The organism is Bacillus sp. JCM 19034, from assembly GCF_001310635.1.
Taxonomy (GTDB): domain Bacteria; phylum Bacillota; class Bacilli; order Bacillales; family Bacillaceae_D; genus Halalkalibacter.
This window is the reverse complement of record NZ_BAXR01000009.1, coordinates 1-85,686: the sequence shown is the minus strand read 5'-3', so window position 1 is coordinate 85,686 and position 85,686 is coordinate 1. Positions and strand designations below refer to the sequence as shown.

Annotated in this window: 80 protein-coding genes, 13 pseudogenes and 1 riboswitch; of the genes and pseudogenes, 23 read left to right on the top strand and 70 right to left on the bottom strand. The window is 36.7% G+C overall.

The window, feature by feature from the left end; translation table 11 throughout:
• From safA to JCM19034_RS13855, 4 genes and pseudogenes are all read right to left on the bottom strand, one after another.
• On the bottom strand, nucleotides 1–916 hold a 916-nt coding region (gene safA / locus JCM19034_RS13870; protein WP_156323992.1), incomplete at its 3' end, for a SafA/ExsA family spore coat assembly protein.
• A gap of 266 nt (nucleotides 917–1,182) precedes the next feature.
• Complete coding sequence (gene nadA / locus JCM19034_RS13865) at nucleotides 1,183–2,286, bottom strand: quinolinate synthase NadA (RefSeq protein WP_062050653.1); 1,104 nt, start codon at nucleotides 2,284–2,286, stop codon at nucleotides 1,183–1,185.
• A pseudogene (gene nadC, locus JCM19034_RS13860) lies at nucleotides 2,283–3,124 on the bottom strand (carboxylating nicotinate-nucleotide diphosphorylase). Before nadC ends, nadA begins: the two are co-directional and overlap by 4 nt.
• Before the next feature lie 27 nt (nucleotides 3,125–3,151).
• Nucleotides 3,152–4,659 (bottom strand): annotated as a pseudogene (locus JCM19034_RS13855) (FAD-binding protein); the annotation flags it as partial.
• 185 nt (nucleotides 4,660–4,844) lie between these two features.
• Between JCM19034_RS13855 and JCM19034_RS13845 the strand changes: the two are divergent.
• The 3 genes from JCM19034_RS13845 to JCM19034_RS13835 are packed head-to-tail and all read left to right on the top strand — an operon-like array spanning nucleotide 4,845 to nucleotide 6,753.
• Complete coding sequence (locus JCM19034_RS13845; RefSeq protein WP_062050647.1) at nucleotides 4,845–5,963, top strand: IscS subfamily cysteine desulfurase; 1,119 nt, start codon at nucleotides 4,845–4,847, stop codon at nucleotides 5,961–5,963.
• Nucleotides 5,964–5,970: 7 nt separating this feature from the next.
• Nucleotides 5,971–6,519: a transcription repressor NadR gene (locus JCM19034_RS13840; RefSeq protein ID WP_062050645.1), complete on the top strand. Its 549-nt coding sequence runs from the start codon at nucleotides 5,971–5,973 to the stop codon at nucleotides 6,517–6,519.
• Nucleotides 6,520–6,558: 39 nt separating this feature from the next.
• Nucleotides 6,559–6,753, top strand: a complete 195-nt coding sequence (locus tag JCM19034_RS13835; RefSeq protein ID WP_062050642.1) for a hypothetical protein — start codon at nucleotides 6,559–6,561, stop codon at nucleotides 6,751–6,753.
• A 30-nt stretch (nucleotides 6,754–6,783) separates the two neighbouring features.
• Here the strand turns inward: JCM19034_RS13835 and pheA are convergent, their stop codons facing one another.
• The 4 genes from pheA to JCM19034_RS13815 all read right to left on the bottom strand — a co-directional run bounded on the left by pheA (nucleotide 6,784) and on the right by JCM19034_RS13815 (nucleotide 10,388).
• The gene (pheA, locus tag JCM19034_RS13830; protein ID WP_062050640.1) at nucleotides 6,784–7,647 is read right to left on the bottom strand and encodes a prephenate dehydratase; all 864 of its coding nucleotides are present in this window, start codon (nucleotides 7,645–7,647) and stop codon (nucleotides 6,784–6,786) included.
• A gap of 16 nt (nucleotides 7,648–7,663) precedes the next feature.
• Nucleotides 7,664–8,116 carry an ACT domain-containing protein gene (locus JCM19034_RS13825; protein WP_062050638.1) on the bottom strand — a complete coding sequence of 151 codons (453 nt, stop codon included), beginning with the start codon at nucleotides 8,114–8,116 and terminating at the stop codon, nucleotides 7,664–7,666.
• A gap of 455 nt (nucleotides 8,117–8,571) precedes the next feature.
• Nucleotides 8,572–9,855 (bottom strand): GTPase ObgE, encoded by a 1,284-nt coding sequence (gene obgE / locus JCM19034_RS13820; protein WP_062050636.1) that lies wholly within the window; start codon nucleotides 9,853–9,855, stop codon nucleotides 8,572–8,574.
• Entirely contained in the window at nucleotides 9,855–10,388 is a 534-nt protein-coding gene (locus JCM19034_RS13815) for a Spo0B C-terminal domain-containing protein (protein ID WP_062050635.1), read from the bottom strand. Before JCM19034_RS13815 ends, obgE begins: the two co-directional genes overlap by 1 nt.
• A gap of 339 nt (nucleotides 10,389–10,727) precedes the next feature.
• On the opposite strand from JCM19034_RS13815, the gene JCM19034_RS13810 reads away from it, so the two are divergent.
• From JCM19034_RS13810 to JCM19034_RS13800, 3 genes are read left to right on the top strand one after another with little or no spacing between them, the layout of a single operon-like run.
• Nucleotides 10,728–11,573 (top strand): ABC transporter ATP-binding protein, encoded by an 846-nt coding sequence (locus JCM19034_RS13810; protein WP_062050633.1) that lies wholly within the window; start codon nucleotides 10,728–10,730, stop codon nucleotides 11,571–11,573.
• Nucleotides 11,506–12,261: an ABC transporter permease gene (locus JCM19034_RS13805; protein WP_062050631.1), complete on the top strand. Its 756-nt coding sequence runs from the start codon at nucleotides 11,506–11,508 to the stop codon at nucleotides 12,259–12,261. Before JCM19034_RS13810 ends, JCM19034_RS13805 begins: the two co-directional genes overlap by 68 nt.
• Before the next feature lie 17 nt (nucleotides 12,262–12,278).
• Nucleotides 12,279–13,319, top strand: a complete 1,041-nt coding sequence (locus tag JCM19034_RS13800) for an aliphatic sulfonate ABC transporter substrate-binding protein (protein ID WP_062050629.1) — start codon at nucleotides 12,279–12,281, stop codon at nucleotides 13,317–13,319.
• Nucleotides 13,320–13,370: 51 nt separating this feature from the next.
• On the opposite strand, the gene JCM19034_RS24185 is transcribed toward JCM19034_RS13800, so the two are convergent.
• Nucleotides 13,371–13,979: a serine hydrolase gene (locus tag JCM19034_RS24185; protein ID WP_062050626.1), complete on the bottom strand. Its 609-nt coding sequence runs from the start codon at nucleotides 13,977–13,979 to the stop codon at nucleotides 13,371–13,373.
• Nucleotides 13,976–14,413: a serine hydrolase gene (locus JCM19034_RS24180; protein WP_062050624.1), complete on the bottom strand. Its 438-nt coding sequence runs from the start codon at nucleotides 14,411–14,413 to the stop codon at nucleotides 13,976–13,978. The genes JCM19034_RS24185 and JCM19034_RS24180 overlap by 4 nt, the downstream gene beginning before the upstream one ends.
• Nucleotides 14,414–14,561: 148 nt before the next feature.
• Nucleotides 14,562–14,661: riboswitch (purine riboswitch) on the top strand.
• Between the two features lie 81 nt (nucleotides 14,662–14,742).
• Between JCM19034_RS24180 and guaC the strand changes: the two genes are divergently transcribed.
• A complete protein-coding gene (guaC, locus tag JCM19034_RS13785) occupies nucleotides 14,743–15,723 on the top strand; it encodes a GMP reductase (protein WP_062050622.1) in 981 nt (326 codons plus the stop codon).
• Between the two features lie 71 nt (nucleotides 15,724–15,794).
• On the opposite strand, the gene hemY is transcribed toward guaC, so the two are convergent.
• From hemY to JCM19034_RS21865, 12 genes and pseudogenes are all read right to left on the bottom strand, one after another.
• Nucleotides 15,795–17,195: a protoporphyrinogen oxidase gene (gene hemY, locus JCM19034_RS13780; protein ID WP_062050663.1), complete on the bottom strand. Its 1,401-nt coding sequence runs from the start codon at nucleotides 17,193–17,195 to the stop codon at nucleotides 15,795–15,797.
• 5 nt (nucleotides 17,196–17,200) lie between these two features.
• Nucleotides 17,201–18,138: pseudogene (hemH, locus tag JCM19034_RS13775) on the bottom strand (ferrochelatase).
• A 5-nt stretch (nucleotides 18,139–18,143) separates the two neighbouring features.
• Nucleotides 18,144–19,181, bottom strand: coding sequence for a uroporphyrinogen decarboxylase (gene hemE, locus JCM19034_RS13770; protein WP_062050661.1), 1,038 nt, complete (start codon nucleotides 19,179–19,181; stop codon nucleotides 18,144–18,146).
• Nucleotides 19,182–19,441: 260 nt separating this feature from the next.
• Nucleotides 19,442–21,597, bottom strand: a pseudogene (locus JCM19034_RS13765) (transglycosylase domain-containing protein).
• Between the two features lie 327 nt (nucleotides 21,598–21,924).
• The gene (locus JCM19034_RS13760) at nucleotides 21,925–22,557 is read right to left on the bottom strand and encodes a response regulator transcription factor (RefSeq protein WP_062050614.1); all 633 of its coding nucleotides are present in this window, start codon (nucleotides 22,555–22,557) and stop codon (nucleotides 21,925–21,927) included.
• Nucleotides 22,554–23,606 carry a sensor histidine kinase gene (locus tag JCM19034_RS13755; RefSeq protein WP_062050612.1) on the bottom strand — a complete coding sequence of 351 codons (1,053 nt, stop codon included), beginning with the start codon at nucleotides 23,604–23,606 and terminating at the stop codon, nucleotides 22,554–22,556. The genes JCM19034_RS13760 and JCM19034_RS13755 overlap by 4 nt, the downstream gene beginning before the upstream one ends.
• Complete coding sequence (gene liaF, locus JCM19034_RS13750; RefSeq protein WP_062050610.1) at nucleotides 23,603–24,172, bottom strand: cell wall-active antibiotics response protein LiaF; 570 nt, start codon at nucleotides 24,170–24,172, stop codon at nucleotides 23,603–23,605. The genes JCM19034_RS13755 and liaF overlap by 4 nt, the downstream gene beginning before the upstream one ends.
• A gap of 5 nt (nucleotides 24,173–24,177) precedes the next feature.
• Nucleotides 24,178–24,360: a hypothetical protein gene (locus JCM19034_RS13745; RefSeq protein ID WP_062050608.1), complete on the bottom strand. Its 183-nt coding sequence runs from the start codon at nucleotides 24,358–24,360 to the stop codon at nucleotides 24,178–24,180.
• Between the two features lie 23 nt (nucleotides 24,361–24,383).
• A complete protein-coding gene (locus tag JCM19034_RS13740; RefSeq protein WP_062050606.1) occupies nucleotides 24,384–25,253 on the bottom strand; it encodes a DUF4097 domain-containing protein in 870 nt (289 codons plus the stop codon).
• Nucleotides 25,254–25,419: 166 nt separating this feature from the next.
• Complete coding sequence (locus tag JCM19034_RS13735) at nucleotides 25,420–26,067, bottom strand: PspA/IM30 family protein (protein WP_062050604.1); 648 nt, start codon at nucleotides 26,065–26,067, stop codon at nucleotides 25,420–25,422.
• Between the two features lie 20 nt (nucleotides 26,068–26,087).
• Nucleotides 26,088–26,348, bottom strand: a complete 261-nt coding sequence (locus JCM19034_RS13730) for a hypothetical protein (protein ID WP_156323990.1) — start codon at nucleotides 26,346–26,348, stop codon at nucleotides 26,088–26,090.
• Nucleotides 26,306–26,476 carry a hypothetical protein gene (locus JCM19034_RS21865; protein ID WP_156323989.1) on the bottom strand — a complete coding sequence of 57 codons (171 nt, stop codon included), beginning with the start codon at nucleotides 26,474–26,476 and terminating at the stop codon, nucleotides 26,306–26,308. Before JCM19034_RS21865 ends, JCM19034_RS13730 begins: the two co-directional genes overlap by 43 nt.
• A gap of 258 nt (nucleotides 26,477–26,734) precedes the next feature.
• Here JCM19034_RS21865 and JCM19034_RS13725 point away from each other — a divergent pair, with 258 nt between their 5' ends.
• Complete coding sequence (locus JCM19034_RS13725) at nucleotides 26,735–27,448, top strand: cytochrome c biogenesis CcdA family protein (protein WP_062050599.1); 714 nt, start codon at nucleotides 26,735–26,737, stop codon at nucleotides 27,446–27,448.
• A 70-nt stretch (nucleotides 27,449–27,518) separates the two neighbouring features.
• Here the strand turns inward: JCM19034_RS13725 and JCM19034_RS13720 are convergent.
• The 3 genes and pseudogenes from JCM19034_RS13720 to JCM19034_RS13710 form a co-directional block, all read right to left on the bottom strand.
• Nucleotides 27,519–28,210, bottom strand: a pseudogene (locus JCM19034_RS13720) (EcsC family protein).
• A gap of 83 nt (nucleotides 28,211–28,293) precedes the next feature.
• The gene (locus JCM19034_RS13715) at nucleotides 28,294–29,484 is read right to left on the bottom strand and encodes an ABC transporter permease (RefSeq protein WP_231686962.1); all 1,191 of its coding nucleotides are present in this window, start codon (nucleotides 29,482–29,484) and stop codon (nucleotides 28,294–28,296) included.
• Nucleotides 29,485–29,498: 14 nt separating this feature from the next.
• A complete protein-coding gene (locus JCM19034_RS13710; protein ID WP_062050596.1) occupies nucleotides 29,499–30,242 on the bottom strand; it encodes an ABC transporter ATP-binding protein in 744 nt (247 codons plus the stop codon).
• 357 nt (nucleotides 30,243–30,599) lie between these two features.
• Between JCM19034_RS13710 and JCM19034_RS13705 the strand changes: the two genes are divergently transcribed.
• From JCM19034_RS13705 to JCM19034_RS13685, 5 genes are all read left to right on the top strand, one after another.
• Nucleotides 30,600–31,034, top strand: a complete 435-nt coding sequence (locus JCM19034_RS13705; RefSeq protein WP_156323988.1) for an HIT family protein — start codon at nucleotides 30,600–30,602, stop codon at nucleotides 31,032–31,034.
• 134 nt (nucleotides 31,035–31,168) lie between these two features.
• Complete coding sequence (gene serC / locus JCM19034_RS13700) at nucleotides 31,169–32,251, top strand: 3-phosphoserine/phosphohydroxythreonine transaminase (RefSeq protein ID WP_062050594.1); 1,083 nt, start codon at nucleotides 31,169–31,171, stop codon at nucleotides 32,249–32,251.
• Nucleotides 32,252–32,635: 384 nt separating this feature from the next.
• Nucleotides 32,636–32,980: a YtxH domain-containing protein gene (locus JCM19034_RS13695; RefSeq protein ID WP_062050592.1), complete on the top strand. Its 345-nt coding sequence runs from the start codon at nucleotides 32,636–32,638 to the stop codon at nucleotides 32,978–32,980.
• Nucleotides 32,981–33,154: 174 nt separating this feature from the next.
• Nucleotides 33,155–33,742, top strand: a complete 588-nt coding sequence (locus JCM19034_RS13690; RefSeq protein WP_062050590.1) for an HTH-type transcriptional regulator Hpr — start codon at nucleotides 33,155–33,157, stop codon at nucleotides 33,740–33,742.
• Between the two features lie 140 nt (nucleotides 33,743–33,882).
• Entirely contained in the window at nucleotides 33,883–34,422 is a 540-nt protein-coding gene (locus tag JCM19034_RS13685; protein WP_062050588.1) for a DUF3267 domain-containing protein, read from the top strand.
• 27 nt (nucleotides 34,423–34,449) lie between these two features.
• Here the strand turns inward: JCM19034_RS13685 and JCM19034_RS13680 are convergent, their stop codons facing one another.
• Nucleotides 34,450–35,037, bottom strand: a complete 588-nt coding sequence (locus JCM19034_RS13680) for a YpmS family protein (protein WP_062050587.1) — start codon at nucleotides 35,035–35,037, stop codon at nucleotides 34,450–34,452.
• Between the two features lie 128 nt (nucleotides 35,038–35,165).
• On the opposite strand from JCM19034_RS13680, the gene JCM19034_RS13675 reads away from it, so the two are divergent.
• Nucleotides 35,166–35,345: a hypothetical protein gene (locus JCM19034_RS13675; protein WP_062050585.1), complete on the top strand. Its 180-nt coding sequence runs from the start codon at nucleotides 35,166–35,168 to the stop codon at nucleotides 35,343–35,345.
• A 199-nt stretch (nucleotides 35,346–35,544) separates the two neighbouring features.
• On the opposite strand, the gene JCM19034_RS13670 is transcribed toward JCM19034_RS13675, so the two are convergent.
• On the bottom strand, nucleotides 35,545–35,634 hold the full coding sequence (locus JCM19034_RS13670) for a YjcZ family sporulation protein (protein WP_062050583.1): 90 nt from the start codon (nucleotides 35,632–35,634) through the stop codon (nucleotides 35,545–35,547).
• A gap of 50 nt (nucleotides 35,635–35,684) precedes the next feature.
• Nucleotides 35,685–35,768 (bottom strand): YjcZ family sporulation protein, encoded by an 84-nt coding sequence (locus JCM19034_RS13665; RefSeq protein WP_062050581.1) that lies wholly within the window; start codon nucleotides 35,766–35,768, stop codon nucleotides 35,685–35,687.
• Between the two features lie 164 nt (nucleotides 35,769–35,932).
• On the opposite strand from JCM19034_RS13665, the gene JCM19034_RS13660 reads away from it, so the two are divergent.
• Nucleotides 35,933–36,841: a peptidylprolyl isomerase gene (locus JCM19034_RS13660; RefSeq protein WP_062050578.1), complete on the top strand. Its 909-nt coding sequence runs from the start codon at nucleotides 35,933–35,935 to the stop codon at nucleotides 36,839–36,841.
• Nucleotides 36,842–37,027: 186 nt separating this feature from the next.
• Nucleotides 37,028–37,126, top strand: a complete 99-nt coding sequence (locus tag JCM19034_RS21130) for a YjcZ family sporulation protein (protein ID WP_082394068.1) — start codon at nucleotides 37,028–37,030, stop codon at nucleotides 37,124–37,126.
• 104 nt (nucleotides 37,127–37,230) lie between these two features.
• On the opposite strand, the pseudogene JCM19034_RS25140 reads toward JCM19034_RS21130, so the two are convergent.
• The 11 genes and pseudogenes from JCM19034_RS25140 to JCM19034_RS13615 form a co-directional block, all read right to left on the bottom strand.
• Nucleotides 37,231–37,413: pseudogene (locus JCM19034_RS25140) on the bottom strand (undecaprenyl diphosphate synthase family protein); the annotation flags it as partial.
• A 437-nt stretch (nucleotides 37,414–37,850) separates the two neighbouring features.
• Nucleotides 37,851–38,126, bottom strand: a complete 276-nt coding sequence (locus JCM19034_RS13655) for a sporulation YhaL family protein (RefSeq protein WP_231686961.1) — start codon at nucleotides 38,124–38,126, stop codon at nucleotides 37,851–37,853.
• A gap of 61 nt (nucleotides 38,127–38,187) precedes the next feature.
• Nucleotides 38,188–39,146 (bottom strand): annotated as a pseudogene (yhaM, locus tag JCM19034_RS13650) (3'-5' exoribonuclease YhaM).
• A 167-nt stretch (nucleotides 39,147–39,313) separates the two neighbouring features.
• Complete coding sequence (locus tag JCM19034_RS13645; protein WP_062050575.1) at nucleotides 39,314–40,684, bottom strand: cell wall metabolism sensor histidine kinase WalK; 1,371 nt, start codon at nucleotides 40,682–40,684, stop codon at nucleotides 39,314–39,316.
• Nucleotides 40,681–41,367 (bottom strand): annotated as a pseudogene (locus tag JCM19034_RS13640) (response regulator transcription factor). The gene JCM19034_RS13645 and the pseudogene JCM19034_RS13640 overlap by 4 nt, the downstream one beginning before the upstream one ends.
• A 229-nt stretch (nucleotides 41,368–41,596) precedes the next feature.
• Nucleotides 41,597–41,923, bottom strand: coding sequence for a hypothetical protein (locus JCM19034_RS13635; RefSeq protein ID WP_062050572.1), 327 nt, complete (start codon nucleotides 41,921–41,923; stop codon nucleotides 41,597–41,599).
• Between the two features lie 210 nt (nucleotides 41,924–42,133).
• Nucleotides 42,134–43,953 (bottom strand): annotated as a pseudogene (locus JCM19034_RS24175) (LTA synthase family protein).
• A 286-nt stretch (nucleotides 43,954–44,239) separates the two neighbouring features.
• Nucleotides 44,240–44,893, bottom strand: coding sequence for an HAD hydrolase family protein (locus JCM19034_RS13625; RefSeq protein ID WP_269431708.1), 654 nt, complete (start codon nucleotides 44,891–44,893; stop codon nucleotides 44,240–44,242).
• A gap of 25 nt (nucleotides 44,894–44,918) precedes the next feature.
• The gene (locus JCM19034_RS24170) at nucleotides 44,919–45,083 is read right to left on the bottom strand and encodes an HAD family hydrolase (RefSeq protein ID WP_269431707.1); all 165 of its coding nucleotides are present in this window, start codon (nucleotides 45,081–45,083) and stop codon (nucleotides 44,919–44,921) included.
• 462 nt (nucleotides 45,084–45,545) lie between these two features.
• Nucleotides 45,546–45,896: a YlbF family regulator gene (locus JCM19034_RS13620; RefSeq protein ID WP_062050570.1), complete on the bottom strand. Its 351-nt coding sequence runs from the start codon at nucleotides 45,894–45,896 to the stop codon at nucleotides 45,546–45,548.
• Between the two features lie 84 nt (nucleotides 45,897–45,980).
• Nucleotides 45,981–47,120, bottom strand: coding sequence for a DUF445 domain-containing protein (locus JCM19034_RS13615; protein WP_062050568.1), 1,140 nt, complete (start codon nucleotides 47,118–47,120; stop codon nucleotides 45,981–45,983).
• Nucleotides 47,121–47,240: 120 nt separating this feature from the next.
• Here JCM19034_RS13615 and JCM19034_RS13610 point away from each other — a divergent pair, with 120 nt between their 5' ends.
• The 4 genes from JCM19034_RS13610 (at nucleotide 47,241) to JCM19034_RS13595 (ending at nucleotide 50,260) form a co-directional block, all read left to right on the top strand.
• The gene (locus JCM19034_RS13610) at nucleotides 47,241–47,696 is read left to right on the top strand and encodes a hypothetical protein (protein WP_062050567.1); all 456 of its coding nucleotides are present in this window, start codon (nucleotides 47,241–47,243) and stop codon (nucleotides 47,694–47,696) included.
• A gap of 68 nt (nucleotides 47,697–47,764) precedes the next feature.
• On the top strand, nucleotides 47,765–47,944 hold the full coding sequence (locus JCM19034_RS13605) for a hypothetical protein (protein WP_062050566.1): 180 nt from the start codon (nucleotides 47,765–47,767) through the stop codon (nucleotides 47,942–47,944).
• A 222-nt stretch (nucleotides 47,945–48,166) separates the two neighbouring features.
• Complete coding sequence (locus JCM19034_RS13600) at nucleotides 48,167–49,051, top strand: CdaR family transcriptional regulator (protein WP_062050565.1); 885 nt, start codon at nucleotides 48,167–48,169, stop codon at nucleotides 49,049–49,051.
• Nucleotides 49,052–49,159: 108 nt separating this feature from the next.
• Complete coding sequence (locus JCM19034_RS13595; protein WP_062050564.1) at nucleotides 49,160–50,260, top strand: ABC transporter ATP-binding protein; 1,101 nt, start codon at nucleotides 49,160–49,162, stop codon at nucleotides 50,258–50,260.
• Nucleotides 50,261–50,323: 63 nt separating this feature from the next.
• Here the strand turns inward: JCM19034_RS13595 and JCM19034_RS13590 are convergent, their stop codons facing one another.
• Nucleotides 50,324–50,569: a hypothetical protein gene (locus JCM19034_RS13590; RefSeq protein WP_062050562.1), complete on the bottom strand. Its 246-nt coding sequence runs from the start codon at nucleotides 50,567–50,569 to the stop codon at nucleotides 50,324–50,326.
• 82 nt (nucleotides 50,570–50,651) lie between these two features.
• Complete coding sequence (locus JCM19034_RS13585) at nucleotides 50,652–50,855, bottom strand: alpha/beta-type small acid-soluble spore protein (RefSeq protein ID WP_062050560.1); 204 nt, start codon at nucleotides 50,853–50,855, stop codon at nucleotides 50,652–50,654.
• A gap of 225 nt (nucleotides 50,856–51,080) precedes the next feature.
• Between JCM19034_RS13585 and JCM19034_RS13580 the strand changes: the two genes are divergently transcribed.
• Complete coding sequence (locus JCM19034_RS13580) at nucleotides 51,081–52,454, top strand: sodium-dependent transporter (RefSeq protein WP_062050559.1); 1,374 nt, start codon at nucleotides 51,081–51,083, stop codon at nucleotides 52,452–52,454.
• 77 nt (nucleotides 52,455–52,531) lie between these two features.
• Here the strand turns inward: JCM19034_RS13580 and JCM19034_RS13575 are convergent, their stop codons facing one another.
• From JCM19034_RS13575 to JCM19034_RS25130, 13 genes and pseudogenes are all read right to left on the bottom strand, one after another.
• Entirely contained in the window at nucleotides 52,532–53,737 is a 1,206-nt protein-coding gene (locus JCM19034_RS13575) for a PLP-dependent aminotransferase family protein (RefSeq protein WP_062050556.1), read from the bottom strand.
• 199 nt (nucleotides 53,738–53,936) lie between these two features.
• Nucleotides 53,937–55,774, bottom strand: a pseudogene (locus tag JCM19034_RS13570) (ABC transporter ATP-binding protein).
• A 14-nt stretch (nucleotides 55,775–55,788) separates the two neighbouring features.
• Nucleotides 55,789–57,546: an ABC transporter ATP-binding protein gene (locus JCM19034_RS13565; RefSeq protein WP_062050554.1), complete on the bottom strand. Its 1,758-nt coding sequence runs from the start codon at nucleotides 57,544–57,546 to the stop codon at nucleotides 55,789–55,791.
• A 245-nt stretch (nucleotides 57,547–57,791) separates the two neighbouring features.
• Nucleotides 57,792–59,199: pseudogene (locus tag JCM19034_RS13560) on the bottom strand (SpoVR family protein).
• 73 nt (nucleotides 59,200–59,272) lie between these two features.
• On the bottom strand, nucleotides 59,273–60,799 hold the full coding sequence (gene galT, locus JCM19034_RS13555; RefSeq protein WP_062050552.1) for a UDP-glucose--hexose-1-phosphate uridylyltransferase: 1,527 nt from the start codon (nucleotides 60,797–60,799) through the stop codon (nucleotides 59,273–59,275).
• A gap of 245 nt (nucleotides 60,800–61,044) precedes the next feature.
• Nucleotides 61,045–62,780: pseudogene (locus JCM19034_RS13550) on the bottom strand (phospho-sugar mutase).
• Between the two features lie 156 nt (nucleotides 62,781–62,936).
• Nucleotides 62,937–63,923 carry a UDP-glucose 4-epimerase GalE gene (gene galE, locus JCM19034_RS13545; RefSeq protein ID WP_062050549.1) on the bottom strand — a complete coding sequence of 329 codons (987 nt, stop codon included), beginning with the start codon at nucleotides 63,921–63,923 and terminating at the stop codon, nucleotides 62,937–62,939.
• A gap of 27 nt (nucleotides 63,924–63,950) precedes the next feature.
• On the bottom strand, nucleotides 63,951–65,117 hold the full coding sequence (locus tag JCM19034_RS13540; protein ID WP_062050547.1) for a galactokinase: 1,167 nt from the start codon (nucleotides 65,115–65,117) through the stop codon (nucleotides 63,951–63,953).
• A gap of 65 nt (nucleotides 65,118–65,182) precedes the next feature.
• Nucleotides 65,183–66,394 (bottom strand): ROK family transcriptional regulator, encoded by a 1,212-nt coding sequence (locus JCM19034_RS13535; RefSeq protein ID WP_231686960.1) that lies wholly within the window; start codon nucleotides 66,392–66,394, stop codon nucleotides 65,183–65,185.
• A 128-nt stretch (nucleotides 66,395–66,522) separates the two neighbouring features.
• Complete coding sequence (locus JCM19034_RS13530) at nucleotides 66,523–67,041, bottom strand: FixH family protein (protein WP_062050544.1); 519 nt, start codon at nucleotides 67,039–67,041, stop codon at nucleotides 66,523–66,525.
• A gap of 88 nt (nucleotides 67,042–67,129) precedes the next feature.
• Nucleotides 67,130–68,671 (bottom strand): bifunctional GNAT family N-acetyltransferase/carbon-nitrogen hydrolase family protein, encoded by a 1,542-nt coding sequence (locus tag JCM19034_RS13525; protein WP_062050542.1) that lies wholly within the window; start codon nucleotides 68,669–68,671, stop codon nucleotides 67,130–67,132.
• 165 nt (nucleotides 68,672–68,836) lie between these two features.
• Nucleotides 68,837–69,070, bottom strand: a complete 234-nt coding sequence (locus tag JCM19034_RS25135) for a chemotaxis protein CheC (protein WP_370622003.1) — start codon at nucleotides 69,068–69,070, stop codon at nucleotides 68,837–68,839.
• Nucleotides 69,058–69,294: a chemotaxis protein CheX gene (locus tag JCM19034_RS25130; RefSeq protein ID WP_370622001.1), complete on the bottom strand. Its 237-nt coding sequence runs from the start codon at nucleotides 69,292–69,294 to the stop codon at nucleotides 69,058–69,060. Before JCM19034_RS25130 ends, JCM19034_RS25135 begins: the two co-directional genes overlap by 13 nt.
• A gap of 258 nt (nucleotides 69,295–69,552) precedes the next feature.
• On the opposite strand from JCM19034_RS25130, the gene JCM19034_RS13515 reads away from it, so the two are divergent.
• Nucleotides 69,553–69,858: a hypothetical protein gene (locus JCM19034_RS13515; RefSeq protein ID WP_062050541.1), complete on the top strand. Its 306-nt coding sequence runs from the start codon at nucleotides 69,553–69,555 to the stop codon at nucleotides 69,856–69,858.
• Nucleotides 69,859–69,912: 54 nt separating this feature from the next.
• On the opposite strand, the gene JCM19034_RS13510 is transcribed toward JCM19034_RS13515, so the two are convergent.
• The 4 genes from JCM19034_RS13510 to nfsA all read right to left on the bottom strand — a co-directional run bounded on the left by JCM19034_RS13510 (nucleotide 69,913) and on the right by nfsA (nucleotide 72,715).
• On the bottom strand, nucleotides 69,913–70,242 hold the full coding sequence (locus tag JCM19034_RS13510) for a helix-turn-helix domain-containing protein (RefSeq protein WP_062050539.1): 330 nt from the start codon (nucleotides 70,240–70,242) through the stop codon (nucleotides 69,913–69,915).
• 92 nt (nucleotides 70,243–70,334) lie between these two features.
• The gene (sinI, locus tag JCM19034_RS21860; protein ID WP_156323985.1) at nucleotides 70,335–70,460 is read right to left on the bottom strand and encodes a DNA-binding anti-repressor SinI; all 126 of its coding nucleotides are present in this window, start codon (nucleotides 70,458–70,460) and stop codon (nucleotides 70,335–70,337) included.
• 172 nt (nucleotides 70,461–70,632) lie between these two features.
• The gene (locus tag JCM19034_RS13505) at nucleotides 70,633–71,808 is read right to left on the bottom strand and encodes a pyridoxal phosphate-dependent aminotransferase (RefSeq protein WP_062050538.1); all 1,176 of its coding nucleotides are present in this window, start codon (nucleotides 71,806–71,808) and stop codon (nucleotides 70,633–70,635) included.
• 175 nt (nucleotides 71,809–71,983) lie between these two features.
• Nucleotides 71,984–72,715: an oxygen-insensitive NADPH nitroreductase gene (gene nfsA, locus JCM19034_RS13500; RefSeq protein ID WP_156323984.1), complete on the bottom strand. Its 732-nt coding sequence runs from the start codon at nucleotides 72,713–72,715 to the stop codon at nucleotides 71,984–71,986.
• A gap of 86 nt (nucleotides 72,716–72,801) precedes the next feature.
• Here nfsA and JCM19034_RS13495 point away from each other — a divergent pair, with 86 nt between their 5' ends.
• A complete protein-coding gene (locus tag JCM19034_RS13495) occupies nucleotides 72,802–73,977 on the top strand; it encodes a DUF418 domain-containing protein (protein ID WP_062050534.1) in 1,176 nt (391 codons plus the stop codon).
• A gap of 163 nt (nucleotides 73,978–74,140) precedes the next feature.
• Here the strand turns inward: JCM19034_RS13495 and JCM19034_RS25125 are convergent, their stop codons facing one another.
• The 12 genes and pseudogenes from JCM19034_RS25125 to JCM19034_RS21855 all read right to left on the bottom strand — a co-directional run.
• Entirely contained in the window at nucleotides 74,141–74,671 is a 531-nt protein-coding gene (locus tag JCM19034_RS25125) for an ABC transporter substrate-binding protein (protein WP_370622000.1), read from the bottom strand.
• A gap of 23 nt (nucleotides 74,672–74,694) precedes the next feature.
• Nucleotides 74,695–75,141 (bottom strand): hypothetical protein, encoded by a 447-nt coding sequence (locus JCM19034_RS25120; RefSeq protein WP_370621998.1) that lies wholly within the window; start codon nucleotides 75,139–75,141, stop codon nucleotides 74,695–74,697.
• Between the two features lie 96 nt (nucleotides 75,142–75,237).
• The gene (locus JCM19034_RS13485; protein ID WP_062050532.1) at nucleotides 75,238–75,993 is read right to left on the bottom strand and encodes an ABC transporter ATP-binding protein; all 756 of its coding nucleotides are present in this window, start codon (nucleotides 75,991–75,993) and stop codon (nucleotides 75,238–75,240) included.
• Nucleotides 75,987–76,937 carry an iron chelate uptake ABC transporter family permease subunit gene (locus JCM19034_RS13480; RefSeq protein WP_062050530.1) on the bottom strand — a complete coding sequence of 317 codons (951 nt, stop codon included), beginning with the start codon at nucleotides 76,935–76,937 and terminating at the stop codon, nucleotides 75,987–75,989. The genes JCM19034_RS13485 and JCM19034_RS13480 overlap by 7 nt, the downstream gene beginning before the upstream one ends.
• Complete coding sequence (locus JCM19034_RS13475; protein ID WP_062050528.1) at nucleotides 76,927–77,880, bottom strand: ABC transporter permease; 954 nt, start codon at nucleotides 77,878–77,880, stop codon at nucleotides 76,927–76,929. The genes JCM19034_RS13480 and JCM19034_RS13475 overlap by 11 nt, the downstream gene beginning before the upstream one ends.
• A 443-nt stretch (nucleotides 77,881–78,323) precedes the next feature.
• A complete protein-coding gene (locus JCM19034_RS13470) occupies nucleotides 78,324–78,971 on the bottom strand; it encodes a hypothetical protein (RefSeq protein WP_062050526.1) in 648 nt (215 codons plus the stop codon).
• 16 nt (nucleotides 78,972–78,987) lie between these two features.
• A complete protein-coding gene (locus JCM19034_RS13465; RefSeq protein WP_062050524.1) occupies nucleotides 78,988–79,977 on the bottom strand; it encodes a Gfo/Idh/MocA family protein in 990 nt (329 codons plus the stop codon).
• Nucleotides 79,978–80,084: 107 nt separating this feature from the next.
• On the bottom strand, nucleotides 80,085–82,166 hold the full coding sequence (locus JCM19034_RS13460) for a PAS domain S-box protein (protein ID WP_062050522.1): 2,082 nt from the start codon (nucleotides 82,164–82,166) through the stop codon (nucleotides 80,085–80,087).
• A 14-nt stretch (nucleotides 82,167–82,180) separates the two neighbouring features.
• Nucleotides 82,181–83,218 carry an ATP-binding protein gene (locus JCM19034_RS13455; protein WP_062050520.1) on the bottom strand — a complete coding sequence of 346 codons (1,038 nt, stop codon included), beginning with the start codon at nucleotides 83,216–83,218 and terminating at the stop codon, nucleotides 82,181–82,183.
• 10 nt (nucleotides 83,219–83,228) lie between these two features.
• Entirely contained in the window at nucleotides 83,229–83,606 is a 378-nt protein-coding gene (locus JCM19034_RS13450) for a PAS domain S-box protein (RefSeq protein ID WP_062050517.1), read from the bottom strand.
• 691 nt (nucleotides 83,607–84,297) lie between these two features.
• On the bottom strand, nucleotides 84,298–85,053 hold the full coding sequence (locus JCM19034_RS13445; protein WP_062050515.1) for a nuclear transport factor 2 family protein: 756 nt from the start codon (nucleotides 85,051–85,053) through the stop codon (nucleotides 84,298–84,300).
• 481 nt (nucleotides 85,054–85,534) lie between these two features.
• Nucleotides 85,535–85,686, bottom strand: a pseudogene (locus JCM19034_RS21855) (sporulation protein YhbH); the annotation flags it as partial.

Below are 85,686 nucleotides of genomic sequence, written 5' to 3'. Positions count from 1 at the left end.
GCATTGGGTCTTGTGGTGGCATCATCTGCATTTGCTGCATTGGGTCTTGTGGTGGCATCATCTGCATTTGCTGCATTGGGTCTTGTGGTGGCATCATCTGCATTTGCTGCATTGAGTCTTGTGGCATTTGCGTTAATGGCTGTTGAAACATTGGCTGCTGTGGGCCACAGTCTTTACAGCCTGAATTTGTAGGATATGGTTGCATCGTTTGTGGATAATAAGGCATCGGCTGCGGCTGCATATTCATTTGATTCACTGCATGGTATGGATTCTGCTTAGGTGCACAGCCTGGCATAACTGGACTTATAGGTACAGGTGTGCAATCAATGGGCAATTCCATCGGTTGATGGTAGATTGGCTGCTGTTGAGTTTGAATTGGTTGGGCTTGTGGTGGCATAGGTTTAACTTGTTGCTGTGGCTTCTGATAAGTAGGCTTTTGTATTGGCTTTTTATAAGGTTGTGGTGTTGGCTTTTTTACTTCTTCCTTCACTTCTTCTTTTTTTGCTTCCTTTGGTTTCACTAACGGTGCTGGTTTTTTTGTTGGTTGTGGTTGCGGCTTATAAAAATGGATATTTGTTTCGTAAATATTTTTCTTGAAATTCATTTTTTTTGTTGATGGCTGTGGCGGCGGTGGTGGAGCTACTGGTATCTCCATCTTCGGCATTTTTACTGGCTGTTCTTTCGGCTGTTCTTTTGGTTGCATTTGAATCGGTTTCTCTTTTACGGGAGCCATTTGAGTAGGTGCTTCCTTTTTAACTGGGACACTACCAGTTGGAATTTTAATTTTCATTCCAGGCATTATCATATTTGGATTAGATAATTGAGCATTTGCAGCTTTTAACTTTTCAAAGTCCACACCGTACTTTTGCGCCAGCTTCCAAAGAGTGTCGCCTTTTTGGACAATATGAATTTTCACAATCTTTCCCCTCCTCTTGTTCTCAATATCATCCTATGTGAATGTAGGCGAAATGACACGAGCCTTTCACAAAAATGCAATGAAATCGGCTTTTAGCACAGTTTATGTTCACAAAAAAGGGTTTATGCCTATAAGTAAAATACTCTATTTTTTTCAAACTAAGCTGCCAAAAATGATAAAAATAAGCTGGATAAAAATAAGCTGCCGCAAGGTCAATCTGACCAAAAACGACAGCAATAACTTATATTTCATGACAGCTACCTATATTATTTACGTTGGAGCATTCTTTCTAAAGCGAATTTTGCTTCTATAGTTGTCGTTTCATCAACAGTAATCGGGTAATGGAAGTTACCTTTTTCCAACTCCTCTAATGACCATAACAAATGGTCAATATCAATCCGGTTCATTGTTAGACATGGGCACATCGTTGGATTTAATGAAACAATTTCCTTGTCGGGATGTTGCTTGGCAAGTCGTTTAACTAAATTCATCTCTGTTCCAACTGCCCAAGATGTTCCAGAGTTTGCCTGACGAATTGTCTCAATAATGAAATGGGTAGACCCATTTAAATCAGCTGCTTGCACGACCTCATGTGGGCATTCTGGGTGAACAATAATCTTTGTCTTTGGTGAATCTTTGCGGAATTGTTCGATTTGAGAAACAGTAAATTTTTCATGAACAGAACAATGTCCTTTCCATAAGATTACCTTTATCTTCTTGATATCACCTTCATATTCAAGTTTGCGATTAATCGGATCCCACACGGCCATCTCATTTAAAGCAATACCTATGTCATATGCTGTATTTCTGCCTAGATGTTGATCAGGTAAGAACAAAAGCCTTTCTTTTTGCGTAAATGCCCATTCAACCATCTTCTTAGCGTTTGATGACGTAACGGTTGCTCCACCATTTCGACCACAAAAAGCTTTTATTGCAGCTGTGCTATTTACATACGTGAGTGGCAAAATCGATTCACCGAACAAATCCTGCAAAACCTCCCAAGCATATTCAGTTTGATTAATATCTGCCATATCAGCCATTGAACATCCTGCTTTTAAATCTGGCAAAATAACATGTTGTGCATCAGTCGTAAGCATATCTGCCGTTTCTGCCATAAAGTGGACTCCACAAAACACGATGTATTCCGCATCCTTGTTGTCTTGTGAAATTTGTGCTAATTGCAGGGAATCTCCCGTCACATCTGCAAATTCAATCACTTCATCCCGTTGATAATGGTGTCCAGGTATAAATAACCTTTTACCTAATCGTTTCTTAATCATCCAAATACGCTCTCGTTTTTCATCTAGCGTCATCTTACGGTAATACTCAGGCAAACGATCAATTGTCGTTAATTGCTGTAATATGCTCATTGTTGTGTCTCCCCCATTAATAAAAAGCTAATATCTGTTGATTGAACTGAGTGTGTTAAACAGCCAAGAGAAATATATTGACAGCCACATCCGCGATACTCGGCTAACGTCTCCAACGTTATCCCCCTGATGCTTCTGTAACGATCTGATCCGGTACAAACTGCAGGTATCTCTTCACCTCAGATGGACTCGCATTATCAAACATAATCACATCTACACCAACATCAATTGCTTCCTTAACCTCTTGTTCGTTAGTTGTTTCAACCTCTATTTTTACCATATGCCAATTTGACTACGTACTGCTTCAACGGCTTGTGTTACACCACCACTTGCTTGAATGTGATTTTCTTTTATTAGTACAGCATCACTTAAACTACGTCGGTGATTATAAGCACCACCACAACGAACCGCATATTTTTCTAGCATACGTAACCCAGGTGTAGTTTTTCTCGTGTCACAAATCCGAATCGTTGGATCATTTAGGATATTCTTCGCTTTATGAGCCATCGATGCAATACCAGACATACGTTGAAGCAAATTCAAAATTACTCGCTCACCTGCAAGTAAATCATTGACATTACCTGAAACTGTTGCTAGAATTTCTCCTTTTTTAAATACCTCTCCGTCTTTTTGAACAACTCAACAGACACTTCACGATTAATGAGTTCATAGCCAATGACAACAACTTGTGCTCCAGCCATAATACCGTCCTCTTTTGCAATAATGTTCGCATGGCGAACACCTAGACTAACAGCTAACGATTCTGTCGTTACATCACCCTCACCAATGTCTTCTAAAAAAATTCTTCAAGCTTGCGTTTTAACAGTAATTGATTCACTTTCTCATCCCCTAACCTTACCTTTTATATGACCTCGGTTTTACTATTTTGAAATTTTCTATTTATTTCGTGCTTTACATATTTTTTTAGCCAACGTTGATCTTGTTCCGGAAAGTCTGAGCGAAAGTGCCCACCCCTACTTTCGGTTCGCTTTAATGCCCCTTCAACAATAAGACTTGCTGTTACGATCATATTTTTCCGTTCAAAATAATCCACATCTTCTTCGTCAAATACGACTAATGCTTCTTCAATATATGGGGCCAACCAATTTTTTAAAGTACGTAGACCAATAAAAGAACGTTCTATTCCAGCATAATCCATCAGTTTCTGTTGGATCGCTACTTTTGATGGAATTCTTTTCTTAGTAGTTGTTTTCAATGACTCTAATGCAATCTCAACGAGTTTTTTTTGCTTGCTCTCCCTTTTCACAGCTTCACTAACCTTCTCGGCAAACACAAATCCTTCAAGCAAAGAATTACTGGCTAATCGATTCGCTCCATGCACACCTGTACATGCTACTTCTCCGACAGCGTATAAGCCATTAAGAGACGTTTGCCCGAATACATTTACTTCGACTCCACCACTGCAAAAATGTGCACCAGGCGATACCTGAACGGGTGTAGTAGTTAAGTCTATCCCTACTTTTTTAGCCCGTTTAGTTAACCCAGGAAATCGCTTAGTAATGTTCTGAATGCCTCGACAGTCAAGATACACGTGCTCACCCTTTTGGATAGCTCGATATATCGCCCGACTTACGACATCACGTGGAGCTAAATCAGCCTCTGGATGACATGACATAATTTTATGCCCTTCTTCATTAATCAGCATTCCACCTTCTCCCCGAACCGCCTCACTTATTAGTCCTTGCGATTCATTGTTGCTAATAAAAAGGGTCGGATGAAACTGAACGAATTCCATATCCTTTAACGTTGCTCCGGTCCGATAGGCAAGAGCATATCCATCACCTGTTGCCTCTTGAACATTGGATGTATACGAATAAAGCTGACCTAATCCACCTGTTGCTAACACTGTTGTTTTCGCAAATATTGTTCCTTTATTTGTTTTAACTCCAATCACACGCTGATCCTTCTTAATTAGTGAATAGGCAATTGTTTCTTCAAGAATATTTACTCGCGTTTTTATTGCGTTAATCAAAGCAGCCGTAAAGGCCTGACCTGTTTGATCTCCGTTCACATGAACAATACGTCTTCGTTGATGAGCTCCTTCCATCCCTAAAATAAGTTCATCATCCTTTTGGTCAAAACGTATCCCTAACGCTTGCAAACATTTCACAATAGCAGGTGCTCTCTTTACTAAATATTCAACATGCTGTTCATGATGATGATTCTGCCTGCCTTTAATGTATCTACAAAATGCTGTTGCCACGTATCATCTTTCCCTAGTGATGCAGCCATTCCGCCTTGTGCCCAGCTAGAATTACTCTTGCTTACCTTTGACTTTGTGATTAATATCACATTTAAATCATCAGCCAATAAATGTGCTGTCATCAAGCCTGCAACACCACTACCAATGATGACGACATCAGCTGTTTGTCCAGCCATGTCTTCACCTCCAATTAAACTTAACACTTGTCTTGTCACCTATCTTTACATAAAATAATAAACGTGGCAAGATGTTATTTTAGGAAAGTTGAAATTATTTTGAGATCTTTTAATAAATTTCTATGGACAGTTTTTTATGAAAGAAGTGAGTTGATAAGATGATTTATTTTGATTATAGTGCTACAACACCTATGTCAAATATTGCTATTGAAACGTATAGTAAAGTTGCAAAGGAATACTACGGTAATAGCCGCAGCTTGCATAGACACGGACAAGAAAGTGCTGATGTATTGGAAATGAGTAGACGTTCTCTAAGCGATATACTAGACTGTCATGCAGAAGAACTTTATTTTACCGGATCAGGATCTGAAGCAACGTTTTTAGCTTTAACTAGTTTGGCTTTTGCCCATCAAAACAAAGGTCGAACCATTTTAACGACAAAAGGGGAACACCACTCCGTTCATCAAGCATTACATTATCTTGAAAATCTAGGCTTTACGATTAGCTATCTTCCCGTCGACCAATATGGTAAAGTAGAAATCTCTGATCTCCTTCACTTACTTAATGAGGATGTTATTCTCGTTTCCATTGGCCATGCGAACAGTGAAGTAGGGACAGTACAAGATTTGCAAACAATTGGAAGAATCCTCAATGAACACAAAATCCTTTTTCATTGTGATTGTGTGCAAACATTTGGAAAGATTCCCATTCCGCTTTCAAATTTAACGAGCATAAGTGTATCAGCCCATAAATGCTACGGACCTAAAGGAGTAGGACTTGCCTATATTCAAAAGCAAATTCCTTGGAATTCATTTTTGCGAGGAACAACTCATGAAAATGGATTTCGTGCTGGTACAATTGATACTCCTGCTATTGCTGCATTTACCGCTGCTGCTGAAGAGTCTGCGTTTTTGCGTCAGCAAGAAATGGAACGGCTCGCTCATTTTAGGGATTTGTTTTTACAAGCTTTTCATCATGATAACCGGTTAATTCTCGAAGGTCATCCAACTGAGCGGTTACCATTTCATTTAGCATTACGTCTTAAAGGAATTGAGGGCCAGCTTGTTATGCTTGAATGTAATCGAAGAGGGCTTTCTATTTCTACTGGCTCGGCCTGTCGAGTGGGCGATACAACTCCTTCATCAACTTTAATGAGTGTCGGTCGTACAAAAGAAGAAGCATATGAGCTTATTCGAATTACATTTGGACGATGGACAACGAAAGAAGATGTCGATAAACTAATAATAGCGATAAAGGAGATTCTCGAACGGTACTAAAGGAGAAATGAACATGAATAACGGAAAGAAAATTTTAGGCGAAGAACGGCGTAAACGAATAGTTGAATGGCTAACTTCTACAAGTGCTCCGATTACGGGCAGTGAATTATCGAAAAGAACGAATGTTAGTAGACAAGTGATTGTCCAAGATATTTCGATCCTAAAAGCGAAAAAGCATCCTATTATTGCCACCGCCCAAGGTTACTTATACAATCAAATCAAAAAGCCTGAACTAGCTAAGCGCATGATTGCCTGTAAACACGATCGCGACGAAACGAGAGAAGAATTATATATTCTTGTCGATCACGGCTTAACCGTCTCACAGGTTATAGTCGAGCATGCAATCTACGGGGAAATAACCGCTTCCCTTATGGTCTCGACTCGACATGATGTTGAACGCTTTTGTCAACGGTTAGACGAAACGAATTCCTCGCTTCTGTTAGAGCTAACTGATGGTGTACACCTCCACTTGGTCGAAGCTGCGAGCGAAGCCCAAATTGACCATGCTATCGCTGAGCTCGACAAGAAAGGGTTTTTGCTTGATGAATATGAATAAGCAAGTAGTTGACTTTATACAACAAAAAGGTGCGTTTTGATGAGAACAAGCTTTAAGCTTCTCTTTTTTTCGGTCATTTTATTCGCTCTTGCTCTGCTGTTAGGATTTCGTGAATATACTTCCTATGCTGCACTCCTTCTTTTTGTTTTACTAGTAGGCTATGGATTTCAATCGTTTCTAAAGGCATACAGTCGTTATAGACATCATCAATCAAAAACAACAAAAAAGCGCTAAAATGTAGCGCTTTTTTGTTGTTTTTGATATTTACGCTTTCGTTTGGACAATTGCTAAGTCATAACATGGATAACTTCCTAAAAGCTCTACTCCACAGCCAAGTGCCTCTAACTCCGAGATGACACCAGGTATTAATACATCATCAAGCTTCTTTTCAACGTCAATAATAAAGAAATAATTACCAAGACCTGTCTTAGTTGGCCTCGATTCAATTTTCGTCAAGTTTAACTTCCTCCATGCGAATGCTGATAATACTTGGTGAAGTGCACCTGAAAAATCAGAAGGTAATGTAACCATTAATGTTGTTTTATCTTCCATTCGTGCTGGCCCTTCTATCGAAATAGCATCTTCACGTTTCCTTAGAACAACAAAACTTGTTCTATTTTGTTGATAATCATGTACGTTGTCATGAGAAATCACTAGATCATATTCTTCTGCCGCTAATTCATTTGCAATAGCTGCAATTGGCATTTCTGGATGATTGGCAACATATTCTGCAGCAGAAGCAGTTGAATTCATATGCTCCCACTCAGCATTAGGATAGAACTGTTGCAAGAAATCATGGCACTGGGCAATAGCATGTGGGTGTGAAATGATTTTCTCAATTTGTTTCTCTTTATTGCTTGGATGAATTAAACAATGCTGCACGATCGGCAACGTCACACCACCGACAATCGGTAAACGTTGCTTATGAATTAAATAATCTAAGGTCAAATTAACGGTGCCTTCAATTGCGTTTTCAATTGGTACTACCGCAAGCTCCACGTCTCCTTTTGCTACCGCATCCATACAAGCCGGAATCGTCCGAAAAGGTATTAGAAACTCTTTGGCAAATAAGCCACGTGCTGCCATCTCGGTAAATGTCCCTCTAGGTCCTAAATAGCCAACCTTCATGTTGTTTTCGCTCCTTTTAAGATCCAGTTCCTACTAATTCAATCTTTTCAACTGCTTCTAGCTGTTCAATCCAATCCATTAATTCTCCAAGGTCAAGCTTCATCGGTGCTGTATCTATTGTGATCGTCATATGGGCACGACCTTGCAATGGAATTGTCTGATTTATCGTTAACACATTTGCCCCAGTTTCAGCCACCTTTCCGAGCAGCTGAGAAAGAGAACCTGATCGATCCACTAAAATAATCGATAACGTGACAATCTTTTCACGAACCATCGTATGGAAAGGAAAAATGCCATCTTTATATTTATAAAAAGCACTGCGACTCATACCAACCTGATGAACCGCCTCGTTAATTTTTGTGACTTTACCTGAATGTAGCAATTCTTTAGCTTGTAATGTTTTTTCCATCGCTTCAGTTAACATATCAGCACGAACTAAATAAAAGTCAAAGTCCTTCCTTGATGTCAAATTACAGCACCTACCTTACCACTACTTTATCTTTCCTATTATAAATAGTACTGCACCTATTTGACAATAAGAAATACGAGAGGTTATTTTTTTGATGCGTCGTTTTGCAGTTCTATAAGTATGGTTCTATCAAGAAAATATGTAAGGAATAAGCTGCAATTACTCCCTTGAAATTCCTGCAAAGTTCGTTATTCTCCTTACTTAATTAGTACAAACAAATACTTCATCATTCTAATTACAACCTATAACCCAAGTTTACACTTCGACTGGCTATTGCAGTACTATAGCAGCAATTAATGATTGTGAATTAAAAGAATTAAGAGTTAGATGCCTTTGCCTTAGAAGGAATAAGAAACAGTGAAGCCTCTAACCCTGTTTAAAACATAACAATAATTGATACTAAGCGGCCTTAAAAAACATGCACACTATACAACTGTATAATGTGCATGTACTTCTTAATCAATAAATTCAAACTCAAAGCTTAACAAGCGAACAATGTCTCCATCTTTCGCCCCACGTTCACGTAGAGCATCGTCAACACCCATCCCACGCAATTGTCTTGAAAAACGTCGAATGGATTCCTCTCTGGAAAAATCAGTCATTTTAAATAACTTTTCAATTTGTGCCCCAGATAAGACATACGCACCGTCATCATCTCGAGAAATCACAAACGGAACATCTGCTTTCGTATGCTTATATAATACACGAGTTGATTCCTCTGTTTCTTCATGAAGCGGGAATTCTGGTGTTTCTTCTAACTTATCGGCAATCGTAAGCAACAATTCACGTAATCCTTGTCTCGTAACAGCAGAGATTGGAAAAATAGGATAATCAGCATTTATTTGTTCTTTAAACTTCTCTAAGTTTGCTTCTGAATCCGGCATATCCATTTTATTCGCTACGATGATTTGAGGACGCTCCAATAATCGCAAGTTGAATTGCTTTAATTCCTCATTAATTAATAGGAAGTCTTCATAAGGATCACGACCTTCGAGTGCTGACATATCAATCACATGAACAATCACTCTCGTTCGCTCAATATGTCTTAAAAATTGATGGCCAAGACCAACACCTTCATGTGCCCCTTCAATCAATCCTGGTAAATCTGCCATTACAAAGCTACGCTGATCCTCTGTCTCGACAACACCTAAATTGGGGGAAATAGTTGTGAAATGATAATCAGCGATCTTCGGCTTTGCTGCAGATACAACCGATAATAACGTTGACTTTCCTACACTCGGAAAACCAACTAACCCGACATCAGCTAACACCTTTAATTCAAGAATAACATCACGTTCTTGTCCAGGCTCACCATTTTCAGCAATTTCCGGAGCTGGATTTGCAGGAGTAGCAAACCGTGTATTACCTCGACCACCTCGTCCCCCTTTTGCGATAACAGCACGTTGACCATGCTCCGTAAGATCTGCTATTACTTGTTCTGTTTCTGCATCTATAACAGTTGTGCCAGGTGGCACTTTAACGATCATATCCTCAGCATTTTTCCCATGCTGATTTTTCGGTCGACCGTGTTCCCCTCTAGATGCCTTAAAATGACGTTGATAGCGGAAGTCCATTAACGTTCGTAACCCTTCTTCCACTTCAAATACAACACTTGCTCCTCGACCACCGTCTCCACCAGCTGGGCCACCATCTGGAACATATTTTTCACGACGAAAAGAAACTTGTCCGTTCCCACCGTCTCCACCTTTTACATATACTTTTACCTTATCAACAAACATTAATGTCTCACCTCATTTTTCGAAAAACATGCAGATAATAAGCATTCCTTTTCATGGAAGTCTTCAACAGTGAGATGTAATGGCATTAATTCTTCCCATTCCTCAACTCTCATCTGCACGACCCCTTGAAAATCAAATGTTACTTGACAACCGCCCTCATTAAAAACAAATGAAAGTAGCACATTGTGCTCTGCATCTTCCGTACACGTATTATTTAGTTTTTCCAATACTGACTGACATAACCGAAAAAGACGATCTTCTTCATGCTTAAGAGAAAAAGGCTCTCCAACAATCTCATACTCTAATTGAACTGGATATTGATTCCAATGATAAGTAAGAAGATAATATTCAACCTTTGTTACAGAGAGTGATGATAGTCGACTTTCACAAAAAGCTTGCCTTGTCGCCTGCTCGATAATTCCTTCGATTCGATCATAGCGTTTAAGTGCAACATTTGCTTTAATTAATTGGATTACATTTAACCAATCATGCCTAGCATGACGGAGCGCTTTAATGACATCTTTTTCTTCCATTGACTTCCTCGTTCCCCCAACGTAAATAGTTCGGACATTCTTTTTCTATCGATTATCTTACCATAAACCAGTAGCTTTTAGTGAATTTGAACATGAAAACGATTGAATCTAATTCTTTTATACATAATAGGAAATAATGATATGTATAAAAATGAGCTCCTCGATTTATAAAACAAGGCAATTTCCCACACAATGAGTGCATTTAAAATGATAACTTTCCCCTAGATAAAAAGGGAATTGACAGCGGTCGCGAATCTGTTATACTAAAACAAGTTTAAACCGACAAGAAAAGTATGAATTACGAATAAAGGAAGAGCCAAGAGAAAGGGGGAGCATATTATGTCTAATGTAAAAATAAAAAATGTAGGCAAAACATTTGAAAATAAAGAAGAAAAAACGTCATATACCGTATTTGATAATATTGACTTAGAAGTTCATTCGGGTGAATTTGTTTCGTTACTCGGACCATCTGGATGTGGAAAGTCGACTTTATTAAATATTGTCGCTGGTCTCGATAAAGCTAGTAACGGTGTTGTATACGTTGGCGACCATGAAGTTAAAGGGCCAGGTGCTGATCGAGGCGTTGTCTTCCAAGAAGCAGCACTCATGCCATGGATGTCAGTCCTTGACAATGTAATGTTTGCCATCAAAAAGCAGTACGGTAAGGCTGAAGCTAAAGAACGGGCCATTGAATATTTAAAGCTGGTTCACTTAAGTAAATTTATTAACTCTTACCCGCATGAGCTTTCAGGTGGTATGAAGCAACGTGTATCGATTGCTAGAGCACTTGCAATGGACCCAGAAGTACTTTTAATGGATGAGCCGTTTGGAGCTCTCGATGAACAAACACGCTCAATGCTTCATAAAGAAGTTCAATATATTTGGCAGCAAACGAAAAAAACGATTCTCTTTGTCACTCACAACATTCGTGAATCGATTCTCTTATCTGATCGAATCGTTCTAATGGGAACTCGACCAGGTGGGATTATTGAAACATACGATGTTCCTTTTCCACGGCCACGTAAAACTGGTGATGAAGCGTTCACTTCTTTAGAAGATCGTATTAGTCAGCGTCTTGCTGGAGAAATAGATAAAGTCATGAAGGAGGAGATGGGAGATGATTACCGCAGTCAGAAGGCTACTCTTCTTTACAGTTCTCATCGTGATATGGGAGATCATATATAGATTAGATGTCTTTGGAACACAAATGTTCCCTTCTCCCTTTCTTTCATTTGTTGAGCTCTATAAAGGTTTTTTTGAAACAGGCATATTAACTGCAGCCCTTACAACAAGCTTAGGACGAATATTACTTGGATTTGCTCTTGCTATTATTATTGGTTCTATTTTAGGGATTACTCTAGCAACATCTAAACTAGCTGATGAAACATTAGGATCACTTGTCGTTGCCTTACAATCCGTTCCTAGTATCGTCTGGCTCCCACTAGCTCTTGTCATGTTTCAAGGTGGACCGACGGCGATCCTATTTGTCGTTATTTTAGGGGGAACATGGCCAATGACAATGAATGTACGTATGGGGATGAAAAATGTACAGCCAATTCTAATACGTGCAGCAAGAACAATGGGATACCGCGGCTTTGAGCTAATTTGGAAAGTGATGATTCCTGCCTCTATCCCTTCTGCTCTTTCAGGCATTCGCCTATCATGGGCTTTTGGCTGGCGGGCATTAATGGCTGCTGAATTATTAGGACGCGGTGGTTTAGGTCGTACACTAATGGATGCTCGAGATTTCTTTAATATGGAGCTTGTTATTGCGATTATGATCATTATTGCTGTTATTGGCCTTATCGTAGAATATTTCATTTTTAACCCTATTGAGCGTAAAGTACTAACTCGTTGGGGATATGCAAAATAAAAGGAGAGATAAACATCATGAAAAAATGGATTTTAACAATCGCAACAGCTGTATTATTAACTATTATCGCAGCATGTGGTACAGCAGATGAAAACACAAATGGTGCGAACCCAGAAACTGATGCCGAAGAAGTTCCAGGTGAGGATGTAAGAATTGGTTATTTTCCAAACCTTGATCACGCAGCTGCAATTATCGGTAAAGAAAAAGAGTACTTTGAAGAAGAATTAGGAAACCGTGGAGCAATTTACGATTATTTCCCGAATGGGAATGACTTTATTGATGCCCTATCTACAGGAACATTGGACATTGGTTATGTTGGCCCTGGCCCCGCTATTAACTACTTCTTAACAGGTGGAGATGTTGTCGTACTAGGTGCTGCAGCAAACGGAGCAACATTAATCGTCTCACGTGAAGATTCTGGTATTGAAACATTAGAAGACTTTGGTGGCAAATCGTTCTGTACTCCAGGTAATGGCTGTACTCATAACGTACAACTTGAAATTATGTTAAAAGATCTCGGTCTCGAATCGAATCGTGTTGGCGGAACGGTAGAACATCAATCACGAATTAATCCAGCAAATATGGTAGCAATGTTTGAACAAGGTCAAATTGATGCTGCAGCTGCACCAGAACCGTGGGGGACTTATTTAGTAGAGGAACTTAATGCCAACGTCGTTGCTGAATGGGATGAAGTATTTGTTGGTGAAACATTGCCAAGTGTTGTTATCGTTACGACAAATGAATTTTTAGAAGAAAATCCAGAAGCTGTCGATGCAGTCCTTCGTGGTCATAAGCGTGCAGTTGAATATACAGCTGAAAACGTTGATGACACATTAACAACGATTAACGATCACCTTTATGATCTGACGCAAAACCGTCTACCTGAAACGGTATTAGAAAAAGCATGGAATCGAATGGTTGTAACAACAGAAACACATCCAGACGCATTACAAGCTTGGGCAGATGCCTCTTATGAGCTAAAGTTTATGGATGTTGAGCCTAACTTAGAAGGCTTTGTTGATACATCAAAACTTGATGCAATTTTAGAAGAAGAATAAAGCGTCAAAGTGCTCAGATAATGAAATCTGAGCACTTTTTTTATTACACAGCTATTTTAATGCAATAGCTAATTTTATGGCTGTTCTAATCGGAATTGTCGGATTAGCCAGCTGATTTACACCTCCTACTAAAAACAGTTCCTTATGGGGATAATAAAAAGCAAATGAGCCTGTTGAACCTGTATGTCCGACCAATTCACCTTTCCCCGTGAATAGTGTTGAAAAACCTTCTAAAGGGATTCTCATATATCCACCGCCGTATTGAATTGGGTACATAGACATTTGTAAATGATTAGACAGACTATGTTTCTTAAAATGAATGTGGCTAAATAATTGTCCACTAAAAAATGCTTTCATAAATACCATTAATTCTCGAGCTGTCGACACTCCTCCACCACTTGCAGGGCAGCTATTGATAAAAAGTGGGCGTTGAAGTCGGGTTTGTTTATAATAAATATCAGGAACAAAGTCATTTTCTTCTTGAGGTAAATAAGTATTTTTGAGTCCCAGAGGTTCATAGATAAACTGATTATAAATATCTTCTAATCGTGAATCAGTTACTTTCTCTATAATCTTTCCAAGAATATCGAAGTTCACGTCCGCATAATAGGCTTTATTTGCAGAATTCGGTGGGAAATGAGGCTTTAATTGCTTAGTCATAGCAATCGTTTCATCAAAACTGATGTGTAAATCCTTTTGAATAACATGCTTTTTGATACTATCTTCCCTCTCCTCAAAACATCCGGCAATCCACTTGTTTGACACATCAAATGAGAAATGGTCAATTCAGCAGAATAATCCACTCCCTTGTATACGTGGAGCTTGTTTATCAAATGTTGATCAAAGTAATTTACTATTTTATCATCCAATGACAGCTTACCTTTTTCTTCTAAAGCGAATATACAAGTAGTCGTAAATAATTTTGTAATGCTAGCCAGCAGCAATAATGTTTCTTCTGTTTTACCTCCGTATACTTTTTTATAAGAAAAATCACCATTTTTACTCTCAATTAATAATACGCTTTCATGAATTTGGCTTGATTTGGTCAACTTATTAAATATAGTATCTATTTTTTGCTCATAATTTGTTTTCATAAGCATTTTCCTTTTTTATGGCTATTTTTATATAAAGGTATATTCTTCAAATCTCGCGAAACTCCTTTTTCAGGAATGTATAAAAAAGACGAATAAAAAACCATTTACATATCTTAATAGTTCGGTTATAATAATATTTGTGTTTAAAAAGTATATGAAGTAACACATTCGTATATTCTTAGTAATATGGTCTAAGAGTCTCTACTAGGAACCTAAAAATCCTAACTACGAATGGGTGGATTTCTCTACCCATTTATAGTTAGGATTTTTTGATAATACTCTAATTACGAACAATACTATTAAAAATGATTCATTTAGGAGTGTGTAAAATGGAAAATGTATTTGATTATGAAGATATTCAATTAATTCCAAATAAATGTGTGGTTACAAGTCGTTCTGAGTGTGACACTACTGTGATTTTTGGAGGGCGTCAATTTAAACTTCCTGTTGTACCAGCAAATATGCAAACAATCATCAATGAAGAGGTAGCACTATATCTCGCTGAAAATAATTATTTTTATATTATGCATCGATTTGAACCAGAAAAACGGCAAGCATTTATAGAGAATATGCACGCGAAAGGCCTCTACGCTTCCATAAGTGTTGGCGTGAAAGACGAAGAGTATCAATTTATTGAGCAGCTTGCAGAAAGGCAGTTACTCCCTGAATTCATTACAATTGACATTGCACATGGTCATTCAAATTCAGTTATTAAGATGATTCAGCACATTAAACAACACCTGCCTAAAAGCTTTGTTATTGCTGGTAATGTTGGAACTCCTGAAGCTGTTCGGGAGCTAGAGAATGCTGGTGCTGATGCAACGAAGGTCGGGATTGGTCCTGGTAAAGTATGTATCACAAAAGTTAAAACTGGCTTCGGTACTGGCGGATGGCAATTAGCAGCACTTCGTTGGTGTGCAAAGGCAGCAACTAAACCGATCATTGCTGATGGTGGAATACGAACACATGGTGATATCGCAAAATCAATCCGTTTTGGTGCAACAATGGTTATGATTGGATCCTTATTCGCCGGACATGAGGAGTCCCCAGGGGAAACGTTCGAAAAAGATGGAAAGCAATATAAAGAATATTTCGGTTCTGCTTCTGAATATCAAAAAGGTGAAAAGAAAAACGTCGAAGGAAAAAAAATGTACGTTGAATTTAAAGGCTCCTTACAGGATACGTTAACGGAAATGGAACAAGATCTTCAATCTTCGATTTCATATGCTGGTGGAACGACTTTAGATTCTATTCGTCACGTAGATTACGTTATTGTGAAAAACTCGATTTTTAACGGAGATAGATTATAATAATGCTTCAAAGCCAGCTACTTAATCTTCAATGATTAAATACGCTGGCTTCTTACTAATGATTGTAATGGTCACGATTCATTCAAAAATTGAAGAACTTCACTCGCTGCTACTTCCCCTTGATCAATACAATCTGGTAAGCCAATTCCTTTATATGCTCCTCCAGCTAAAAAGATCCCAGGATAATGCTTTTGAACATCTTCCATAAGTTTGTTGATTTTAAACGAATGTCCGACCTCGTATTGTGGCATAGCTTCCTTCCATCGTGTCACATAAGAAAAGTCGGGATCGCCTTCAATCGCGACAATTGTTTTTAAATTCGCTAATGCTGCCTTTACAATTTCGTCATCTGCTTGATCAACTATCTGTGAATCATCTGGACGACCGACATATGCTCGCAGCAAGGCATAGCCTTTGGGTGCTGTGTGGCTCCATTTTTTATGCGTCCACGTACATGCTGTGATAATATGGTTACCTTTCTTTGAAACAACAAAGCCAGTTCCCTCATATGGTAAGTTAACATTCTCCTCTTTAAAAGCCATCGCAACCGTCGCCACAGAAGTAGCTTTCATATTTCTTAGATAAGAGAACAGGTTTTCGTTAGCAAATAAATTCGCTGTCACTTTCGCAGGTGTAGCTACAATGACTGCATCATATTGCTTTGATTGTTTCTCAAGTTGCAATAGATAGCCACTATCAGCTTTAATAACTTCCTTAATGTGAGTTCCTTTATAAATTGTCCCACTCTGCAAGTAAGCTTCAATTCCTTTAATAAAGGATTCTAAGCCTTGTTTAAACGAAAGAAACATACCTGTTTTTTTCTTGGACGTTGTTTGCTTATTAGCTGCCTGTTGTTGCGAGAGACCTTTAATTAAGCTGCGATGCTCCTGCTCCATTTTTTGGAAATGGGGAAAAGTGGCCCGCAAGCTTAAACGATCTAGATCACCAGCATAAATTCCTGATAACAACGGCTCAATGAGGTGATCGACTACTTCATCACCTAAACGTTTGCGGAATAAGTGGCCCACTGAAAGATCCTCATCAGGCTCAGTAACTGGGGGTAAGAATAAATCCTTCGTTACAGCAAGCTTACCCTTTAATGAGAGCAAACCTGTTTGCATAAACGGCTTAAGCTGCGTCGGAATTCCCATTACAGCCCCTTCAGGAATTGGATATAATGTCGAGCCTTTTAAAATGTATGCTTGACCTGTGTCATTAGCAAGAAGCTCATCTTCCATTCCAATTTCCTTTGCTAATCGTGACATACTTTGCTTACGTGCTAAAAAAGAATCCGGTCCCCGTTCAATAACAAATCCGTCACGTTTTTCTGTTCTAATTTTGCCTCCTAAACGATCCGAGGCCTCATACAAATCATACTGAAGCTGCGCACCAGCTTTAACTGCTCTTTCTAACTGACATGCAGCAGCTAAACCAGTAATTCCCCCACCAATAATCGCGATGCGTTTTGTCAAAATGATCACTCACTTCCAGCAAGCTTTTTCTCAATAACAGTAGCTAAACAATCAAGAAATTCCTGTTTAGCATTTGGCATTTCAGGTCGATAATAGTTAACACCAAGCTCATCGGTGACGACTTTACACTCATAATCGTTGTCATACAACACTTCAAGGTGATCAGCAACAAATCCAACTGGACAATAAATAAATGAAGTATAGCCATGCTTTTCATATAAATCTCTCGTTAAGTCTTGAACATCAGGACCTAACCATGGATCTGGTGTGTTTCCTTCACTTTGCCAACCGATTTCATAATGTTTAATTCCCGCCTGTTTTGAAATTAGGTCGGCTGTTTCTTGCAATTGATCTGGATAAGGATCACCATCTTTTAATATTCGTTCTGGTAAACTATGTGCAGAAAAAATCACACAAGCCTTATCATCTTCCTCTATTTCTTTCATTGTTTCTTGTACTTGCTTAACCCAGTAATCAATAAAAAGTGGCTCATCGTACCAGCTTTCAACGCTCACAATGTTCGGACCACCAATCTTTTCTGCCTCCTCATGAGCCGTCCGTTGTACGATTTAACACTAAACGTTGAGAAATGTGGTGCTAAAACAATACTAATGCCTTCCTCAATCCCATCTTCCTTCATTTGCTTAACAGCATCTTCAACAAATGGGGCAATGTGCTTTAATCCTAAATATGCTTTAAATTCAATATCGTCAAACCGTTCATTTAATGTTTTTTCAAGACCATACGCCTGGTCCTCCGTTATTTTCGCTAAAGGACTAATGCCTCCAATTGCTTCATATCGTTCAGTCAAGTCATCTAACGCTTCTTGTGAAGGCTTGCGGCCATGACGAATATGAGTGTAGTAAGGCTCAATTTCTTCCTTCTTTCTTGGTGTACCATACGCCATTACAAGTAGTCCCATTTTTTCTTTGTCATCTTCCATTCCCCCTACTTAGTGTTTGTGTATTGATGAACAAATGCAGTCAGTTTTCTTAACGTATCTGGTTTTACTTCAGGGAAAACTCCATGTCCTAAATTAAAAATAAAGTTAGGCGTTTGCATTCCTTGATCTAATATTGCTTTTGTTCGCTCCTCTATGACATTCCATGGTGCTAATAAAATCGCAGGATCTAAATTTCCTTGCACAGTTTTCTTGACCCCAGCATTTCTCGCTTCTTGAATTGAAATTCTCCAATCTAGGCCTACGACATCTAAAGGCAAATCGTTCCATTCATTAATAAGATGACTTGCTCCGACTCCAAACATAATAAGTGGTACATCTTCCTCTTTCAGAGCAGCGAAAATCTTATTCATCACAGGTTTTACATACGTACGATAATCTGCTACATTCAATGTTCCAACCCATGAATCAAAAATTTGAATGGCTTGTGCACCAGCTGCAATTTGCGCTTTTACATATGTAATTGTCATCTTCCCTAACTTATCCATTAATAAATGCCAAGCTTCTGGTTGAGCATACATAAATGCTTTCGTATTATTATAATTTTTCGACGGACCCCCTTCAATCATATAGCTCGCAAGTGTAAATGGAGCACCACCAAAGCTAATAAGCGGTACTGACAGCTGTTTTCTTAATAGCTTTATCGTTTCTAATACGTAAGGGACATCTTCCTCAGGTTGAATCTCACCTAACCTCTCCACATCTAACATCGATTGTATTGGATTATCAATAACAGGACCGATCCCTGATTTTATATCAACTTCAACTCCAATCGCTGGGAGTGGTGTCATAATATCTTTGTACAAAATAGCTGCATCATTGTTATATTGATCAACCGGTAATTTCGTCACGTAGGCACATAACTCAGGGTCATGGGTAATTTCAAATAACGAATATTTCTTTTTCAACTCCCGATATTCTGGTTGTGAACGCCCAGCTTGACGCATATACCATACTGGTACATGATCATGAGACTCCCCTTTACAAGCTCTCAAAAACGTGTCATTAAAATTAGTATCTATCATTTTGCCACCCCTTAATTGTTCCGAACTCTTACTTACTACTTCTACTATAATCACCAACATCCCAACTGTATAGACAAACCAATACAATGTCAAAAAATCGCCTAAGATAAAACGTTCATCTTTTTCATTCAAGTACTGCACGACAAGACCACAAGTTTGACCCAAGAAAGTAGGTTCACTCTTGAGCGTAACTAATGCTTTTGATCAATCTATATATACTAGCAGCCTTCAATCGGGAGAAACACGCTGCTTTTAAACTTCTACTTATGATTCTGAAACCCAAATTGAAATATTGCTTCCGCTATATTAGATGCTTCCCCTTCTAAATCAGTCTGACTATTAAAAGGAACGACTTGATACATTTTAGCCGAGAATGGGTTGTAAATCGGTATTGTATAATTTGAATCACCTATTACAGTTGCTATCTCTTCTCTTCCTTCTTCACTTATTTCATATATCGTATATTGCACTCGACCATCTTCAGCTTCAGTCCAATTTAACTGAACACTGAATGGACCTTCTCCGCCAAATGCTTTCGATGCGAATAATTCAAGACTTCCTGGCATTTGAATAGGTGGTTCCAAGTCATTGACATTGCGTGGTTTCTGAAATGTTAGCAATTGATCGTCACTTATCTGCTCATTCACGATATCTATAAACAGTGCTGTAGGATGTTGACTACTTCCATGAAAATACTGGTCGGAGTTCGTAACATCATAGCCCATCCATACAGCACCAACAGCATCAGGCGTGTAACCAACAAACCAAGCATCACGTGTAGCACCTTGTACATCTGAGAATGACGTAGTTCCCGTTTTCCCTGCTATAGCAACTTTACTTTCAGCAACCGATCCTGTGCCCTCTACTACGACAGATTCAAGCATTCGCGTCATATTCCAAGCTAGCTGCTCATCTATTACACGTCGCTTTTCTTGATTAGCCTCACCAATTCTCTCTCCATCAGACGAATAAATTTCAGAAATGAAATGTGGCTCAATATAATAGCCGCCATTAGCGAAGATTTGATAAGCCGTTGTTAGTTGTAATGGTGATATCCCTTCACTTAATCCTCCTAATGCAATCGCTAAACCTCGATCTTCAATACGAATACCAACCTGTTCAAGTAGTTTAAGCGATTGGTTAATGCCCATTGATCTAGCAACCAAACCGCAGGTGCATTCGCAGAATGTGTGATCGCCTCGTAAAGTAAAATTTCATCTTCGTAATGACCATTATAATTGCGAGGCGTATATCCATCGTAATCAATCAATTCATCTTTTAGCAAAGAATAAGGATGATAGCCATTCATTAATGCAGGTGCATAAACAGCTAGCGGTTTAAATGTTGACCCAGGCTGCCGATTTATGTTAACTCGATTTAATCCTTTCCTTACATATTCACGTCCCCCATGTGCTGCTAGAACTCCACCTGTTTGATGATCAATTAATACAAAAGCTGCTTCCGCTCTAACATCTTCTTTAGGGAAGTATTGATCCGCTTGTAGCTTCTCGTAGGAATTCACTAAGATTTCCTCATTCATCGGTACAATGATCCTGTATCCTCCGGTCAGTAACTCCTCATTAGTTAAATGATAGCGTTCGGCAGCTTCATCCATTACCATATCAATGTACGTTAAATATGGATTGAGATCTCTTTCCTCTTGGTCAATAATCGCGATCGTTTTTCCTTTTATGCGTACGGCCTCCTCAGCAGTTAAATAGCCATTACGCTGCATGATCGTTATAACTAGATCACGTCTGTTTTTGCTACGATCTAAATCAATAAACGGAGAATACGAGTTTGGAGCCTTTGGTAAGCCTGCTAACATTGCTCCTTCTTCAATCGTCAACTCTGAAACATCTTTATTAAAATAGAGTTTGGACGCTGCTTGAATTCCGTATGCACCATGTCCAAAATAAATATGATTCAGATACATTTCTAAAATCTCATCTTTGCTGTAACGTCTCTCCAAATTCATCGCAATTGCTACTTCTTGAGTTTTTCTTAAAAATGATTTTTCATTTGTTAAAAACAAATTTTTGGCCAGTTGTTGTGTTATTGTACTCCCACCTTCAACCTTTTCACCAGAAATCACATCTTTATACAAAGCACGACCGATCGCTCTTATATCAAAACCTTGATGCTGATAAAAACGCTCGTCCTCAATAGCCACGAATGCTTGTTGTACATGTTCTGGCACTTCCAGTATCGAAACGGGCTGACGATTCTCCCGATACAATGTTGTAATCAATGTCCCATTCTGATCGACCAATGTTGTTGTTGATTTCATCACAAGATTTTCATCATCCATGACATATTGCCCTGTTAATAATAACGTTACATAAATAATAAGTCCGCATGAAATAAGGGCAACTGCACTAGCAAACACGAAGATCATTCTCTTTTTTGTTATCATTTATACACCTCCTTACTATTCATTACTTTCACTTACAATACTGATGATTGATTAAAAATGCGAATACTTTGCTTTTCCACAGAAAAAAACACCCATGCAATGCACTCCATGGTTTTAATCCATGAAAATGGCATCCCTGCATGGATCTAAAATTCCTCTTAACATCAAAGCCTAGTCTACTATACCCCTCATTATTCTATGATAAACTTTTCACCTTAAATCTATGTATACCTTATATTGATTGAATGACAAAGCTTTGTTTTATGATAAAAATACTCACCCAAAAAGTGAGTATCAGTGAAGATGAATTTAGATTATGAAAACAAATTACTTTACTAACCGACAGCGATGGGCGTAAACAGCTATTTGCGTTCGATCTTCAAGCATAAGCTTTTGCAAAATATGACTAACATGCGTCTTAACTGTTTTAATACCAATAAATAACGTATCGGCAATTTCTTGATTACTTCTGCCCTCACCTATTAGAAGAAGCACCTCAAGCTCACGGGGGGTTAAACTTTCATGTAGCGGCCGTTCCTTAGCACTACGCATTCTTTTCATCATTTTATTCGTAACCTCGGCTTCTACAATGGCTTCCCCTTTGGCAGCACTACGGATTGCTTTGGCAATTTCCGTTGCGGAAGATGTTTTTAATATATAACTAAATGCTCCAGCTTCAATGACCGGATATACTTTCTCATCATCAATAAAACTTGTCAATACGATCACTTTGACATTTGGTAACTTTTCGGTAATCTTTGCTGTTGCCGTAATACCATCCATTGTTTCCATCACTAAATCCATCAACACTACGTCTGGCTTTTCCTTTAAAACTAAATCGACACCTAACTGACCATTGCTAGCTTCTCCCACAACATCGATATCGGCTTGTGTCGATAAATAAGCAGACAGGCCCATCCTAACCATTTCATGATCATCTACTAAAACCACTCGAATCATGTGTCATCCCTCCATGTTACTGGAATTTTTGCTTCAATTTGTGTTCCTTTATTTGGCACAGAAACGACATGTAATGTTCCACCAATTTCATTCATCCGCTCTTTCATCGTCTGTAATCCATAAGAGCTCTGATGAACATCCTTTTGTGAAAATCCAACACCATTATCAATCAACTTTATCTTAATTTCTTGTTCCGTCTGTTTTAAGTCAAATTCCAATTGGGATGCTTTTGCATGCCTTAATACGTTCGAAATCCCCTCTTGAACCATCCGAAACAGCTGATCCTCAATCCCTTTTGGCATTGATATTTGTTCATCCATGTTAATGGTAATTCTTATTTGGTATTTTTCCTTAAGCTCAATAAGTAGCTGCTCTACTCCTTCTCTTAAACTTTTTCCTTCTAAATGTGCAGGTCGTAGATGGAGTAGTAGTGCTCGCATTTCTGCCTGTGCCGTATTTGCCATTTTTTCAACAATTTTCACTTGTTCTTCAGCCGAATCTCCTTTTTCGGCAAGGTTTTGTTTAATGGCAGCTGTCATCATTGAAATAGCAAACAACTGTTGACTAACGGCATCATGAAGTTCTCTTGCCAAGCGCTGTCTTTCCTCTGTTACGGCTGCTTTTTTTACCGAATCTTGTAAGCTCGCTCTCTCAGCTGATAGCCTTTGTAATGAGGTAACTTGTTCTTCCATATGTTCAGCCATCCTATTCATTCTTTCAGCCAGTTCCGATAACTCATCTTGCCCATACACTTCTGTTCGATATGTGAACGCTCCACGTTCATATTTCGCAGCTGTATGTACAAGCTGGTCCATTTTTCTACGAATCGGTAACGCTTGAAGGTACCCGCTAACAATGCCTGTAATGACGATAACAAATAAGCACCATACGAGTAGAGGGATATTAGCTAGAGAATATTCCATTAATAATAAAAAACCACGGCTACTTTCATACGTTAATAAGAAAATTAAGAAAAAGGAAATAAGAAACATCGCAACTAAGTTATGACGAATAAATTGCCATTGGATTCGTGCAAGTCGTTTCCTCATAGCGAACGCACCTTCACTTCACCAATCGAAACTGATAATACAAGCTTGACTCGACGGGTTGATTCTTTATAGCCTATTGTCGTAATGCTCAGATGTGGATTAATTCCACTATGTCGCTCATGGAGAACAGTGACTTCGCCTAATAAAGATGACGCTTGTACAGACACCGCCAAATCATCCGGAATGTAGATTTGAATTTCGCCAATTAGCCCTTGAACGATAACGACCGTTTCTCCTTCAGGAATAATTGCCCTTGATAAATCTAGGCGAACTTCTCCAATACCATTCCAAATCGTCATATCTTGTAATTCGAATGCCTCACGATAATCTATCTCACCAATAATGCTTCGTCGAACGATAGGCGAATCGTATTTAAGCAAGCTCGACTTTTCTTCTTCCTTCAATTCTTCTTCCTCTATATCATCTAAATCCCAATTCGTTTCATATATATTTTCTTTTTCCGCTTTATCATTTTTGTTCGAGCGAATTAAACGTATCCCAAAATATATCGCGATTCCAGCAATAAAAAGCGAAAAGAAGTTGATTGAAAAAAGAAAATCAAACACGACCGTTAAAAAAATGATTGAAAATAAAAACGCTTAAAAAGCGATGACCTTTTTGATAAAAAGAAAATCGCTAAAAGAATAAAAATGAGCGGTCCAATTAAGGAACCAAGTGATAAATGAAAAGAATTAAATAGAATATTTAATCCGATAATAGCGATAATGATTCCAAAGACTGTTTGTCTCTTCATACGAACCGCTCCTTTCCTAGTTGTTATTTAATCAAGATATCTCCTGATGTCGTTGTGACCGATATTGGGTATTCTCCCTGACCAATCTTGCCAGAAATTTGTCGGTTCGAAACCTGTTGATCTGACATAGTTGGCGTAACTAATATATCTCCTGATGTTGTGTTAAGATCTAACTCTGCATTTGCATTTGCTAAATCGATCATCACATCACCTGAGGTTGTTTTTAACATTATTGCATTATGGTCATTGTTAAATTTCGCATAAATATCTCCTGATGTCGTTTTCACCGATATCTCACCTTCTATCGATGGAATTGCAACATCACCAGAAACTGTATCTACGCTGATTTCTTCCGCTTTTACATTCTGAAGTAACATATCTCCTGATGTTGTATTCAATTGAACATTCGTTTCCACTTCTACTAAGTCAGCTATCAAATCTCCTGATACCGTCTTAACAGAAATCGATTGTAAATTTGATAAGTCATTGATTAATACATCCCCTGAAACAGAATCTATCGTAAGTGCATCCATATAATCTTGTGGAATTCTCACTATAGCCTTCTCTTGACTAAAGGAGAAATTAAACGGAATAAAAGAAAAGAAGTTTTCCCGCTTAATCTCAATAGACAATGTCCCGTTTTTCAAAGTGGAATACATGTTCGTACGCTTATGCTTATTGTCAATTTCTATCTCTACATAAGAATGATTACTTGTTTCAATTTCCCAATCTATAGCCACACCGGAAAGTTCAAGGTGAGTTACTTCATCAAGTGATTCCTGTAAATAATCTCCCACTTCATTTCTTTCCCCCGTTAACCAAATCGGTCCAATCGCACTATAAGCAATGATGATACCTACTACAATTAAGCCTATCCCCAATATATATTTCATTACAATCCTCCTAAATTCCCACTAAAAGCATTGGATAGAACACACGTGGTCTATAAATAATGAGAAGCTCCACAAAGTTACTGCCTGCTATCTATTATACTTTTTTCTGAAGAGAAAGTCGTGAAGGAAATGTCAAATATTTCTCACATTCCCAACACGACGTTTATTATTGACTTTTCTCCTTAAGCTCTCCTTTTAAGTTCTCTAATTCCGCCATTACTTTTTGATTCATTTCAACATTCTCTTGCTCGCATTGTTTACCGACTGTTCGTTCCATTTCTATAATTCGCTCTTCCCATAGCTGAAACGGATCTTCATGGAAATGCGAACGACGACCTTTTTCCCTACCGTACTGTTGTGCTGTTTGATTAGCTTGAACAGCCTCCATCCGTAATAAAAGGTCAAGCTTACGTTCTTTTAATTTCTGATACTTTACATGGAGTTCTTCTAATTCAACCTTCAGCTCAACAAGTTGTTCCTCGTTTCGCTCATATAATGCTTCATAATGTTTTTGTGTGTCATATGCATCATGTTTATTAAGCAATAACTTTTTAGCAAGCTCCTCATCACCATTTTCCAAAGCTTGTTTAGCTTGCGTTTCTCTTTTTTCAATTTTTTCCTTAAGTAGTTTCGCGTCCTCTTTTAAAGTTAGTGACAGGTGCTGCCTTTTTTCAATAAGCTTCGTCCTTTTAGTAATCTCTGTTTTTACATCACGCATATATTGCTTTACCATTATAACAGGATCCTCTATTCTTTCTAACCCTTCATTAACATATGCTTTAAAAAAATGCTCGATTCTTTTTGCAACATCCATTCTACCATTACCTCCTGTTATTATTTCTGTTCTAACAAACGATCAATCTCTTCATCTAATGAATCATATTGCTTTCGTGGTAGTTCTACCTCTTCTTCGATGCTCTCCTTTTCCTTTTGTTTTCGCGTAATGAATTGATATCCTACGTAAACGAAAAACCCACCTATTAGGAAGCTAATGATTCCTCCTAACCCACCGAACAGGATACCCATTCCAATAATAATCAAAATAACACTTATTAATGTCCATTGCCCTTCATCCTGATAGCGCCTATATCCCAATAGAGCAAGGCAGCTCCTATAGCAAGTCCAACTAAACTTCCAAGGTGAATGCCAATCATACTGAACAGAATATTCGCACCTACAATGATAAGCAAAAATCCAATGAATACCTTTCCTGACAACTTCATAATCCTTCCTCCTTCTTGATTCTACTCTTATCATACGGAACGTCTTTACCTTTGTAGCCACTCTCCAGTATGGTTTTATCTCAGACTTCAGACTGAGATGTGTCTAGGCCTCTTGTCCTTTCCGTGAACTTTGCTCGCTACTGCTACTCAAGACGATTAAATTCGTTATAATAAAGAATGATCATTTGATTCATATTTCAATTATGCTATAGAATACAAATAAGTGATTGTCCATTGATAATAGAAGGAGGGATTTTAATGGAAGTCTCAATTTGGCTGGCTTTCTTTGCAGGAATTGTATCTTTTTTATCGCCATGCATTTTTCCTCTTGTACCAGCCTACTTAGCACAACTAACTGGTACATCTGTATCTGATAACCAAATTAATGTAGACAGAAGCGTTATTTTTTCTCGAAGTATTGGATTTATTATCGGTTTTACAACGATTTTCTTAATGCTTGGGTTATCTTCAACATTTATCGGTCAGCTCTATTCTGGCAACCGTCAATTAATCGAACAGCTCGGAGGAATTATTATCGCTGTATTTGGGTTACAAATGATGGGGATTATCTCGATCCGAATGCTTATGAGTGAAAAACGTTTAAATGTTAAACCTAAAAAAACACAAAGTTTTGCAAACTCGATCTTTATCGGTTTCTTGTTCGGTACAGGCTGGTCACCGTGCATCGGACTAGTCCTATCGTCTATCCTTTTGCTTGCAGGTAGTTCAGACACAATGATGACCGGTGTTTTTATGCTATTCGTTTATTCAATAGGACTCGGTATTCCGTTTCTACTCGTATCACTTATTTGGTCGAAATCACTTAATAAAATTCGCCGCATAAATAAATGGCTACCTACTATCCAAAAAGGGAGCGGAGTGATTATGGTCATACTAGGTGTACTTCTTTTCACTGGTCAATACAGTACAATTTCTGCTTACTTAGCTCGTTTTGTCCCATTTGGTATTTAGGAAAAGCATATAACGAGCGGAGCCTATGACCTTCTCCAATTTCATTTAAATGAAAAAACCGTAGTGGAAGCTAGTCACCTCCATTACGGTTTTTTACTATATTACCTTCTTCCGAGAACCATCTTATCCGATAACCGTTCATTGCCGCCTCTCCTAAAATTTCTAGAAAACGATAATTTGCGGTCGCCCCAACAATTGCTCCAAAACCAGGAATAAGCTGAAGCATTTTCGGCAAATCAATATAATCACGATAATCTAGTTGAAATGACTTCCAATCAATTTCTGCTAAATAAACATCTTTAGGTGGTAATTGTTCCTTGTCGGACTCCCAGTTCTCAATTCGCTCAAGTAGTGTAATCCGTTTTTCTTCGCGGGCAAATGCTAATTGAAATATATAAAGAAGAAATAACCGTTCTCGATAATCCTTCACATCATACCCGTATGCTGTCGCCGTATCGAATAAGAACTTCATTTTAATACTTAATAATAAAGGAAAATCAACCATCCCTAAAATGATCCCCCAGCACCAGTCCCTGCACCTTCAAGTGCCGCGGTTCTTTTATATGTTGTCATTAGCTCAAAGAATTGTTCTTCACGCTCTTTGAGACTAATACCATCTACTCGTTCTATTTTCGTTGTATATTCTGAACCAATTAAGGTTGCATGAGTCATATTCTTAATACTCGTTGTGACAAATGAATGGACCTTCTCAGGAATAAGCCCATTCATTTTTGCTTGTAAGCCCTTTGTATACCTGCCCATCATCGAAGGTCTTTTTTTTAATTTTCGTTTCCATCTTTCAAGCTCTTCTATAACGGTTTCTTCATACAAAACATGTCTCTCCTTTATGCCTTTTTCCTTTTATGAATCAGTGTATGACTTGCTAAATAGCTATAAACTACACCAATAATTAAAGCCGTTACCGTTATGTACCAGTCAGACGTTAGTAATAAAACGAGTACCTCGATCACTACGGCAGCTACTAATAAACGAAAACTGAGCTGAGTTAGAGCTTGTTTCTTATGTTTCGGATTTACTGGATAAAGATCTACCCAAAAATTCGTATCATAATGGTACCAAATTGTAGATAACTGGGTTGTCATCATATGCATAAAAAGTAAAAAAATAACGAGCTGTAGCCATCCGCTAGGAAGCACAGCCAATAACAGTGCTAATACTACTACTAACCTTACATAAATGCCTGCATAATCATTTGCCCGCAAAAAAGTACGAGTAAATAAATAATGATATATCGATGGACTAGGCTTAACAGATTGCAGAAACCACTGCATATAGCGTCGTTCACGGACTTTGTTCTTCAATTGTGGGACATCAGTAAATGCATTGGCAATTCGATAAAAGAATGTCACCATTTCTCGTTCTACCTCTAACAAATGCTCCCATTTAATCGTATGCTTCTTCGCTATTTTTGCAAAATAAAAGAAATACAGGATTGCCATCAACACTAATAACCCTACTAATAAAAATAAATCAGCCCCAATAAACAATAAATAGACAAACACGATGTTAATAATTCCCCGTAAAACAAAATGAGTTAAACGCTCGAATGGATGTTGAAAACGCTGTTCCTCAAAGCTTGTTAAGATGTTCCACCCTTTAACGATTATGAGCATCCCAATGATATAAATAACAGGTCCGGCATGACTGGAATATTTCATATATAAAGGTGACAACAAAACAACAACGAACAAAATAACTACACTTTGAATCGCAAAAGAATACCATTTAGACGCTTGGAAATATTCTGATAACTTCGATTCATACGGTAATAAAAATACAAGATCACCTTGTTTGACAAACGTACGCACGCCGCTTCTTGTGAGTAAATGGCCAAACACGAGGACATAAACCCATATTGCAGGAAATTCATCCGGAAGCCAGTCTAAAAATAGGCTATAGTAATAACTCCCAATGATAATTAAAAAATACAGCGTAAATAACAAGCCACTATTCCCCATTAGTTTCAAATAACGAATGGCTTCATTCCAATAAGTCTTACATCTTTCTTTCCACAAAGTTAAACCATCCTTCATACGCGCTCGCCTTTCGTCATTTCAATATAAATATCATCTAACGTAGCAGAAGCCATTCCTGTTTGTTTTCGCATTTGCTCCAAAGTACCCTCAAGCACTACCTTTCCTTCATGAAGCATGACAAAGCGGTCACAATATCGCTCGGCAGTCGACAAAATATGAGTTGACATCAAAACTGAGGCACCTTTATTTTTCATTGACTCTAACCAAGTTAAAAATGATTGAATACCAATAGGATCGAGTCCTACTATCGGTTCGTCAACGATATAAACTGGTGGTTCTACTAAAAAGGCACTCATAATCATTACCTTCTGTCGCATTCCTTTTGAAAAATGGCTCGGAAACCAATGCTTCATCTTTTCCATTCGAAATTCTGCTAGTAGCTTATTTGCTCTATTTTCAAAAATATCCATATCCAAGTCATAGGCAAGTGCCGTCACTTCTAGGTGCTCCCATAATGTTAGTTCGTCATATAAGATCGGTGTTTCAGGTATATATCCAAGCGAACGCCGATACGATTCTAAATCATCTTGTAACGTTTGACCATTAACGTGAATCGTCCCTTGATCAGCTTGCAATAATCCTAGAACATGTTTAATCGTCGTACTTTTTCCAGCTCCATTTAAGCCAATCAGACCGACCATTTCTGCAGGCTCTACTGAAAAAGAAATATGATGTAAAACAGGCTTCCGCGGGTGATACCCACCTGTTAAGTCTTTAATTTGTAAACCTTTTGTCATAACACTTCCACTCCTTCTCCTCTATAGTACCAAAAATAGGTGGGAAAACTCTACCGTGATACTACACCATCTTATTTATCATAATAATTTTATTTTGACACACTTAAAACAAAGCGAAAATAAGCTAAAAGACTAGTTTACCTACTAAAGAAATGAGACGACTAGTATAATCCTATCCACTATTAACTATAAGTACATACTATTATTAATAAACCAACGATTATGACTACCAACTTTTGATTTCGTCATACTAAATCTTACCGAACCACATCGTTCATATAATTACATTCTGACTTAACTTGCAACGAACGTTGTAAGTCGGTATAGTTGAAGAAAAATATGGAAGGGTTGATGAAAATGACATATGAACCAAATTGTATTTTTTGTAAAATTGTAAATGGAGAAATTCCTTCATCAAAAGTTTATGAAGATGAACATGTCTATGCGTTTTTAGACATTAGCCAAGTAACAAAAGGCCATACACTTGTTATTCCAAAAGCTCACTACCAAGATATATATGAATTGCCTAGTGAAGTCGCAAGCCAGCTGTTTTCGGCTGTGCCAAAAATTGCGAACGGACTTAAAGCAGCTTTAAACCCTATTGGAATGAATATGATTAATAATAACGGAGAAAAAGCAGGACAAACCGTTTTCCATTATCATATCCACCTAATTCCACGTTATGGAAAAGGAGATGGTTATGGGGCTGTCTGGAAGGACCACAGCTCTGAGTATTCACAAGAAGAATTACAAGAAGCTGCAAAGGCAATTTCAACTTTTATAAAAAACTAACATTTATAGATAAAATTATTATAAACTTTCGGAAAAATACACAAAATTCAAAACAAATTGAAGAATTTTTATGATATTATAGGTTTAATACCGTACTATCATATTCCAGCAAGGAAAAGGGAGATGGAAAGTTCATGAAAGCTGTTTACAATTTTAATGCAGGCCCTTCAGCACTACCTAAACAAGTTCTTGAGCGTGCTCAAAAAGAATTAACAAACTTCGCAAATACGGGCATGTCTGTTATGGAGTTAAGCCATAGAAGTAAAGAATACGAGGCGGTTCACTTAGAAGCAATTAGTCATTTAAAAGAGTTGTTGAATATTCCTGATAACTATAAAGTACTTCTCCTTCAAGGTGGGGCAAGCCTTCAATTTGCGATGATTCCATTACAGTATCTAAAAAAAGGAAAAATTGCTAACTATATTTTAACAGGCTCATGGTCAGAAAAAGCAATAAAAGAAGCAAAGCAAATTGGTGACACTTTTATTGGTGGTTCTTCAAAAGATAACCAATACCGTTCAATACCGGATACTAAATCTCTTCAATATAATAATACAGATGCTTACGTTCATCTCACGTCGAATAACACAATTTTCGGTACACAATGGCACGAGTTTCCAACAATCTCTCATGCTCCGTTAATTGCTGATATGTCAAGCGATATCTTATCGCGTCAAATCAATGTTGAGCAATTCGGGATTATTTACGCAGGTGCTCAGAAAAACCTGGGGCCTTCAGGTGTTACAGTTGCCATTGTTCGTGATGATTTATTAGAAGAAGATGTATCACATGTCCCGACTATGCTCCAATACAAAACTCATGCTGGGGCGAACTCACTTTATAATACACCACCTACTTTTTCAATTTATATGCTAAACCAAGTTTTAACATGGGTGAGTGAATTAGGCGGTATATCGTTCATTGAAAAGCAAAACCAAGAAAAAGCACAAATTATCTACGATGCAATTGACGAAAGTAACGGTTTTTATGTAGGTCATGCAAATAAAGAATCACGTTCTCTTATGAACATCACATTTAACTTACCAACTGAAGAAGACAACAAGGCTTTTTTAGCTGAAGCAAAAGAGCTTGGATTTGTTGGTTTAAATGGCCATCGTTCTGTTGGTGGCTGCCGTGCTTCGACTTATAATTCAGTACCAGTAGAAGCATGTGAAAAGCTACGAGACTTTATGAAAGCATATCAACAAAAATCATAAAAGCATATAATATGTTGTAGAGGGTGTGTCAGAAGAACTATTAGATTCTTTTAACACACCCTTGAAGTCATCATTAAATGACTTTATAGTATAGTAAATATAAGCAATATGTAGCTATACAACCGCTAATAAAGCATGTCATAAACAAATAAAAAAACGATTGATAAAAAGATTTCCTTCTTTCCTGTTCTTTTTCCTTTTTAAGTCGAATGATTACGTATATTTGACTATATATCGTTAACAGGAATATTGAAATAAACAGCAAAGTCAGTGCCTCCACACAAATTCCCTCCTAACTTCCATACAAATGTATATGAAGGTGGGATTGGAAATAGACTAGTTAACGACGTCACGCTATACCTATTTATCTAAGGAGGGTTTCGTATGAATATTAAATCACTAACAATCGGTCTACTTGTTGGCTCACTAGTAACAAGCTCTATTACGTTACTCACAACTCCTTCTTCTGGTAAACAAATGCAAAGACGCATTAAGGAGCAGCTAACGACAGGGAAGGAAAACCTGCAGCAAATAAAACAACAATACACAAACACAACGAAACAACTAAAGGGGACAATTGCCATTACAAAAGAGCAAGGACAAGATTTCGTTAATGAAACAAAAAACATATTTAGTGACTATCAAAAGGACATTGCACCTTCATTGCAACGATTAAAAAGCGATATTGATGACTTACAGAAGCAAGTTAATGACATGAAAAAGAAATAAATACTAGCAATTTGTTAGAACAAATAAAATTTTCGAAAAGTTTTAAATAAACACATTTTTACCTTCCTTTTTTCTATAAAACTTGTCATAATAAAAGAAAGTTATATTATGATAGAAATGAATAAGCTAAGTTTTTATTTGGGGTAAAGAGAACTTATCGTTAGGGGGAGAATTATGGAACAATCATCAGAATGCTCCTTAAAACAGTCTGTGATATTCAGTCACAAAGTAGCACAATTAAGCAAAGCGTTATGGAAGTCCGTAGAGAAAGACTGGCAAAATTGGATTAAACCTTTTGACTTAAATATTAATGAGCACCATATATTATGGATCGCCTATCATCAAGGTGGGGCATCAATCTCAGATATTGCAAAATTTGGGGTTATGCACGTTTCAACTGCTTTTAACTTTTCAAAAAAATTAGAAGACCGCGGTTTACTTCTATTCTCTAAAAAAGAAAACGATAAACGGAATACGTATGTACAATTAACCGAGGAAGGGGAAAAGCTCTTTCTACAAACATTGGAAAGCTATGAATCCGATACGTATGCTGTCTTTCAAGGTGCACTACCGATAAAAGGTTTATATGGGAAGTTCCCTGAGTTCTCTGAAATTATGAGCATTCTACGGCATATTTATGGTAATGAATTTGTTAATATGTTTGAAGATACGCTTCATAAATTCGATGAAAGTTTCCATGAAGAAGATGGTCAAATTCGTACCAAAACAAAAGAAAAACAATTTGCAACAGAAGGAGCATAGTAATGCTCCTTCTTTTAATTCATATTTATCATTTCTTGTCAATAGAAATGCTTGAAATATAATTACATTTATTTTTATTAAACCTATTGCTTTCTCCTCCAAATGAGCGTAAATTAATCAATTGTTGAGGAGGTGACGACATGAACTGTTGGAAGACAATTCGTGTAACACAAGAATTCGGTGCATTTAGACTAATTTTCTTTTCGTTATGCACAATGCTGTTTTCATTTTTATTGTATTTTTTATTTATTAGTAGCTTGGTCGGGCCTCACGAATTTGTTCATGTCCGCTTCATAACGATTATTAGCAGCATCGTACTTTTAATTGCGATTCATAAACTACTGCATTTAATTCCAATTTGGCTTTGCGGGAAAAAAGCGACGATTACGATTAAATTTGTGTTATTTTTACCACTTATCGGTGTTAAATTAAATGAACCGATCGCAAGAAACCTATATGTCACATCGTTACTGACACCTGCTATTTTAATAACAATGGCCTGTGCGTTACTATCGATTATGTTCCCAAGCTATCTTGCTGTTATCTCTATTATAACGTCTATTCATTTTGGCCTTATCTTTTTTGATGTTATTTATTTAACTTATCTTATAAAAGCACCTAAAAAAAGCTTAGTTGAAGATCATTCCGAAGGGTTCCATATATTAACAAAAGCGTCGTAATGAGCAACTTCATTATCGACGCTTTTGTTAATTAAAATATAATTCCATTTCCAATAGATCTTCTTGTAGATTAAACGTTTTAAAGCGAAGGTGCATTTTTCCTAGTTCATCAAGAGGAAGCTCTGTCATTTTTAATTCAACTAACTCATCTACTGGATAAAACACGACCCAATCTGCTAAATCAAGCATTTCCTGTAACAACATCATCATGCGGTCAACTGGTAGCGAAAATACGCCTAATTGAAAAGAATCAACACGTAACAGTAAATCACCATTCGGCTCTACAGTTGGATCGAAATAAATCTGAATTGGAATTTCCTGACCGAACAAATGAAAGAGAGAGCGGAATTCAACATATTCATCTCCAAGTTCAATAACGTATGGAACTTCACTTTCATTTTCTTTTAACAAGCTGTTAATAAAATAGGTAAAACGCTGTTTATCAGTTTCGATTGTAAACAACGCTTCGTTGTTACTAAATGGTTTCGTTTCATATGACTCCCCATCAACTGATGGAAACATCCGAACAAGTAAAACAATTACAATGAATATACTAATCATGAATGTTAATAAGGTATAAAAAGCGACTTTCCACTTCTTTCCTTCATTAGCCATTTCGTTCACCTCTCTCTTATTTTATGAGTTATATGCAAAATTAACAAATAAAAATTAAGTGTTAATCCTATCTTTTTTTCGCATCTTTTGATAAAGTTTAATTATCGATGCTCGTCAGGAGGAAATGTATGTTTGTAATAAGTAGTTTCTTTGCATTAATTATTTTCTTTTTAATCAATTCTATGACAGATTCCTTATGCTTAAAGCGGGAAATCCCGACGGAACGTCAACCTAAAGTATTTAGAACGATTAATATATTAATTACGATTCTACTAACATCCACATATATTAAAATTCTTTTTACATAAGAAAGACACACGAGCTGTCTTTCTTATAAGTTGTATTTATGATATTGAGCATTTTTGAAACGTGAGGACCCGGTATCCTTTTCGATTTTAGCTCTTTTCATTTCTCCCAAAATCACTTTATATGTAACAAAAAGGCGACTTAAAAGGGTGCATAAGCCCATTTAAGTCGCCCTATTCTTTTATTAAATACATTTACATCTTAGTATGCCCAAGATGCACCGATAATCACCAATAAGATGAATAAAACAACTAATAACGCAAAACCGCCGCCATGACCTTTATGACTCATTCTAACCCCTCCATTTTAATTATTTTCGAAATCGAAGCTGTGCTAGTTATTTAAAGCCAAGATGCACCTACAATAATTAACAAAATAAATAATACAACAATTAACGCAAAACCTGATTGATATCCGTGAGACATAACAGCACCTCCTCTTTTTCTAGTTATGATATTCTATGCGAATATTGTCATTTCGTACTGGCTTTCGCCCTAAAACTAAATTCTGTGCTTTCTCATTACGAGTAAAGTATGGTATAGTAATTACTGTAATCTTATAGCTTGAAAGCCATTGAGGAGTTGACATGATGAGAAAACGAACGATTGCTGCAATTGGAATTGCATGTATGACAGTACTTGCAGCGTGTAACAATGAAGGTGCAAAAGACGAAAGCCAAGTGCTTGTGACAGTTGACGGCGAAGATATTACAGAAGGTCAATTAATTGAAGAATTGAAGCGACAAGGTGGGGATGAAGTTCTTTCCCAACTCGTGACTGATATTATCGTCAAAAATGCTATTGCAAACGTTGACATTCCTGAGGAGGATATTGAAGAAGAGTTAGAAAATTTCCGTGATAATTTCCTAACCAACTTCAACGCAGAATCAGATGAAGAAATTCTAGATATCGTTCAAAACCAATTCAATATAGATATTGAATCAATGGACGAATTCGTGGAGGAATTGATTCTACCAGGTCTCGTTCTTAACCAACTTAGTGAAGAAGGCATTAGCGTAACTGATGAAGATGTACAATCCTTTTATGACGAGAATATTGAGTTTTTTGGTGAACAAGTAGAAGCAAGTCATATTCTTGTTGAAGAAGAGGAAACAGCAAAAGAAGTGTTAGAGAAACTTGAAGACGGTGAAGATTTTGCTGAACTCGCTATGGAGTATTCGATGGATGGAACCGCTGCTATGGGTGGAGAGCTTGGCTACTTTGGACGCGACGAGATGGTTGATTCTTTTTCAGAAGCCGCATTCGCCTTAGAAATCGGGGAAATTAGTGATATTGTTGAGTCGGATTTTGGCTATCACATTATCCTCAAAACTGGCTTCCGTGATTCCTTTGAAGATTATGAAGAGGAGATCCGAGACACATTAATAGCACAGCAAAAGCGTTCACAGGATCAAGTATTATTTGATTTAATTGAAGAAGCAAACATTGATGTTAAAGACTCACAGTATTCTGATCTATTTGATTCTACTGAAGAATAAATTGTACAAGCACACTAGGAGCTACAAAGGTTAAATAAACTTTGTAGCTCCTTTTCTATTTCAAGGAAAGATGAGTTAACTAAGTATGATCACTTTTGAATTTCCCTTGCACCTATATATCCCCTTTGCATAACGTAAAAGTAGGGCAATTCCCCAATACTACAGATTAGGAAGGATGATATTGACATGTCAGGAGCAGTAACACATGGTTCAAATTATGACTTCACATTATTAGTTGTATTATTTATTTTATTAATTATTGTAGGTTCTGCTTACTTTTGCTAAGAGTAAAGTAAGGATGGCACTATAATTAGGGATCATTCCACATGAAAGTTATTTCCTTTCATGTGGAATAAACCTAACTTAGCCTTTGATACTAAACTATGTAACTACGACCTTAGTTTTCTCATATGAACTTCATTTATAGCTTGATAAAGTAATTCTTTATTAAAATCGGGGAAATAAGTATCGGTGAACCATAACTCTGAGTTAGAGGATTGCCATAACAAAAAGTTACTCATCCTCTTTTCCCCGCATGTACGAATAATAATGTCCGGTTCCGAAAGCCACTTTGAATAAAGATAGCTTTAAAAACGTTCTTCATCTAAATCATTTACCGTCATATTAGCATTAGAAATTTCATTAACTATTGATTAAAATTTCACTTCTTCCACCATAGTTCAAAGCGAAGTTAACTATTATTGCAGTGTTATTCTTTGTTTCTCTCGCGGCAGTTATTACTGCTTCTTCGTTTTAAAAAGTCCAAACATCCCCCTTATTTCATTGATAGTAAGGTCGGTCTCTATCATCAAAATCAAATAATCGCTTTGATAAAAACACTTACTTTTTACATTGATTATTACACAATCTTCGTTACTTTAAATATATCTTTTCACACACACTCTTTACTTCAACATAAATATCCAGTCCTTTATTTCAAGTTATCTGACTGTTTTAAAAAAAATAAAAGGTGTCAAAAGAAATGAATCTCTTCGACACCCTTTAGCCATTATGTGTTCTCTACATTTTGCTTACCGCGCTTCTCTTTTATTCGTTCCATGTAGACGTTTCCTTCTTGCTCAATCCACTTCTGTTCTTCTTTATAATCTTCATATGTGTACTTTATAGCTAAGTAACCACTTATGACGATCCCAATTAAAATGAGATACACCCACCACGGGCTTCCAACTAGCAAAGTCCCAATTGGCGTTTGTGTTAACAAAAAACCGAGCAATAGCAAACCTAATAGAACATATGCATATTTACTGTTTCCACGACGATTCACGCCAATCCCCTCCATGCTTGTCATCTTGTTTCATCATATGTACGAGCATGAAAATATATGACTATAAATCAAGTGGTGGCTCATGAAAGCGCGGTTTGTAAAAGCTTCGGTTATCTAATGCAAAAACTCGTTCTGAAAACTCACCAGGCTGCACCGTCTCTAATGCACGGTCAATCATATTCATCTTTGCATCAATATTATCAATCATATGGAGCATTTCTGCTTCCTTGACTACAGGAACTTTTGGACTTCCCCATTCACCTTTTCCATGATGACTTGCGATTAAATGTTGAAGAATTAAAACTTCCTCACTATCAATATTTAATTCTTCAGCAGTTTGAGCAATTTCCGTAATCATAATTGAAATATGACCAAGCAGTGTCCCCTCTAACGTATACTGAGTATCTATCGGTCCAGAGAGTTCTCTAACTTTGCCTAAATCATGAAGAATTACACCAGCGTATAATAAATCTGCATCTAATGACGGATAAAGCTCAACTAAGCTTCGTGCAATTTTCAACATACTGACAACATGATAAGCGAGTCCAGACACAAATTCATGATGATTTTTAGTTGCCGCAGGTGATTGCAAAAACTCAGTTTGATGTTTTTTTACGAGGTGTCTTGTTATCCGTTGTATATTAGCATTTTTCATATCAAATATAAACTTTGTAATTTCATCAAGCATATCTTCAGGAGATAAAGGTGCCGAGCGGACGAAATCAGCAACTTTCACTTGATCCATCGCTGTTGTTGGACGAATACTTTGAATTTTCAACTGTCTTCGACCACGGTATTCTGACACTTCACCATTAAGGTGAACAATTACTTGACTACAAAATGCCTGTTCATCCTCTGGTGAACAGCCCCAAAGCTTTGCTTCTATTTCTCCTGTATGATCACATAACTGTAACGTTAAAAACGGTTTACCGTTACTTGCTGTACCTTTAGTTGCCGTTTTAATCAAAAATAGGTTTCTACTTTATCACCAACTTGATGGTGCAATATCCCGTTCCTCACCAAGATCACGCCTCCCACTATAATACTATTAATTATTATACCATTTCTTATCATAGTGTGGGAGAGGCGTTGCACGGAAGGAATAAGAACGTACCATCCTAAAGTGCTCAACCCTTTAGGATGGTGAACCGGATTGATTTTTTACTGGTTGCTTCCCTTGAAGCTTCTTACGTTTTTGCACCTTTTCTTCCATTTTTTTTAAACAGTACAGTGAATTTCACACCACGTTCACTATTTTCAATAGATGGAATAGCTTCGTGTAACTCAGCAATTCTCTTAACAATCGCCAATCCTAAACCAAACTTTCCTTTACTTCCCTTGTAAAATGGATTAAACAATTGTGGAATATCTTTTTCTGGAATGGCTTCACCGTTGTTTTCAACTGATAAACGTACTTGATTATTCTCTTTCGAAGCTTCCATCCAAATAGAATCCGTTGCATATCGGAGAGCATTTTCAACTAGATTTTCTAATAAAACTTCTATCTGCTCTTTATCTCCTCTTATCTTCACATCTGCACCATGAACATAAATCCTTACATCTTCTCTCTGAACACGAAACCTTTCTTCAATTTGAAAGGCTACTTCACCAAATAACCACTCCTCATAATTCGGTGTTTTTTCCTTCAAAGAATCTAATTTCGTATAATAAAGCATATCGATCACTCGCCGTTCCATTCGGTTCGCCTCTTCGATTATAACATCCATCGTATTTTCCAAATTGTTTTTAGGTAAAATACCATCTTTAACTGAATGTGCATAGCTTTTTATAACCATTATAGGTGTTTTCAGTTCATGTGAGGCATGTTGTATAAACGTCTTTTGCGAGCGATCATATAAATTTAAATTTTGACGCATTTTCTCAAACTGACGTGCTAAACGTTCAAAATCTTTATCACCTTTCCATTTGAGAGGTTCCTTCCAATCACGATTCGCAATTTGTTCCAGATGATTTCCAAGAACATACAGCGGTTGTCTTAAATAATGTTTAAGCCACATCGCAGGCAATAAGCTTAACGCACACGCTAATAATAAAATATAAATAAGACGTTCCCAAAGTCGATTAACCATTTGATCACGATACGTATCCCACATATAAGAAATATGATAAGCCGGACGATCAGATATATTCGTCTTAGTTATTACATAAAAGACGGTCGCACCACCATATTGAATCTCATAACGACCTCGTTCTTGACCCTGTCTAAAGGCATTTTGTGCCATTTCACGTAGTACTTCTGTAGGTGGTGGTGCTGGCCCCCCTTCTGCTGTTTGTCCAAATGAATCAATAAAAAAATGACCAACGGAACGTTCTGCATCACGCCTCTCGACAAAATCCAATTCGTTTCGTGGTGGGTTTACTAAATCGAATAATGGATATACATATCTCGTTTGTTCGATCTCAATAATGCGATACGTTTCTTCAGTTAATGTTCCTTTAATCGAAATCGGATAGATTAATGTAACGGAAAGAATAACTAGAACAATTAAAGAAATGAACGCAAGCCAAATTCGCTGCGTTAAATTCACTTTTATCATGAGGACAATACCCTATATCCATATCCGTATAACGTTTCTAAATGGATACGCGGCATTTTTTCCGTACCCGCCTGACGACATCATCAACGGCACGTTCCGAGCCAAAATAGTTCTCGCCCCATACATGCTCAATTATTTTTTCACGGGAAAAGGCTTTGCCAACATCTGCAGTTAAGAGCAGAATCAAATCCATTTCCTTCGTTGTTAAATCAATGGCTTCTTCATCCTTAGCTTCTTGATCAATGATGATACGCCTATGGGATCGATCATATAATTGTTTAATTCAATTTTCTTCGTATCATTCGTAGAACTTCCATATATGCGGTTCAATAACTTTTTCGCACGAATGATAAGCTCTTGAGGTAAAAATGGTTTTGCTAAATAATCATCACTCCCCATTTCTAAACCTAAGACACGGTCTAAATCTTGATCACGAGCAGAAATAAAGATAACTGGTGTATCTTCTTTTTCTTTTATCGATTTTAAGAGTTGATACCCATCCGTTCCAGGTAACATAATATCTAAAATCCAAAGGTGAGGCCTAGATGTTTGTTCAATGGCCGCACGAGCTTGATCACCGTCATGAAAACAGTCACCTTCCACCCCTCTTGCTCTAAGTATGCTTTTAATACCTCTGAAAGGTTTTCTTCATCTTCAACTAGATAAATGAGATACTCACTCATCATCCATCCTCCTCGCAAATACTAATATCCTGCTAGTAGTATTGTACCGTATTTTCTAAAATGAAACGAGTTTGAATACAAGCTTACACAGAAATATGAGGAATTTTACACGTTTTAACACAAATTGAGCTTTTCTCACATTTTAAATAACTAGTGGGAAACTTAGAATTTTCGTTCCAAGTTTCCCCACCGTTCTCCCTTTACAGTACTGAAAATGCAGTAAGTAGTGCTAATGGTAATACAAATCGTCTCCAGATCGGACGTGGGCGATAGTATGGATTATAATATGGCGTTGGATAATACGGATAATAACGTTGATCAACTTCCCATTGATTAAAGCTTGAGAAGCATTTCCCCATTGTTGTTGATTCCATTGCATCGCTTCTTTTACATCCATATACTGGCCATTCTCATCTGAAGGAATCAGTAAATAAACATTTTGATCATCGACATGCTCAATAACACCTTGATAATTCTCGTGACCATTCATTTGCAGTTGCACAGGTTGATTTAGATGCTGTTCACATTGTGCTTTTATCCATTGAGGTGATAACATAGTTTCTCCTCTCCTTTCATACACAATGTATGCCAAAAAGAGGAGTTAGGTGAAAGCCTACAATAAAAAAATGGAATCTTTTAGTAAATGGTCTAGACAGTTCTTTCCTTTCTAGTGTCCGTGTCCTCCAAATTTATGTATTACGTTCAACCCTCTTCATGAAAAAAGCCAGTTGCGTATTCGCAACTGGTTTTTTTAAATCTATCAACTTTATTCTATACGTTCATAAAAACGTAATAAATCACCATAAATGACACGATCAGAATAATGTAAATCCTGGTTTGCTTTTTCAAAATAAGGCTCACAATTTGCGATATCTGTTTCTAGTTCTGTTTGCTTGTCATAACAAACATCCTTTGTGAACAAATAATCATCTGTAACAAAACTACCATCACGAAGAACTACAAACGACTCCTTTTCTTCAGAGAATAGGTCCGAACCGAAGTGAATCATATCATTTGTATCAATACCTAGCAAATGAAGAATCGTTGGCTTTAAATCGATTTGTCCCGCTACGGTATCCATTCTCTTCCCTTCCATACCTGGAATATGAATAAATAGCGGTACGCGTTGGAGTTGAACGGTATCGAAATCAGTAATTTCATCCTTATCTAAATACATTGCCATCGAACGATTATGGTAGCTAGAAATACCATAGTGATCACCATACATAATAAAGACGGTGTCTTCGTACATTTCTTCTTCCTTCAACTGCTCAAAAAACTGTTCCAATGCATAATCCATATAACGTACCGTTGGAAAATATCGATTTAACGTCCCACTATAAGAATCATATTCATCAATCATACGGTCCTCTTCATCTAATTCAAATGGAAAATGGTTCGTCAGCGTTATGAACTTTGTATAAAACGGTTCAGGAAGTTGCTTTAGTAGATCAATAGATTGTTCAAAGAAATCGACATCCTTTAACCCCCAACCTACTGAGTTTTCCTCTGTCACATCATAAGATTGAATATCAAAAAACGATCATAGCCTAATGCTAAATACATCATGTCTCGATTCCAAAAACTTTTATTATTGGCATGCATAACAGATGTATAATAACCATTCTCTCCTAATTGTTCTGGTAACGCGTCGTATTCATTATTGGAATGTGTAAAGAAAACTGCTCCACTATGACGACCAAATAATGAATTATTTAATATAAATTCGGAGTCAGATGTCTTTCCTTGTTCCGTTTGATGATAAAAATGATCAAAGTAAAAGCTTTCCTTTATAAGTTCATTTAAAAATGGGGTGATTACTTCCCCGTTAACTGTTTGTTCAATAACAAAACTTTGTAACGACTCAAGTGAAATGACCATAACATTTTTTCCCTCAATTAATCCAAAGAACTCGTCATTCGGTTCACGGTACTGTTCACGAGTGTAATAAATGATTTCGTTAATCTCTGAACTATCTGCAAACGCACGTTGAGCTTTAGAGTGCGATTGTATATATGCATCATAAACATGGTAATTTAACACACCAATGTTTTTTACAAGAAGCTCACGGTCAAATGATCGAGTTAATAATTGAGGTCTTTCGGCTTGAGCTAAGCTTAAATTCACAATAAATATCCCAATGGCTAAGACAATTAAGGCAAACGTAGCTTTAGGCCTAGCATACGAATACGTTTTTCTACTCGAAATGACGACATATAACAACACAAGGATGTCAATTAAAAAGAAAGCATCCCACCATCTAATTAATTCTACAACGCTCCCTTGTACATCTTTAATGTTACTCGTTTGCACTAATACTGGCAACGTAATAAAATCGTTGAAAAAGCGATAATACAGCACGTTACCATATAAGATGAGCGTGGCGATAAAGTTCACCCCGATTAAAGCAAACGGCCTTCTCTTTTGCTTAATGAAATAGCACAAACCTAGCAATAATATAGTGGAACTAATTGGGTTAATAATTAATAGAAATTCTTGATACACGGACTCTGAGTGAATTTGAAAACCAACCTTATAAAATAAATATGTCTTCACCCAAATTAATGCGAATATAAGCCACATCATTTTCTCTCTTTTTATAAATTGAATGACACTTTTCAATGTTCATCCCCCTTTTTCTATCTTTACAAAATTTACAAAAACACCAATTTATCATACACTTTCTATGATTCTAGTCAATTGATTCCCACACTTTTACACGTTATCACAAATTCTCACTCATATATACGATTTATAAGCTTACACTAATCGAGGAAACTTGTCCACATCTCATCTATTTATTCAAAACTTCTCAATAAGTACAAAAAAGACGACTCAACCAACAAGTTGGTTGAGTCGCCTCAAATCGATACTATACATTTATTCTCATTTGCTTTCTAAATACTTCTTTAATCATATAAGCAACTCCATTTTGTTCTATCGAACGTGTAACCCAGTCAGCAGCCTCTTTAACCTGTTTAGTGGCATTGCCCATTGCAACACCTAAACCTACCTGTTGGAGCATATCAATGTCATAGTCTTCTGCTCCGATGGCCACCATTTCATTTGCAGAAATTTGCAAGTGATTCCCTAACCTTTGTAAAGATCGTGCCTTTGATACGCCCTGTGCTACACATTCAATTCTTCCTTGTGCTGGACTTATAATATGGGCACCTTTAGTAGCTTGTTGCAGCTGTGAAAGTGCACGCTGCTGTTCAAGATCATCAAAAAATTGTGCCTGTATTTTTAACGGAGCAAAAGGATTCTCCATTATTTGTTCGCAAACCGAATCAACAAAGTGGATTGGATAGAAAAGCGGATCCCCGACACCTATCGTCATTTTTGCAATCAATTGATTCTTTTGCTTCACTTTATTTCCAAGTGCATACTCTTCGTTCCAAACGCGAATATGACATGGATACCTTTCTAAAATATCAAGGATCTGCAAGGCTCTCTCCTCAAAAATTCTACGAACAAAAACGGGTTCTTTCTCATTTGCTCCAACGAACGCACCATCACTCGTTATTAAGCAGCCGTCTACTTTTAACGCTTTAGCAATTTTTTTTTGCAGATATAAAAGGTCTCGATGTCGCTAATGTGACATAAACATCTTTTGCTTTTACATATTCAATTGCCTCTTTTGTTTGCCGAGTTAACTTTGCATTCGCTTTAACAAGCGTCTCATCAATGTTTAAGGCAATTAACTTATAAGCCATATTCGGTTCCTCCTTCTCTTGATGTCCAAGTCTTGCTATTCTTCACAACATATGAGCGAAAGATGAATATTAGAACTAGACGTCTAGAAAAAGATCCTTTATACTCAGATGATGATACTAAGTAATACGTAGAGGAGTACGGCACTTTTCATTATGAAAAAACGTTAAGTTTCTATTTATATCCTATAATCTTATTTAATGTCTTATCATCATTTGATTACCCTAATCAGGAGCCACAATCAGTTCTAATGAGCATTCTCGGTTCGATCTTTTTAGGGGTAATGGTCGGGCTAGTCTTACATATTGCTGTAATGATTAGAAAGAAAGTTTCAAAGTGAGACAAATACGGACCTGTTCAAGAATGAGGAATTTTTTAAATTGCAGGATATGATTTCCATTCCTAAACATAAAAAAGACGACTACTTGAGAGTAGTCGCTTTTTTTCAATTATAATCTTAGTTCTTACTGTTCCGGATTACCATAGATCTCTTCTAATGGCTCTGTAATAATCTTGTTTATATCACCGATAACTGTACTTAATGTTTGCTCTGCTTCCATTAGCTTAGCAATTAGTTCATGTTGTTGAACAAGCTCAAATTGTTTTTGTGCTTGCTCCGCTTCCTCTTGGCTAATTTGAATGCCTTGCATTTGCTTTTGCTGAAGCTCCAACTGTAGCTTTCTGAAATTATCTAACATTCTCTTTGCTACTTCATCTGCATTAATTTGCCCGTGTAATGAACGTAACGTTGTAAATTCTTCACTCTCAGCTAACGTTTGCTTCAATTCTTGAGCTTTTTCAATAATTGTAGACATGTAACGTCCTCCTAATAAAAGTATCCCTACGACTATAACAGTCCATAGGAGAAGCGTCAAATGCAAACGATTTTATTTTTGATTTTACCGGATAATCATCAGCAATATCCCTTGTAAAAGACCGATAAAGCCACCTAGAAAAGCTCCTAAGTATGTAATCATTTTAAACTCTCGTTTAGAAATGGATAACACTAATTCTTCAAGACGTTCTACTGAAAATGCTTCAACTTGTTCCTTAACGATGTCATCTAAATGTACATGCCCTAGAATGGTTTCTAAATGAGTTGCTATTAAACCGATAACTAAGTCAACTGTCATAGGAATGACTTGCTCCATCACTGCTCCCTCATATTGAGGTGCCCATTCGTTTAATGGTGTGTCTAACCAATCAAATAATGGTACATTTTCTTCAATGGCCTGCTGGATGTATGAAACAACCTCTTTCTCATTTAAATAATGTTCGACTACATGTAGTTGCTTTTGCTTTAATTTATTCCATTCCTGCTCGATAAATTGTTTCACTACTCGCCGTGTTTCAGGATCTTGTAAGCCTTTAATCACCGCCGGTTGAACTTTATCAACTAATCGGTCGTTCCCTAAAAACATGGAAATCATATTGCCTATCGTTCCCTTTTGAACTAAAAAACGATCAATCATGATACTTAATTGTTCTTTTCCTTCTGAACTTTGTAAGTATGCCTCACCTCGATCTAATATATAATCCGTTAAAACTGGTATTTGCTTATCAATTTTTTCTTTAAATGAAGTTGGCAAGAGCTCGTCCAACGAATGAAAACGATGCTTCGTAAAAAAGCGACGATATCCATTTGCTACAAGCTGCTTTGATTTTTCAGTTAGTGATTGTTTAAAGCCGGTAATCCCTAATTGTTTCTCAAGTAGCTGTTCACCTGTTTGTTTACTTACAAGTAATTGTTTAGCTTCATTTTGAAGCCACTTAGTTAAACCATCAATAAACGTTGAACTCATTAACCTTTTTGCTATACCGTCAGCTGTAACTAAATAATCAATCACCAATCTTCCTAATTGCTGAGCTAATTCATGTCGTCGCTTCGGAATCACACCAGGTGTAAAAGGGACCAGAAAACGCCCAATTCTCATTTCTTTATACGGGCGAAACAACATTTTTATTGCAAGTGAATTCGTTAATCCTCCAATTATTGCACCGATCATGACCATAAATATAATTAACCAGAAAACGTCCAATCTTACCCTTCACTCCTTTTCTACATTTCACAAAATAGGCATTTATCACATAGTATACGATACGTGCACTCTCCTATCTAGTATTTGGTTTTCTAATTTTCATTTATAGGAGGCAAAAAGATGAAAATAATTGAAATCACTCCAAACCTTTGGGAGAAGTATCGTTGGCCACTATTATTATTTATCCGTCGTTATGAAAAAGGGACAGATCATTCCCTTTATCGTTGGCTGTTTCATCTAAAGAAGAATGATATTAATAAACCTGGTACATGCATATCTTTAGCTTTTTGGGAAGGACAAATGATCGGTGCAACGATAATAAGTCGGTATGGGATTCACCTTTCGGAGCTGATTCTGTTACCAGCTTTTTTGCATAAGCATTTTCATAAACGATTAATTGATTCTATTATAGACCGGCTTGGTGTTTTTTACACGAAGGTTAGATACAACGATGAAAAGATGATCAAAACAGCCCTTGAATCTGGACTTGTTTGCTTCTCGTACGAACAGAAACAGAATACGAACTATCTATGGTTTGGTGGCGGTCATTGGAACATAGAGGATGTCGTTTCGTGAATAAATGATAGCGTATTCCCACACCCTATTTTTATAAGTTGATAAAAAGATAAAAAGGTGTGACATTATTGAAGAAAAAGAAATCATTTATCCCAGATCAAAAGGCAAGAGAAAAAGGATTTATCGATGTTGACCGCATGATTAATGAAGGCTTAGCAGGTGGAACAGTACATGAAAATGATGCAGGATTGATTGAAGAAACAAGAGGAAGCCTAGAGCGGGAAGACCCACCCCACTCAAGACAATAACTTGCAGCTTTCTTAAATGTTTGGGAGGTGCGTCGATTCTTTCTAGTGATAGCGTTTATTCAATAGAACGGAGCCGGCGTCACCCGCGAATCTACCCATATTTTTTTTAAAACAATGATCGCATCCGAATTTTTAAAGAACGTAAATGTAGGTTTTTACCTATTTTTGCGTTCTTTTTGCTATACTTAACATAATGAAACAAGCAATAAGGAGAATGCAACATTGAATGAAAAAATACTGAACCAATTCCAACACGCTATTGTAACGGAAACAAACGAAAAATACGAAAACGTTTTATGGCTTGAGGATGAAACGAAGCAGCCAATTGGCTTTTTAAAAGATCAACTAACTGATAATGAGCAGCTTCTATTAACAATGCTGTTTAACCCGATTGATTCTACTCCGAAACCAGTCAGCATTCATGAAGAAAACTGGAGTTCCTTTTTGCTCAATGATGGTAGTCAGCCACGGGAACCAAAAGTCATTCGGATGATTCATTTCACCCTTGATAAAAGAATCGATGACCTTGATTCATTTCGTGACGTGTGGAATACGATTTTAGATACGCCTGTTATTATTGTATGGACTTCTGCCACACGTGGCATAATCATACTTGATACGGAAATGGAAGAAGAACTTCCAGATTTTATTAGCATTAATCAAGCAATTGCCTCCGATTTTTATGTTGATATGACATTACTTGTTGGCTCAAGTCATCAAGTTGAAAAAACAAAGGGGAGATTGAACTGGGAATTGGCATGTATGAATTCCTTGATCAAAGCAAAAGTCATTCGCCGTGTTTTTTACGAACATGAAGCGATTCCATACCTACTGCTTGAATCGTTAACAATAGAAAATCGAGAACAATTTCTATCGCGACTGCTTGATGAGGACTTACGTTTTGACAAGGATTTCATAAAGAGTATGACGGTTTATTTAGAACATAATTTAAACATTTCACAAGCTGCAAAAGCCCTTCACCTTCATCGAAACAGCTTACAATACCGAATTGATAAGTTTACTGAACGAACCAACCTTGACCTTAGACAATTTACCCATGCATCTTTGCTCTATTTAGCTTTATTATTATTAGATACGAGATCATAATTGGCAACTTGCACAAAAACGCTTACATTTTTTTTGTGCAAGCTTGCCATAGTGTTATAAAAAGAAAAGGGTTACAATCTAGTTAAATCAAATTGAGGAGGATCACACATGGCAGATATTACGTTAAAAAATGTTTATAAAATTTATGATGGGGATGTTACAGCGGTTACTGATTTCAACCTTGATATTGAGGACAAAGAATTTATCGTATTCGTTGGTCCATCTGGTTGCGGTAAGTCGACAACTTTACGTATGATTGCAGGTCTTGAAGATATTTCTAAAGGGGATCTATATATTGGCGATAAGCGTATGAACGATGTTGCTCCAAAAGATCGTGATATTGCAATGGTCTTCCAAAACTATGCCCTTTATCCACATATGAATGTATACGATAATATGGCGTTTGGTCTTAAGCTTCGTAAGTTTAAGAAAGATGAAATTAAGCGTCGTGTTACAGATGCAGCAAAAATTCTAGGACTTGAAGAAATGCTCGATCGTAAGCCTAAAGCAATGTCAGGTGGTCAGCGTCAACGTGTTGCACTAGGTCGTGCAATCGTTCGTGACCCACAAGTGTTCTTAATGGATGAGCCACTTTCAAACTTAGATGCTAAGCTTCGTGTTCAAATGCGTGCGGAAATTATTAAGCTTCATAAGCGTCTTCAAGCTACAACGATTTACGTTACACATGACCAAACAGAAGCGATGACGATGGCAACACGAATCGTTATTATGAAACTAGGAGTTATCCAACAAGTTGGTACGCCGAAAGAAGTTTATGACAACCCAGCTAACGTATTCGTTGGTGGTTTCATCGGTTCACCTTCTATGAACTTCCTACATGGAACACTACAAGGTGAATATTTCAAAATCGGCGAAGTTTCAATTAAAGTACCTGCTGGAAAGCTTTCATTCCTAAAAGAAAAAGGCTATGACGGTAAAGAATTAATTCTCGGTATTCGTCCTGAATCGATCCATGATGAGCTTGTATTCCTTGAAGGTTCACCTGAAACGAAAATTCAAGCGAAAATCGATGTAGCAGAATTAATGGGTGCTGAAACGATTCTTTATTCGACAGTTAGTGGTCAAGAATTAGTAGCACGTATTGATTCTCGTACTGACATTACAAGCGGTCAAACTGTTGAGCTTGCATTAGATATGAATAAAGCTCACTTCTTTGACAAAGATACTGAGGAAGTTATTAAAAAGTAATAACATAAAAGAAGGTGCTCTTCCATAAATGGAAAACACCTTCTTTTTTTATTTCATTGTCCGCTACCATTCTTTAATTTGTAATAAAGAAGGCTCTTGACAATTGGGACATACAACATAATGAATACATTTTTCGTCTCTTTGATCATATTTTATACCATTATCTAGCTTCTGCAATTCTATAGGCATATACGCATCGTATTTCTCTCCATAATCCATCATTCTGCCATAATCAATAAGCTCACTATGACAGTGGTTGCACGTCACCTTTAACTCATTCAACCCATTACAAACAGGGCACATTCCCATAGTATCCCTCAAAATATTCTGACGTTAAAGAGAGGTGCCCCTTTCAATGAAGGACACCTCATGCCAACCTATATTAACTTGATTAACGTAGCTGACCACCCATTTGTTGTTCAGCCATTTGAACTAAACGCTTAGTGATTTCTCCTCCAACTGAGCCATTTGCACGAGAAGTCGCATCCGGTCCAAGTTGAACTCCAAATTCTGATGCAATTTCCAACTTCATTTGGTCTAATGCTTGTTGTACACCAGGTACGACAAGTTGGTTTGAACTGTTGTTGTTTGGCATGTTGTCTCACCTCCTTGTGTATCTATAGTTTGGTTTATTTTCGTTGCGTTTATGTATTTTGTTTTTTTAAAATTAATGGTAGTTTAAACCAATCACCGCTTTATTAAGTAACAATAATTTTTAGAATTGTAAGAAAAATATAAAAATTAGTCTGTTCACATTATCTTTTGTATGGTATATTAAATGCTGAAATTAGTTCATTTTTATTATAAAGGAGGACATACAATGGCCTTAAATCAAGAGCCTAGCCGTGAACAATGGGCAACTCGGGTTGGATTTATTTTAGCAGCAATGGGTTCAGCCGTAGGACTAGGGAACATTTGGCGTTTTTCCTATGTTGCTGGTGAAAACGGTGGTGCTGCATTTCTTATTATTTATTTAGCTATGATTGTTCTAATCGGTTTTCCAATTGTAATGGCTGAGTTCACAATTGGCCGTAAAGCACAAAGTGATGCGGTCGGTTCATTTGAGAAATTATCACCTGGTGGAGAACGTTTAGCTCCTGGAGAACCATGGAAAATAGCAGGAATAATGGGTGTAGCTGCTGCTTTCATGATCTTATCGTTTTATGGAGTTATTGGAGGTTGGATATTTAATTACTTATTTAATTATTTAAATGGTAACCTTTGGTCAGCTCCTGCTGAAGGATATGGAGACTTTTTCGGTAATTTTATTGAAAGTCCAAGATATCCAATTTTATGGCAATTTATTTTTATGACGTTAACGATTGGTATTGTGTATGTTGGGGTTAAAAAAGGTATAGAACGAGCTAATAAAATTTTAATGCCATTATTAGGAGTTTTATTAATTCTTTTATCGGTTTATGGTCTTACTCTTGGTGGTGCTAAGGAAGGGTTATCTTTCTTATTTTCGCCAGATTGGTCAGCACTTACTGATCCAAACATTTATTTAGCTGCATTAGGTCAAGCATTTTTCTCTCTTAGCTTAGGGATGGGAGCATTAATCACATATGGTGGCTACTTATCCAAACAAGAAAAGCTTCCTGGGGCAGCAGCAAGTGTTGTTACGTTAGATACATTATTTGCAGTAATTGCAGGAATCATGATTTTCCCTGCCGTATTCGCATTTGGTGTTGACCCAGCATCGGGTCCTGGTCTAGTCTTTGTTGTCATGCCGGATGTATTTAGTAGCTTTACGTTAGGTTGGTTATTTGCGATTCTATTCTTCTTCCTACTAGCAGCTGCGGCGATAACTTCAGGTGTTTCACTATTAGAAGTAGCCGTTGCTTACTTTATTCGCAAATTTAAATGGAATCGTAAAACAGCAACATTGGTCGTCGGTTTCGTAATCTTTATAGTAGGACTCCCTTCAGCTCTTTCGCAAGGCGTGTTAGCAGGCTATGGTTTATGGGATTTAGATATTATTGATTCCGTTGATTTCATTGCTTCAAATGTATTCTTACCACTTGGCGGATTAATTATTGCTCTCTTTATGGGCTGGGGTTGGAAGAAATCTGAAGCATTAAGTGCGTCAGATTTCGGTAACACGTTCTTAGGTCGTACGTGGATCTTTATCCTACGTTACATTGCACCAATTGCAATTTTATTCGTATTCATTACATCAATTAACCCGTTCTAATATCCTAATCGAAAACCACCAGTCTTTTAATAGACTGGTGGTTTTTTTACTATTAACTCAACTGACAAAGCGCTCGCTCAGTTTGAGGGAATCGCATGACTTTCCATCTCTTCTTTAATTAATTCAAGTAAAACGGTTAACCCTTTTTCAATTTTGTCAGGAGTAGCATGGGTGAAGTTTAATCGCATCGTATTTTTCTTTGGTTTTCCTGCATAGAAAGGCTCCCCTGGAACATATGCGACCCCGCGATCAACTGCTTTATTTAAAAGTGCCTTCATGTCTAAACAAGGATCCACTTCAATCCAAATAAACATTCCTCCCTTTGGCTTTACAAAGGTTAGGCCAGGAACAGCAGCCTTCTCCAAAAAAGCAACCATCGCCTCCATTCGACTCTTATACGTATCACTTATTTTTTGAATATGTGCATCTAAATCAAAGTGGCAGCATAATTGATATAAAGCATGTTGTGATAAGGAATTAGAATGAAGATCATTTGCCTGTTTCGCTTGTGCCATCATTCGAATGACTTGATATGGTCCTACGATCCAACCCGTTCGTAATGCAGGTACAGCCGTTTTTGAAAACGTACTAGTATATAAAACATGTGTACCATCATCAAGTGCCGCTAGTGGGGTATACGATTCACTTCGATCAAATTGAATCTCACCATATGGATCATCTTCAAATACAACGACTTTATGTTTATGAACAAGGTTTACTAATTTCTGCCGACGCTCTAAAGTCCATAAACGTCCTGCCGGATTAGAAAATGTGGGAACAACATACACGCACTTTGGACGATATTCCTTTAGCTTTCGCTCTAAGTCTTCTGGTATCATGCCTTCATCATCTGAATCAACAGCAATCACGTTAGCCTCATATGAGCGAAAGACTTGTAAGGCAGCTAAATAGGTCGGATCTTCTGTTAATACAACATCACCAGGACCTAACATAATTCTTGCAAACAAATCAATTGCCTGCTGCGATCCCGTAGTAATAAGTACATCGTCTGGTGAATAACTCTCAATCCCCTTCTTTCCCATCCGATCAATAATCACTTCACGCAATGGTCGTAACCCTTCGGTCTCAGCATATTGCATTGCCTGTTTGCCAGTATGAAATGTCCGATTAAAAGCATCTTTAATACCTTCAATAGGGAATAGATCATCATCAGGTAAACCACCTGCAAACGAAATAATGTCCCCCTTGCCAACAACCTTTAAAATATCACGAACAGCTGATGATTGGAGGTGTTTCACTCTGTCTGAAAATGCATACTTCATCTAACGCACCTCAATTTGTAATAAAATTTTGAATATTATATATATATACTACCTTATTCCTTTGGAAAGTCAACGAAATAAAATTAAGCAAATGGCTTTTTCAAAAACGTACTACCTTATGTGTATATAGACGATTATCCGTACTATAAAAGAAAAGAGAATAGCATTTTCACTATTCTCTTTCTTATATATTGCCTCATTATTTTTCCATCATCGCAGCGTATTGTGATTTCACTAAATGGTAATATGCACCACGGGAATCCATTAATTGTTCATGTGTTCCTTGTTCTAAAATCCGTCCGTGCTCCAGGACGATAATATTATCTGCGTCACGAATCGTTGATAAGCGATGTGCAATCATAATAGCAGTTCGCCCAGCCAACAGTTTTTTCAGTCCTTCTTGAATTTTTAATTCTGTTTCAGTGTCAATGCTTGCAGTCGCTTCGTCGAGAATTAAAATTTTCGGATCTGCAAGCAATGCCCGGGCAAACGATAATAATTGCCGTTCACCAACAGAAAGCACGCTTCCTTTTTCCTCTACTTCCGTATTATATCCATCTTCAAGCTTCATGATAAAATCATGTGCTCCAATAGCTTGAGCAGCATGTTTCACTTCTTCATCGGTTGCTTGAGGTCTTCCAAAACGTATATTTTCCATTATTGTCCCTGAAAAGATAAATGTATCTTGGAGGACGTAACTAACATGCTTTCGTAAATCATCCAGCTTCAAATCGCGTAAATCAACACCATCAAGCAAGACTCTTCCGCTCGTTGGGTCGTAAAAACGACTTATTAAATTAACGATCGTTGACTTACCTGATCCGGTATGGCCGACAAGTGCAATCGTCTCACCAGCATTAAAAGTTAAATCGATTCGGTGCAATGCCTTTCTCTTCTCGTCATAAGAGAATTCAACTCCTTCAAAGATCACTTCTCCTTTAACGCTAGGTAACACAACAGCATCATCCTTTTCAGGAACAGAAGGTCTCTCATCTAAAAATTCAAAGATTCTCTCTGACGAAGCCATACCGACTAACAATTGATTATACACTTGACCTAAACGGGAAATCGGCTCCCAGAACATCCCTAAATAGAAAGCAAAGGAAACGAATATACCAAGTGTGAGTGTGCTCGTATCAGACTGTAGCAAATAAGCACCGTACCAAATTAAAATAACGGTTCCAATTGCTCCAGCCAATTCAACAAATGGACGAAAGATCGCATTTTTTTTCGTTGCTTCTCTCCAGCTTTCATAGTTATCAGTGTTGACCCCATCAAAGAACTCCATATTCTCATGCTCTTGTGCATATGCCTGAGTGACACGGATACCTTGAATGCTCTCATTTAAATGAGAATTTAATTTAGATTGACGAATACGGACCTTTTGCCAAGAACGTCGAATGTCTTTTCTCAGTTTTGTTGAAATAAAAAACATGATCGGTACAATAATTAATACTAAAATTGCAAGTTCTGGACTTAATGAAAATAAAATCACGACGATCCCGATAAGCATGGCGATGTCCATAATTAAGTTAACGACACCATTTGTAAAAAGGTCTTGCATTGAATTGACATCGTTAATAACTCGAACTAATATCGAGCCTGCCGAACGTTGGTCAAAGAAACGATGAGATAATCGTTGAATATGATTAAATAGTGCTCTACGAATGTCGTAAATCATATGCTGTCCTAACTCATTCATCCAACGAATGCGGAACACATTCGCTAACCATGACGCAACATACATAACTAGTACAGTTAGTGCGATAGTAACCATTAATGACATATCACCAGGAGCAATTGCATAATCGATAGACCAACCGATAAAATCGGTGCGGCTAAGCGTACTGCACTAACAATAAGCATGGCAATAATCGTTTTAGGTAGGTAACTTTTTGCATAAGGCTTCATATAACCTAATAACCGGAGCATTTGCTTCCAATTAAATGGCTTATCAATGATTTGTTCAACAGTATAGTGAAATCGTGATCTCTTTTGTGATTGAGTACGTGTTGTTTCAGTATGTGCTTGGCTCATCGCTGCTCCCCCTTTCATGCTTGTTGTAGAACATATTCCTGATCTTGGTTTTGAATATCATAAATACGTCGGTACTGCCCATTTTCTAATGCTAGTAATTCATCATGTGTACCCCTCTCAATAATTTCACCCTGATCCAAGACGAGAATTTCATCAGCATGCTTTACGGACGAGATACGGTGAGCAATAATAAATGTCGTTCTTCCTTCCATGACTTCTTGAAAAGCACGTTGTATTTTAACCTCTGTTTGCATATCAACAGCACTCGTTGCATCATCAAGTATTAAAATTCGTGGATCCATAATAATTGAACGAGCAATCGCAATCCGTTGCTTTTGACCTCCAGATAACCCTAGACCACGTTCTCCTAAGACGGTATCATAGCCGTCTGGTAACTCTGAAATAAATTCATGGGCATCTGCACGTTTAGCTGCATCAATAATCTCTTCCATCGTTGCAGATGGACGCCCGTAAGCAATGTTATCGCGAATCGTTGACGAAAATAGAAACGTTTCTTGCAATACTGCTCCAATCTGTTCACGCAATTCTTGTAATTTATAATCTTCAATTGGACGGCCATCGATCAAAATCTCGCCAGAGCTTCGTTCGTAAAAACGTGTAATTAATTGGATAATGCTTGACTTCCCAGACCCTGTTGCTCCTACTAATCCAACTGTTTTACCTTTTGTTGCTTCAAATGAAATATCCTTTAGTGCTTGTTGTTGCTTAGAACCGTATGTTAGTGAAACGTTGTTAAAAATAACTTCACCAACAAAATCTTCTTTCTCTTTCAAGACATTTTCCTTTGCATCATCCGGTCGCACTGGTTCCTCTAAAACTTCAATCAAACGTTCACCAGATGCTTTCGATTGTGAAAACATATTTACAATAAACCCTAATTGCATAATTGGTCCAATGATAAACCAAACTAAACTAAAAAAGGCAATTAGTTGACCAATTTGTATACTTCCTTGGATGGCCAAATATCCACCATATGCTAATAAGATAACAGCAGATAAATTACCGAGAAACTCCATAAGAGGAAAATAGCGACCCCATATTTTTGATAAATCAATATGCTTTTTAAGATAATCCTCGTTCGAATCAGCAAAGCGACTAATTTCTTCGTCTTCTTGTGATAACGCTTTAACTGTGTTCATACCACTTACATTTTCTTGAACTTTAGTGTTAAGACGTGCTAATGATTTACGAATTCCACGAAATCCTGGATGAATACGCTTATCAAATTTCAATACACTAATAACAAGAAAAGGGAGTGTAACCATCGAAACGAGAGTTAGTGGAACGGAGTAATAAAACATAACAGACATACTGAAGCCAACGAGTAATATAATATTTAATGCTTGAGCACAGCCAAATGACAAGAAAAAACGAAAAGCCTCGACATCTGCTGTTAAACGTGACATTAAATCACCGGTTTTAGCATTATCATAATAGCGGAACGGTAAATATTGTAGTTTTTCATATAGCGTATCGCGTAATTTGCGAACCGCCTTAATGCCAAATAAGTCCCCTAAATATTGATGAACGTAAACAGCACCACCTTTTATAATCATCGTCCCCATAATCGCTAATGCCAAATACGGAATTAATTCAAATCGACCATTTTCAATTGCTTCATCAATAGTGAACGCTAAAATCATCGGATACAAAACTGTCATAATTGTCACAACAACTAATGCCAATAACGACAATATGAACAATGATCTAAATGGCCAATAAAATTCCTTCAAACGTTTAAATGTATCCATTTTTCCTCACCTCATAATATGTACATTCTATAACTCTATGAAATTATTTAGAGTCTCGAATGATTTTATGAAACTAAACACTATATTAAACCTAGTACAATCTAGAAGTCAATAAATAAATAAAACGTTTTCAATTTTTTTAGTAAAATGTTTACCCCTCGTAAACCATCCATATGTGATTAAACAGCAATTGTCCCACTGCGGGAAGCTCAAGCAGTGGGAATCACTCTAGAACGATACCATCATTATAAATATTTACGGTGAACCTTATTTCCATCATAAACAAATGTAATCGCTTTATGATTCACTTTCGTTTCCAAGTGAACCGTCCTTCCCCAAAGTTGATAAATATATGGGAGTACTTTTTCTAAATAGCTAACATCTAGCTCTGTTCCTTCATATCGGTGTGTAATATACAGTTCGCCGTTTTTCATATAATCACCATTTGTTACAACTAAATACGGAAAACCGCCGTTTACTCGAGAAAGAACAAGTTGGTCACGAATGTGCTCCCATTCTTTATCGACTATTTTATACTCATTTCCTTGCTTTTGAAATAAGTACATATCTTCATTCATAACAAGATCCTTCGTTAAATAATTTCGTATAAATGAAATATCCGATTCAATCTCTCGAACTTCAAAGATTTTTTCCCTGCCGCTCCCGTGCTTTATTCCTTGTCTGTCTTTCATATCCTTCGTTGGGTTATCATATTGTTTTTCGATATCTTCGAATTTTCAGTCCTAAATAATAGGGATTAATCGTTGTTTTTGAAGGTTGAATCACTCCAGCATTTAGTTTAGCAAATTCAATTGTCTCTTCACTCGTTAAATCCATTTTGCGTAGTATACGAGCATGCCAATAAGAAGCCCAACCCTCATTCATGATTTTCGTCTCAAGCTGCGGCCAAAAATAGAGCATTTCTTCACGCATCATCGTTAACACATCACGTTGCCAAGGTTCAAGCTCCCGACTATATTCTTCAATAAATAATAATAAGTCCTTTTCTGGTTTTGGTGGGAATGACTTTTTTGTCTTAGGTTTTTCCGCGTCTTTCTTTTCATCCAAATCCCATAAATCTTCATACTCCGAACGTTTTCGTTGTACTACTTCATCTTCTTCTGGGTCATTTTTTGACCATTGTAACTTTGGTCGAACAAGGCTTGGGTCAATATGCTCTTGAATGGCTAACACTGCATCTAAAAAGCGTTCTACCTCTTCTTTACCGTATTGATGTTCATAATTGGCAATTCGCTCAGCTGTTGCACTCATACTTTCAACCATGTCCCGCCTAGTATTTGAAAACCGGACATTATTTTTAAAGAAATCACAATGTGCAAGTACGTGGGCAACGATCAATTTATTCTGTATTAACGTATTGCTATCTAACAGAAAGGCATAACAAGGATCAGAATTAATAACAAGCTCATAAATCTTACTTAAACCTAGATCATATTGGAGCTTCATCTTATGATACTGTTTACCAAAAGACCAATGACTATATCTTGTAGGCATACCATAAGCACCAAATGTATAAATAATATCGGCTGGACAAATTTCATATCTCATTTCATAAAAATCTAGCCCAAATCCATCAGCAATTTCCGTAATCTCCGAAATCGCATATTCTAGTTCCTTTTCGATTAGCGACATTATAGATTCCCTCCTTCAATACGTGCTCTCTTATTTTTATATGATTGAAAGAGGGAAATCATGTGTTATCCTGTTATGCTCTCATCGCTCCAATGTGAGAAGCAAAGCGAAGAAACGCCGCTTTCCCAACCTCATCACGCTTAAAAACACCTGCATGATGTAAAATTTCTAAAAATACTGAACCGAGCTCATGACGTAATAGTTGTTCAAATGACTCTTCTGATATATAAGTGTGTTTACTCATTACCTGTTCAGCCCATTTTAAGTGTTGCTTAATTTCATCTATTGCCGTTACAGCTTCACCGCGTTCTCTCGCTGCGATATAGTGTGCAACTTGCTTTAGTTCCGTTTTCAAACGTCCAGGGAGAACAGCTAACCCCATTACTTCAATTAGCCCAATATTTTCTTTCTTTATATGGTGAACGTGCTGATGAGGATGAAATACACCATCAGGATGCTGATCCGTTGTCCGATTATTGCGGAGTACTAAATCTAATTCAAATAAATCTCCCCTCATACGGGCAATCGGTGTAATTGTATTATGTGGTATATCACCAGTATACGCTAACACATCTACTTTTGGATCTTCATATGAACGCCAAGCTTGTAGAATAAAATCAGCAGCATGTACTAATTCTGCCTTATTTTTCGACTGTAATCGTAATACCGACATGGGCCATTTCACGATTCCCGCTTGTACTGAAGGAAAACGTTCAAATGAAAATAACTCTTCCATATCTGCTTTTGCCATCGGAAAATCATGTGCTCCACCTTGGAAATGATCATGACTTAAAATTGAACCTCCAACGATTGGCAAGTCAGCATTGGATCCTAAGAAATAATGAGGGAACTGTTCAACAAAATCAAGAAGACGTTGAAACGATAAATGGCTTATCTTCATTGGCTCATGTTTTTCTTTTAGAACAATTGCATGCTCGTTATAATACACATACGGTGAAAATTGGATATGCCAATTTTCATTATTCAGTTTAATTGGTATTGTTCGCAAATTTTGTCGTGCTGGATGATTAATTCGTCCGTGATAACCTACATTTTCAACACATAATAAACAATTAGGATAATGATTGCTTTCAAGCTTTTTTGCAGCTGCAATTGCCTTCGGATCTTTCTCAGGCTTCGATAAATTAATCGTGATTTCTAGCTCGCCATAATTCGTATTCGCATACCAATGCTCATTCTTTGCAATACGATCTGTCCGGATATAATGAACGTCTTTACATAATTGATATAAATAGTTTGTTGCAGCATCCGGCCCTTCATCTTCATATTTAGTAAAAAAGCTGCGAATTACTTCAGAAGGACGTTTTGTTAAAGCCCCCATCAATTCAGTATCAAGAAGATCACGGTACGCAACGGAATTGGATTCAAGCTGTTTCTCTTTTGCAGCCCAATCTAAAATATTGTTTAAAATCGTAACAGGTGTATTTAAACATTCTTCTGCTACAGTCACTTCCTCAGCTGCATCCAATGACAAAATATTCAATAATTGATTTCGTGTCCAAATAACATCCTCTTTTTCTACTAAACCCTTTTGTACTCCATATTGAATTAAACGCTCAATCTGCATATGAATGCTCATCATTCACGCATCCTTTCGTTATCTTAGTATCAGATACACATCTTCAGTTTACACTAAACATAGAAGTTAGTAAATTTATTTAATAAAGTTTCCTTAGGAAATGATGTTGCAATTTTTGAAGCTTTACTAATTTCATTAATGCGTGTAACAAACTGAACCGATGCCACCTGCGAATTCGCCTTCACCTTTTTAGATCCTTTATAAAAAAAGCCTGCAAAGAATACGATCTTTGCAGACTTAACACTTTATACAAGTGATTGAACTTTCGCCATAACATTTGTTCTTAATGATTGTAACGCTTTTTGACTCTCTTCTAACGTTCCTTTGTTGACACCAAAATAAAATTTCACTTTTGGCTCAGTTCCAGACGGACGAATACAGAACCAAGACTGATCAGCAAGCTTATATTTTAAAACATTTGATTTAGGTAACGTAATTTCATTCGTTTGACCTGTTTCTAAGTGTGTCGCGATACTCGTTTGATAATCTTCAACTGTTACGACCTTTTCACCACCGATAACCGTCTGTGGTTCACTACGGAAGGTCGCTAAAATATGCTGAATTTTTTCAACACCCGCCTTCCCTTTTAGTGTAAGTGATTCTAAACCTTCTTGATAGTATCCGTATTTATCAAACACTTCTAATAATCCATCATATAATGTCAGTTCTCTCGTTTTGTAATAAGCAGTTAGCTCTGCAGCAAATAAGCACGCTTGCACAGCATCTTTATCGCGGACAAAGTCACCAATTAAATAGCCGTAGCTCTCCTCATACCCAAATAAAAATTGATGTTCTCCTGACTGTTCATACTGTTTGATTTTCTCACCAATAAATTTAAAGCCAGTTAACGTATCTACTGACGTCATTTTGAAACGATCTGCTATCGCACGGCCAATTTCAGAAGTGACGATTGTTTTTAATACAACACCATTTTCAGGTAACGATTGTTGACGTTGCTTTTCTGTTAAGATGTAATCTAACATAAGAGCTCCGGTCTGGTTTCCAGTTAGAACTACAAACTCTCCTTCGTGATTTCTAACAGCTACACCAACACGGTCCCCGTCTGGATCCGTTGCTAATAATACGTCCGCATTTTCCTTTTCTCCTAGCTCAATTGCCAGCTTGAATGCAGCATGTTCTTCTGGATTAGGCGAGCCTACCGTTGAAAAGTTTGGATCTGGCAACTCTTGTTCTGATACAGTTATTACATTTGTAAATCCATTACTTTCTAACGCACGTCTAACCGGAAGATTTGCCGCACCATGTAATGGTGTAAAAACAATCTTCACATCACGACCTGCTTCTTTGCTTAAGCTTTTTTGAATAAGAATAGAGGAAAGTGCCTTATTATACGCTTCATCGATCTCTTCAGATACAAATTTCAATAATTGACTGTCCTTTAATTCACTTTCATTAGCAACGGAAATTTCCAACTCATTCTCTACCGAATTCACATACTGAACTAGTTCTTCTGCAGGACCTGGAGGAAGCTGACCACCATCGTCACCGTACACTTTAAATCCATTGTATTCAGGTGGATTATGACTTGCCGTAATCACAACTCCCCCTGCAGCATGTAAATAACGTACAGCAAAAGAAAGCTCTGGCGTAGGACGCAATTCATCGAATACATACGTTTGAATGCCGTGCTTTCCCAACGTTAATGCCGTTTCTAACGCAAATTCTTTTGACTTATGTCTAGAATCAAACGCAATGGCTACTCCACGTTTTTTTGCTGTTTTCCCTTGTGATTCTATGTACCTCGCTAATCCTTCTGCCGCTCGGCGAATCGTATATGTATTCATCCGGTTCGTACCAGGACCAATCTCTCCACGCATCCCACCTGTCCCGAACTCTAAATTTTTATAAAAGCTATCTTCTAGTAAATCAGGCTGATTTTTAATTGCTCCAATGACTGTTTCAAATCATTTTCTAAATCTGTGAAGCTTGCCCACTGTTCATATTTTTCATACCAATTCATAACAGGTCCTCCTCAACAATTTCATCCATAACCAACAACTATTATACCATTAACTTACCAATTACAAGTGCTTTTTTAAAAAACATCGAACGTCTTTCTAAAAAAATAAAAGTTACCTCAGTTATACCAATTTACTGAGGTAACTTTTTGTTCAGATTAAGAACTAAAACCATTTGGATGAGCTTTGTGCCAATTCCAAGCATGTGTAATAATTTCTTTTAACGCAGGATACTTTGGCTGCCAGCCTAATTCCTCTTTTGCTCTTTGTGATGAAGCAATCAATGTTGCTGGATCTCCTGCTCGTCTTGAAGCTACATGTGCAGGAATAGGTTGACCAGTCACTTCCCGACAAGTTTCAATCACTTCTTTTACCGTAAATCCAGCACCATTGCCTAAGTTATAAATTGCACTTTCGGATTTTTCTCGTAAAGATTGCACGGCTAAGTAATGAGCTTGAGCTAGATCTAGAACATGGATGTAATCACGTATACAGCTACCATCTTTTGTATCATAATCATCTCCAAAAATTTGCACGTGATCTCGTTGCCCTAATGCAACTTGTAATACAATTGGAATTAAATGTGATTCAGGTGTATGATCCTCACCAATCTTCCCATTTGGGTCAGCTCCAGCTGCATTAAAATAACGTAAGCAAACCGACCTTAGTCCATATGCTTGGTCACACCATTTCAACATTCGTTCAATGGCCAGTTTCGTCTCTCCATATGGATTAGTTGGAATAGTCGGATCTGATTCTTTAATTGGTATCGAAACAGGTTCACCGTAAGTTGCTGCAGTTGATGAGAAGACTATGCGTGACACATCATGCTCCTGCATTTTCTTCACGAGCTTATAAGTCCCTAATACATTATTTTCATAGTACTTTAAAGGATTTCCAACACTTTCGCCAACTAATGAATAAGCTGCAAAGTGAATGACTGAGTCTATCTCATGCTTCGAAAAAATTTCATCTAAAATTGCTTCATCCTCAGTAGAGCCCTCATAGAATGTTGCACCTAATGTAGCTTCTTTATGACCTGTTTCAAGACTATCTATTATAACAACGTCCTCACCTTGTTCACGCAAATACATAACAGTGTGACTTCCAATATAACCTGCTCCTCCAACAACTAAAATTGCCATTGTAGTTCCTCCTTTGCCACTCTATTTTTAAATTTCCGAAACGCCATTTCCTGCTTCACAGATATAAAAAGATGGCTCTAATCCCGTTAATGCCTTATACGTCTTTTCAACCTGTTCTTTAAATGCAGCAACTTGGTCCTCTACAACGATACTCACAGAGCAGCCGCCAAAGCCTGCTCCTGTCATTCTCGTTCCAATGCAGCCATCGATTACACGTTGTGCATCAAATAAGGCATCTAACGCTTCACCTGTTACCTCATAATCATCACGTAATGAAATATGTGATTCTAGCATTCTTTTGCCAAATCGTTTTAAATCACCAGATTCAAGAGCTAATTTCGCATCCTCTGTTCGTGCATTTTCCGTCACGATATGCTTTACTCGGCGATACAAAACATCATCGTCTAACGTAGCTTCAATGAAAGCTAGATCATCGACCTTCGCATCGCTTAATGTATTCCACTCAGGTCGATATTGCTTGATAATCGCTAATGCTTCTTCACATTCTGCTCGACGTTCATTATATTTCGAATCCGCTAAACCACGTCTTTTGTTTGTGTTCGTAATGACAATTTTATGTGGACCAAGTTCGAGCGGGACATCATGTGCTTCCATTGTATTCGTATTTAAATAAATCGCATGCTTTTCTTTACATAAACCGACAGCATACTGATCCATTATTCCACTGTTCACTCCTATAAAGTGATTTTCCATACGCTGACAAAGCTTCGCTAGCTCAACTCTAGATAAAGAAACATCAAATAATTCACTTAACCCAAAAGCAGTAACCATTCCTATTGAAGCAGACGATGATAACCCTGCTCCATTTGGAATTGTCCCATGATAAACGACATCTATTCCTTTTAAGGAATCTGTTACCTTAAGCAGCTCATTGATAATCCCTTTAGGGTAATTCCCCCAATCATCCTCATCTTTATAGGTGACATCATCAAGTGAAAAGCTCACCTTCTGATCAAAGTTTGTACTAGTTAACGTACAAAGTTCGTCTTCACGTGGACGGATCGCCATGTATGTTCCGATTGTTAATGCTGTAGGAAAGACAAAGCCTCCGTTATAATCGGTATGTTCACCAATTAAATTAACTCGTCCCGGTGCAAAAAAAGTACGTACCTGTTCTAAAGAATTTGCTGAAAACTCTTTCATAAAGCAATCCTTAACTAATTGATTATCCATTACAAACCTCCAATAGCCTACGATAAGTTTCTTAATTTATTTTATTAAGTATTATATCATAGATATTATATTGAAACAGCATTATTTCTTGTAAAAATTTGCTTCAATACAATAGTCACCGCACCAATAACCGTTCCATTTTCTCCTAAGTGTGATAAAGCAATTTCAGTATTTCTTGCCTCTTCTGTCAGTGCTTTCGTTCGTATTACTTTTTTCAACGGCTCTAAAACGAAATCTCCTGCTCTTGAAACACCACCACCAATAATTACTTTTTCAGGATTCATAAAATGAATCATATTTAAAATACCTACGCCTAAATAGGTTCCTGTTTCAGCCAATATTTCAATCGATAATCGGTCACCCTTCAGAGCACATTCATGAATACGCTCTCCAGTTAACCCTTCAGTGGTTAGAATCGATTCTCGTCCTTTTTTCAGTTGTTCTAATGCTCTTTCTTGAAGTGCGATACTACTCGCTACTGTTTGCAAACAACCATAGCTACCACATTGGCATTTCTCCCCGTTTATATCAACAATCGTATGGCCAATTTCACCTGCTGTACCATGATGCCCATAAAATAATTCATTATTTAATATGACACCTGCTCCAATTCCTGTACCAACATTTACACAGAGTACATGGTCAATGTCTTTTCCGTTTCCAAACCATGATTCTCCTAAAGCAAGTGCTCGGGCATCATTTTCAACATAAGTTGTAATCCCAAAGGTTTGTTCCAACCGTTCCTTAATGGGTATGTGTGAAAGGTTAAAATTTGGTGCAAAAACTGCAACCCCGCTTTGATGATCGACAATGCCATGCATCCCTACCCCTATACCAATAATTTTATCTTTTGAACAAGTAGTACGTTCGATTAAATGCATAATCACTTTCTTTAATACATTTAAGAATGCATGTTCATCCATTTTTGGAGGTAAGGCGTGGGTTACTTGTTTATCTATCGTTGCATCAAGATCCGTTAACACCGCCCTTACTGAATGGCCACCGACATCGACACCGATAATAAATGAATGCTTTGCTTCAATTGTTAGCAAGATCGGCTTTCGTCCACCTTTTGATTCACCAATAGCACTCTCCTTAATAATACCGGTTTCTAGTAATTCTGAGACAATGTTTGTTACAGTTGGTGGTGTTAATTTCGTTTGCTTTGCAATATCAGCTCTTGAAATCGGTCCATGTTCTCGAATAATAGTCAAAATAACCGAGCGATTTAATGATTTCATTAATTGAAAACTTCCTGTAATATGTGAACGTTTCAAACTATCCCTCTTTTCTATTTCTCCCTATTTATTTAAAAGTATATCGTCTCTTAACATTAGTGACAATTAAGAACAATGTTGTCTGTGCTCAAAAAAAACTGGATTTGCCAAGAAGACAAACCCAATTATTATTGTGATCGTTTAAATATTCGTTGTAATTCAATTTCTAGATCATCTGGTAATGACTGGTTCAAATTAAATAAGTCATCAGGATCTCTACGGCTGCGTGCTGCAATTTCCCCTTCCACCGTAAGAAACAATTGATTTTGATAGACATTTCTCCCTTTTTTAGCTTCGATCAAGGAGACCCATTGCCCTGGAACCGAAAATATAACATTCGCTTCATATAAGCCATTCCCAATCGATGTAAATGTTTTTTCTATTTGATGAACGGTTTCAGGTCGATCAAAAATTGCTGAAATATTGGCATCTTCAATTGGTTCATTGAATTCATCAACAACATATAGATGAATCGTTGAAACATCGCCAGTATATAACAAATCTTCACTAACGACCGTAACATGCCAATCAACTACTTGCTGCTCCATTTGAAAATAAGTGACTAGAAAGAATATCAAACTAAGCATACACATGAAAAATGCAAATAAATAGGATCTTTCAAAAGACTTTCTTACAACAACCTTCATCTCTCATCCTCCTTGCTATCTTTCTCATCATTACCTGCAAGAAGTGAGAGTAAACTATGAATAAAGTACCAACATATAAAGTCTAACGTTAATTTTGGCGGTAATCAATCGCATAAATATCATGTCTACGATCTTTTAATTGCCTGACACTCCCAGCTCTCCGATTTCGTCGTAAAAGTTCTAAATCGACATCTCCTACAACGACTGTTTCAATATTTGGTTGACATTCACCAACAATTCCGTCACGTGCAAAAGTAAAATCTGACGGACTGAATATACCTGATTGAGCATATTGTATATCCATATTTTCAACGTCTGTTAAATTGCCAACAGTTCCGGAAAGAACCGTATAAACTTGGTTTTCTATTGCACGAGCTTGTGAACAATACCTGACACGTAAGTAACCTTGGCGGTCATCAGTACAAAACGGGGTAAAGATTATGTTAGCTCCTTTATCAACAGCAATACGACCAAGCTCTGGAAATTCGATATCGTAACATATTTGTATAGCAATTTTTCCACAGTCCGTATCAAATACGTGTACTTTATCTCCTGCTGAAATTCCCCAAAACCTTTTCTCATTTGGTGTAATATGGAGTTTATATTGTTTTTCTATCGTCCCATCACGTCTAAATAAATACGAGATATTATAAATTTTCCCATCTTCCTCAACAAAATGTGAACCCCCAATAATATTCACATTGTATTTAACAGCTAAGTTTGTAAATAAATCCAAATAATCCTCAGTAAATTCCGTCAGACGACGAATCGCTAAACTTGGACTCTTCTCTGGGAGAAACGATAGAAGCTGCAAAGTAAAAATTTCTGGGAACACAGCAAAATCTGATTGAAAGCTAGCTGCAACATCAGTATAATACTCACATTGAATCGCAAAATCCTCAAATGAGGATATTTTCTTCATTTCGTACTGAATCGTCGTAATCCGGACGGGGAACGATGTTTTAAATTGCCTTTTCGGAGTAGTAGAGCGATAATCAATATTGTTCCATTCCATTAACGTTGCATATTTTAACGAAGCCTTATCGTCATGTAAATAATTAGGGTTAACCCGCTTTAGTGTAAAACCATTCATTATTTGAAACGTTAAAACAGGGTCGAAAATATTGTGCATCGTCACTTCTTCTACATATTGACGTGGCGTGAGATCTTCCGCATATTTATAATAATTTGGAATGCGCCCGCCGATAATAATACTTTTTAAATTTAATTCTCGAGCCAAATCTTTACGTGCTTCATATAACCGTCGACCAATTTTCATCCTTCGATAATCTGGGTGTACCATTATCTCAATACCATACAAATTATATCCTTCTGGATCATGATTCGTAATGTATCCTTGATCCGTAATTTCAGCCCATGTATGCTGATCATCATACTCATCAAAATTAATAATTAAACTAGCACACGAGCCGATAATTATCCCATCATATTCAACGCAAAATTGCCCTTCAGGGAAATGCTCCACATGGCTTTGTAAATGCTCAATCCTCCATGGCTCCATATTAGGGAAGCATAGCTTTTGCATTTCTATAATTTCAAGAAAATCTTCTTGTTTAATATTTCGTAAAATCATCTTTTTTTCATATTTGGAAACATCAATTTTTGACATAGTTTCACCCCTAATTCTGCAATTACAACTCATCTAATTATTTCAAAGTCGTCTCCACCATAACATACCCCTTTTGAATCAAAGAAGTCAATTAAGAAAAATACATTTTTAACACATATCGCAGTCCTTCTTTCCAAAAAAAACCACCTAAAAAGGTGGAAGGGATTACTCGGCTTTTACAGCTATATGAACTTTCACTATGCCAATACCTGAGGTAAATGCAATTGATAAAAAAGGAAATTTCGAATGGAAATGAGAGTTTCCTTCGTTTACGATCGGTGTTGTTACATCGATCGTACAATCTTCTTTAGACAATTCAGTGGCCGTTGTTCCAGCTACCCAATTACCAAATTCCTGAACAGCACTCCATCCCATTTCATCAAACTCTAAAATCTCCATCCCCCCATCATTGTTCCTACAATCTTTAAAGCAGTATCTCTTGAGAATGTTACAATTATTTGTCCCGTAAGATCACCCTTAATCCCTAATATGACCGCAACATTGTCGGATGGTACCGAACCTGTCCCTGCACTTGGCTTCTCTTGCTTGATTTCCAATCCAAAATGACTCGTTAAAATTTCCTTTGCCGCTCTACTAATTGCATTAACATGATTCACATTCACGACTCATTCCCCCAAAAGTACTATGACTATATATTTATAAAGAGATATTATTTTGTCATATCTCGAATAGAATACCATTGTTTATGTGCCATTTCTACTACTTTTTCATATAGTAAATATTTTTCACTAGCACTGAGTTTTTTTATTTAGATGAAATGTACAAATATGTACTCATATATTTTTTGAAAAAAGTGTTTACTATAAAGAACAATAGATGTAAGATGTTCTTTATAGAGAACATTAGGAAGGGTGACATTTATGCACATTCCAAAGCTTTATGAAGATCCTTTATATGCACAGTTAAACATCTACCAAGTACAACATCGATTCATTCAGTCTGGTAAAACGAATGTACAAATTTTAACGTTTTCTAGCAAATCTTTAATTTTTGCAAGCGACTTACAATTTCCAATGTCAGAATCGGTTGTCTACCGAATCTGTTTAAATATACATCACTCGTTTTTTGAACTTTATGGATACATTACGTCTATTATTCAATCAAAAAATCTTTTATTATCAATATATGAATATACGTATAAACAAGATACGGAAATGATTCATTAGTTGCAAAAATGAAAGAACGTCATAACAGAAATTCCTGTCTTGACGTTCAAAGAGCTATGAATCAGATTGTTTCTTTTTCCATTTATTAAATTCCAGAAATTCCCGAAACTGATCTTTACTAACACCTGAATTCATAGCCTCTCTTACAAGACCCATCCATGCTTCATCTAATCGTTCCATATCTTTATGTTGATCACTAAGCAATGCCTCAACCGAAACACCTAAAACTGATGAAACTTTCTCTAAAAACTGGATAGAAGGATTAGACTGAATGTTACGCTCAATGGAACTTAAGTAAGATTTGGCCACACCTGCTCTATCCGCTAACTCGGATAGCGATAAACCTTTCTCAAGTCTATACTTTTTAACTTGCTCTCCTATCATGTCTATACCTTACCCTCTCTAACAAATTTACGTCATTAGCAAGATTCTTCATTGTCCTGTAATTCAATAATTTCAATTATGATTATGAGCAACTACAGTTTATCTTCTTGACCATTACTAAAAAAAGATTGAACTTCTTCGACCGTTAATCCATTCATCTTGGCTTCTAATAGCAATTCCAACCATTCCAGATCAACGTATTCTTGCTTTTTCGACATTTCCTTTCCTCCTTATTATAACTTATCGTATCAAACAGATCATCAGGTCTATAATTTTTATTTATTTCATATGTATATGCATTACCGCTATAATCAAAACTGTTCTTTTTAAAGAACATAACACTCACAAAAAGAGGATGCATTTGAGATTCAAATATGCATCCTCTTCTAATTATGAAAATAATTGTAACTCACCAATTCTTTGCATCGCTTCTTTTAATTCCTCTTCTTCACATAGCAATCCAATTCGAACATACCCTTCTCCATGCTTACCAAAACCGATCCCTGGAGCAACGACAACTCTAGCTTCATGTAAGAGACGTTCTGCAAATAATTCTGACGTATATCCTTCAGGGACGGGAAACCATGCGAAAAAGGAACCTTTTGGAGCTTGAACATCCCAACCAATTTCTTTTGCAGCACTTACTAACGCACTTCTTCTTCTCTCATACATTTCGACTAATTCCACTACTTCACGTTGGTCGGATCTTAACGCGTACGCTGCCGCTTCTTGCATCGCTCCAAATAAACTACAATAATAATGATCCTGAATAAGCTCTAACCCTTGAATAACACTTTTATTCCCAACTGCAAATCCAATTCGCCAGCCAGCCATATTATATGTTTTTGACATCGTTAACATTTCAATTCCGATGTCTTTTGCACCTGGAGTCTGCATGAAACTTAGTGGTTTTTCACCTTCATATCCGATAGCACCATAAGCAAAATCATGAACAATACACGTATCATATGTATGACCATAAGTAACGGCATCTTCAAATAACTCTTTCGTTGCGACGGCCCCAGTTGGATTATTCGGGTAATTTAAAAACATTAACTTTGCTTGCTTCTTTACATCATCCGGTATCTCTGAAAAATCTGGGTGAAAATCTCTTTCTTCCTTTAAGGGCATCATGTGCATCTTAGCTCCAACTAACGCAAGACCAGACCAATAATCTGGATATCCAGGGTCAGGTACTAATGCCGTATCACCTTGATTTAATAAACATTGGCTGATTTCGACAAGCCCTGTTTTTGTCCCCGCTAAAACGGCTATTTCTGTTTCATCATCAAGTTCAACCCCGAATTGCTTTTTATAATAGTCCTTAACTGCTTCCTTTAAGAAAGGAAACCCTTTAAATGGGGGATATTTATGGTATTGTGGGTTCTCTGTAGCTAATTGCATCTTTTCCACAATGGATTGCGGTGTTGGTTGATCTGGATTACCTTGTCCTAGATTAATCACGTCATTATGATGCTTTTTTACTTCCATTACTTTATCTACTAACTTAGCAAAAAACTGCTCCGGCAAACGCTCCAACGCATTTGAATAACGAAAAGTCTTCATTTCTATCACTCCAATTAAAAAGTGCCTCACTAAAAAGAGACACTCGTCATCATTATTTTTATTAGATTAGTTGATCAAACATCAACTGTCAAGCTCATTTCTTTACATAGACGTACTTAGCCTTACGTGGTAAATGATTGTTAAGTTGGTTTTTGTGTTGTAACGTTCACGTCTCCTAATCCTCTTTTAAGAACCCTTGCTTTTTCAAAAATTCTCCTACCTCTTGACGTCTTACTTGTGAAAAGTGTTCTGACATTAATTTCGTCCACGTATCCATTCGTTTTCCATTTGTCCGACGATTATAGTAATCAGACATAACTTGATCATATAAACCTAACTCTTCTTTCATTTTTGTTTCGTCATATTCTTCCTCATGTACTACGGCTCTTTGCGATAAGCGGGGCTTCTGCTCTGGATTCTGATCTGGATAGCCAATACATAATCCCATGATGGGAAATGTAAACTTTGGCAGTTTTAATAATGTAGAAACAGCCTCAGGGCTATTTCTAATACCGCCAATCATTACGCCTCCTAACCCTAAACCTCTAGACGCTAGCAGCATATTTTCTGCTACTAACGCAGCATCAACAGCACCAACAATAATTTGCTCAACCTCACCAATTTCAAACGGCTTCTGATGCATCTCGCTAGCTTTCGATAATCGTGAATAATCGGCACAAATAACGAAGAAAACAGGGCAGCTTTCTACATACGGCTGATTCCCAGCTAATTCAGCTAACCGTTTCTTTCTACTATGATCGCGAACAACGATTATACTGTAGGATTGAATATGATGAGACGTCGGTGCCCATTGTCCTGCAGTAATGATTTCGTTTACTAACTCTTTAGATACAGATCGCTCTTTAAACTTACGAATCGATCGATGACTTTTCATTAATTCAATCATAATTAACACTCCTTCTTCTATCATTCTTGTTAATTGAATAACAATAATTTACAATATAGAAAACTACGTATAAAGGAGAACGAAACATGGCAAAAACAACACCTTCCCCATTACTCGCAAATGAACGAATTGAATCACTTGATATGATGAGGGGACTTGCTTTACTTGGTATTTTACTAGCAAATAGCATGCACTTTCAATATGGACTCTTTTTAGTACCAGATATTCATGATTATTATCCCAATGGTATTATTGACCGAATTACTGAAGGTGCTATTTTAGTATTTGCACAAGCTAGCTTTTATACACTCTTTTCCTTTTTATTCGGATACGGAATGGTCTTTTTACAGGAACGACTACTAACTCGAGGACAGTCATTTGCACGTATTTATTGGCGCCGTACCGCTATTTTACTCATATTCGGATGTATACATGCACTATTTATTTGGGATGGAGATATTCTCATAACATACGCAATAGCAGGTGTTATCCTATTTTTCTTTTTAAAGCTGAAAGAGCAAGGATTACTGATTTGGGCGATTATTCTCTTATCATTAATGGCTTTATCGGTAACAACTCCTGAAGGTGATGAGGCAACTTCAATCATTGACGAACGTTTTTATCAATATTCAGTAGAAGAGCGTGAGGTCTTATCATCAGGTAGCTACACTGATGTCGTAACGTTCCGACACGAAGGTGATCCATTAGGTTTTGGCTGGTTCAGTAACGTTTTTATCCAAGCTAGTTCTGTCATTGGAGTATTAGGAATGTTTCTGTTAGGAGCTTTTGTTGCACGAAAAAAGTGGCTTGAAAAACCAGAAAATCATCAAAAGCTTTTTAAAAGGATTTGGTGGGTGACGCTCTGTATAGGATTCCCTAGTAAGCTAATCTTTGTCTTAAATCCGAGCACCCAAACAGAAGCACTGCATATGTCTATCGGCGGCCCACTAGTGGCAATGTTTTATGCAAGTAGCATCTTATTATTAGCAACAAACAAAAAGATGGTTAAATGGCTTAAACAATTAACTTATATTGGCCGCCTCTCATTAACGAACTATATATTACAATCAATTATTATGACAACACTTTTCTATGGTTATGGAGTCGGCCTTTTTGGTAAAATAGGTTTCTTTATCGGTGCACTTATTGCCATCGGGCTTTTCATTTTCCAAGTCCTGCTCAGTAAATGGTGGCTTAAACGTTATAAAATTGGACCGTTGGAATGGGTATGGCGACTCGGAACATATTGGAAAAAACCATAAACGCAGCGTGCAAGTCATTTCCATGATTTAAGTTTATCTGTAAAGTCGGTGTTCTTTCAAAAAACGTGTACTCTCCTCTGAGAATATTACCTTTAAAATAACCACGTGAATGCCTCTTGCTTAAACAAACAAAAAAAGCGGCAAATGCCGCTTTTTTGTTTCCTTATTCAATCGCTGCTTCTACCTCAGCAATCATCTCTTCAGTAGCACTAATACCACCAGTCGTAATGTACCAATAGACAGGGTCTAAATAAACAATCTTTCCTTCTTGGTAGGCAGTTGTATTTTCTGTTACCTCATTTTCTACAGTTTGCTGTGCAGAAGATTCTCCTCCTACGATCGCACCTCGATCGACAACAAATAAATATTCTGGATCTGTTTCAACAATATATTCAAACGATATGCTTTGTCCATGACTTGAAACTTCGATATTCTCATCAGCCGGCTCTACACCAAAATCTTCGTGTAAAAATCCAAAGCGTGATTCAGGTCCAAATGCACTTAAAGAGCCATCATTAGCTAGCACAATTAATCCACTGACATCATTTTCAGCTGTTTTATCTTGTAAAGCTGCTACAGATGTTTCAATATCAGCGATTTTTTCAGCAGCAAGCTCTTCTTTTCCAAAAATATCACCTAATAAAGTTACATTTTCTTCAAATGATTCTAAATAACGGTTTGGATCAGTTGACATGAATAACGTTGGTGCAATTTCGGCTAATTCCTCATATGCTTCTTGGGCACGCCCAGAATGATAATTAGATCAGGTTGCATATCAAAGATTTTTTCAAAATCAGGCTCAAACAGTGTACCGACATTTTCATAATCATCGCCCGCATATTGGGATAAATAGTCAGGAACACTTTCAACTGGCACCCCTGCAACTTCAACACCCAATGCATCAAGTGTATCTAATACACCTAAATCAAATACTACAACCGTTTCAGGATTTTTTTCAACGACAGTTTGACCTAATTCATGGTCAATCGTTACCTCTGTTGATTCATCCCCAGCTTCAGTCTCTTGATCATTCGCCTCGCCATCAGTAGTTCCTTCTATGTCTGTATCTTCTACTGAATCTGAAGGTGTATCATCAGATCCGCATGCAACCATAACGATTGCAAGAAAAATTGTTAATAACAATAATAGAAATGATTTTCTCATTCCCCACTCACCTCTGTATGTTTTATATATAATTACACAATCAAGCTTTACTAGAATAACTCTAGATATAAATCGAGCTGTGGTAATTAACGATATTTAAAAATAAACAGCAATTTTTCGATTATCAATATTGTTAATAGGAATATCCATATCATATATTTCTTTTAACGCTTCTTCATCAATGACTTCATGAGCTGGACCTTCTTTTATAATTCGTCCGTTTTTTAGTGCGACGATAAAATCCGAATAACAGGAAGCAAAATTAATATCATGTAATACGACGACGATTGTCTTGCCTAATTCATCAACCATCTTTTGCAGCACTCTCATAATTTGAACAGAGTGCTTCATATCTAAATTATTTAAAGGTTCGTCAAGTAAGATATACTCCGTATCTTGAGCAATAACCATTGCAATATAAGCTCTTTGTCGTTGTCCCCCACTTAATTCATCTAAATATTTATCTTGTATATCTTCTAAATCCATATAGTGGATTGCTTCATCAATATAACGAATATCTTCTTTCGATAAATTCCCTTGTGAATAAGGAAATCTTCCAAAGGAAACTAAATCACGAATTTTCAAGCGAATATTAATATGATTAGATTGCTTTAGAATAGAAATCTTTTTGGCCAATTCGTTACTTTTTTGTTTTGTAATATCGACATCATCAATTAAAACTAATCCTTCATCTTTTGCAATTAAGCGGCTGACAATTGACAATAACGTACTTTTCCCAGCACCATTTGGCCCGATGAAAGACGTAATTTTCCCCTTTTGAATTTTCACTGAGACTTCATCGACAACCTTTTTTGATGCATATCGTTTCGTAACATTTTGAACTTCTACCATTTTTTACTCTCCTTTAGTAACAGATATAGGAAGTAGGTACCACCGATAAAATTAATAATGACACTTAACGTTGTAGAAAACGTAAATACTCGCTCAACAATGAGCTGACCGCCAATTAAAGCGATTATACTAATCAATATTGAACTCGCAATTAAAAATTTATGTTGATGTACTTTCATAAATTCGTGAGCAACGTTAACAACAAGTAAACCTAAAAATGTTATCGGTCCAACTAACGCTGTAGCAATTGAAACTAATATGGCAATGATTATTAAATAATGTTTAATTACATAATCATATTGAACACCTAAATTTATAGCATGTTCCCTACCTAAAGATAAAACGTCTAAATATTTCAAGAAACGATATATATACACAAGAATCAGTACAACTAAAATAATCGATATACCTAGTAAATCGGTATTTACATTATTGAAGCTAGCAAACATCCGATTTTGAATAGACAAAAATTCATTCGGATCAATCAACACTTGCATAAATGTCGTAAAACTTGAGAAAAACGTTCCGAATACGATCCCAACTAACAATAGCAAGTAAATATTCTTGCCTTCTCTTTGAAATAACAATTTAAAAAGAAGAAAGGAGAACAACACCATTACACTAATTGAGATGAGAAAATTTAAATGTTGATTAATCATGAAGACACTTAACGATCCGAAAGTGAAAATTAAAAAGGTTTGTATTAACACATACAATGAATCTAAACCAATAATACTGGGCGTTAAGATACGATTATTCGTAATCGTTTGGAAAATCACGGTCGAAAAAGCAATCGCAGAGCCCGTTAATACAATCGCCAAAACTTTTATCCCACGTCTTGGCAGTACATATTCCCAATTCCCATTAGCACCTACAGTCATATATAGTGCTACGCACGTAACTGCTAAAATCGCTAAAATAGTAATTTTTAACTTAGAGCCCATATGATCTCCTCCTTAAAAGCATAAAGAGGAAGATACCACTACCGATTACTCCTACTGTTAATCCAATGGCAATTTCATACGGGAAGATAATAATTCTTCCAATTATATCGCAAATGAGAACAAAAATAGCACCTAATAATGCAGTGTAAGGTAGATTGTCCCTTAAGTGATCTCCACGATAAATCGATACAATGTTTGGAATAATTAAACCAAGAAATGGAATCATTCCAACAGTCAAAACAACAACCGATGTAATTAAGGCAACAATGATCAATCCAATGTTCACTACCTGCTTGTAATTTAAACCTAAATTTTTAGAAAACTCCTCACCCATTCCCGCAACCGTAAACTTATTTGCAAATAAATAGGCGATGATTAAAACTGGAATACTAATATATAGAAGTTCATAACGCCCTTTAATCATAAGAGCGAAATTCCCTTGCAACCATGCCGACATATTTTGAATAAGATCAAATCGATATGCAAAAAAGGTCGTTATGGAACTTACAATATTCCCAAACATAAGACCAACTAGTGGTATAAAAATAGTATTCTTAAATTTGATTTTATCGAGAATTTTCATAAAAATGAATGTACCTAATAGTGCAAACGCAAAGGCCACAAGCATTTTCACAAAAGGACTAGCACTCGTAAATAACAACAAGGACACCATAATGCCAAAGCGTGCTGAATCTAACGTTCCTGCAGTTGTAGGTGAGACAAATTTATTCCTTGTTAGTTGCTGCATAATAAGTCCACATATACTCATCCCAACACCAGCTAAAATGATACTAGCTAATCGTGGAAACCGAACAAGCCAAAGTGTTTGTCGCTGTTCCTCCGTTAAATGGAAAATATCTAACGGTGATATATTCTGTACTCCGATAAATAAGGAGAGAAAAGAAAGCAAGATTAGTAATATAACTAGATAACGTAATTTCATGATCCCCTACACTTTCTGTAAATCCATTTATGTATTCTCATTGATAATGATTCTCTGTCTCTATATTGCTATCTTACATTCAATTGAGAGTGATTGTCAATAAATATTAAGAAAACACTATCGTTTTTCTTACGGTACAGTCAAACAAGCCTTATTCTTTACGAAATGAGCCAATAATATGTCATTCATCATTGTTTCCTTAAGTCTCACCATCTCTTCTTGTCGACTCCATGCTATCTCTCAAAAAAGGCTGTCCAAAAAGGTTAATTACCTTTTTGGACAGCCTTACAATTCTCTATTGCATCTATCCTTTTATTGACACCAATCAATCACTTTCATTGCCAATTTATTAGCAATGAGTCGATCCGCACCACTAGGATATGGCCCAAGAATGAGCGAGTGATCAATCTGTACATACTTCCAATCAATTGCTACATATTGCTCTAACTGTTTTGCACTTCACTTGGATTAAAATTCTCATCAAATAAAATGAATCCGTATGTCTTGCCACTTGCAATAGACTCCTTAAGAGAAGTCGCAATTCCTTCTAATTCAGAAATATCTTCCATTCTATGTTCATTTACTGCAATAACTACATCCTGAATCAACTTCTCGGATAACCCACTAGGAAGTTGAATGCCAAAAATACGCGGATGATCATATTTCATTGAATTTATCGTATCTTTTACTTTTAAAATCTGCTCAACAATACTATCTAAAGCTGTATCATATCCTAAGCTCTGTTTTGTCTCTTCATCAACTAACGGTATATGTACATAGGAAACTGAACCATCTTTGATGTCAGTTGGAATGTTTGCACTTTCTCCACCAAGTATAACAAGACGTTCTACCTCATTTAACCAAGTAAAATCACGAACATTAGTTAATTGAGAGGGACGAAGCATTGGGGCTTCAAATTCTTGTGAAAATAATATTTGCTCTCTCTCATATAAATGAATTTTTGCTTCGTTCTCTTCTCCTATGTCAATACTATACACTTGATGGTTTTCAACTAATTTAAAAGTCACTGTTTGAATTAATTGTTGTACACCTGCAGGTGATTCTTCTACTAACAATAAACCTATCTTCATTACACTTGCACTCCTTTTAATTAGACAAGTCCGCCGGGTATGATACTCCTATTTGCTTTCTTGCTTCGTCTAAAATGATAGCTGTTTCTCGAGATACATCTAACTTATGACTTGCTACTTCTTTTGCACCATTTAATACGGCTTGTATAAAAGCCTTTGCCTCATCAAACATCGATTCATCATCTTGTGGAACACTTATATCTTCAATACGGCCATCTCGATAATGAATTACTACTTTTTCAGGTGTATGAATTTTATCAATGATGATTGAACCATCCTCACCTTGGATTTCAGAAGGGACCTTTGAATCTGTTATTTTCGAATACATGATAACAGCTTCCATGCTGTCATATTGTAATAACAAGCTACCTTGCCCATCTACACCCGATTCTAGCATTTTTCCTATTGCCACTACTTTGTTAGGTCTTCCAAATAAAGAAACCGTAGGAAGGACACAATAAATCCCAATATCCATTAGTGCTCCATTAGAAAGTTCGGGTTTAAAAGCATTCAAGATCGTCCCCGCTTTATAAGCATCATAACGTGACGAGTATTGGCAAAAACTCGCAACAAAACGACGAACTGTTCCTATTTTAGATAAGTGGTCTTTAATTACTTTAAAATTCGGTAACGCGGTTGTTTTTAACGCTTCCATTAGTAAAACGTTTGACTTTTTAGCAACAGCAATCATTTCCTCTACCTCTTTGCTATTTGAAGCTAAAGGTTTTTCACAAAGAACGTGCTTTTTATGATTCATCATTAAAATGGCTTGTTCCTTATGATATGCATTGGGGCTTGCAATATAGACAGCGTCTATTTCCTTACATTGTGCGAGCTCTTGCAAATCTGTAAAAGTCAGAGAAATGTGATGCTTGTCCGCAAATTCCTCAGCCCTCTCCTTAGTTCTAGAGTAGACAGCTGTTAATGAAAAGCCTTCAACCTTTGAAGCAGCCGCTATAAAACGGTCAGTTATCCAATTTGTCCCAATCACTGCAAAACGTACCATATACTCCCCCTATTAACAGTCTAGTTGTTCATCACTTGAACGGTCCTCTTGAAATAATGGCAATGTTATAGTAACAGTTGTACCAACATGTTCCTTACTATAAATGTCTATGAAACCGTCGTGGCTGTCAATAATTTTTTTGTAACCATTAAACCAAGTCCCGTTCCCTTTTCCTTTAACGTATAAAACGGTTCACCTAATCTATCGATTAAATGGGCAGGAATACCGCATCCTTGATCTTTAATCGTAATCGATACCATTTGATCTTCATACATTCTTATTGTTGTAACAATTTCCCCTCCCTCTGCCATTGCTTCAATGGCATTCTTATACAAATTAATAAATACTTGCTTCAGTTGATTTTGATCTGCATAAACATACGCAGTCTCAACCTCTTTATCTACGTGCAAATCAATATTATTTAATAACGCTTGTGGCCTTAAAAATCGATTCACTTTATAAATTAGATCATATAAGTTTTCTTTTTGATATCTGACTACCTCTGGTTTTGCAACAGCCATAAATTCATTTGTAATCATCTCAAGATGGTCAATTTCATTTAAAATAATCGATAAATATTCATCATTAATACGGACCTTTTGCTGTTGCATGAGTTGAAGGAAGCCCTTAATCGTTGTTAATGGATTGCGTATTTCATGTGCTAAGCCTGCCGCAAGCTCACCAACAACGGATAACTTTTCAGACTTACGTAACACCTCTTCTGTTTTTATAGCTTCCGTAATATCGGAGCACGTACCAATCATTTCAACTACCTTTCCATTTATCACCTTCGGCATTAAGCTTAGCAGATACGTATAATCGCTTAACTTCATTTGAAACACCTGCTCATTCCCGCCCCAAGCCTGTTCATAATATGCTTCTAATTGTTCTGCATATTGTTTTGGTAAAATATCCTTTAGTTCCTTCCCTCTAAACGATTGATAGTTGATGTTCGTATCTCGCAAAAGTTTGCCGCCAATTAACGGGTGCACAAAACGATTTCCTACTTTCCGAACACGAAAAATAATACCATTATGCAACTCTAATGTTTCTTCTAATTCTTGTCTGGCTTTAATTAATTCGTTCTCTGCTTGTTTTTGTTCAGTAATATCTCGTAATATTGCTGCATACAATATTTCTCCATCTCGGTTAATCATGGATGTTGAAATACTAATATCAATGATCGAAGAATCCTTACGTCTTCGTTTTGTCTGGAAATTAACAACCGGGACACCGTCATTTAATTGTTCTAACAATCCGTAATACTCTTCCATGAAATCATCTGGAATTAATGTTTTCACTGTTAATGCCTCATCATCGTTATATCCAAACATATGTTTAAAACCACAATTACTGCGAACAATTGATAAATCCTCACGATAAACAACAATCGCATCTCCAGATTGCTCAAAAAGCAGTTCTAACTCACTCGCAACAGCATGATCATCCATATCAGTATTCAATTTTTTGAAATAAATTAATACCACCCTAATTAAACAAAGAACACCAATTAATTTACAAATTATCGCCAGTGTCGTAAAACGTTCGGTAAAATATAAACTTAATAAAAAGAAGCTATAACATATTAAAAAACAAAAGATGACCCAATTCAATGCTCCCAGCAACATTTCACGTTTCTCTTTAAACCAATGTACCATGAAAATAAAGAGAGTGAGATAAAATAAAACGACCATTTTATACTGATCATCAATTAATTCACTCTGGTTAAAATAAGGATGAATGAAACTAATGATCACAAAGATGGAAAAGCCAATAAATAAAGTATGGCGAATGATTTTTTTTGGTTTAATGCTATATATAATTGATACTAACAACGTCCATTCTAATAAAAGGATCAATGTGTTAGCACCACTGCTATATAATCCTCCTTCCAACGCGACAACATATTTATGAAGGACATAGGCTAACGCCAATAATAAGAATATTAACATATAAAGCAATGATCTAAATGTTTGATAAATAAAATGTTGCCTAAAACAATACACAAATAAAATCATGTAAGTAACAAAAATAATGTCAGTCATAATCATATTTATAGACTGTTGTATCAAACCTTGATAACCGAAAAAAAGGATAACCATCATAATTACAATAACGACACATGCTCCTATCGCCAAAAAGGCAGATAGTCCATACGAGAAATGGCGCTTATAACGTGAAGTAACCATATGTTCTCCTTCTCTCAACTTTCTCTTAAGGAAATTGGTAATGTAATTTGAAATGTTGTTCCACTATATAACTTACTTTTAACTTGTACATGCCCTCCTAAATTTTCAATAATCCCGTATGTAACCATAAGTCCAAGCCCGGTTCCTTTTTCCTTCGTCGTATAAAAGGGTTGTCCTAATTTCTCTAATTTATCTTCGGAAATCCCTACCCCTTGATCAACTACTTCAACAATTGCTTCACCTGCATGTAATTTAGTTCTGAGCGTTATAACTCCCCCGTTTGGCATCGCATCAATTCCGTTTTTGATTAAATTAATAAATACTTGTTTCAGCTCATTTTCATCACATTTCACATAGAGAGGGACATTGCTTAATACCGTTTTAATTTGAACGTTTTCAATAATACATTGTGGCTCTAAAATGCTTTTGACTTGAGTTAAGATTTGATTTAAATTGTGATTTTCTACATGCTTCACTTGTGGCTTTGCTAACAATAATAATTCATTTAAAATGATCTCAATTCGAGAAAACTCTTCAGACATAATCGTATAGTAGATCTTCTTGGCTGATTCACCAGATTGAATTAGCTGAAGAAAGCCCTTTAATGATGTTAATGGATTACGAATTTCATGAGCTATCCCTGCAGCCATTTGCCCAACTAATGAAAGTTTCTCGGAGTTTTGCATAAATTCTTGCGACTTTTTCAATTCTGTTACGTCTTTAAAGATAACAACTGTTCCTTTATAGTATGCTTTTTCATAGATAGGGTTAACCGTATATTCAACGTCAAAACGTTGACCATCTTTTCGGTAAAATTGATCGTCCCTTGCTTGTAGTGTCCCTCCATTGTTAATTGCTTGCAGGAAACGATTTGTAGCTTCATCCATTTCGCCTTTTAATTTTAAAATCACTTCTTTAAAACCGCGGCCAATCATTTCCTCCTGCTTGCAGCCAAGCATTTTTTCAGAGGCTCGGTTCCAAAAGACAATCTTCCCTTCAGGATTAAACCCGAAAATTCCTTCATTTATTGAATCTAAAATCAGTTGATGCATATGGTTTAACTCATTTAGCTTTTTTTCTCGTTCCAATTTTTAAACTAATATCAAAAATATCAATATGATAATAGGAAGATTGCTCTGTTTCAAGCATGATAAAGTGTAAAGAAACCCACAAAGTTTTCCCGTTTTTATGAACAAAGCGTTGATCTATTACTAATTTATCCTTTATATCGGAGGGTTTCTTAAATAAGTCTGCTGTCTGTTCAAGATCATCTGGATGTGAAACAATATTAAATGCTGATTGTTCAAGTTCTTCTTTGCTATAGCCGGTTATCATACATAATGCTTTATTGACCTTAAACCAGTGACCGTCTAATGTCATAACTCCTTTTCCAGAAGAAGCATTTTCAAATGCATCTTGGTATAAGCTTGTATGATCCATTCATCTGCCTCCATGTCCTTATCATTCTCTAATATGAATTATACGCTATTTCTGAATTGAAAAAAGCAATTGCCTGAAAATTTCGATAAGAAGTCTCATTACGTCAAAATCCGACTAGTTAAGACAACAAGTATCTCTATTATCCTACATGAAACGACACTTTTTCCCCGTAACTATTCAAATTTTCGTATTATTTTCGTTTAAGCAGCACTGCACATTTTACTAACCTGCTAACATACTCGATACTTAATTAATAGATAAATGTTGCACCATCTTTTAAAAGCCCTCAAAGGAAAACTTCACCTTTAAGGGCTAGATAAATTGCGACTATTACTTATTCTTCTTATTTGCAAGAAATTCCTGTTTATAAGCTAATGCTTCCTCCTCATTTTTCATAGAAAGCTTTCATCGCGTGATATACGTCGCCCCTTCTCTTTCAAAATATATTGGTGCAAACAATCATCGTCAATAGTTTTATAAGTCCATATCCCCGAGTAAATTATTAAATTTAGTAACTTACAACTTATTTTTATATGAGTATTACTGTTAAAACAAATGATTATTTTGAATTAACATTAAATGCATCATGTTTACGAATTCAGCTTATACTCTATAGTTTGTAGAAAAACTAGTCAGAAGCACTAACGATGACATTCAATGCCTCAGCTCGTATAGCATGTTTCTTTTACCTTTAATTATCGAATAATTTTTGTATATCTACTCGGTTAATTGTAATATCCTCTTGTTCTCCAGAGCCTTTTCGCTCGATTGTGAGAACCACATCTGTTCCCACCTTACCAATTATTCGGTAAATAGCTTCATAGCTTCCATAATTAAAATCAGAAACTTTATATTGATCTATTGCAACAATGTGATCACCTTTTTCAATACCAGCATTAGCTGCAGGACCGTCATGGGGAGTTTCTAGAACTATAATTTCACCATCTTTAAAGTCAAAATTAATACCAACACCACCTGCTGTGGCTTTCTCATACTCTGCTAGATATTCTTCATCACTTAAAGCAGTTAATGCTGATATTTTACCGTTTTCGAATTCAAATGTTTCCGTTATTGTTTGTTTCAACCCTAAATACTCTGTAATAAAACTAGTGTAATTTGCTTCAATAACAACCTTATTATCTACTTCTTCAATATTTAGAATTTCAATTTCACTATCTAATTCAATTATTTCCTTTATAAGAGCTTCAATTTCATTTTTACCTTTGATTTCATCGAAATCATCACGATACACAAATCCACTCGCCAGGTAATCCATCACCTTATCATAATCTTTGTTATTGATTGCATTAACATGTTCCTCTACTATTTTGACTGGATCCGTAATTGAGTTTACATCTTCTGTAGCAGTAGAACATCCAATAATACTAACAGTAAGTCCTAATAAAGCAAATAAAACAATAAATTTTGTTACTTTTTCTTTTACCATATGATCCTCCTAAAGTTTATTTAGTAATTGGTATAAAAGCCCTAATTCTTTTATAAACAATTACCAACAATAGATCAATACAAATTTCCTAGTTGGAGGAAATATTTTCAATAACCTTCTTCGTCAAGCTGCATTGATGATGAATACTATTATTTTGATCACTGTGCCTCTTTTTTTCCACTTACCTTTTGCTGTAGCGTAGTTATCTTTATTCCACGCCCAGACAGACGTAATAAATAAACTCTAGACTCATCAGCTACTGCTGGGAGTGGCAATAATAAAATGTTTAGCTAAGTAATGGTATGCGACTGTTCTTACAACAATACCTTTATCCATTTTTCTTCACCTTTTCAAATAATAAAAGAACGCAGCATCAGCTACGTTCCGTATTCAATCAATCCCAGCTTCCATTACTGTTAAGGAGATTTTTATCGGTAAATTCGGTGGAACGACATGGAAAACATTCCTCACATCACTTTGATTAAGCTAATACTTCTTCTTCTTTCTTAAAGAAAGCTTTCATCGCGTGATACACGTCACCTTTTTCCTTCAAAATGAAGTGCCGAAAACGATCATCGTCAATATTTTTATAAGCACTCATCAGTGTGGAGTGGCGGCTGTATTGATTCACTT

Excerpts from the sequence above, each read along its gene's own strand:
- JCM19034_RS13450 (WP_062050517.1), bottom strand. The coding sequence starts at position 83,606 with ATGGATCATACAAGCTTATACCAAGATGCATTTGAAAATGCTTCTTCT.
- JCM19034_RS25125 (WP_370622000.1), bottom strand. The coding sequence starts at position 74,671 with ATGTCAACTGATCCAAACCGTTATTTAGAATCATTTGAAGAAAATGTA.
- JCM19034_RS24170 (WP_269431707.1), bottom strand. The coding sequence starts at position 45,083 with ATGGCTTATAAGTTAATTGCCTTAAACATTGATGAGACGCTTGTTAAA.
- JCM19034_RS13585 (WP_062050560.1), bottom strand. The coding sequence starts at position 50,855 with ATGCCAAACAACAACAGTTCAAACCAACTTGTCGTACCTGGTGTACAA.
- serC (WP_062050594.1), top strand. The coding sequence starts at position 31,169 with ATGAAAGCTGTTTACAATTTTAATGCAGGCCCTTCAGCACTACCTAAA.
- JCM19034_RS13800 (WP_062050629.1), top strand. The coding sequence starts at position 12,279 with ATGAAAAAATGGATTTTAACAATCGCAACAGCTGTATTATTAACTATT.
- JCM19034_RS13580 (WP_062050559.1), top strand. The coding sequence starts at position 51,081 with ATGGCCTTAAATCAAGAGCCTAGCCGTGAACAATGGGCAACTCGGGTT.
- JCM19034_RS13530 (WP_062050544.1), bottom strand. The coding sequence starts at position 67,041 with ATGAAGGTTGTTGTAAGAAAGTCTTTTGAAAGATCCTATTTATTTGCA.
- JCM19034_RS13685 (WP_062050588.1), top strand. The coding sequence starts at position 33,883 with ATGAACTGTTGGAAGACAATTCGTGTAACACAAGAATTCGGTGCATTT.
- guaC (WP_062050622.1), top strand. The coding sequence starts at position 14,743 with ATGGAAAATGTATTTGATTATGAAGATATTCAATTAATTCCAAATAAA.
- JCM19034_RS13595 (WP_062050564.1), top strand. The coding sequence starts at position 49,160 with ATGGCAGATATTACGTTAAAAAATGTTTATAAAATTTATGATGGGGAT.
- JCM19034_RS13445 (WP_062050515.1), bottom strand. The coding sequence starts at position 85,053 with ATGGTAAAAGAAAAAGTAACAAAATTTATTGTTTTATTTGCTTTATTA.
- JCM19034_RS13620 (WP_062050570.1), bottom strand. The coding sequence starts at position 45,896 with ATGTCTACAATTATTGAAAAAGCTCAAGAATTGAAGCAAACGTTAGCT.
- JCM19034_RS13610 (WP_062050567.1), top strand. The coding sequence starts at position 47,241 with ATGAAAATAATTGAAATCACTCCAAACCTTTGGGAGAAGTATCGTTGG.
- JCM19034_RS13470 (WP_062050526.1), bottom strand. The coding sequence starts at position 78,971 with ATGAAGATAGGTTTATTGTTAGTAGAAGAATCACCTGCAGGTGTACAA.
- JCM19034_RS13745 (WP_062050608.1), bottom strand. The coding sequence starts at position 24,360 with ATGAAGAGACAAACAGTCTTTGGAATCATTATCGCTATTATCGGATTA.
- JCM19034_RS13465 (WP_062050524.1), bottom strand. The coding sequence starts at position 79,977 with ATGGTACGTTTTGCAGTGATTGGGACAAATTGGATAACTGACCGTTTT.
- JCM19034_RS13565 (WP_062050554.1), bottom strand. The coding sequence starts at position 57,546 with ATGGATACATTTAAACGTTTGAAGGAATTTTATTGGCCATTTAGATCA.
- JCM19034_RS13590 (WP_062050562.1), bottom strand. The coding sequence starts at position 50,569 with ATGGGAATGTGCCCTGTTTGTAATGGGTTGAATGAGTTAAAGGTGACG.
- JCM19034_RS13505 (WP_062050538.1), bottom strand. The coding sequence starts at position 71,808 with ATGAAGACTTTTCGTTATTCAAATGCGTTGGAGCGTTTGCCGGAGCAG.
- JCM19034_RS13485 (WP_062050532.1), bottom strand. The coding sequence starts at position 75,993 with ATGGTAGAAGTTCAAAATGTTACGAAACGATATGCATCAAAAAAGGTT.
- nfsA (WP_156323984.1), bottom strand. The coding sequence starts at position 72,715 with ATGATTGAATTAATGAAAAGTCATCGATCGATTCGTAAGTTTAAAGAG.
- JCM19034_RS13755 (WP_062050612.1), bottom strand. The coding sequence starts at position 23,606 with ATGAGGAAACGACTTGCACGAATCCAATGGCAATTTATTCGTCATAAC.
- JCM19034_RS21865 (WP_156323989.1), bottom strand. The coding sequence starts at position 26,476 with ATGAAGTTGTCAGGAAAGGTATTCATTGGATTTTTGCTTATCATTGTA.
- JCM19034_RS13690 (WP_062050590.1), top strand. The coding sequence starts at position 33,155 with ATGGAACAATCATCAGAATGCTCCTTAAAACAGTCTGTGATATTCAGT.
- JCM19034_RS13845 (WP_062050647.1), top strand. The coding sequence starts at position 4,845 with ATGATTTATTTTGATTATAGTGCTACAACACCTATGTCAAATATTGCT.
- JCM19034_RS13815 (WP_062050635.1), bottom strand. The coding sequence starts at position 10,388 with ATGGAAGAAAAAGATGTCATTAAAGCGCTCCGTCATGCTAGGCATGAT.
- JCM19034_RS13670 (WP_062050583.1), bottom strand. The coding sequence starts at position 35,634 with ATGAGTCATAAAGGTCATGGCGGCGGTTTTGCGTTATTAGTTGTTTTA.
- nadA (WP_062050653.1), bottom strand. The coding sequence starts at position 2,286 with ATGAGCATATTACAGCAATTAACGACAATTGATCGTTTGCCTGAGTAT.
- JCM19034_RS13515 (WP_062050541.1), top strand. The coding sequence starts at position 69,553 with ATGCACATTCCAAAGCTTTATGAAGATCCTTTATATGCACAGTTAAAC.
- galT (WP_062050552.1), bottom strand. The coding sequence starts at position 60,799 with ATGAGCATTCATATGCAGATTGAGCGTTTAATTCAATATGGAGTACAA.
- JCM19034_RS13675 (WP_062050585.1), top strand. The coding sequence starts at position 35,166 with ATGTTTGTAATAAGTAGTTTCTTTGCATTAATTATTTTCTTTTTAATC.
- hemE (WP_062050661.1), bottom strand. The coding sequence starts at position 19,181 with ATGATAGATACTAATTTTAATGACACGTTTTTGAGAGCTTGTAAAGGG.
- JCM19034_RS13760 (WP_062050614.1), bottom strand. The coding sequence starts at position 22,557 with ATGATTCGAGTGGTTTTAGTAGATGATCATGAAATGGTTAGGATGGGC.
- JCM19034_RS13835 (WP_062050642.1), top strand. The coding sequence starts at position 6,559 with ATGAGAACAAGCTTTAAGCTTCTCTTTTTTTCGGTCATTTTATTCGCT.
- JCM19034_RS13455 (WP_062050520.1), bottom strand. The coding sequence starts at position 83,218 with ATGCATCAACTGATTTTAGATTCAATAAATGAAGGAATTTTCGGGTTT.
- JCM19034_RS13495 (WP_062050534.1), top strand. The coding sequence starts at position 72,802 with ATGGCAAAAACAACACCTTCCCCATTACTCGCAAATGAACGAATTGAA.
- JCM19034_RS13575 (WP_062050556.1), bottom strand. The coding sequence starts at position 53,737 with ATGAAGTATGCATTTTCAGACAGAGTGAAACACCTCCAATCATCAGCT.
- JCM19034_RS13660 (WP_062050578.1), top strand. The coding sequence starts at position 35,933 with ATGAGAAAACGAACGATTGCTGCAATTGGAATTGCATGTATGACAGTA.
- JCM19034_RS25135 (WP_370622003.1), bottom strand. The coding sequence starts at position 69,070 with ATGGAGATTTTAGAGTTTGATGAAATGGGATGGAGTGCTGTTCAGGAA.
- JCM19034_RS13680 (WP_062050587.1), bottom strand. The coding sequence starts at position 35,037 with ATGGCTAATGAAGGAAAGAAGTGGAAAGTCGCTTTTTATACCTTATTA.
- JCM19034_RS13705 (WP_156323988.1), top strand. The coding sequence starts at position 30,600 with ATGACATATGAACCAAATTGTATTTTTTGTAAAATTGTAAATGGAGAA.
- JCM19034_RS13665 (WP_062050581.1), bottom strand. The coding sequence starts at position 35,768 with ATGTCTCACGGATATCAATCAGGTTTTGCGTTAATTGTTGTATTATTT.
- JCM19034_RS13540 (WP_062050547.1), bottom strand. The coding sequence starts at position 65,117 with ATGGATAATCAATTAGTTAAGGATTGCTTTATGAAAGAGTTTTCAGCA.
- JCM19034_RS13710 (WP_062050596.1), bottom strand. The coding sequence starts at position 30,242 with ATGACAAAAGGTTTACAAATTAAAGACTTAACAGGTGGGTATCACCCG.
- obgE (WP_062050636.1), bottom strand. The coding sequence starts at position 9,855 with ATGTTTGTTGATAAGGTAAAAGTATATGTAAAAGGTGGAGACGGTGGG.
- JCM19034_RS13460 (WP_062050522.1), bottom strand. The coding sequence starts at position 82,166 with ATGGTTACTTCACGTTATAAGCGCCATTTCTCGTATGGACTATCTGCC.
- JCM19034_RS13475 (WP_062050528.1), bottom strand. The coding sequence starts at position 77,880 with ATGAAATTACGTTATCTAGTTATATTACTAATCTTGCTTTCTTTTCTC.
- sinI (WP_156323985.1), bottom strand. The coding sequence starts at position 70,460 with ATGTCGAAAAAGCAAGAATACGTTGATCTGGAATGGTTGGAATTGCTA.
- JCM19034_RS13510 (WP_062050539.1), bottom strand. The coding sequence starts at position 70,242 with ATGATAGGAGAGCAAGTTAAAAAGTATAGACTTGAGAAAGGTTTATCG.
- JCM19034_RS13840 (WP_062050645.1), top strand. The coding sequence starts at position 5,971 with ATGAACATGAATAACGGAAAGAAAATTTTAGGCGAAGAACGGCGTAAA.
- JCM19034_RS13480 (WP_062050530.1), bottom strand. The coding sequence starts at position 76,937 with ATGGGCTCTAAGTTAAAAATTACTATTTTAGCGATTTTAGCAGTTACG.
- JCM19034_RS13645 (WP_062050575.1), bottom strand. The coding sequence starts at position 40,684 with ATGATAAAAGTGAATTTAACGCAGCGAATTTGGCTTGCGTTCATTTCT.
- JCM19034_RS25120 (WP_370621998.1), bottom strand. The coding sequence starts at position 75,141 with ATGAGAAAATCATTTCTATTATTGTTATTAACAATTTTTCTTGCAATC.
- pheA (WP_062050640.1), bottom strand. The coding sequence starts at position 7,647 with ATGAAGGTTGGCTATTTAGGACCTAGAGGGACATTTACCGAGATGGCA.
- JCM19034_RS21130 (WP_082394068.1), top strand. The coding sequence starts at position 37,028 with ATGTCAGGAGCAGTAACACATGGTTCAAATTATGACTTCACATTATTA.
- JCM19034_RS13805 (WP_062050631.1), top strand. The coding sequence starts at position 11,506 with ATGATTACCGCAGTCAGAAGGCTACTCTTCTTTACAGTTCTCATCGTG.
- JCM19034_RS13735 (WP_062050604.1), bottom strand. The coding sequence starts at position 26,067 with ATGGATGTTGCAAAAAGAATCGAGCATTTTTTTAAAGCATATGTTAAT.
- galE (WP_062050549.1), bottom strand. The coding sequence starts at position 63,923 with ATGGCAATTTTAGTTGTTGGAGGAGCAGGTTATATTGGAAGTCACACT.
- JCM19034_RS13635 (WP_062050572.1), bottom strand. The coding sequence starts at position 41,923 with ATGTTATCACCTCAATGGATAAAAGCACAATGTGAACAGCATCTAAAT.
- JCM19034_RS13740 (WP_062050606.1), bottom strand. The coding sequence starts at position 25,253 with ATGAAATATATATTGGGGATAGGCTTAATTGTAGTAGGTATCATCATT.
- JCM19034_RS24180 (WP_062050624.1), bottom strand. The coding sequence starts at position 14,413 with ATGAAAACAAATTATGAGCAAAAAATAGATACTATATTTAATAAGTTG.
- JCM19034_RS13695 (WP_062050592.1), top strand. The coding sequence starts at position 32,636 with ATGAATATTAAATCACTAACAATCGGTCTACTTGTTGGCTCACTAGTA.
- JCM19034_RS13525 (WP_062050542.1), bottom strand. The coding sequence starts at position 68,671 with ATGTCAAAAATTGATGTTTCCAAATATGAAAAAAAGATGATTTTACGA.
- JCM19034_RS13725 (WP_062050599.1), top strand. The coding sequence starts at position 26,735 with ATGGAAGTCTCAATTTGGCTGGCTTTCTTTGCAGGAATTGTATCTTTT.
- JCM19034_RS13810 (WP_062050633.1), top strand. The coding sequence starts at position 10,728 with ATGTCTAATGTAAAAATAAAAAATGTAGGCAAAACATTTGAAAATAAA.
- JCM19034_RS24185 (WP_062050626.1), bottom strand. The coding sequence starts at position 13,979 with ATGACTAAGCAATTAAAGCCTCATTTCCCACCGAATTCTGCAAATAAA.